The 115,343-nt window shown below is 70.7% G+C and carries 94 protein-coding genes, 1 other RNA gene and 1 pseudogene (1 of these 96 running past the window's edge); 53 read left to right on the top strand and 43 right to left on the bottom strand.

Features of this window, described 5'->3' with window-relative positions; genetic code table 11:
* Positions 1–2,722, top strand: partial view of an NAD-glutamate dehydrogenase gene (locus MYF83_RS27195; protein WP_248963554.1) — the 3' portion only. Its footprint begins 2,147 nt before the window's first position; the window shows 2,722 of its 4,869 coding nt (coding positions 2,148–4,869); its start codon lies off the left edge, out of view; its stop codon occupies positions 2,720–2,722.
* An 81-nt stretch (positions 2,723–2,803) separates the two neighbouring features.
* Here MYF83_RS27195 and MYF83_RS27190 read toward each other — a convergent pair whose 3' ends face one another.
* The gene (locus MYF83_RS27190; protein WP_248963553.1) at positions 2,804–3,865 is read right to left on the bottom strand and encodes a DUF8094 domain-containing protein; all 1,062 of its coding nucleotides are present in this window, start codon (positions 3,863–3,865) and stop codon (positions 2,804–2,806) included.
* An 83-nt stretch (positions 3,866–3,948) separates the two neighbouring features.
* Here MYF83_RS27190 and prfB point away from each other — a divergent pair, with 83 nt between their 5' ends.
* Positions 3,949–5,067 (top strand): peptide chain release factor 2, encoded by a 1,119-nt coding sequence (gene prfB / locus MYF83_RS27185; protein WP_248963552.1) that lies wholly within the window; start codon positions 3,949–3,951, stop codon positions 5,065–5,067.
* 143 nt (positions 5,068–5,210) lie between these two features.
* Here prfB and MYF83_RS27180 read toward each other — a convergent pair whose 3' ends face one another.
* Entirely contained in the window at positions 5,211–5,402 is a 192-nt protein-coding gene (locus MYF83_RS27180; RefSeq protein WP_248963551.1) for a hypothetical protein, read from the bottom strand.
* A gap of 236 nt (positions 5,403–5,638) precedes the next feature.
* On the opposite strand from MYF83_RS27180, the gene ftsE reads away from it, so the two are divergent.
* From ftsE to MYF83_RS27150, 6 genes are all read left to right on the top strand, one after another.
* Positions 5,639–6,328 (top strand): cell division ATP-binding protein FtsE, encoded by a 690-nt coding sequence (ftsE, locus tag MYF83_RS27175; protein WP_114029179.1) that lies wholly within the window; start codon positions 5,639–5,641, stop codon positions 6,326–6,328.
* Positions 6,329–6,364: 36 nt separating this feature from the next.
* Positions 6,365–7,273 (top strand): permease-like cell division protein FtsX, encoded by a 909-nt coding sequence (gene ftsX, locus MYF83_RS27170; RefSeq protein ID WP_248963550.1) that lies wholly within the window; start codon positions 6,365–6,367, stop codon positions 7,271–7,273.
* Between the two features lie 23 nt (positions 7,274–7,296).
* Positions 7,297–7,764, top strand: coding sequence for an SsrA-binding protein SmpB (smpB, locus tag MYF83_RS27165; protein ID WP_248963549.1), 468 nt, complete (start codon positions 7,297–7,299; stop codon positions 7,762–7,764).
* Between the two features lie 31 nt (positions 7,765–7,795).
* A complete protein-coding gene (locus tag MYF83_RS27160; RefSeq protein WP_248963548.1) occupies positions 7,796–9,691 on the top strand; it encodes a penicillin-binding transpeptidase domain-containing protein in 1,896 nt (631 codons plus the stop codon).
* A gap of 401 nt (positions 9,692–10,092) precedes the next feature.
* Positions 10,093–10,470: a transfer-messenger RNA gene (gene ssrA / locus MYF83_RS27155) on the top strand.
* A 191-nt stretch (positions 10,471–10,661) separates the two neighbouring features.
* Entirely contained in the window at positions 10,662–11,207 is a 546-nt protein-coding gene (locus tag MYF83_RS27150) for a DUF1707 SHOCT-like domain-containing protein (protein WP_248963547.1), read from the top strand.
* A 73-nt stretch (positions 11,208–11,280) separates the two neighbouring features.
* Here MYF83_RS27150 and MYF83_RS27145 read toward each other — a convergent pair whose 3' ends face one another.
* Complete coding sequence (locus tag MYF83_RS27145; protein WP_248963546.1) at positions 11,281–11,505, bottom strand: alpha/beta hydrolase; 225 nt, start codon at positions 11,503–11,505, stop codon at positions 11,281–11,283.
* Between the two features lie 65 nt (positions 11,506–11,570).
* On the bottom strand, positions 11,571–12,287 hold the full coding sequence (locus tag MYF83_RS27140; RefSeq protein ID WP_248963545.1) for a hypothetical protein: 717 nt from the start codon (positions 12,285–12,287) through the stop codon (positions 11,571–11,573).
* A 231-nt stretch (positions 12,288–12,518) separates the two neighbouring features.
* Here MYF83_RS27140 and MYF83_RS27135 point away from each other — a divergent pair, with 231 nt between their 5' ends.
* The gene (locus tag MYF83_RS27135; protein WP_248963544.1) at positions 12,519–12,854 is read left to right on the top strand and encodes a hypothetical protein; all 336 of its coding nucleotides are present in this window, start codon (positions 12,519–12,521) and stop codon (positions 12,852–12,854) included.
* A 116-nt stretch (positions 12,855–12,970) separates the two neighbouring features.
* Here the strand turns inward: MYF83_RS27135 and MYF83_RS27130 are convergent, their stop codons facing one another.
* The gene (locus MYF83_RS27130; RefSeq protein WP_248963543.1) at positions 12,971–13,426 is read right to left on the bottom strand and encodes a hypothetical protein; all 456 of its coding nucleotides are present in this window, start codon (positions 13,424–13,426) and stop codon (positions 12,971–12,973) included.
* An 84-nt stretch (positions 13,427–13,510) separates the two neighbouring features.
* The gene (locus tag MYF83_RS27125; RefSeq protein ID WP_248963542.1) at positions 13,511–14,614 is read right to left on the bottom strand and encodes a S1C family serine protease; all 1,104 of its coding nucleotides are present in this window, start codon (positions 14,612–14,614) and stop codon (positions 13,511–13,513) included.
* Positions 14,615–14,917: 303 nt separating this feature from the next.
* Here MYF83_RS27125 and MYF83_RS27120 point away from each other — a divergent pair, with 303 nt between their 5' ends.
* The 3 genes from MYF83_RS27120 (at position 14,918) to MYF83_RS27110 (ending at position 19,325) form a co-directional block, all read left to right on the top strand.
* Entirely contained in the window at positions 14,918–15,994 is a 1,077-nt protein-coding gene (locus MYF83_RS27120; RefSeq protein WP_248963541.1) for a hypothetical protein, read from the top strand.
* Between the two features lie 79 nt (positions 15,995–16,073).
* Positions 16,074–16,910, top strand: coding sequence for a TIGR03619 family F420-dependent LLM class oxidoreductase (locus tag MYF83_RS27115; protein WP_248963540.1), 837 nt, complete (start codon positions 16,074–16,076; stop codon positions 16,908–16,910).
* A gap of 216 nt (positions 16,911–17,126) precedes the next feature.
* Complete coding sequence (locus tag MYF83_RS27110) at positions 17,127–19,325, top strand: acyl-CoA dehydrogenase family protein (protein WP_248963539.1); 2,199 nt, start codon at positions 17,127–17,129, stop codon at positions 19,323–19,325.
* A gap of 91 nt (positions 19,326–19,416) precedes the next feature.
* On the opposite strand, the gene MYF83_RS27105 is transcribed toward MYF83_RS27110, so the two are convergent.
* Positions 19,417–22,035 carry an AAA family ATPase gene (locus MYF83_RS27105; RefSeq protein WP_248963538.1) on the bottom strand — a complete coding sequence of 873 codons (2,619 nt, stop codon included), beginning with the start codon at positions 22,033–22,035 and terminating at the stop codon, positions 19,417–19,419.
* Positions 22,036–22,103: 68 nt separating this feature from the next.
* Between MYF83_RS27105 and MYF83_RS27100 the strand changes: the two genes are divergently transcribed.
* From MYF83_RS27100 to pgfA (MYF83_RS27080), 5 genes are all read left to right on the top strand, one after another.
* The gene (locus MYF83_RS27100) at positions 22,104–23,201 is read left to right on the top strand and encodes an epoxide hydrolase family protein (protein WP_248963537.1); all 1,098 of its coding nucleotides are present in this window, start codon (positions 22,104–22,106) and stop codon (positions 23,199–23,201) included.
* 75 nt (positions 23,202–23,276) lie between these two features.
* Positions 23,277–24,941: an MmpA family trehalose lipid delivery protein gene (locus tag MYF83_RS27095; protein WP_248963536.1), complete on the top strand. Its 1,665-nt coding sequence runs from the start codon at positions 23,277–23,279 to the stop codon at positions 24,939–24,941.
* A gap of 450 nt (positions 24,942–25,391) precedes the next feature.
* The gene (locus MYF83_RS27090; protein WP_248963535.1) at positions 25,392–26,756 is read left to right on the top strand and encodes a glycosyltransferase family 4 protein; all 1,365 of its coding nucleotides are present in this window, start codon (positions 25,392–25,394) and stop codon (positions 26,754–26,756) included.
* Positions 26,757–26,776: 20 nt separating this feature from the next.
* Positions 26,777–30,964, top strand: a complete 4,188-nt coding sequence (locus MYF83_RS27085) for an alpha-(1->3)-arabinofuranosyltransferase domain-containing protein (RefSeq protein ID WP_248963534.1) — start codon at positions 26,777–26,779, stop codon at positions 30,962–30,964.
* 34 nt (positions 30,965–30,998) lie between these two features.
* Positions 30,999–32,003: a cell envelope lipid trafficking protein PgfA gene (gene pgfA, locus MYF83_RS27080; protein ID WP_248963533.1), complete on the top strand. Its 1,005-nt coding sequence runs from the start codon at positions 30,999–31,001 to the stop codon at positions 32,001–32,003.
* Here the strand turns inward: pgfA (MYF83_RS27080) and MYF83_RS27075 are convergent.
* Positions 31,944–32,729 carry a class I SAM-dependent methyltransferase gene (locus MYF83_RS27075; RefSeq protein WP_372500253.1) on the bottom strand — a complete coding sequence of 262 codons (786 nt, stop codon included), beginning with the start codon at positions 32,727–32,729 and terminating at the stop codon, positions 31,944–31,946. The two genes, pgfA (MYF83_RS27080) and MYF83_RS27075, sit on opposite strands and share 60 nt — an antisense overlap.
* An 84-nt stretch (positions 32,730–32,813) precedes the next feature.
* On the opposite strand from MYF83_RS27075, the gene MYF83_RS27070 reads away from it, so the two are divergent.
* On the top strand, positions 32,814–34,922 hold the full coding sequence (locus MYF83_RS27070; protein WP_248963531.1) for a glycosyltransferase family protein: 2,109 nt from the start codon (positions 32,814–32,816) through the stop codon (positions 34,920–34,922).
* On the opposite strand, the gene MYF83_RS27065 is transcribed toward MYF83_RS27070, so the two are convergent.
* Positions 34,919–36,244: an acyltransferase family protein gene (locus MYF83_RS27065; protein WP_248963530.1), complete on the bottom strand. Its 1,326-nt coding sequence runs from the start codon at positions 36,242–36,244 to the stop codon at positions 34,919–34,921. The two genes, MYF83_RS27070 and MYF83_RS27065, sit on opposite strands and share 4 nt — an antisense overlap.
* A 198-nt stretch (positions 36,245–36,442) precedes the next feature.
* On the opposite strand from MYF83_RS27065, the gene MYF83_RS27060 reads away from it, so the two are divergent.
* The 3 genes from MYF83_RS27060 to dprE2 all read left to right on the top strand — a co-directional run bounded on the left by MYF83_RS27060 (position 36,443) and on the right by dprE2 (position 39,642).
* Positions 36,443–37,360, top strand: a complete 918-nt coding sequence (locus MYF83_RS27060; protein WP_372500252.1) for a decaprenyl-phosphate phosphoribosyltransferase — start codon at positions 36,443–36,445, stop codon at positions 37,358–37,360.
* 111 nt (positions 37,361–37,471) lie between these two features.
* A complete protein-coding gene (gene dprE1 / locus MYF83_RS27055) occupies positions 37,472–38,797 on the top strand; it encodes a decaprenylphosphoryl-beta-D-ribose oxidase (protein ID WP_248963529.1) in 1,326 nt (441 codons plus the stop codon).
* Complete coding sequence (dprE2, locus tag MYF83_RS27050) at positions 38,794–39,642, top strand: decaprenylphospho-beta-D-erythro-pentofuranosid-2-ulose 2-reductase (RefSeq protein WP_248963528.1); 849 nt, start codon at positions 38,794–38,796, stop codon at positions 39,640–39,642. Before dprE1 ends, dprE2 begins: the two co-directional genes overlap by 4 nt.
* Before the next feature lie 84 nt (positions 39,643–39,726).
* Here dprE2 and MYF83_RS27045 read toward each other — a convergent pair whose 3' ends face one another.
* The 3 genes from MYF83_RS27045 to MYF83_RS27035 all read right to left on the bottom strand — a co-directional run bounded on the left by MYF83_RS27045 (position 39,727) and on the right by MYF83_RS27035 (position 42,669).
* The gene (locus MYF83_RS27045) at positions 39,727–40,911 is read right to left on the bottom strand and encodes an NAD(P)/FAD-dependent oxidoreductase (RefSeq protein ID WP_248963527.1); all 1,185 of its coding nucleotides are present in this window, start codon (positions 40,909–40,911) and stop codon (positions 39,727–39,729) included.
* Between the two features lie 81 nt (positions 40,912–40,992).
* Positions 40,993–41,934, bottom strand: a complete 942-nt coding sequence (sigJ, locus tag MYF83_RS27040; protein ID WP_248963526.1) for an RNA polymerase sigma factor SigJ — start codon at positions 41,932–41,934, stop codon at positions 40,993–40,995.
* A 54-nt stretch (positions 41,935–41,988) separates the two neighbouring features.
* Complete coding sequence (locus MYF83_RS27035; protein WP_248963525.1) at positions 41,989–42,669, bottom strand: ATP-binding protein; 681 nt, start codon at positions 42,667–42,669, stop codon at positions 41,989–41,991.
* Here MYF83_RS27035 and MYF83_RS27030 point away from each other — a divergent pair.
* The 3 genes from MYF83_RS27030 (at position 42,553) to MYF83_RS27020 (ending at position 45,721) form a co-directional block, all read left to right on the top strand.
* Positions 42,553–43,431: a helix-turn-helix domain-containing protein gene (locus MYF83_RS27030; protein WP_308201508.1), complete on the top strand. Its 879-nt coding sequence runs from the start codon at positions 42,553–42,555 to the stop codon at positions 43,429–43,431. The two genes, MYF83_RS27035 and MYF83_RS27030, sit on opposite strands and share 117 nt — an antisense overlap.
* A gap of 21 nt (positions 43,432–43,452) precedes the next feature.
* Positions 43,453–43,710 carry a DUF397 domain-containing protein gene (locus MYF83_RS27025; protein ID WP_248963523.1) on the top strand — a complete coding sequence of 86 codons (258 nt, stop codon included), beginning with the start codon at positions 43,453–43,455 and terminating at the stop codon, positions 43,708–43,710.
* 214 nt (positions 43,711–43,924) lie between these two features.
* Positions 43,925–45,721 carry an alpha/beta hydrolase gene (locus MYF83_RS27020; protein ID WP_248963522.1) on the top strand — a complete coding sequence of 599 codons (1,797 nt, stop codon included), beginning with the start codon at positions 43,925–43,927 and terminating at the stop codon, positions 45,719–45,721.
* Between the two features lie 166 nt (positions 45,722–45,887).
* On the opposite strand, the gene MYF83_RS27015 is transcribed toward MYF83_RS27020, so the two are convergent.
* Together MYF83_RS27015 and MYF83_RS27010 are read right to left on the bottom strand one after the other, a co-directional pair.
* On the bottom strand, positions 45,888–46,550 hold the full coding sequence (locus MYF83_RS27015) for a response regulator transcription factor (RefSeq protein WP_248963521.1): 663 nt from the start codon (positions 46,548–46,550) through the stop codon (positions 45,888–45,890).
* Positions 46,547–47,725, bottom strand: a complete 1,179-nt coding sequence (locus MYF83_RS27010) for a sensor histidine kinase (RefSeq protein WP_248963520.1) — start codon at positions 47,723–47,725, stop codon at positions 46,547–46,549. Before MYF83_RS27010 ends, MYF83_RS27015 begins: the two co-directional genes overlap by 4 nt.
* Positions 47,726–48,049: 324 nt before the next feature.
* On the opposite strand from MYF83_RS27010, the gene MYF83_RS27005 reads away from it, so the two are divergent.
* On the top strand, positions 48,050–48,664 hold the full coding sequence (locus MYF83_RS27005) for a hypothetical protein (RefSeq protein ID WP_248963519.1): 615 nt from the start codon (positions 48,050–48,052) through the stop codon (positions 48,662–48,664).
* Between the two features lie 152 nt (positions 48,665–48,816).
* Here the strand turns inward: MYF83_RS27005 and MYF83_RS27000 are convergent, their stop codons facing one another.
* From MYF83_RS27000 to MYF83_RS26990, 3 genes are all read right to left on the bottom strand, one after another.
* Complete coding sequence (locus MYF83_RS27000; protein WP_248963518.1) at positions 48,817–49,965, bottom strand: S1 family peptidase; 1,149 nt, start codon at positions 49,963–49,965, stop codon at positions 48,817–48,819.
* A gap of 222 nt (positions 49,966–50,187) precedes the next feature.
* Positions 50,188–51,681: a S1 family peptidase gene (locus MYF83_RS26995; protein WP_248963517.1), complete on the bottom strand. Its 1,494-nt coding sequence runs from the start codon at positions 51,679–51,681 to the stop codon at positions 50,188–50,190.
* Positions 51,682–51,767: 86 nt separating this feature from the next.
* A complete protein-coding gene (locus tag MYF83_RS26990) occupies positions 51,768–52,727 on the bottom strand; it encodes a LysR family transcriptional regulator (protein WP_248963516.1) in 960 nt (319 codons plus the stop codon).
* Between the two features lie 514 nt (positions 52,728–53,241).
* Here MYF83_RS26990 and pgfA (MYF83_RS26985) point away from each other — a divergent pair.
* Both pgfA (MYF83_RS26985) and MYF83_RS26980 read left to right on the top strand, forming a co-directional pair.
* Positions 53,242–54,171, top strand: a complete 930-nt coding sequence (gene pgfA, locus MYF83_RS26985; RefSeq protein ID WP_248963515.1) for a cell envelope lipid trafficking protein PgfA — start codon at positions 53,242–53,244, stop codon at positions 54,169–54,171.
* Between the two features lie 226 nt (positions 54,172–54,397).
* A complete protein-coding gene (locus MYF83_RS26980) occupies positions 54,398–55,513 on the top strand; it encodes an NAD(P)H-dependent flavin oxidoreductase (protein ID WP_248963514.1) in 1,116 nt (371 codons plus the stop codon).
* Between the two features lie 229 nt (positions 55,514–55,742).
* On the opposite strand, the gene MYF83_RS26975 is transcribed toward MYF83_RS26980, so the two are convergent.
* Complete coding sequence (locus MYF83_RS26975) at positions 55,743–56,558, bottom strand: crotonase/enoyl-CoA hydratase family protein (RefSeq protein ID WP_248963513.1); 816 nt, start codon at positions 56,556–56,558, stop codon at positions 55,743–55,745.
* Between the two features lie 188 nt (positions 56,559–56,746).
* Here MYF83_RS26975 and MYF83_RS26970 point away from each other — a divergent pair, with 188 nt between their 5' ends.
* The 5 genes from MYF83_RS26970 (at position 56,747) to MYF83_RS26950 (ending at position 63,135) form a co-directional block, all read left to right on the top strand.
* A complete protein-coding gene (locus MYF83_RS26970) occupies positions 56,747–58,291 on the top strand; it encodes an acyl-CoA synthetase (protein WP_248963512.1) in 1,545 nt (514 codons plus the stop codon).
* The gene (locus MYF83_RS26965) at positions 58,281–59,183 is read left to right on the top strand and encodes a Zn-ribbon domain-containing OB-fold protein (RefSeq protein WP_248963511.1); all 903 of its coding nucleotides are present in this window, start codon (positions 58,281–58,283) and stop codon (positions 59,181–59,183) included. The genes MYF83_RS26970 and MYF83_RS26965 overlap by 11 nt, the downstream gene beginning before the upstream one ends.
* 12 nt (positions 59,184–59,195) lie before the next feature.
* The gene (locus MYF83_RS26960; protein ID WP_248963510.1) at positions 59,196–60,215 is read left to right on the top strand and encodes a thiolase family protein; all 1,020 of its coding nucleotides are present in this window, start codon (positions 59,196–59,198) and stop codon (positions 60,213–60,215) included.
* A 2-nt stretch (positions 60,216–60,217) separates the two neighbouring features.
* Entirely contained in the window at positions 60,218–61,366 is a 1,149-nt protein-coding gene (locus MYF83_RS26955) for a thiolase family protein (protein WP_248963509.1), read from the top strand.
* Between the two features lie 179 nt (positions 61,367–61,545).
* A complete protein-coding gene (locus tag MYF83_RS26950; protein WP_248963508.1) occupies positions 61,546–63,135 on the top strand; it encodes an acyl-CoA synthetase in 1,590 nt (529 codons plus the stop codon).
* Between the two features lie 175 nt (positions 63,136–63,310).
* On the opposite strand, the gene MYF83_RS26945 is transcribed toward MYF83_RS26950, so the two are convergent.
* A complete protein-coding gene (locus tag MYF83_RS26945) occupies positions 63,311–63,940 on the bottom strand; it encodes a LysE family translocator (RefSeq protein ID WP_248963507.1) in 630 nt (209 codons plus the stop codon).
* A gap of 146 nt (positions 63,941–64,086) precedes the next feature.
* Positions 64,087–65,067 (bottom strand): LysR family transcriptional regulator, encoded by a 981-nt coding sequence (locus MYF83_RS26940; protein ID WP_248963506.1) that lies wholly within the window; start codon positions 65,065–65,067, stop codon positions 64,087–64,089.
* Positions 65,068–65,142: 75 nt separating this feature from the next.
* Here MYF83_RS26940 and MYF83_RS26935 point away from each other — a divergent pair, with 75 nt between their 5' ends.
* Positions 65,143–66,099: a threonine ammonia-lyase gene (locus MYF83_RS26935; protein WP_248963505.1), complete on the top strand. Its 957-nt coding sequence runs from the start codon at positions 65,143–65,145 to the stop codon at positions 66,097–66,099.
* Between the two features lie 33 nt (positions 66,100–66,132).
* Here MYF83_RS26935 and MYF83_RS26930 read toward each other — a convergent pair whose 3' ends face one another.
* From MYF83_RS26930 to MYF83_RS26920, 3 genes are read right to left on the bottom strand one after another with little or no spacing between them, the layout of a single operon-like run.
* Complete coding sequence (locus MYF83_RS26930) at positions 66,133–66,642, bottom strand: hypothetical protein (protein ID WP_248963504.1); 510 nt, start codon at positions 66,640–66,642, stop codon at positions 66,133–66,135.
* Between the two features lie 5 nt (positions 66,643–66,647).
* The gene (locus MYF83_RS26925) at positions 66,648–67,529 is read right to left on the bottom strand and encodes a WXG100-like domain-containing protein (RefSeq protein WP_248963503.1); all 882 of its coding nucleotides are present in this window, start codon (positions 67,527–67,529) and stop codon (positions 66,648–66,650) included.
* Entirely contained in the window at positions 67,520–67,837 is a 318-nt protein-coding gene (locus MYF83_RS26920) for a hypothetical protein (RefSeq protein WP_248963502.1), read from the bottom strand. Before MYF83_RS26920 ends, MYF83_RS26925 begins: the two co-directional genes overlap by 10 nt.
* Positions 67,838–68,018: 181 nt before the next feature.
* Between MYF83_RS26920 and MYF83_RS26915 the strand changes: the two genes are divergently transcribed.
* Entirely contained in the window at positions 68,019–68,411 is a 393-nt protein-coding gene (locus MYF83_RS26915) for a YbaB/EbfC family nucleoid-associated protein (protein ID WP_248963501.1), read from the top strand.
* A 7-nt stretch (positions 68,412–68,418) separates the two neighbouring features.
* Complete coding sequence (locus MYF83_RS26910) at positions 68,419–68,829, top strand: YbaB/EbfC family nucleoid-associated protein (protein ID WP_248963500.1); 411 nt, start codon at positions 68,419–68,421, stop codon at positions 68,827–68,829.
* A gap of 60 nt (positions 68,830–68,889) precedes the next feature.
* Here MYF83_RS26910 and MYF83_RS26905 read toward each other — a convergent pair whose 3' ends face one another.
* From MYF83_RS26905 to MYF83_RS26885, 5 genes are all read right to left on the bottom strand, one after another.
* On the bottom strand, positions 68,890–69,753 hold the full coding sequence (locus tag MYF83_RS26905) for an alpha/beta fold hydrolase (protein ID WP_248963499.1): 864 nt from the start codon (positions 69,751–69,753) through the stop codon (positions 68,890–68,892).
* A 201-nt stretch (positions 69,754–69,954) separates the two neighbouring features.
* Positions 69,955–70,602 (bottom strand): PadR family transcriptional regulator, encoded by a 648-nt coding sequence (locus tag MYF83_RS26900; RefSeq protein ID WP_248963498.1) that lies wholly within the window; start codon positions 70,600–70,602, stop codon positions 69,955–69,957.
* An 83-nt stretch (positions 70,603–70,685) separates the two neighbouring features.
* Positions 70,686–71,276 carry a TetR/AcrR family transcriptional regulator gene (locus tag MYF83_RS26895; RefSeq protein ID WP_248963497.1) on the bottom strand — a complete coding sequence of 197 codons (591 nt, stop codon included), beginning with the start codon at positions 71,274–71,276 and terminating at the stop codon, positions 70,686–70,688.
* A 73-nt stretch (positions 71,277–71,349) separates the two neighbouring features.
* The gene (locus MYF83_RS26890; protein WP_248963496.1) at positions 71,350–73,605 is read right to left on the bottom strand and encodes a YhgE/Pip family protein; all 2,256 of its coding nucleotides are present in this window, start codon (positions 73,603–73,605) and stop codon (positions 71,350–71,352) included.
* Positions 73,602–74,411: an ABC transporter ATP-binding protein gene (locus MYF83_RS26885; RefSeq protein ID WP_248963495.1), complete on the bottom strand. Its 810-nt coding sequence runs from the start codon at positions 74,409–74,411 to the stop codon at positions 73,602–73,604. Before MYF83_RS26885 ends, MYF83_RS26890 begins: the two co-directional genes overlap by 4 nt.
* Before the next feature lie 78 nt (positions 74,412–74,489).
* Here MYF83_RS26885 and MYF83_RS26880 point away from each other — a divergent pair, with 78 nt between their 5' ends.
* Complete coding sequence (locus MYF83_RS26880) at positions 74,490–74,873, top strand: RICIN domain-containing protein (RefSeq protein WP_248963494.1); 384 nt, start codon at positions 74,490–74,492, stop codon at positions 74,871–74,873.
* A gap of 243 nt (positions 74,874–75,116) precedes the next feature.
* On the opposite strand, the gene MYF83_RS26875 is transcribed toward MYF83_RS26880, so the two are convergent.
* On the bottom strand, positions 75,117–76,457 hold the full coding sequence (locus tag MYF83_RS26875) for a dipeptidase (RefSeq protein ID WP_248963493.1): 1,341 nt from the start codon (positions 76,455–76,457) through the stop codon (positions 75,117–75,119).
* Positions 76,458–76,762: 305 nt separating this feature from the next.
* On the opposite strand from MYF83_RS26875, the gene MYF83_RS26870 reads away from it, so the two are divergent.
* Together MYF83_RS26870 and ald are read left to right on the top strand one after the other, a co-directional pair.
* Positions 76,763–78,154 carry an aspartate aminotransferase family protein gene (locus MYF83_RS26870; protein WP_248963492.1) on the top strand — a complete coding sequence of 464 codons (1,392 nt, stop codon included), beginning with the start codon at positions 76,763–76,765 and terminating at the stop codon, positions 78,152–78,154.
* 87 nt (positions 78,155–78,241) lie between these two features.
* Entirely contained in the window at positions 78,242–79,354 is a 1,113-nt protein-coding gene (gene ald, locus MYF83_RS26865) for an alanine dehydrogenase (RefSeq protein WP_248963491.1), read from the top strand.
* Between the two features lie 261 nt (positions 79,355–79,615).
* On the opposite strand, the gene MYF83_RS26860 is transcribed toward ald, so the two are convergent.
* The 6 genes from MYF83_RS26860 to MYF83_RS26835 form a co-directional block, all read right to left on the bottom strand.
* Positions 79,616–81,058 (bottom strand): SEL1-like repeat protein, encoded by a 1,443-nt coding sequence (locus MYF83_RS26860; RefSeq protein ID WP_248963490.1) that lies wholly within the window; start codon positions 81,056–81,058, stop codon positions 79,616–79,618.
* 82 nt (positions 81,059–81,140) lie between these two features.
* A complete protein-coding gene (locus MYF83_RS26855) occupies positions 81,141–82,352 on the bottom strand; it encodes a sulfite exporter TauE/SafE family protein (protein WP_248963489.1) in 1,212 nt (403 codons plus the stop codon).
* Positions 82,353–82,556: 204 nt separating this feature from the next.
* Entirely contained in the window at positions 82,557–82,835 is a 279-nt protein-coding gene (locus MYF83_RS26850; RefSeq protein ID WP_248963488.1) for an SHOCT domain-containing protein, read from the bottom strand.
* A 215-nt stretch (positions 82,836–83,050) separates the two neighbouring features.
* Positions 83,051–83,659: an HD domain-containing protein gene (locus MYF83_RS26845; RefSeq protein WP_248963487.1), complete on the bottom strand. Its 609-nt coding sequence runs from the start codon at positions 83,657–83,659 to the stop codon at positions 83,051–83,053.
* 302 nt (positions 83,660–83,961) lie between these two features.
* Entirely contained in the window at positions 83,962–84,609 is a 648-nt protein-coding gene (locus MYF83_RS26840; protein ID WP_248963486.1) for a response regulator, read from the bottom strand.
* On the bottom strand, positions 84,606–85,766 hold the full coding sequence (locus tag MYF83_RS26835) for a sensor histidine kinase (RefSeq protein WP_248963485.1): 1,161 nt from the start codon (positions 85,764–85,766) through the stop codon (positions 84,606–84,608). Before MYF83_RS26835 ends, MYF83_RS26840 begins: the two co-directional genes overlap by 4 nt.
* 242 nt (positions 85,767–86,008) lie before the next feature.
* Here MYF83_RS26835 and MYF83_RS26830 point away from each other — a divergent pair, with 242 nt between their 5' ends.
* Positions 86,009–87,910 (top strand): gamma-glutamyltransferase family protein, encoded by a 1,902-nt coding sequence (locus MYF83_RS26830; protein ID WP_248963484.1) that lies wholly within the window; start codon positions 86,009–86,011, stop codon positions 87,908–87,910.
* A 308-nt stretch (positions 87,911–88,218) separates the two neighbouring features.
* Here MYF83_RS26830 and MYF83_RS26825 read toward each other — a convergent pair whose 3' ends face one another.
* Both MYF83_RS26825 and MYF83_RS26820 read right to left on the bottom strand, forming a co-directional pair.
* Complete coding sequence (locus MYF83_RS26825) at positions 88,219–89,682, bottom strand: flavin-containing monooxygenase (RefSeq protein WP_248963483.1); 1,464 nt, start codon at positions 89,680–89,682, stop codon at positions 88,219–88,221.
* A gap of 137 nt (positions 89,683–89,819) precedes the next feature.
* Positions 89,820–89,990: a hypothetical protein gene (locus MYF83_RS26820; protein ID WP_248963482.1), complete on the bottom strand. Its 171-nt coding sequence runs from the start codon at positions 89,988–89,990 to the stop codon at positions 89,820–89,822.
* Between the two features lie 143 nt (positions 89,991–90,133).
* Here MYF83_RS26820 and MYF83_RS26815 point away from each other — a divergent pair, with 143 nt between their 5' ends.
* The gene (locus MYF83_RS26815; RefSeq protein WP_248963481.1) at positions 90,134–91,075 is read left to right on the top strand and encodes an SURF1 family protein; all 942 of its coding nucleotides are present in this window, start codon (positions 90,134–90,136) and stop codon (positions 91,073–91,075) included.
* A 58-nt stretch (positions 91,076–91,133) separates the two neighbouring features.
* Positions 91,134–91,445 (top strand): DUF3817 domain-containing protein, encoded by a 312-nt coding sequence (locus MYF83_RS26810; RefSeq protein ID WP_248963480.1) that lies wholly within the window; start codon positions 91,134–91,136, stop codon positions 91,443–91,445.
* 140 nt (positions 91,446–91,585) lie between these two features.
* Here the strand turns inward: MYF83_RS26810 and MYF83_RS26805 are convergent, their stop codons facing one another.
* Positions 91,586–91,777: a tail-anchor membrane protein gene (locus MYF83_RS26805; RefSeq protein WP_248963479.1), complete on the bottom strand. Its 192-nt coding sequence runs from the start codon at positions 91,775–91,777 to the stop codon at positions 91,586–91,588.
* A gap of 97 nt (positions 91,778–91,874) precedes the next feature.
* Positions 91,875–92,819: an LLM class F420-dependent oxidoreductase gene (locus MYF83_RS26800; protein ID WP_248963478.1), complete on the bottom strand. Its 945-nt coding sequence runs from the start codon at positions 92,817–92,819 to the stop codon at positions 91,875–91,877.
* Positions 92,820–93,105: 286 nt separating this feature from the next.
* On the opposite strand from MYF83_RS26800, the gene MYF83_RS26795 reads away from it, so the two are divergent.
* From MYF83_RS26795 to MYF83_RS44475, 3 genes are all read left to right on the top strand, one after another.
* Entirely contained in the window at positions 93,106–94,167 is a 1,062-nt protein-coding gene (locus MYF83_RS26795; RefSeq protein WP_248963477.1) for a winged helix-turn-helix transcriptional regulator, read from the top strand.
* Positions 94,168–94,228: 61 nt separating this feature from the next.
* Positions 94,229–94,897 carry a YdcF family protein gene (locus MYF83_RS26790; RefSeq protein WP_248963476.1) on the top strand — a complete coding sequence of 223 codons (669 nt, stop codon included), beginning with the start codon at positions 94,229–94,231 and terminating at the stop codon, positions 94,895–94,897.
* Between the two features lie 21 nt (positions 94,898–94,918).
* A complete protein-coding gene (locus MYF83_RS44475; RefSeq protein WP_372500251.1) occupies positions 94,919–95,251 on the top strand; it encodes a WbqC family protein in 333 nt (110 codons plus the stop codon).
* Here MYF83_RS44475 and MYF83_RS26785 read toward each other — a convergent pair.
* Complete coding sequence (locus tag MYF83_RS26785; RefSeq protein ID WP_248963475.1) at positions 95,133–96,023, bottom strand: arylamine N-acetyltransferase family protein; 891 nt, start codon at positions 96,021–96,023, stop codon at positions 95,133–95,135. The genes MYF83_RS44475 and MYF83_RS26785 overlap by 119 nt on opposite strands.
* A gap of 82 nt (positions 96,024–96,105) precedes the next feature.
* On the opposite strand from MYF83_RS26785, the gene MYF83_RS26780 reads away from it, so the two are divergent.
* The 6 genes from MYF83_RS26780 to MYF83_RS26755 all read left to right on the top strand — a co-directional run bounded on the left by MYF83_RS26780 (position 96,106) and on the right by MYF83_RS26755 (position 106,960).
* Positions 96,106–96,789: a response regulator transcription factor gene (locus MYF83_RS26780; protein WP_248963474.1), complete on the top strand. Its 684-nt coding sequence runs from the start codon at positions 96,106–96,108 to the stop codon at positions 96,787–96,789.
* A 119-nt stretch (positions 96,790–96,908) separates the two neighbouring features.
* Positions 96,909–100,385, top strand: a complete 3,477-nt coding sequence (locus tag MYF83_RS26775; RefSeq protein ID WP_248963473.1) for a DUF4153 domain-containing protein — start codon at positions 96,909–96,911, stop codon at positions 100,383–100,385.
* A gap of 37 nt (positions 100,386–100,422) precedes the next feature.
* On the top strand, positions 100,423–101,640 hold the full coding sequence (locus tag MYF83_RS26770; protein WP_248963472.1) for a glycoside hydrolase family protein: 1,218 nt from the start codon (positions 100,423–100,425) through the stop codon (positions 101,638–101,640).
* 333 nt (positions 101,641–101,973) lie between these two features.
* A complete protein-coding gene (locus tag MYF83_RS43075) occupies positions 101,974–104,793 on the top strand; it encodes a glycosyl hydrolase (RefSeq protein WP_279340091.1) in 2,820 nt (939 codons plus the stop codon).
* A gap of 76 nt (positions 104,794–104,869) precedes the next feature.
* Positions 104,870–106,288 carry a glycoside hydrolase family 16 protein gene (locus MYF83_RS26760; RefSeq protein ID WP_248963471.1) on the top strand — a complete coding sequence of 473 codons (1,419 nt, stop codon included), beginning with the start codon at positions 104,870–104,872 and terminating at the stop codon, positions 106,286–106,288.
* 108 nt (positions 106,289–106,396) lie between these two features.
* The gene (locus tag MYF83_RS26755; RefSeq protein WP_248963563.1) at positions 106,397–106,960 is read left to right on the top strand and encodes a YbhB/YbcL family Raf kinase inhibitor-like protein; all 564 of its coding nucleotides are present in this window, start codon (positions 106,397–106,399) and stop codon (positions 106,958–106,960) included.
* A gap of 9 nt (positions 106,961–106,969) precedes the next feature.
* On the opposite strand, the gene MYF83_RS26750 is transcribed toward MYF83_RS26755, so the two are convergent.
* Complete coding sequence (locus MYF83_RS26750) at positions 106,970–107,563, bottom strand: TetR/AcrR family transcriptional regulator (RefSeq protein WP_248963470.1); 594 nt, start codon at positions 107,561–107,563, stop codon at positions 106,970–106,972.
* A gap of 85 nt (positions 107,564–107,648) precedes the next feature.
* Between MYF83_RS26750 and MYF83_RS26745 the strand changes: the two genes are divergently transcribed.
* Positions 107,649–108,395, top strand: coding sequence for an alpha/beta fold hydrolase (locus MYF83_RS26745; RefSeq protein WP_248963469.1), 747 nt, complete (start codon positions 107,649–107,651; stop codon positions 108,393–108,395).
* On the opposite strand, the gene MYF83_RS26740 is transcribed toward MYF83_RS26745, so the two are convergent.
* The gene (locus MYF83_RS26740) at positions 108,341–108,967 is read right to left on the bottom strand and encodes a LysE family translocator (RefSeq protein WP_248963468.1); all 627 of its coding nucleotides are present in this window, start codon (positions 108,965–108,967) and stop codon (positions 108,341–108,343) included. The genes MYF83_RS26745 and MYF83_RS26740 overlap by 55 nt on opposite strands.
* A gap of 300 nt (positions 108,968–109,267) precedes the next feature.
* Between MYF83_RS26740 and MYF83_RS43070 the strand changes: the two genes are divergently transcribed.
* The gene (locus tag MYF83_RS43070; RefSeq protein WP_279340090.1) at positions 109,268–112,273 is read left to right on the top strand and encodes a helix-turn-helix transcriptional regulator; all 3,006 of its coding nucleotides are present in this window, start codon (positions 109,268–109,270) and stop codon (positions 112,271–112,273) included.
* A gap of 513 nt (positions 112,274–112,786) precedes the next feature.
* Here MYF83_RS43070 and MYF83_RS26725 read toward each other — a convergent pair.
* Positions 112,787–113,140 (bottom strand): annotated as a pseudogene (locus MYF83_RS26725) (response regulator transcription factor); the annotation flags it as partial.
* A 530-nt stretch (positions 113,141–113,670) separates the two neighbouring features.
* Between MYF83_RS26725 and MYF83_RS26720 the strand changes: the two are divergent.
* Positions 113,671–115,020, top strand: a complete 1,350-nt coding sequence (locus MYF83_RS26720) for a C40 family peptidase (protein WP_248963562.1) — start codon at positions 113,671–113,673, stop codon at positions 115,018–115,020.
* Positions 115,021–115,343 lie beyond the last annotated feature (323 nt).

The following is a 115,343-nucleotide window of genomic DNA, read 5'->3' as shown; positions in this document are numbered from 1 at the left end:
GGACGACATGCGCGAGGACCTCGGCGAGGCCCTGCACGAGGAGATCCTCGCGGCCCTGGATGAGGTGGCCTCGCTGGACGAGGACCGCATCCTCCGGGCGTACCTGGAGATGATCCTCGCCACGTTGCGGACCAATGCCTTCCAGCGGGAGGACGGCAGGCGCAAGCCGTACATCTCTCTCAAGTTCGACTCCTCCGCGATCAGCGTGCTGCCGCTGCCCCGGCCCAAGTTCGAGATCTTCGTGTACTCGCCCCGGGTCGAGGGCGTCCACCTGCGGTTCGGCAAGGTCGCGCGAGGCGGCCTGCGCTGGTCGGACCGCATGGAGGACTTCCGCACCGAGGTGCTCGGCCTGGTCAAGGCGCAGATGGTGAAGAACACCGTCATCGTGCCCACCGGCTCCAAGGGCGGCTTCGTCGTGAAGAACCCGCCGGTGGGCGGCGGGCGCGACGAGCTGATGGCCGAGGGCGTGGCCTGCTACCGCCAGTTCATCTCCGGCCTGCTCGACATCACCGACAACCTCGTCGACAACAAGGTCGTCCCCCCGCACGGCGTCGTCCGGCACGACGGCGACGACACCTACCTGGTCGTCGCGGCCGACAAGGGCACCGCGACCTTCTCCGACATCGCCAACAGCGTGGCCAAGGACTACGGCTTCTGGCTCGGCGACGCCTTCGCCTCCGGCGGCTCGATCGGCTACGACCACAAGGCCATGGGCATCACCGCCCGCGGCGCGTGGGAGTCGGTCGCCTACCACTTCCGCTCGATGGGCATCGACGTCCAGAGCACCGACTTCACCGTGGTGGGCGTCGGCGACATGTCCGGCGACGTCTTCGGCAACGGCATGCTGCTGTCCCGGCACATCAAGCTCGTCGCGGCCTTCGACCACCGGCACATCTTCATCGACCCCTCGCCCGACCCCGAGAGCGGCTTCGCCGAGCGGTCGCGGCTGTTCGCGCTGCCGCGCAGCTCGTGGGCGGACTACGACACCGAGCTCATCTCGGCCGGCGGCGGGGTCTGGCCGCGCACGGCGAAGTCGGTGCCGGTGTCCCCGCAGACGCGCGCGGCCCTCGGCATCCCCGAGGGCGTGCCCGCGCTGACGCCCAACGACCTGATCAACGCCATCCTCAAGGCCTCCGTCGACCTGCTGTGGAACGGCGGCATCGGCACCTACGTCAAGGCCTCCAGCGAGAGCCACGCCGACGTCGGCGACAAGGCCAACGACGGGCTGCGGGTCAACGCCTCCGACCTGCGGTGCAAGGTCGTGGGGGAGGGCGGCAACCTCGGCCTCACCCAGCTCGCCCGCATCGAGTTCGCGCTGAACGGCGGCTTCGTCAACACCGACTTCATCGACAACTCCGCCGGGGTGGACACCTCCGACCACGAGGTGAACATCAAGATCCTCCTCGACCGCCTGGTGCGGGACGACGAGCTGAGCGAGCAGGACCGCGACCAGCTCTTCCTCGACATGACCGACGAGGTCGCCGGCCTCGTCCTGCGCGACAACAAGGCGCAGAACATCGTCCTGGCCGCGGCCCGCGCCCAGGCGCCCGAGATGCTGCACATCCACGCCCGCTACCTGCGCAAGCTGGAACGGGACGGGCTGATCAACCGGGAGCTGGAGGCCCTGCCCTCGGACAAGACGCTGGCCGAGCGTCGCCAGTCCGGCCTCGGGCTGACCGCGCCGGAGTTCTCGGTGCTGCTCGCCTACACCAAGCTGGTGGCCGACCACGAGTTGCTCGCCTCCGACCTGCCCGACGACCCCTTCCTGACCTCGTGGCTGGTGTCCTACTTCCCCTCGGCGCTGCGCGAGCGGTTCCGCGAGGCCATGGACACCCACCCGCTGCGGCGCGAGATCATCACCACCGGCGTGGTGAACGACCTGGTCAACGCCAGCGGCACGACGTTCATGTTCCGCTTCGGCGAGGAGACCGGCGCCTCGACCCCCGACATCGCCAGGGCGTACCTGGTGTCCCGGGAGGTCTTCGAGCTGCCGAGCTTCTGGCGGGCGGTGGAGGCGCTGGACAACAAGGTCGACACCGCCGCCCAGCTCGCCATGCTGCTGGAGGGCCGCAAGCTCGCCGAGCGCGGCGCGCGCTGGCTGCTCGGCAACCGCAGGCCGCCGCTCGACCTGGCCGGCGCAGTACGGTTCTTCGTGGAGGGTGCGGACGGCCTGCTGCCCCACCTTCCCAAGCTGCTCACCGGCCCCGACCTCGCGGCGTTCGAGGAGCGCCGTGACGGCTACCTGGCCCGCGGCGTGCCGGCCGACCTGGCCGAGCGGGCGGCGGTGATGGTGCCGGCGTACTCGACGTTCGACCTGGTGGAGATCTCTTCACGCACCGGACGGCCGGTGAACGACGTCGCGGAGGTCTACTTCGACCTGTCCGAGCGGCTCCAGCTGGCCCGGTTGCGCGAGCGGGTCATCGCGCTGCCCCGCGACAACCGGTGGAACTCCATGGCCAGGGCCGCGTTGCGCGACGACCTGTACGCCGCGCACGCGAGGCTGACCGCCGAGGTGCTCACCCACAGCGAGCCGGGGCTGTCCCCCGAGGAGCGCCTGGTCCGCTGGTCGCAGGCGAACTCCGCCGCCGTCGCGCGGGCACGCCAGACGCTGTCGGAGATCTGGGAGAGCGAGCACTTCGACCTGGCCACCCTCTCGGTGGCGCTGCGGGCCGTGCGCACCCTGGTCGCGACGAGCAACCTGCCGCACGCCGAGGGCCGCTGACCGCTCACCCGCCGGCCGGTGACGTGCCGGGCCGCCGGGCACCGGCCGGCGACGTGCCGGCCGGTCAGGCGGCGGCCGGCGTCACCTGTTGGTGATCGCTGTGGGGACGCCGTCGAATCCGATGATCTTCGCGGGTTCGGCGGCGCCCTTGCGGGACACCTGGCTGACGTACTGCTGGGTCTCGACCACGCGCAGCATGTACGGCACCACGGGGCTGCCGACGTCCCAGCGCACGTTCTGCGGGACCGGGACGAGCCCCTCGGCGGCCTTGGTCTTGGCCTGCCGGAGCGTCGTCCGCGTCAGGGAGTACAGGATGAGCGCCCCGCCGTCGGCCGTGCGCAGCGCGTAGATCGGGAAGGCGGTGGCGGCGAACAGCGAGTCGTACAGGAAGCCGCGCCGCTTGAACTCGGGCTGGATCTTCTCGACCTCGGCGAAGTAGCCGGTGGTCTGGGGACCCGCCGCGATCAGGCCGGCGGCGAAGCCCTTCGGCCCCTCCTCGGCGATGGTGGCGTGCAGCGGGGCCATCAGATGGGGGCTGATCGCGATCGTGTCGTCCCGGGTGGCCAGCGGGGTGGCGTACCCCTCCTCGTCCAGGCTGACGGCGGGGGGCTTCGTGCCGGGATACAGCAGAGAGGCGAAGCTCAGCTGCCAGAGGGAGACCTCGTACTGCTTCATGAAGACGAGCACCGCGGTACGGCTCTTGCCGTCCGCGTCCCGCCGCTCGGTCAGCGCGGCGAACCAGTAGGGGTAGCGGTCGAGCCGGGGCACCAGCAGCGTCGGCTCCCCCCAGGTGTACCTGGGCGGCCGGGAGCCGGTCGACTGGAACTCCGCCCTGGTGATGTCCCTCTGCCCGTCGCGCGTCTGGGCGAGGGCATAGGACTGGACGCCCTGGACCCGGGCGGCGTCGTCGGCGCCCAGGATCATGAGCGCCTGCCTGCGCGCCTCGTCGAGCGTCACGACGGGAGCCGCCCGTGAGGGCGAGGGCGAGGAGGATGAGGAGGGCCCGGGGGAGGCGGTGACCGCCGGGACGGGCGCGGTCACCGGGGCCGTCGCGCCCCGGGTCTCGGACGGTCCGGGCGAGCAGGCGAAGGCGCCGCTCGCGAGCAGCGACAACACGAGGGCGACACGCATGGTCCTGGTCACGCTCGCCTCCCGATGAGTCCCCCGCAGAACGCCCATGCTAGCCACGCGCGAGGTGCCTCCGGCTTCGCGTACTCTTGGCAGATGTGGCAGCCATCGATCCCGCAGAAGAGATCAGCGAGCTTACCGGCACACTGAACGGCATTCAGGATGTGCTGGATCTCGACGTCATGCGCAAGCAGATCGCCGAGTTGGAGGAGCAGGCTGCCGCGCCCGACCTGTGGAACGACCCCGAGCAGGCGCAGAAGGTCACCAGCAAGCTCTCCCATATGCAGGGCGAGCTCAACCGCGTCGAGAACCTGATCCGCAAGCTGGAGGACGTCACGGTCCTCTACGAGCTGGCCGAGGCCGAGGACGACGCCGACACCCGCGAGGAGGCCGGCCGCGAGCTCGCCTCCCTGCGCAGCGACGTCAACGCCCTCGAGGTGCGCACCCTGCTCGCGGGGCCCTACGACGCCCGTGAGGCGCTCGTCACGATCAACTCGCAGGCCGGCGGCGTGGACGCCGCCGACTGGGCGCAGATGCTGCTCCGCATGTACCTCCGCTGGGCCGAGCGCAAGGGATACTCCACCGAGGTGTACGACACCTCCTACGCCGAAGAGGCCGGCATCAAGTCGGCGACCTTCGTGGTCAAGGCCCCGTACGCCTACGGCACGCTGAGGGGCGAGCACGGCACCCACCGGCTGGTCCGCATCAGCCCGTTCGACAACCAGGGCCGCCGCCAGACCTCCTTCGCCGGCGTCGACGTGGTGCCGGTCGTCGAGCAGACCGACCATATCGACATCAACGAGGACGATCTGCGCATCGACGTCTACCGCTCGTCGGGTCCCGGCGGCCAGGGAGTCAACACCACCGACTCCGCGGTGCGCATCACCCACCTGCCCACCGGCATCGTGGTCTCCTGCCAGAACGAGCGCTCCCAGCTGCAGAACCGCGCCTCGGCGATGACGGTCCTGCAGGCCAAGCTGCTCGAGCGCAAGCGGCAGGAGGAGGCCGACAAGATGTCGGAGCTGCGCGGGGAGTCCACGACCTCGTGGGGCACGCAGATCCGCAACTACGTCCTGCACCCGTACCAGATCGTCAAGGACCTGCGCACTTCGGTCGAGGCGGGCAACCCCAGCGCGGTGCTCGACGGCGACATCGACGGGTTCATCGAGGGCGAGATCCGCTGGATGCGGCGCCAGGAGTCGGGCGCCGCGCAGTAGCGCCCCTACCGGCCCCCCTGAGTCGCGGGGGCCGCCCCGATCGCCGGGCGTCGCGGAGCTTCGCCCCGGCGCCCGTGGAGGTACCGGCGGCGGACCCGGTGCTCGAGGCCCGCCCTCGATCGCTCAGGCGCCGTGCGGATCGGTCAGGCGCCGTACAGGTGGTTGAGCGCCAGCGTGCAGGCGAGCAGGACAATCAGGACTATCGCGATCAGTGTGGGCGATAGTCCGCCGAACCCATGGTGGTGGACCCTGGCTCTGCTGGCCCGGCACGCGGGGCATCGACCCTCGACCACCGGTCCGGCGCAGTTGGCGCAGATGAGATGTTCGCAGCTCACGGGATATCTCCCTCTCCACGGTGATCGCTATACCACCCTGTTAGCGAGTGTGGAATCGTTTTGTTTCCGTTATGGACGTTCCATGCCAGTGTTACCCCTAGACTGAGCCTCGGCCAACCGGAACGTCGATCGTTGGTAAAGAGCGGCGCCCCCCGGCCGGCGAGCAATGCGATGTGGCTCACGCGGCCACCTCCGCGACCGTCCTAACCCCTAGACTGGCATGCCGTGATGCGCCTGTGATCCATTTCGATAATGTCACCAAGGTCTACGTTAACCAGAACCGCCCCGCCCTCGACCACGTCAGTGTGGACGTGGACAAGGGCGAGTTCGTGTTCCTGGTCGGTCCTTCGGGGTCGGGGAAGTCGACCTTTCTCCGGCTGGTCCTGAAGGAAGAGCGCCCGAACTCGGGCGCCATACATGTCGCCGGTAAGGATCTGGCGCGCCTGTCGAACTTCAAGGTGCCGCACTTGCGCCGCCGCATCGGCTGCGTGTTCCAGGACTTCCGGCTGCTGCCCAACAAGAACGTCTACGAGAATGTGGCGTTCGCGCTGGAGGTCATCGGCAAGCCACGGCGGTTCATCCGCAAGGTGGTGCCCGAGGTGGTCGAGCTGGTCGGCCTGGAAGGCAAGGCCCACCGCATGCCCGACGAGCTGTCCGGAGGTGAGCAGCAGCGGGTGGCCATGGCCCGCGCCTTCGTCAACCGCCCGATGATCCTGCTCGCGGACGAGCCCACCGGCAACATCGACCCCGCCACCAGCATCGGGATCATGAAGGTGCTCGACCGGATCAACCGGACCGGCACCACTGTCGTCATGGCCACCCATGACGCCGCCATCGTCGACTCCATGCGCAAACGCGTGGTCGAGCTGGAGGACGGCAAGATCGTCCGAGATCAGTCGCGCGGCGTCTACGGCCAGGCGTACTGATCACCAAGCGAGAGAGCGACAGGGGACACCCAAAGCATGCGGGCAAACTTCATCTTCTCTGAGGTCTGGATCGGCCTTCGCCGCAACCTCACGATGACCATCGCGGTCGTCGTGACGGTGGCCATTGGCATGGCCCTGCTCGGCATTGGGCTCATGATCAACGCACAGGTCGGCAGCATGAGCAGCTACTGGTCCGACAAGGTCCAGCTGTCGGCGTTCCTGTGCATGAAGAACAGCCCCTTCGAGGCCTGCAAGGGCCGGGGCGCGGTCAGCAGCCAGGAGAAGGTCGCGCTGCAGAAGCAGATCGAGTCGCTGCAGCAGGTCGACCGGGTCAGCTTCGAGGACCAGCAGAAGGCCTACGAGAACTTCAAGGCGGCCTACAGCAGCAACAGCGTCTTCCTGAGCGCCGTCAAGGTCGACGACATGCCGGAGTCGTTCCGGGTCAAGCTGAAGGATCCGAACGACTACAAGGCCGTCTTCGACGCCCTGAGCGGCGCGCCGGGCGTGGCGAACGTGGTGAACGACCAGCAGCTCCTCGACAAGTTCTTCGGGCTGATGAACAAGCTCCGCGGCGCGGCGCTGATCGTGGCGTTGATCCAGGTGTTCGCGGCGATCCTGCTGATCGGCAACACGGTGCGACTATCGGCGTACAACCGGAGGCGGGAGACCGGCATCATGCGCCTGGTCGGTGCCTCCAACCTGTACATCCAGCTGCCGTTCGTCATGGAGGGCACCATCGCCGGCCTGGTGGGCGGCGTGATCTCGGCGGTCCTGCTGATGTTCGCCAAGATCGTGATCTTCGACAGCATGCAGAAGTTCTTCGTGCTGTCGACGCAGCTCAGCTGGAGCGATGTCGCGCAAGTGATCACCCTCACGACGGTGGTCGGCGTGCTGATCTGTATCCTCGCGTCCTTCGTCACCCTCCGGCGATACCTGAGGGTGTGACGCGCCCCGGTAGGCTCGCTGCTATGCCACGTGAGACCGGGCGTAAGCTCATCGCCCAGAACAAGCGTGCCCGGCACGACTACCACATAGAGGACACCTATGAGGCCGGGCTCGTCCTGATGGGCACGGAGGTGAAATCCCTCCGTGCCGGCCGGGCGAGCCTCTCGGACGGGTATGCCCAGGTGAAGGACGACGAGGTGTGGCTGATGAACGTCCACATCCCCGAGTACCACATGGGCACGTGGACCAACCACGCCGCGCGGCGTCCCCGCAAGCTCCTGCTTCACCGCAAGGAGATCGGGAAGATCGTCGCCAAGACCAAGGAGTCGGGCCTGACGCTGGTCCCGCTCTCGCTGTACTTCAAGGACGGCAACGCCAAGGTCGAGATCGGTGTGGCCCGCGGCAAGAAGACCTGGGACAAGCGGCACGACCTCGCGGAGAAGCAGGCGAACCGGGAGATGGCCCGCGCACTTCGTCACCGCAACAAATGAGGGCCGGTCAGTCGTGGCGCTAGCCGTACGTTTGAGAAGAGGGCTCTCCGCGGGGCTGTCGCTGGCCGTGGTCGTGCCGATGCTGGTGGCCTGCTTCGCCGAGCCCTCGCCGCACGACGCCGTCAGCGAGTTCCTGGTCGGCTGGCAGTCGGGCGACTACGCGGCCGCGGCCGACCGCACCGACGGCGACCCCAAGGTCGTGCGCAAGGCCCTGGAGGACGCCGAGCTGCAGCTCGACGCCGCGTCCATCCGCTTCTCGCTCAAGGGCCTGAGCACCAGCGGCGACAACGCCGACGCCCAGTTCCACGTCCAGGTCGACCTCGGGGACAACAGCCCGATCTGGCAGTACGACAACGACCTTCCGCTGCACCTCGTCGACGGCCGGTGGAAGGTGCGCTGGTCGCCGAGCGTCATCCACCCGGAGCTGCACCAGGGGCAGAGGTTCGCGGTCAAGGTGACGCCCGAGGAGCGCCAGCCCATCGAGGACCGCAACGGCGACCCCCTCCAGCGGGAGTCGACGCTCTACCTGGCGGGCGTCTACCCCGCGAGGGTGAAGGACCCCGTGGGCGTCTGCGAGCGGCTGTACCAGCTCACCGGTTTCGCCCAGGACCGGCTGCTCAGCCGCATCCGCTCGGCGCCGCCGCAGGAGTTCGTGCCGCTGGTGACCTTCGGCGCCAAGAAGTACGCCCAGCTGCTCGACCGGCTGGAGGAGATCGGCCCCGACCTGACGATCGAGAAGGCGTCGCAGCCGCTGGGGCCGGCCCAGCCCGTCGACATCGTCGGCAAGGTCGGCGCGATCACCGCCGAGACGATGCAGCAGCTCGGCGGCCCGCAGCGCGCCGGCGACACCGTCGGCCAGGGAGGGCTGCAGAAGGCCTACCAGGACCAGCTCACGGGCTCGACCGGCACCGCGGTCATCACCTACGACCTCAAGACCGGCGAGCAGGTGGCCGAGCTGGCGCAGTGGCCGGGCAGGACCAACACGACATCGGTGCGCACCACCATCGACAAGGGCGTGCAGCAGTCCGCCGACTTCGCCGTCGGTGGCGGCACCCCCGCCGTCCTGGTGGCGATCGACGGGCCAAGTGGCGAGATCCGGGCCGTCGCCTCCCAGAACATGAACCAGGAACGCGACGCGCTCGCCGGCCGCTTCCCGCCGGGCACCGCCTTCTCCATCGTCGCGGCCGACGGCCTGCTCGCCGCCGGGCTGGACCCCAAGCAGAAGCTGCCCTGCCCCGCCGACCGGACGGTCGGCGGTGCCAGGTTCCAGCACGCGCAGGCGCAGACGCAGACGCCTACCGGCCAGGCCCCGACGGTCACCGCCGACTTCGCCCAAGGATGCGCCACCGCGCTCGCGTCCCTGTCCCGCCGCATCGGCGCCGGGGCGCTGGCCCAGGCGGCGAGCCGGTTCGGCATCGGGGGAGACTGGCAGCTGCCGCTGCGGTCGTTCAGCGGCAGCGTGCCCGCGGGCGGCGGCGACGCGGCCAAGGCCAAGATCATCGCCGGCCAGAGTGTCCGGGTCAGCCCGCTGTCGATGGCCCTGGTCGCCGGCGCCCTCAGTTCCGGCACCTGGCGCCCGCCCACGCTCGTCACCTCGCCCGCCTCGCCGGACACCTCCTCCGACGTCACGCCCGCCGAGCCGCCCCGGCCGGTCGCGCTCGACCCGGAGACCCTGCCGAAGCTGCGCGCGCTCATGCGGGCGGGCGTCACATCAGGTACGGCCTCGGCCGCCGCGGCACCGGGCGAGAAGGTCTACGGCATCTCCGCCGCCGTGAGCTACACCGAGAAGAAGCACCAGAGGAACCTCTCCTGGTTCATCGGCTGGCAGGGTGACCTGGCCGTCGCCGTGCTGACCGAGACCCCCAACCCCGCGGCCTCCGCGCAGATCGCCGGCCAGTTCTTCCGCAGCGCCCGCACGGCCGCCTGAACCCGGCAGGGGCCGCCCGGACCTGGTGGGGAAAGGGGAAAAGGCGCGAATGGCCGGCCGGAAAATACTTCTCCGGCCGAGCAACCATCGCGGCCTCATCCTGCGTCTTTCTCGATGACTGGGCACCGCTTGGGGGTTGCGGGCTCAGTCGCCGTGATGAGACCAGGGCTTCATCTCGGGGGAAGCCCTGCCGTCCGGACCGGCTCGACCCTGCCGGTCGGCCCCCGGGGACGTGCGCCTCGTGCCACGTCCCCGGGGGTTTCGGATGTATCACGTCCCCCGGTTCCGGCGCGTACGGACGCCTGGAAGGGCAGCCGGGGGAATCAAGTTGGCACCGTGGGTGTTGTATGAGTATCTTCATGATGCTCGGTCTCTCGCGAGGTCGTGTTGACAACTCCACAGGGGGTGACCGGTTTCGACTTCGACATGTCGTGCCAGGAGAAGCGGGTCGAGGACTGCGGACATAACCTCGTTAATCCTGTGACCGCAAAACAATAAGTGCCAATAACACGCGCACTCAGGGCCACATGGCCCTCGCCGCCTGAGCGAGGACCAAGCCCTTGTCAGCCCGGGACCGCCTCCGGCCCGGATCTGGCATCGCTAGGAGGCTAAACCGATCGACCCGGTCACGGGGCCGATAGGGAAACCAAACAGTGACTGAGCCCGTCGGTGACTCGCCTGCGAGATCACCGGGGCTGAGAAAAACGAAGCAGGCTGCACCCGGAGAAGCCCTGTCGCGGTGGTGACGGACGCGGGTTCGATTCCCGCCCCCTCCACCCCTTGAAGAGGCCCTTGGGCGCGAGCGTCGCTCGCGCCCAAGGGCCTCTTCGGCGTTTCAAGGGAAGGCTCCTCCGAGACCCCGATGCGATAAGGCTTGTTCGCGCCAAATGAGATCATAGGAATGCGAGCCCTTTCGTCTAGAGTTGCGGGCGTGAGCGGAGAGTTGGTACCGCAGTCTCCCGAGAAGCGGATGTCCGATGCTGATCGCGAGCGGGTCGCCCAGAGCCTGCAGTCGGCACTCGGCGAGGGGCGTCTGACGCTGGAGGAGTTCGAGCAGCGGCTGAGCGGAGTGCTCGCCGCGCGTACGTTCGGCGAGGTCGAGGCGTTCGTCGCCGACCTGCCAGGGAGCCTGGTGACGGCGCCCGCGCCCGAGCGCGTCGAGTTGCGCACCACGGCGGCCACCCTGAAGCGAGGTGGCCGATGGGTGGTGGCCCGGCTGCTGGTCGTGGTGGCCAAGGCCGGGTCGGTGAAGCTGGACTTCACCGACGCCCTCATCGCCCATCGGGTCGTGGAGATCGAGCTGGACGTGTACGCGGGCTCCACCACGCTCGTGCTGCCGCGCGGCGCGTCCGTGAACATCGACGATGTAGAGCTGGTCGCGGGCAGCTCCAGCGTGCGAAATGTGCCCACCTCTCCGTTCCCCGAGCAAGGGCTGCATTTCGTGGTCCGCGGCAAGCAGCGAGCCGGCCGGCTCCTCGTCCGGCATCAGCGCCGCTTCGGGCGCTGGCGGTGGTGAGCGGCGTTCCCGCCGACGGCTCTTGATCTTCGTGGCGGCCTGGCCGGTCAGAATCCTGCCGCGGTCAGAGGGGTCAGAACATGGAGCCGGTCCAGCCGGGGATGTTCGGGCGCGGTCCGGGCGGGAGCGGCAGCGGCGTGCGCTGGGCCTTCGCACGTGCCTCGTCGTTCGGCGGCACGGCCGGGCAGCGGGTGCCGCGCGCGGGGAGCGCCTGCGTGAGCAGGTAGCCGCCCATGGCCCCCGTCGTGCAGTCACCACGGCCGTAGATGCCGTGCCCCCAGCCCTCGTAGGTGAGCAACAGGACACGGTCGCCGAGAGAGCCAGAGGGCTGTACCGCATCTTCTCGGCCGCATTCGATGCCGGTCAGAGGTAGAGGCGGAGGGCTCCGGTGAGGGCTTGGCGAGCCACCGTGAAGACCTCGTCGGCTGAGGCCGCCGATGGGGGTGGCGCGACGACCTGCACCATCTGCGTGCTCGGCTCTCCGACGTCGGGGGAAAGCTGCCACTTCCACGCGGGGCTGGTGAGACTGTCGAAGCGTTCGAGGCTCACGACCAGGGGCGCCATGCCGTCCCAGCCCCAGGGCGGCGTCTGCGGAAGCCGGACCAGGTGGATGGAAGCGCGCACCGGTGCTTCGCCTGCGGTGCCGGTCGTCCCATGGCCGCCGGTGTGGAGACCATTCGGGTGGAGGGCTGTGTCCCCGGTCAGGGGAGGGACAGACGCCGCGCTCTCGGCCATGAACTGGAGGGGTGCGTCGTCGCCCGCCCCTGGATCCGCCGTGGCGAGCCCGGCGCGTTCGGCGGCCTCGGCGAGCAGGCCGTGCGGGTCGTCCAGGTCCGCCAGGGAGGCGTGCCGGTACGCGGTCGCCTGGGCGAGCAGAGCGGCCTCCGCGAGACGCTGGTCGGTGCCGTGGGCGCCGGCCCAGTCGGCCGGGGCGATGCCGTGACGCTCCCCGGTCGCATGCAGGTCGGCAAGCATCTGCGCGGCCGCGTCCAGCACCGAGGTGGTGTAGACGGTGCGATAGTGGCCCATCGCCGCCCGCTCGATCATCTGCCGGGCGGAGGCGGTCGTGGTGGTGGTCATCGGCTGCTGTTCCTCATCGTCTCGCCTGTGACCGTAGGACTCTAGCCGTATTGATCGATGTGGTGTCCACGAGGGTTCACCGGGTCGCTCGACGTACGGGGCGCCGGCATCGCCGCACCCATCTGGTGGTGGACCGGTGGGGCGGTTGGTCGCGGTGTGGCGACACGCCGCGTTGCCAGGATCTTCGCCGGGGTCCTAGGGAACCGGACGGAATATCGTCACAATCCGCCCATGGCCCAATCCATCCAGCGGGACGATGTCGCCGCCATGCTCGCGGCCCGGCGGGAACTCGGTACGGAGTACGAGGACGCGCTCGCCGACGCGCTCGTCGACCGCATCGGGAGCTCGATCGACGAGCGGATCGACGCCAAGCTCGCCACGCACAGGCCGGAGCCCACTCGGTTCACGGTCTCGCCCGCCGCGGCGGCGGTGGTGAGCGGCCTCGGCATGGGCGGGCTGTTCGCCCTGATCGGACGGTCCGACCTGGAGTTCGCGGCGGTGCTCTGGCTGGTCCTCGCTGTGGCGGCGGTCGCCTTCCTCGCCGGGAAGTGGCGCTCCAAGTCCTGAGAGATCCGCGTATGCCGGGTTCTCGGGGCCCGGCGTGCCGATGGGTGCGGGTTGTCTCAGCTGCGGGATATCGAGGCCGTGTTCAGGGTTCTCCGGGCCTGGGATGGCGGTGTGGGTCAGGGGCTTCTGCGGGTGAGGTCCATCAGCCAGTTGGTCTCCCACGTTTGCCCGTCGGTGGAGAAGGCCTGTTCCCAGTGGGCGGTGGTGGCGGTGATGCCCGACCACAGGAAGCGCACCCGGACGGGAGTGCCTTCGTGGGTGTCGTCTCCATAGAAGGTCCCGACGCCGTCGTCGAACCGCCCGATCACCGGAGGTTCGATGGCCGAGGAGCGGCTGCTCGACCAGTACAGCGACCACTCCTCGCTCTCAGGGTCGTAGAGCCGCAGGGTCAGCCCGGAGAAGCCCCGGGTGGGGAATTCGATCTCGTCGACGTTGCCGGCGCCGCCGAAGATGCCCCTGATCGCCGCGACGCCGGGGAACTCGTCCCATTCCGTGCAGTCGGCCAGCCGCTTCTTGAGTGCCCGGTTTGCGACGTCCCAGGTGCCGAAGAGGAAGTCGAAGTCGTGGTTCATGCCTGGATGCTAGAGCCTGGTCACTGACACCTCCTGTCAGTGACCGCTCGCTCTTCTCGGGCCGTCTTGGCGTCGTCGCTGCGGTCAGCTGCCCGAGAGGGTTCCGAGGGTGACGGTGACGGTCTCGGTCTTCCCGCTCGGGTGGAGGAGCTCGACCTTGGCCTGCGTGCCCGGCTTGAGGCCGGCGAGTACCTCCGAGAGCACCGCGGCCGTGGGAGTGGGCTTGCCGTTGACACTGATGATGATGTCGCCGGGCTTGATCCCCGACTTCTCGGCACCGCTGCCCGGATCGACCTGGGCGACGCCGACGCCGACCGGCTGGCCGTCCGGCCCGACGACGGTGTTGACGCGGACGCCGAGCGCGGCGCGCCGGGTGTTGGTGACCTTGCCGTGCTTGATGATCTGTTCGGCCACGTCCTTGGCGGTGCTGCTCGGGATGGCGAACCCGATGCCGGGGGCCGCGCCACCGCCGAGCTCGGGATTGATGGCGGCCAGCGTGGGGACGCCGATCACCTCGCCGGCGAGGTTGGTGAGCGCTCCGCCGCTGTTGCCGGGGTTGATCGAGGCGGAGGTCTGGATGGCGTTGGTGATCGTGGCACCGGGGGAGCCCTCGCCTTGCGGTTCGGTGACGGTGCGGCCGAGCGCGGAGATGATGCCGTTCGTCACGCTTCCCGACAGGCCCAGCGGGTTGCCCATGGCCAGGACGATCTGGCCGACCTTGAGCTTGCTGGAGTCGCCGAAGGTCGCGGGGGTGAGGCCGGAATGGTCGGCGACGCGGATGACGGCGAGGTCGCCGAGGGGGTAGGACGAGACGAGGTGGGCCTTGCGCGGCTTGCCGCCGGTGGCGAGTATCACCTGGAAGGTCTTCGCCCTTCCCACCACATGGGCATTTGTCACGATATGGCCGTCGGTGTCGTACACGACGCCCGAGCCCAGGCCGGCCCGCGTATTGATCTGCACGATGGACGGCAGGACCTGGGCGATGACCCGCTCGTACGCCTGCTCCTCCGTGATCACATTGGTGGTCGGCGCGGCGGTGCCGGTCGTCTGCTTGGTGGCCGTGCTCGTGGAGGCGGGCGTGCCGGCGAGGCCGCAGCCACTGAGCACCACCAGGACCCCCGCCACCCCGGCGGTGACGGCATGCCGCCTGGCACGTCCGGCCCGCCGGTCACCTGGTGTCGTCGCCATGGACCAGGTCATTCCCGACCACGCGGAAGATACTCGCCGATACTCCGCACTGACCTGATCTTGGGAATGGTCGGGCCCATGCCGCTGCCTGTGCGGCCCCCGAAATTCTCCGATGATGCCCACACGCCGCCTACCTGCGGAGATATGGTTAGGGCCCGTGGAAGCGGGAGTACCGGCCAGCATGGATCACGATTTGTGACGTAGTCTGCCGACATGGCGGACGGCGCTGGAAACTCCCCCAGCCGCCCTGGATCGGGGCGGCCTCCGACGTACGTTCCCTCGTATGAGGCGCCCACGACGCCGATGCCGCGGGTGAGTCCCGAGCAGGCGCTCGCGATGGCCCAGGCCGCCAAGGCCGCGGCGGAGGCCGCGTCCGACACCGGCACCGCGCAGAGCGTCGATGACGAGGTCACGGCCAACGTGCGCAGGCCCGCTGGACCGTTCCTCCGTCCTGACCGGCCCGTCGCCGGGCCCGCGGCCACGGCCTCGCGTGCCGGAGGCGCCGGAGGTGGCGCGACGCAGTCTCCTCCCGGCGGACGTCCGGGCGCCTTGGGCGCTCCGCCTCCCGTGGGACCCTCCGAGTTCTCCGTCCGTCCGGGGCCCGATGCCTCCCGCAGGGACCGGAAGCCCGGCTGGCTGTCCGCGGCGATCCTTCGCGTCGGTGACATCCCGATAAGAGCCGTCTACGGCATCGGCGCGGCGATCGCCACGATGATCATCGTGGTCCTGATCTTCATACTGTTCTCCGGGGACAAGCCCGGCGACCCGGTGCGCGTGGATCCCGCGCGGGCGGGCGGGGCGGCCCCGCCGGGCGTGCGGCCGAAGCCCACGCCAACCCCGATCGCGGTCCCGCCGGTTCCCTCGGCCAAGGCCATGACCTTGTTCACCGGCACGGGCACCCCGATCGCGTCGTACGTGCTCGACCGGACCGCCGGCATCAGCTACCCCCAGTACGGGACCCCGTGGGCCAAGACGATCAAGGCGCCCTTCTCGGCCGCGCAGAAGGCCGGCTCCGCCAGGCAGTCGCAGGCGCTGATCGCGTCCGGGCCGGTGCCGGTGGCCGTCGCCAAGCAGCCGACGACCTATGACGGCTTCCGGAAGCTGGCCGCCAAGGCGGCGAAGTGGTCGCTGCGCTATCAGCCGGCCGGTTCGAAGTTCACCTGGACGGTCTCGCAGCAGCCCCGCTACAACCTCGGATGGGTGCTCGGCTACAAGGTCACCTACGTGCAGGGCGGCAAGCGGCACTCCTCGCAGGCATACGTCATCGTCGTCTCGACGGCCAAGAAGAAGCCCGCGATGCTGTTCGCGACCGTCCCCGACACCCGTCAGGCGCTCTACCACGATCTGAACATGCTCTTCTGGACGGCACGCGCCATCTAGCGCCGTCTGGTGTCGTCCCTGTTCAGGGCCGTCCGTGTGTCTTCTGAGCCGGGTCGTCGGGCCGGGTTACGTTGATGAGATGGAATCTGGATTCGGCTATTTCGCGACGCACGACGCCGCCGCTCCCGACACCGTGGCCCGCATGATCGAGGAGCGCGGGCACGCGGCCGTGCTCTTCTCCGAGCACACCCATATTCCGGCAGGCCCCCAGCCGCTGGGGCCCGGCGGTGGCACGCTGCCTCGCAAGTACTGGCACACCTACGACACGCTGACGACGTGCATGGTCGCGGGCATGGCCACCACCAAGCTGCGCGTCGGCACGGGCATCTGCCTGGTGGTCCAGCATCATCCGATCACCCTCGCCAAGGTCGTGGCGAGCATCGACCGCCTCACGGGCGGGCGCTTCGAACTGGGGGTGGGCGCGGGCTGGAACGACCCTGAGATCCGCAATCACGGGGTCGACCCGGCCGAGCGGTTCGCCGTGATGGAGGAGTACATCGAGGCGATGCGGCAGATCTGGACCCAGCGCGAGGCCGAGTACCACGGGCGGTTCGTGTCGTTCGATCCGATCTGGTCGTGGCCGAAGCCGGCACAGAGGCCGTACCCGCCGATCCTGGTGGGGGGCACCGGTCCCAAGGTGTTCGACCGGGTCATGTCCTACGGCGACGCCTGGCTGCCGAACTACGGCCCTGGCGTCCTGGGGCGCCTGCCTGAACTGTTCCGCCGGGCCGAGGATGCCGGGAAGCGGGTGCGGGTGGACCTGCTCTCGGTGCCGGCGGACCCGAAGGTGATCGAGGAGTGTGAGAAGGCCGGGGTGTCCCGGGTCATGGCGTGGCTGCCGTCGGCCGGGATCGCGCGGATCGAGCGGGAGATGGACGCCTTCGAGAAGGCGCTTGCCGATATGCGCGGTGAGTGAGGATGACCGCACCCTGCTCGGTCTGAGGTCGCCTTCCCTTGATCTGGGTCCCTGGTTCGTGGTCGCCGGTCGCCCGGTCGGCGACGGCCGGGCTCTTTCCGGGTTCGGGGTCCGGAAGTAGCGTTCGCCGTGGAGCTTCGGCTTCGGGTCGCCTTGGAAGCATCTTCTAGAATATGATTCTGTCACGTCTGGAAGCCGAGCGGCACGGAGGGTGTTATGGCGATCGGGTTGAGCGAGGAGCACGAGGCGCTCCGCGAGTCCGTGAGCGGCTGGGCGGAGCGCAACATTCCCGCCGAAGTCGTACGCGCCGCCGTAGGCGCGCAGGCCGAGGAACGGCCCGCGTTCTGGACCGGCCTCGCCGACCAGGGCCTCCTCGGCCTGCACCTGCCCGAGGAGTACGGGGGGAGCGGCTTCGGGCTGCTGGAGACCGCGGTGGCCGTCGAGGCGCTGGGCGAGCGCGTCGCGCCCGGCCCGTACGTGCCGACCGTGTTCGCCTCGGCGGCCATCCTCGCCTCCGACGGCAAGGCGCGTGCCGAGCTGCTTCCGGGGCTCGCCGACGGCACGCTGACCGGCGCCGTGGCCCTCGGTGGCGCGCTGACCGGCACGCGCGACGACGATGGTGTGCTGACCATCAGCGGCACGGCCGAGCCCGTTCTCGGGGCGGCCCTCGCCGACGTGCTCGTGCTCCCGGTGAGCACCGAGCAGGGCGAGGAGTGGGTCGCCCTGTCCAGGGATGCCGTGACCGTCACCCCCGTCAGGAGCCTTGACCTCACAAGGGCGGTCGCCAAGGTCGAGGTCGACCGGCTCGCGGTGCCGGGCGAGCGGGTCCTCGACGGGCTGAAGGGCGCCCACGTCCGCGACCTGGGCGCGATCCTGCTCGGAGCCGAAGCGGCCGGTGTCGCCGCCTGGTGCGTGCGCGCCGCGTCCGAGTACGCCAAGGTGCGCGTGCAGTTCGGCCGGCCGATCGGCCAGTTCCAGGGCATCAAGCACAAGGCCGCCCGGATGCTGGTCGCGCTGGAGCAGGCCCGCGCCACCGTGTGGGACGCCACCCGCGCCGCCGGCGACGAGCTGCGCTACGCCGCCGCGATCGCCGGGGTCATGGCGCCGGACGCCGCCGTGCAGTGCGCCAAGGACGCCATCCAGACCTTCGGCGGCATCGGCTACACCTTCGAGCACGACGCCCACCTGTACTACCGCCGCGCGCTGACCCTCCGCGCGCTGCTCGGCCCGTCGTCCGAGTGGGCCGAGGCGGTGGCCGGGTACGCCCTGTCCGGCGTCGGCCGCGAGATGGAGATCGACCTTCCCGAGGACGCCGAGGCGCTGCGCTCGTCCATCCGGGAGGAGATCGCCGAGATGGCCGCCCTGGAGGGCAAGGAGCAGAAGCGCGCCCTGGCCGCCAAGGGCTTCGTGATGCCCCACCTGCCCAAGCCGTGGGGGCGTGGCGCCTCGCCGCTGGAGCAGGTGCTCATCTTCCAGGAGCTGAAGGCCGCGAAGGTACGGCTGCCGCAGATGATCATCGGTGCCTGGGTGGTGCCGTCCATCGCGGCGTACGGCACGGCCGAGCAGCAGGAACGGTTCCTGCCGCCCACGCTGTCGGGCGAGATGATCTGGTGTCAGCTCTTCAGCGAGCCCGGTGCGGGTTCGGACCTGGCGTCACTGCAGATGAAGGCCGAGAAGGTCGAGGGCGGCTGGAGGCTCAACGGGCAGAAGATCTGGACCTCCGTCGCGCACGTCGCGGAGTGGGGCATCTGTATCGCCCGTACGGACACCGGGAAGCCCAAGCACGACGGCATCAGCTACTTCCTCGTCGACATGAAGGCCTCCGGGGTGACCGTCAGGCCGCTCACCGAGATGACCGGCGAGAACCTGTTCAACGAGGTGTTCCTGGACGACGTCTTCGTCCCGGACGACCTGGTCGTGGGTGAGATCAACGAGGGCTGGCGGGTCGCGCGCAACACCCTGTCCAACGAGCGCGTGTCCCTGTCGTCGGGTTCCGGTGGTACCGGGTCCTCGGTGGCCGACCTGCTCGGCCTGGTGTCGCGCCTGGGCCGCGAGCTCACCGCCGCCGAGCGGCAGGAGCTGGCGCACGTGGTCTGCGAGGGCCACTCGATCAACGCGCTCAGCCTGCGGGTGACGATGAAGCAGCTCGCCGGGGCCGAGCCGGGCGCCGACGCCTCGGTGCGCAAGCTGCTGTCCACCTCGCACGCCCAGCACGTGTCCGAGTGCGCCGTGAACCTGCTCGGCACGTCCGCCACGGTGGCCGCCGACATGAAGCTCGGCGACGCCGGCTACTGGAACCGCGCCGTGCTCGCCACCCGGGCGATGACGATCTACGGCGGCACGACCGAGGTCCAGCTCAACATCATCGCCGAGCGCATGCTGGGCCTGCCCCGCGATCCCGAACCGGGCAAGTAACCGGGCAGGTAATCGAGCAAGTGACCGCGCTAACGCCCGAGGAACCGCTCATCGGGTTCCTCGGGCGTGTCCGTCAGGCGGCGGGGTCGTGTCACATTGACAGGGCGCTGAGCTCTGTCCGGGATGTGACGCCCAGCTTGGGGAACGCCTTGTACAAGTGCTGGCCGACCGTACGCGGGCTCAGGAACAGCCGGGCTGCGATGTCACGGTTGGACAGCCCTTGGGCCGCGAGCTGGGTGATCTGGCGCTCCTGCGGCGTGAGAACGGCGAGCGGGTCGAACCCCTCGGTCCGTGACGTCGCCCATCCTGCCGCGTCGAGCTCGGCGCGAGCCCGCGCCGACCATGGTGCGGAGCCGAGCCGGTCGAAGATCTCCACGGCCAGCGCGAGGTGCGGCCGCGCGTCTGTTCTCCGTCTGGCCCTGCGCAGCCATTCGCCGTAGAGCAGTTCGGTGCGTGCTCGCTCGAAGGGGCGGTCGTGGCCGTGCAGCTCGATCGCGGCCGTGAAATGCTCCTCGGCCGGCTCCAGCAGGGCCCGGCAGCGGGACACCAAAGCGTGCGCCCATCGCTGGTCGAGCAGGTCCGCCCACTCGGCGAAGCGGGCGAACGGCTCGGTGGCCCGTGGGCGCCTGCCGCAGCGCACCGCCGCCTCGACGAGGTCGGGCACGCTGCGCATGGCGAAGATCTGGTTGCGCGCCCGGCCGTACACGAGGTTCTCCAGCTCCAGCAGCGCCGCCTCCGTACCGCCGAGACCCAGGTTGAGCAGGGCCCGAGCTTCCGGGAAACCCTCGCAGCCGTCGGTGTCGCCCTCGATGGCGGCCAGGTGGGCGAGCAACAGGTTCGCCTGCTTGACCCACTGAGGCTGAGCGGTGTCGGCGGCGATGCGAGCTGCCTCATTCGCGTGCGCCCGCGCGTCGGCGTACCAGCCGACCGCGAGCTGGATCGAGGCGAGGTGGACCAGCGCCTGGGGCAGCAGCCCTACCATGTTCTCCTCGCGGATCCGGGCGAGCACGGCGGTGGCCAGGTCATGCGCGCGTCCGTCGGGCTCGGCCAGGCCGAGCGCGGCCGTCAGCAGCAGGCCACGCCGGTCGATGCCGCCCAGCTCGCGGGCGGCCGGCACCACCTCGGGGAGCGGTGGCAGCCCCTCGACCGGCCTGCGCAGGGCCAGCGAGACGAACCACAGGCTCAGCCGGTACACCGGCAGGACCGGGTCGCCCGGCGGCAGGCGCAGGTCGATGAGCTGCGCGGCGGTGCGCGCCGCCATGTCCCTGTCGCCGTCGAGCCAGATGAGCGAGCAGGCGTCCAGTAGCAGCCAGGCGGCCTCTCGCGGGTCATCCTCGGTGATGTGGGCGGCGCCCAGTGACAGCTGGGCGTGGGCGCTGGGCAGCAACCCCTGCCCGTAGTCGGAGCAGGCCCGTACGCGAATGAGCCTGGAGGTCAGCTCGGGCTCGACGTCCGGTCCGCCGGCCTGCTCGGCGATGGCACGGGCCTGGTCGAAGAGCCCGCCGTACTCCATCGACTCGGCCGCGAGCGTCAGCCGCCGGGTACGCTCCCCCCGGACGGCGCTCAGCTCGGCCGCGCGCCGGTAGGCGGCCGCGGCGGCCGCGTACCCGTTGCGTCCCGCAGCCCGTACGGCGGTGCGCTCCAGTTCCTCCGCCAGTGCCTCGTCCTCACCGGTCGCGGCGGCGGCGAGGTGCCAGGCCCGCCGATCGGCGTCCTTGGGCTCGGAGAACGCCGCGGCCAGCGCGAGATGCGCGGTCAGGCGAGCGCTCGGCGGAGCGCTGTGGTAGGCGGCGGCCCGCATGAGGGGGTGGCGGAAGGCCAGCCGCCCGTCCTTCACCTCGATCAACCCGCAGTCCTCGGCCGGTTCGACGGCTTGGAGGGAGACGCCGAGTTCGCGGGCGGCGGCCAGCAGTGGTGTCAGCTCGCCGGTACCGGCGGCGGCCAGCAGCAGCAGGGTCCGGCTCTGTGGCGGCAGAGGAGCGAGGCGCCGTTCGAACGCGTCCTGCAGCCTCCTGGTCAGAGGCAGCTCCCCAGGCTCGGCCCGGTCCAGGGCCTTGGGCAGTTCGATGAGCGCGAGCGGATTGCCCGCCGCTTCCGCGAGCACACGCCGCGAGAGGCCGAGCGGCACGTCGGCGTCGGCCTCCGCCAGCAGGGAGGCCGACGCCCGCTCATCGAGCGGCTCCAGTTGCAACTGCGGCAGCCCGGGTGCGGGCAGGCCCGGCGTCCTGGCCGCGAGGAGGAGGGCGACCCCTTCGCCGTCCAGCCGCCTGGCCGCGATCATCAGAGCCTCGGCCGAGGCGTGGTCCAACCATTGGGCGTCGTCGATGACGCAGAGCAGGCCGTCCGTGCCCGCGTACTCCGACAACAACGACAGCACGCTCAGCCCGACGAGGAGCCGCTCGCCGTAGGCGAGCCCGAGGCCGAAGGCTCCGCGTAGTGCGGCTTGCTGAGGGCTGGGCAGCCGATCGAGTAGGCCGAGCGCTGGGCGCAGCAGCAGGTGCAATCCGGCGAAGGGGAGCTCGGCCTCGGACTCGATGCCGGTGCCTCGGAGCACCCGCATGCCCTCGGCGGCTCCGATGGCCTGCTCCAGAAGTGCGCTCTTGCCGATGCCGGGCTCGCCTCGCACGACCAGGACGCCGCTGGTGCCCGTTCTCGCTCGGGTGACGAGCCGCTCAACTGCGGCCTGCTCGTCCGCGCGTCCGTAAAGCATGTGGCGCATCGTATTACCTATGCGTTGACTCATTCGTCCCACATGTAGCGACTCGTACTGTCTTCTCCATGACACCTTTCCGGATCGACATTCCCCAGAGCGCTCTCGACGACCTGCGCGACCGGCTGCTCCGCACCCGCTGGACGCCGGAGATCCCGGGCGCCGGCTGGAGCCGCGGCGTGCCCGTCGGCTACCTGCGGAGCCTGGCCGACTACTGGGTCCACGACTTCGACTGGCGCGAGGCCGAGGCCGAACTGAACCAATGGCCGCAGTTCACCGCCGAGATCCAGGGCCAAAGCGTCCACTACAAGCACATCCGTTCCGAGCGCCAGGACGCCAAGGCGCTGCTGCTCCTGCACGACAACCCCGGCGCGACGATGGGCCTGCTCGACGTCATCGGCCCGTTGTCGCGTGACTTCCACCTCGTCGTGCCCGCCATGCCGGGCTTCGGCTTCTCCAGCCCGCTCACCAGCACCGGCTGGACCGTCGAACGGACGGCGGCGGCGTTCGCCGAGCTGATGGAGCGCCTCGGCTACGACCGTTACGGCGCGCACGGCGGCGGTGGCGGTGCGAACCTCTCCCTCGAGCTCGGCCGCCAGGTGCCCGAGCGGCTGATCGGGCTGCACGTCAACGCCTACGTCGCCATCCCGGGCGACGACATGGAGGGGCTGACCGAGACCGAGCAGGCGCGGCTGGCGAGCATCCAGCGGTTCATGCAGGACGGTTTCGGGTTCAACGTCATCATGTCGACCAGGCCTCAGACCATCGCCCACGGTCTGCACGACTCACCCGCCGGCCAGCTCGCCTGGGTGGTGGAGAAGTTCAAAGAGTGGAGCGACCCATCTTCGGACCTGCCCGAGGACGCCTTCTCCCGCGACCGCATCCTGACCGATGTGAGCGTCCAATGGTTCACCGGCACGTCGGGCTCGATCGCGCAGAGCTACTACGACGTGGCCCACGACCCCGAAGGCTGGGGACCGAAGAAGCGAGTGAACGTCCCCACGGCGTTCGTGGTCACACCCGGCGACGTCACGATCCGCCGCTTCGCCGAGCGCGACACGACGGTGGCCCGATGGACGGAGTTCGACAAGGGCGGTGCCTATGTCGCGTTGGAGCAGCCCGACATGCTGATTCAGGACGTGCGGGAGTTCTTCGCCGGCCTCTGAGCCTTATTACTAAGGTCCTGATTCGGGTAGTTTTGCGGGGTCGAGGTGCTTGCGGACCGGGGGTAGTGCGAGGTCATGCGCGGTCGCCGGTTCGTGGGGGCGGTCCCCGTGCTCGCCGGACTGATTCTCGGGCTCGTGGCCCTCGGGCCCGCGCTCAAGCCCGGATTCGTGCTGCGATACGACATGGTGTTCGTGCCGGACCCTCCGGTGATGTGGCAGGTCAGTGGTTTCCCCCGTGCGGTGCCGAGTGATCTCGTGGTCGCGCTGCTCTCGCACATCGCGCCGGCGCAGGTCGTGCAGAAGCTGATCCTGGTCGGGATCTTCGTGCTGGCCGGGAGCGGAGCGGCGGGACTGATACCAGGGGACCGGCCGGCTCCCCGGGTGGCGGCGGCGGTGTTCTACGTGTGGAACGCCTACCTCGCCCAGCGGCTGCTGCTCGGCCAGTGGGCGTTGCTGCTCGGATTCGCGGGGCTGCCGTGGGCGGTCAGGGCGGCGGCCCGCGGCGGCGGTCCCTGGCGGCTCGCCTTGGCGCTCCTGCCCGCGGCCATCGGGGGCTTCCAGGCCATGCTCGTGTCCGCGCTCGCCGTGCTCCCTGTGGCGGCCACCCGGCCGGGCCGGCGGCTCCGGGGCACGCTGGAGGCGGTGGCGGTGATCGCTGTGCTCAGCCTGCCGTGGGCGATCCCGGCGCTGCTGAGCGAGGCCGTGACCGATCCTGCCGGGGTCGAGGCGTTCGCCCCGCGCGCCGACGGGCCATTCGGCACGGTGGGCAGCCTGCTGTCCCTCGGCGGCATCTGGAACGCCGAGGCCGACGTGCCCGGCCAGTCCGCCTGGTGGCTCGCCACAGCCCGCCTGATCATCGCGGTGATCGCCGTAGCCGCCTTCGTCCTGCTTCCCCGCCCCCTCACCGGCGGCCAGACGCCGCCCCAGGCACCCGCCGGCGACGACACGCCACCCCAGGTACCGGTCAGCGGCGAGGCGCCCGCTCAGGTACCGGTCAGCGGTGAGGCGCCGTATCGGGCCGGACTGCTCCTCGCGGCCTGCGCGGGTCTCGTCATCGCGCTGACCGGCGCGTACGCCCCCGGCATGCTGAAGTCCCTGATCGCCTGGTGGCCCGGCTTCGGCCCCCTGCGCGACGGCCAGCTGTACATCGCCCCTCTGGCCCTGGTCCAGGCGATCGGCTTCGGCCTGTTCACGGGCCGCGTCTGCCGGCCGGAAGAGGGCCGTGGCGGTGTGCGGGGCGGGGTGGTGATGACGGCGGTGGTGGCCGCGTTGTTGCCGGTGTTGGTGATGCCCTTGTTCGCGTTCGGGGCGGCGGGGCGCTTGGTGGCGGTGGGGTATCCGGAGGAGTGGCGGCGGGTGCAGGCCATCGTGAACGGGGACCCGCGTCCGGGGGCGTTGCTGTCGCTGCCGTGGGGGGCGCACCGGGCGTTCGCGTGGAACGGCGGCCGGGTGATCCTGGACCCGGCGACCAAGGCGTTCGCGCGGCGGGTGGTCTGGAACGACGCGCTCGCCGTGGGCCTGGGACGCGGGCGGATCCTCCAGGTGGCCGGCGAGGACCGGCTGGGCCGGCGGATCGGGGCGGTGCTGGGTACGCGCACCGGCCCGCTGACGGCGGTGCTGCGGGCGGCGGGCATACGGTACGTGCTCATCGTGAGACAGAACGAGAACACGTTCCGATCCCGGCTACCTGGGGCCGTGCCCGCCTTCGTGGGTCGGGAGATGACCCTGCTGCGCTTGTGACCTAGGCCGGGGCCATCAGGCTGTGCATACTGGACGGTAAGTCCATTTATTACGTTTTGACCAATGTCCTGGCTTGTTACCTGTATCACGTTCTACTCTCGGTGGGTCCCTAGGCGTCCGCATTTTGGAGGGAGAAAGCCCAATGGTGCGAGTACTCGCTGCTCTCGTCGTTGGGGTGGTTCTGGCGATCGGCGCGTCCATCAGCGTCGTCAACGTTGTCGCCCCCAGCCCTCAACCGCCCAACAAGCCGCTGTACAACTACGGCAACCGATGATCTTTCACGGGTGGGGCTCACGCCGCGATCGGTGAGCCCGGCCTGTTGCTCCAGCCGATGAGCACGAGGCGTGGCTTCGCCATGCCTGAAAACCATGCCCATGCTCCGAGACCGCGCACCGGAACGCGGGGGACAGCGCATAGCCAGGGGGGCTCGACACAACAGAAGGAGTGTCCGTGGTCGCACAGCAGGTGGGCCGGGCGCCGCAGGATCCCGACCGCCACCCCCGTAGCGCGGCCGAGCCCGGCGACACCCACGGTCCCACCGCGCAGGTCACCGCAACGGACGGCCCCGTGGCGGCGCCCGGCGTGCCGCGCCTGGCCGCCCAGGGCGCGGACGTTCCCGATCAGCCGCTCAAGGGCGTACGGGTGGCGGTGCTGAACTTCCGGGAGCCCACGCAGTCCGTGGCGGGCGGGGCGGAGGAGTACGCCTGGCAGGTGGGCCGCCATCTGCTCGGCCAGGGCGCCGAGGTGCACTTCCTGACCAGCCGCGAGCGGGGCCAGGCCGCCAGTGAGCGGCGCGAGGACATCCAGCTCCGGCGCATGGGCAACCGCTACCTGGTCTACCTGCTGGTCCCGCTGTGGATGCTGCTGCGCCGGCGCCGGTTCGACGTGGTCATCGACTGCATGAACGGCATCCCGTTCTTCGCGCCCCTGGTGGTGGCCCGGCGTACCACGGTCATCTGCCTGGTCCACCATGTGCACGACCGCCAGTTCTACGCCTTCTTCCCGCGCTGGCTGGCCCGGATCGGCTGCTTCATCGAGGGGCCGGTGGCCCGCAGGCTCTACCGCCGCCGCACGACCGTGACGGTGTCGGAGTCCTCGCGGGCCGAGCTGCGCGAGAGGCTCGGCTGGCATGCGCCCATCGAGGTCATCCCGAACGGCAGCCCGGCCGTGCGTCCCGTCGCGACGCTGGTCGGCGGCGAGCCGGTCGCGGGTGATCCGGTCGTCGCCTACCTCGGCCGGCTGGTCGGCCACAAGCGCGTGGAGCGCGTGATGGAACTGGTGGCCGAGCTGGGGGAGACCTGGCCGGAGCTGCACGTCCATGTGGTGGGGCGCGGCCCGGAGTACGAGCCGCTGGCGCGCAGAGCCCGCGACCTCGGCGTGACGGCCAAGGTGCGACTGCACGGCTTCCTGCCCGAGCCGGAGAAGAACGCCGTGCTCGGCGCCGCCCGGCTGAACGTGACGGCGTCGGAGTTCGAAGGCTGGGGGCTGACGGTGATCGAGGCCGCGGCGCTCGGCGTGCCGACCGTCGCCTATGACGTCGCGGGGCTGCGCGACTCGGTGCGGGACGGCGTCACGGGCTGGCTGGTCCGGGACGGCGAGTCGCTGGCCGACGTGGTGGACCGGGCGCTGAAGGAACTCGCGGACCCGATGCGCCGGGCCGAGGTCCAGCGGGCGTGCCGGGGGTGGGCGGCGGAGTTCTCGTGGGGAAGGACGGGCGCTAGGATGACCGGACTCATCGCGGCCGAACTGGAGCAAAAGGGGCACACTCGTCCACTTGGTCTCCGTCTCGCCGCAGGTGAGAGCCATATCCCCTGACCCCCTTCCAAGGCCGTGTTTTGACCGTTGAAGCCTGGTTCCGCCGCCTGACGGCCGGCCGTGCCGGGTCCGATGCCCCGGGATCCCGGTTACGCCGGTGGCTCCGCCTGCTGGCGGGCTGCCTGCTCCTCGGGGCGATCGCCTTCAACACCTCGCCGGGCGAGGTGATCGCCGAGACCAAGCTCGACATGGCGGTCAACCCCGTCGGGTTCCTGGAGCGGGCCGGCCACCTGTGGGACGACGCGTTCTTCGGCCACCTGCAGAACCAGGCGTACGGCTACCTGTTCCCGATGGGGCCGTTCTACGCCCTGTTCCGGTGGCTCGACATGCCGGCGTGGAACATCCAGCGGCTGTGGATGACCCTGGTGCTGTGCGCCGCGTTCCTCGGCGTCGAGCGGCTCGCGCGCGCCCTGCGCATCGGCTCCCCGGGCACCAGGCTGCTGGCCGGCCTCACGTACGCGCTCGCGCCGCACGCGCTGGCGCTCGTCGGCGTCAACTCCTCGGAGTTCCAGCCCAGCGCGGTCCTGCCGTGGATCCTGCTGCCGCTCGTGCACGGCGCGGAGGGGAGCATCGGCCCCCGCCGCGCCGCCGCCATGTCCGCCGTCGCGTTCCTGTTCGCGGGCGGCATCAACGCCGCGGCCGAACTGGCCGTCCTCGTCGTCCCGCTGCTCTACCTGCTCACCCGGGAGAACGGCCCGCGCAAGCGGCGGCTGCTGCTCTGGTGGCTGACCTGCGTCGTGGCCGTGTCGATGTGGTGGCTGGTGCCGCTGGTCGTACTCGGCCGCTACATCTTCTCCTTCCTGCCCTTCATCGAGACGGCGAGCGCCACCACGGGCGTGACGTCCCTGCTCAACACGCTGCGCGGCACCTCCAGTTGGATCTCCTTCCTGCCCGTGGACGGCAGGCCGTGGCTGCCCGCCGCCTACGACCAGGCCACCCTGCCCTGGCTGATCGTCGTGACCGCCGCCGTCGCCGCACTCGGCCTCGCGGGACTGATCCGCCGCTCCACCCCCGAGCGGACGTTCCTGGCGCTGTCGGTGCTCGCGGGAATCATGATCGTCAGCGCCGGGCACGCCGACGCGCTGGCGTTCCCCTGGTCCGAGCAGGTCAGGAACCTGCTCGACGGCCCGCTCGCGCCGTTCCGCAACCTGCACAAGTTCGACGCGCTGCTGCGGCTGCCGCTGGCCCTGGGCCTGGCGGCCCTGCTCACCTGGCGTCCGCACCCCATCCGGCTCGGCCCGACGCTCTGGCGTCCGCAGGCTTTCCGGCTCGGCCTGGCCGCCGTGACCACCGGGCTGGCCGGGCTCGCCGTACTGCCCGTAGCGACGGCCGGGATCACCCCCGCGGGGGCCTTCACCGACCTGCCCTCTTACTGGAGGGACGCCGCCACCTGGCTCAACGCCAACACCGGCCACGGCATGGTGCTCGCCGTGCCCGGCTCCAAGCGCGGGGAGTACCTGTGGGGCAGGCCGCTCGACGAGCCCATGCAGTCGCTGCTGACCGTGCGCTGGGCCACGCACTCCAACGTCCCGTGGGGCTCGGCCGGGCTGGCACGCCTCCTCCAGGCCGTCGACGAGCGCTTCTCCAACGGCGAAGGCTCGGAGGGCCTCACGACCACCCTGCGCCGCATCGGGGTGAAGTACCTGCTCGTCCGCAACGACCTGGCCCGCGACACCATCGGCTCGGCGTGGCCCGCCCGCGTCCACCAGACCCTCGAGGACTCCACCGGTCTGGTGCGCGTGGCCCAGTTCGGCCCGCTGGTCGGCCAGATCTCCAACACCACGGCCTCCAACTGGTTCGACCAGGCGTATCCGGCCCTCGAGGTGTACGCGGTGCCGGACCCCGCGCCCATCGCCGGGATCGTCCCCACCGGCGCGACGCTGCGGATGGCCGGCGCCCCCGAGGGCGTCCTCGCCATGGCCGAGCAGGGGGTGCTGAAGGACGACGCCCCCGTGCTCGTCGGCGACGAGCCAGGCGCCGCCGCGGTGCCGGCCAGGAAGACCGTGGCCACCGACACCCTGCGCCGGCGCCGCATGGTCTTCGGCGACGTCCGCAGGAGCGCCGGCCCCACCCTCGCAGAGGGGGCCAAGCAGGACGCCACCACCGACCTGCTCGACCCCGCCTGGACCTCCGCCACCTCCTCCGCGCGCTACCTGGGCATCGACGACGTCCGAGCCTCCTCCTCCGACGCCGACATCAACGCCGCCGCCGGCGAGCGCGACCCCGGACGCCTGCCGTACGCGGCGTTCGACGGCGACACGCGCACCGGCTGGCGCTCGGACGGCTGGAACGGCGCGCTCGGCGAGTGGCTGGAGACGCGGTTCGTCGAGCCGGTCCGGATGAAGGACATCACCATCGCCTTCGAGCAGGGACCAATCGGCCCGCCGGTCGCCGAGGTCGAACTGTCGACGGCGACCGGGACGCGGCGCGTCGCCGTCCGCCAGACCCCCGACCCGCAGCTGTTCACCCCGCCCCAGGGGCCGACCACCTGGCTGCGCATCAAGGTCACCAAGCTCGCCTACCAGCCGAAGAACCCGTTCGGCGGCCGGGTGGGCATCACCGAGGTCGCCATCCCGGGCGTGCGGCCCGCGAGGGCCATCGCCGCGCCGGGGCTGCCCGGCGGCGCTGACGCGGGCACCGTGCTGCTCACCGCGCAGGGCAAGGCGCCGGCCTGCATGCGCGGCTCGTCCGCCTGGACCTGCTCGCGCCGGCTGGAGATCCTCGGCGAGGACGGCTACGGCTTCCAGCGGCTGTTCGCGGTGAACAAGGAGCAGACCCGCATCGTCAGCGGCACCGCCGTGCTCACCGACCCCAGGTCCGCCACCCTGCTGACCACGCTGCCGAACGACTACCCGCACGTGTCCGCGTCCTCGACGATCACCGACTACCCCGCCGTGCTCGGCCGGGCCGCCATGGACGGCGACGTGCGGACCCTGTGGTACGCCCAGCCGTTCGACCGGCATCCCACGCTCTCCATCGACCTCGGCAGGGCCAGGCGGTTCTCCGAGATCAAGGTGCTGTTCCCCGACTCCTTCCTCGGCAAGCCACCGGTGAAGGTCACCATCAGGGCGGGGTCGCGGACCGTCCAGGCGTGGGTCGGCGGCGACGGGCGGGTGGCGTTCCCCGCCCTCACGACCCGGCGGCTGGACATCGAGTTCACCGGGCCCGCCTCCCGGTCCATCGAGGTCACCGAGATCACCATCCCCGGCGTGAAGCCGCTCGGCCAGCTCGGCGGGTTCCCGCTCCGGCTGCCGTGCGGCTACGGGCCCACCCTGGAGGTCGACGGCACCACCGTGCCGACCCGCATCGTCGGCGGGACGCTCAACGACGTGCTGAACGGGCGCCCGCTGAACTACGCCGGATGCCAGCCGGTGCGGCTCATCCCCGGGATGACCTACGTCGACGCCTCCTCCACCGACGCCTTCCGCGTCAGGTCGGTCGTCCTGCGGGGGGAGCCGGCCGCCGACGCCGGCACCACGCGGGTCCAGCCGGCCCGCGTCGAGGCCTGGGGCCCCGAGGAGCGGCGGCTGACGGTCACGGCCTCCGAGCGCTCCTACCTGACCGTCAACGAGAACTACAACGCGGGCTGGCACGCCTACCTCAAGGGCGCGCAGCTCACGCCGGTACGCCTGGACGGCTGGCGGCAGGCGTGGATCCTTCCGGCGGGCTCGGGGACCGTGGTGCTGCGCTACGAACCCGACGCGACGTACCGGCTGTCGCTGCTGGTCGGCCTGAGCCTCATCCTGGCCGTTCTCGTCCTCGCGTGGGTGCGCGGCAGGAGGGCGAACCGGCCGCCGCCGGTGGGGCCCGGCAGGGTCACGGCCCGCTGGATCTGGCTCGCCGCGCCGCTGGCCGGCCTGTGGACCGGCGGCCTCGCCGGCGCGGTGCTGGTGCCGGCGCTGACTGTGGTGGGGCTGTGGCTGCCGCGCGTGCTCGCAGCCCGGCACGCCGACGGCGGCCGGCCGCGGCGCGCCGCCCGGGCCGCACTGTCCTCCTGGGTGCCCGCCGCCGCGCTCGTCCTGGCGGGGCTGAGCGCGGCAGTCGGGACCGTGCTCGGGGTGGAGCAGCTGACCGGCCTGGTACCCCAGCTCTGCTGCCTGGTGGTGATCGTCCGCCTGCTGGTCGCCGTGCCGGCACCGGAACGCCTGCGCGGCCCGGCGGCCCTGCCCGACCCTCGCGAGCGGCAGCCGGTGGAGGTGCCCGGATGACCCGCGCCCGGCCGGCCAGAGGGGAGGGGCCCGGATGACCCGCGCCCAGCTCGTCAGGACGGCCTGCTACGTCGCCGTGGCGTTCCTGGTGACCATGGCGGTGCTGTTCCGCTCCTACGTGTACCCCAACGGCCTCCTGCTCCCCCTGGAGCAGCGCAGGGTGTACCACCTGGGCGCCGAGGCCGCCACCTACCTGGACACCGCGACGTTCCGGCTCCGCGCCGGCGTGCCGGTGACCGACACCGTCTCGCTGTACGGCGACCCGACCGCCGGGGACGGGCGCACGGCGGTGTGGGTGGAGTTCTCCTCGCTGGAGACCGCGTACGGCCAGCGCATCGACTACCACGAGCGCAGGACCGCCTTCGACCGGCGCACCGGGCTCGCCGTCAACTGCTGCGGCCAGTACATCGACGACGACACGGCCGTGCGCCAGACCGGGCTGGCCTTCCGGCTGCCCTACGGCGCCGAGCCGCGCGGGTATCCGATGTTCGACCCGGTGCTCAAGCGCGAGGTCACCCTGCGGTACGAGGGCGAGGAGGAGATCGAGGGCCTGCCCGTGCGCCGCTACTCCTACACCGTCGGCCCCGCCAAGGTGGAGGACCTGCCCGACCAGGTGCCGGGCAGGGTGCTCGGGATGCCCGCGTGGCGGCTCGTCAGCGTGGCCAGGTACGTGCGGATCACCAAGACGCTGTGGGTGGAGCCCGAGAGCGGCCTGCCGGTCAAGATCCGCGAGCAGCGGGTCGACACGCTGCGCACGCCCGACCAGGTGGACCGCCTGGTGAGCTTCCAGGCCGACCTGGTGACCGACGCCGGAGACGTCCAGGCCCAGGCCGCCGAGGCGTCCGGGTTCCGCACGTGGGCGATCCTGATCAGGGATGTGATGCCGGTCGCCTTCCTGGTGCTGGTCCTGGTGCCGGTCGCCGTGGCCGTACGCGTGCGGCGCCGCGCGAAGGCGCGGGACTCGGCGGCGCCCGCGGACTCAGCGGCGGCGCAGGACGAGCAGCAGGTTCCAGGTCACGATCTCGCGGACGCCGGGTAGATGGATCACACCGGTGGCCCACTCGGGGTGGTAGCGGGGCCGGGCGGCGATCACCTCGGCGTCCGTGCGGGACCGCGCCCAGCGCAGGGCGCCCGCCACCGAGACGGGGTAGAGGCCCTCCCCGTACACGTTCTTGGGCCGGTGGCCCAGGCGGCGCGTGTAGCGGCGTGCGGCGCGGTGCCCGCCGAGGTAGTGCCAGGGGGAGGTCTCGTGGCCACCCCAGGGGGACAGCCAGTTCGTGAACGACAGGTAGACGACGCCGCCGGGCCGGGTCACCCGCACCATCTCGGCGGCCATGCGCCACGGGTCGGGCACGTGTTCCAGCACGTTGGAGGAGAAGCAGACGTCGACCGAGCCGTCGCGCAGCGGGATGTCCAGAGCGCTGCCGAGGATCGCGCCCTCCGGCACGGCGCCGTCCCTGGCCATCATCTCCCCGGCGTCGCAGTCCACGCAGAGCGTCCGCGCGCCGTGGGCCCGCAGCACCTCGGTGAAGTACCCCGGGCCGCCCCCCACGTCCGCCACGAGCGCGCCGGACAGGTCGGTGTAGGTGGCGAGCTGCGCGGCCGTGTCGCGGGCCAGCATGCCGTAGAAGAAGTCGGGGTCGGTCTGCTCCTTGCGGAAGGCCGACAGCAGCCGGACCGACCGGCCCAGCGTGGCGCGGAAGGGCGCGTTCGGGGTCTCCACGTCTGCTTTCCCCTTACGGAGTGGTCGAGTGTGCGGGAGCATAACACTGCGTTGCGTCTGATTTGCGTGGCTCGTAGGGTGTTCGTTACTCGGGGGTAGCTACCGGGGACATGATCGGAGGGACCGTTGCCGCAGACCATTGCGGTCGAGCAGCCGGAGCAGCCGACCGTGCGCATCGCCTACCCGAGATGGCTGGCCCGGCTGGCCAACCCCGTGCTGCTGATCGGCACGCTGCTCGTCCTGGCGTCGCTGGCGCTGCGCGTGCCCGTCCTGCGCAGCGCCTACTTCATCGAGGACGATCTGCTGTTCGTGGGTGACGCCTACGAGCACGAGTTGACCTTCGACTTCCTGTTCCGCATCCACAAGGGCCACCTGATGCCCGGCGCGCTCGCGCTCACGTGGGTGGAGTCGCGGCTCGCCGCCTACGACTGGCTGCTGGTCGCCTCGGTGACGTTCGTACTTCAGGCGCTCATCTCGGTGCTGCTGTTCCGGCTGCTGTGGCAGCTGTTCGGCCCCCGGGCCGGCATCCTGCTGCCGCTCGCCGTCTACCTGTTCAGCCCGCTCACCATCCCCGCCTTCAGCTGGTGGTCGGCGGCGATCAACGCCGTCCCGCTGCAGCTCGCGATCGTGCTCGCGGTCTCGGCACAGCTCCGCCACGCGCGCGGCGAGGGCACCCGGTACGCCTGGAAGGCGCTCGGCTGGGTGGTCTTCGGCATGGCCTTCAGCACCAAGGGCGTGTTCCTGCCCCTGCTGCTGTTCGCGCTCACCACCGCCTTCCTGCGGCCCCGGCGGCAGAACGAGGGCGAAGTCCCGAGGCAGGGCCAGGGAGAACCCCGCCGGCATGCCGAAGGCGGATGGCTCACCGCCATGGCGCGGGAGCTGCGCGACCACTGGCGGCTGTGGGGGGCGCACCTGCTGCTGATGGGCGGCTACACCGCCCTGTACCTGTCGCGGCAGTACACCGCGCCCGGCGAGGGCGCGGCGCTGCCCAAGGTGGACGTCGCCACCGACCTGGCCGGCACGCTCCTCGGCCGCACCCTGCCCGCCGGCCTGGTCGGCGGCCCGCTCTCCTGGAGCCCCGTGCCCTCGACCGGCGGCATGGCCCACCCCTCGACGCTCCTGGTCGCCGCCGCGTGGGCCGTGCTCGCGGTGGTGGTGGCCGCCACCCTGCTCTACCGGTTTCGCGCGGCACGCGCGTGGGTCATCTTCGTCGTCTACGTGGTGGCCGTCGACGCCATACCCACGGTGATCGCCCGGGGCACCGCGCTCGGGCTGGTCGGCGCGGAGACCCGCTACGTCGCCGACGCCGTCGTGGTGTTCGCCCTGTGCCTCGGCGCCGCCCTGCTGCCGCTGCGCGACGAGCCCGACGCCTACCGCCGGTCCGTCCCGGCCGGGAGCGCCGTCCCGCTCGTCGCCGGGCTGACCGTCGGAGCCTTCCTGGTCATGTCGGTCGTCTCCATCGAGAACTACCGCCAGACGCTGTCCGGGGACCGCGTGCGCGCCTACCTCGACAATGTGCGGGCCTCGCTCGCCAAGGCCCCCGCCGGGACGGTGATCTTCTCGCGGGCCGTGCCGGAGTCCATCGTGCTCTCCTGGAACGGCAACCGCCGCCTCAGCCACCACCTGCTCGCCCCGCTCGCGCCGCCCGCGATCCGCGCCAAGATGCGCGTGCCCGAGCCGTCCGAGCACGCCATGGTGTTCGACGACAGCGGCCGGCTGGTCCCGGTGAGCGTCGCCCCCGCCTTCGCGCAGGTGCCTCCCCCGAAGAAGAAGTGCCTGCCGACCCTCGAAGGCGCCGTCTACTACCCCGAGCCGGTGAGCTGGGGCGGCCCGGACGGGGTGGCCGGCCTGGCCTACTCGGCCAAGCGGCCGACCTCGGTCTCCATCGAGATCAGCGGGCGCAGCCAGCAGCTCAACCTCGCGGCGACCTCGTCGGGGCTGCTGCACTTCCCGATCCTCACGCCGGGCAAGGGCCTGCTGCTGCGCGTCGACGACCCCTCGGCGGGGGTCTGCCTCAGGGGGTTCGCGCTCGGGGCGGCGGTTCCGGTGAACGCGCCGCCACCGCCCGCCGCGCCGGCTCCGCAGGGGGCCGTGACTCCGCCTCCACCCACCGCCACGCCGGTTCAGCCTGCCGCGACCCCGGCCTCGCGGCCCGCCGCGACTCCGGCGGGGAAGACCGGCGCGACGCCGGCCGCGCGGCAGACCCGCAAGCCCGCCGTGACGCCGACCCCCTAGACCGGCTCGGACACCGGCTCGGACACCGGCCGGGACGCCTTCGCCGGGCGCAGGAACCGGATGAGGCCGCGCGCCGGCTCCTCGACGTACCGGTAGGTGAGGGTGGCGAGCCCGATCGTCAGCGCCCCCACCACGATCAGGTTGACCAGGAAGTTCCCCGAGAACGGCCGCTGCTCGGTGAGGTCGTACCACAGGTAGAGCGCGACGAACTGCCACAGGAACACCCCGTAGGAGATCCGCCCGAAGAAGCGCATGACCGGGTTGCCGAGCAGCCGGCTGATCGGGGCGTCCGCGCTCGCCAGCAGGGCGCACGGCGCGACCAGGCACGCGGCGACCACGCTGTACAGGGCCAGCTCGAACATGCCGCTCCAGACCCCGTCGATCCCCGAGAACCTCGGGCCGGTCACCGGGGACGCCGCGACCGCGTAGGCGAGGGCCGCCACCAGCCACAGGGTGCCGGGCGAGGCGTTCACCGCGCGGACGAAACGGGCGGCGGGGCCGTCCTGCTCGCGCCGCGCCCACACCGACACCACGGCCAGGGCCATGCCGGGCGCGAAGAACGTCCAGGCGCGGGGGAGCCAGGTGTTCATGTAGGGCCGGTATTCGGGGTAGTAGCTCGCCACCGTCCACAGGTAGGAGATCGCCGAGAGCACCGCGAGGCCGATCAGCAGCCGCCGCGCCCGCTGGCCGATGCTCGTACCGCCCCGGCGCGCGAACATCGCGAGCAGCGCCGCCACCAGCGGAAGCACTAGGTAGAAGGCCATCTCGACGCACAGGCTCCACATCTGTGCCAGCCCCTTCGGGCCGAGGCCGAACCACCATGGGTGGAGCTCGTAGTTCTGGGCCAGGAACACCATCTGCAGCCACGTCTTGAGGTCGCCGAGGTGGTCGCGCGACCACAGCAGCATCGCGGCCGCCACGACCAGCCAGTACGCGGGCAGGATGCGCAGCGCCCGCTTGACCAGGTAGGTGCCGGTGGCCGGCGGTCTCGTCCCCTCCAGCACGGCCCGCGCGTACGGCCGGTACAGCAGCAGCCCGGACAGCGTGAAGAAGATCGGCACGGCCACGTCGCCCCGTGCCAGCAGGGCGGCGAAGAAGTTGTTCTGCAGGGCGGTGGCCGACTCGATGGCCACGTGGAAGGTCAGCACCGCGAACGCGGCGACGGCCCGCATCCCGTCCAGCGCGTCGAGGTGACCGGTGGCCGACGGCGGCCCTCCACCGTCCTTCGCAGCCTTGCCGAGGGTGCCGGCCTTGCCGAGGGCGCCTGCCTCGCCAGAAGCGCCTGCCTCGCCGGGGGCGGCGGTCTGCTCTGGGGCGCGCAATCTAGAACCTGTTTCTGTCACCTTTTGGCATCCCTCGTGACGTGGGGTCACTCGCCGAACTAACATATCCCGAATTAGAACTTTGTTTCAGGACGTATCATCGCGAAGCCCCTGCACTGCCAGGCGCGTCGTCGTGAGCGAGCACACCACCCCCGCCGGGCCCTGGCCGTCCAGCGGCTTCCCAGGAGGAGCAATGGCGTGACCACCGGACACGCCGGCGTGCGCTCGTCGGACACCGCCACCGAGACCCTGGGCGCGGGAGCGCGCATCCGCGGGTTCGTCCGCGCGTGCCGTCCCCGGCAGTGGCTGAAGAACGTCCTCGTCTTCGCCGCCCCGGCCGCGGCGGGAGTGCTCACCACCCCGGCCGGCCTGCGCGACACCCTCGTGGCGTTCGCGGCCTTCTGTCTCGCCGCCAGCGGCACCTACCTGCTCAACGACGCCGCCGACGCCGAGGCCGACCGGCGCCACCCGCGCAAGCGGCTGCGCCCGATCGCGGCCGGCATCGTGCCGGTGGGCCTGGCCCGGGTCGCCGGAGTCCTGTTCATCGCCGCGGCCCCCGCCTTCGCCGCGCTCGCCGGAGGCTGGCGGCTCCCGGCCGTCGTGGCCGGCTACGTCGTGCTCACCCTCTCCTACACCTACTGGCTGAAGCACGAGGCGGTCCTCGACCTCGTCGCCGTCGCGGGATGCCACCTGATCCGGGCCTTCGCCGGCGCCGTCGCGGTGGACGTGCCCGTGACCAGCTGGTTCCTGGTGGTCATCTCGCTCGGCTCGCTCCAGGTCGTGGTCGGCAAGCGGGAGGCCGAGATGCGCAACCAGGGGACCAACGGCACCCGCGCGACCCTGGTCACCTACACGCCGAGCTACCTCGCCCACGTCCGGTCGATGGCCTCCGGCGCGATGATCGTCACGTACTGCCTGTGGGCGCTGCAGATCCACGCCGACACCCTCTACGGTGCGAGCATCGTCCCGTTCGTCCTGATCGTGCTGCGGCACAACCTGCTCGTCGACCGGGGGATAGGAGAGGAGCCGGAGGAACTGGCCCTCCATGACCGCCCCCTCCAGCTTTACACCGCCCTGCTCATCGTCCTGCTCGTCGTCGGGATCTACGTACGATGACGGACCTGATGGGATGTGGGTGTGATGACCGTTGTGATGGGGCTGTGCGGGCGATGGCCGCTCTGATCGAGACCCACGCGAGATGACCTTCCTGACCGGGATCTATCTGCGATGACCTTCCTGACCGGCTGGGGGCGCACCGCTCCCACGCCCGCCAAGCTCGTCCCGGCGCGCACGCCCGAGGAACTGGCCGCCCTGGTGGCCAAGGCGCCTCCGCGCGGGCTGATCGCGCGCGGCCTCGGCCGGTCCTACGGCGACGCCGCCCAGAACGCCGGGGGCATGGTCGTGGACGTCACGGCGATGCGGGACCGCTGGTCGCTCGACCCCGCCACGGGCGTGGTCACCGCCTCCGCCGGCATGAGCCTGCACGACCTGATGCGCGCCCTCGTCCCCCGAGGCTGGTTCGTCCCCGTCACCCCGGGCACCCGCCACATCACCGTGGGCGGCGCCATCGCGGCCGACGTGCACGGCAAGAACCACCACATCGACTCCTCCTTCGGCGCCCACCTCCGGTCGCTGACGCTGGTCACCGCCGGGGGGAACGTCCACGTGCTGACCCCCGAGGACGAGCTGTTCTGGGCCACCGTGGGAGGGATGGGCCTGACCGGTCTCATCGCCGAGGCGAGCTTCGCCTGCGTGCCCATCGAGACCTCGCGTATGCGCGTCGACGTCGAGCGCACCCGCGACCTGGACCACACGCTGGAGGTCATGACGGCCACCGACGACCGGTACCGGTACACGGTCGCCTGGATCGACCTGCTCGCGCGCGGCCCGCGGATGGGCCGCAGCGTGCTGACCCGTGGCGACCACGCGCGCCGGGACGAGCTCCCCGCCGGGACAGACCCGCTGGCCTTCGCCCCCGCCGCACGGCTGGCCGCCCCGCCCTGGGCGCCGAACGGCCTGCTCAACCGGCTCTCCGTGCGGGCCTTCAACGAGGCCTGGTACGCCAAGTCACGCGAGCGGCGCGTCGTCCAGGACCTCGCCCCCTTCTTCCACCCTCTGGACTTCGTCGACGGATGGAACCGCGTCTACGGGTCGCGGGGGTTCGTCCAGTACCAGTTCGTCGTGCCGTTCGGCGAGGAGCCGGCGCTGCGGCGCATCGTCTCGCGGCTGTCGGCCGAGGGAGTCGTGTCGTTCCTCACCGTGCTCAAGCGGTTCGGCCCCGGCACGCCGGGAATGCTCTCCTTCCCGCTGCCCGGCTGGACCCTGGCCCTGGACATCCCGTCAGGCCAGGCGGGCCTCGCCGGGCTGCTACGGGAGTTCGACGAGTGGGTGGCGGAGGCCGGCGGGCGCGTCTACCTGGCCAAAGACTCCCGGATGCGGGCCGAGCTGCTGCCCGCCATGTACCCGCGCCTGGCCGAATGGCGCAAGATCCGCGACAGCGCCGACCCCGCCGGGGTATTCCGTTCAGACCTGGCAAGGAGACTCTCGCTGTGAAGAACGCTCTCGGCTCGGTGGACTCGGTGCTGCTGCTCGGCGGGCGCAGCGAGATCGGCCTGGCCATCGTCGAGCGCCTGGTCCGCGACGGCGCCCGCCACATCGTCCTCGCCGCCCGCGGCGGCACCACGGCCGACGCGGGGGATGAACCGCAAGTCGCCGGCAGCGCCCGCCCAGCGGAGGCGGCCGATGGACCGCAGGTGGCCGAGAGCGCGCACGCGATGGACGCGGCCGTCGTACGGCTGAAGAAGCTCGGCGCGGAGGTATTCGTGATCGGCTTCGACGCGACGCGGCCGGAGACGCACGGTCAGGTGATCGACTCCGCCGTGGACCTGGTCGGGGACCTCGACGTCGTGATCCCGGCCTTCGGCGTGCTCGGCGACCAGGCCACCTACGACGCCGATCCGGTCTCCGCCGCCGAGTCCATCACGGTCAACTTCGGCGGCCACGTCTCCGCCGGCCTGTTCGCCGCCCGGCGGCTGCGCGAGCAGGGCCACGGCACGCTGGTCGTGCTCTCCTCGGTGGCCGGGGTGCGGGTACGGCGGGCCAACTTCGTCTACGGCGCGGCCAAGGCGGGCCTCGACGGCTTCGCCCAAGGCCTCGGCGACGCCCTGCACGGCTCCGGCGTCCGCGTTATGGTGGTGCGCCCCGGCTTCGTGATCGGCCGCATGACCAAGGGCATGACCCCGGCCCCGATGTCCACCACCCCGGCCGCGGTGGCCGACGCCGTCGTCCAGGGCCTGCGCGACGGCACAGAAACCCTCTGGGTCCCCGGCAAACTCCGCCTGCTCTTCACTGTGATGCGCGCCCTGCCACGTCCACTCTGGCGCCGCCTCCCCCGCTGAAACAGGCGGCCCACGTACCGCGCTGATCTCTCGTTTCCATGAACTCGGCGATCTGCGGGCCGGAAAGGTCGTCCACAACGATGTTCATACAGTCTCCTGCTTTAGCGTCTGCTCACGCGTAACGCGGTGGTGCCGGGTCGGCATCCCAAGTGTCGGGTTGGCGACGCTCCATGCGGCGCTCTTGCAGATCAGTTCCTTGTAGGCGGCGGCCAGCCGGCCGCGCAGGGCCACCTGCTTGGCGCGGTCGTCGGCTGTGACGTACTGGATCAGGCCCTCCTTGCGGCCCAGTGAGATGCACTGGTTGAGGTAGCCGATCGTCTTGTTCGGGACCTTCCGGCCGGTCAGGCGCGCCGCGATGACGTCGGCGGCCAGCCAAGCGGTTGGGATTCCCGAGGCGCACGACATCCGTAGCGGCTTGTCTCCGGCGCCCATTGCCATGGCCGCGTCGCCGACGGCGTACACATCGGGGTGTGAAACCGAGCGCATGGTCCGGTCGACCACGATCTGGCCGGTGCCGGAAACCTCCAGGAAGGTCGCCTTCGCGATCGGGTGGACCGCGAAACCGGCGGTCCATACGGTGACCGCGGCCGGGATGACCCTGCCGTCGGCGGTGGTGACGTGGTCGGCTTCGACCCCGGTGATGGCGGTGTGCTCGTAGGCGGTGATGCCGAGCTTGCCGAAGACCTTCCGTACATGCTCGCGGCCCTTGGGTGAGAGCCAGTCGCCGAGGCTGCCGCTGGCGGCGAGGGCGACGTCGAGGTCCGGGCGGGCCTCGGCGATCTCGGTTGAGGCCTCCACGCCGGTGAGCCCGCCGCCAACCACCACCACGGTCTGCCCGGCATCGAGGCTCGCCAGGCGCTCGCGTAGCCGGAGTGCTCCGGTACGGCCGGCGATCTGGTAGGCGTGCTCGGCGGTCCCGGGGACGGCTTGGCTGTTCCAGCCGCTGCCGAGGGCGTACACGAGGGTGTCGTACTCCAGCTCTTCCGCACCGTTCGCGCCGGTGATGGCGACGGTCTTGCGGTCGACGTCGACGCCGGTGACCTTCGCGAGCCTCAGTTCGACGCCGGTGCCGGCGTAGATCTCGCTGAGTGGCCGGGGCCTGAGGTCCTGGCCGGTCGCCAGCTGGTGGTTGCGGACGCGTTCGACGAAGTCAGGCTCGGCGTTGACGAGGGTGATGGCGACGTCCTCGCGGCGCAGCCGCTTGGCGAGGCGGCCGGCGGCGCTGGCTCCGGTGTATCCGGCTCCGAGAACAATGATGCGGTGCTGCATTTCGGGCTCCTGTCCGGTTCGGATTTGTCACTTGAACCGGATGGCCCGCCGTTTCCTGACAGGAGCGCGATGTGAGACACGTCACATTACGAGCAGGGGCTCCCCATGGCTTACCGCCGCCCATTGCTCGGTCGCGCGTTCGAGCTTGTCGGGGTTTGCCTGGGTACGGCAGGCGGTGATGCCCTCGGCGGTGACCTCCAGGCACATGATGGCGACGACCCGGCCCTCCACGACGGCCACAACGGCGGGTTCGCCATTGGCGGTCCAGGCGTACACCTCGGGCGAGCCGCCGACGATGGCGCGCTTGGCCTCGGCGGGCTTGAACAGGCCCCACACGAACTTCGCGACCGCGACGGCTCCCTCGAACGCCTTGGTGCGTGCCGGAACCTTCCCTCCGCCGTCGCCGATGGAGACGGCGTCCTTGGTGAGCAGGCGTACGAGCTCATCGGTCTGGCCACTGGTGGCGGCAGCGAGGAACTCCTCGACGATCCGCCGGGCGGCGGCATCGTCGATCTCGGCGCGGGCTTTGCCGTCCGCGACATGCTTCTTGGCGCGGTGAAAGATCTGCTGGCTGGCTACCTCGGTGATGGCGAGGGTCTCGGCGATCTCCCGGTGCGGGTAGTCGAACGCCTCCCGCAGCACGTACACGGCCCGTTCGTTGGGGGACAGGCGCTCCATGAGGGTGAGGACCGCGTACGAGACCGATTCGCGCTGCTCGGCGGTGTCGGCCGGGCCGAGCATCGGGTCCCCGGCGAGCAGCGGCTCGGGAAGCCATTGGCCCACGTAGGTCTCGCGGCGCGCCCGCGCGGAGGTGAGCTGGTTGAGGCACAGGTTGGTGAGTACCTTCGTCAGCCAAGCCTCGGGGACCTCGACGCGGTCGACGTCGGCGGCCTGCCAGCGCAGGAACGTCTCCTGCACGACGTCCTCTGCCTCGTCCGCGGAGCCGAGGAGACGGTAGGCGATGGCCTCCAGACGGGGCCTCGATAGCTCGAACCGGTCGACGTCGTCCACCGTTAAAGGCATGACCCGATCCTAACGGCGTGTCAGCGCACGCTGTGTGCCTCTAGCCTCAAGTAATCACGGCAGCTTGATCACCCGTGGGTACTGTGCGCACGAGACGGGGACATCGCACCAGGTGGTGACGGTTGTGCCTCGGTGGGTGACACCCCACTCCTTGGACAGCATGCTGACGATCCGTAGGCCCCGCCCGCTCTCGGCGCCGGGTTCGTCTCGGATGTAGGGCGCGCTGGCCGGGGAACCCTCGTCGGTGACCTCCACACGGATCGCGCCGTCCGCGTTGCTGATGGTCAGCGTGACGGTGCCCTGGCGGCTTGAGCAGGAATGCACGACCGAATTGGTGACCAACTCGCTGACGACGAGCACCACATCGTCCACCGCCGGGTGATCTCGCCCCAGCAGGTCCTGGGTGAACTGCCGCGCTCGCCGCACCGATGTTCTCGCACCGATCAGGTTGACCGTAGCCGAGAGACCGCCTGCCACCATGCCGCTCCATTCATCGTTCGTGACGACATGATTACTGTCCGGAGTTGGCGGCGCAAGCCGTTCTGCACGATTGCAGGCATCGTTTCGTTCGCGGAGACCTGCTGCGAAGTCGGCCGTGGATGCGTAACACTGAGCCGCGTGTTCACAGGAGGTGGTTGTCCGGTGACTGACGGGCATGGACCGACGGTTCGACGTCGCAGGCTCGCCGCCGAGTTGCGCAAGCTCCGGGAACGTGCCGGGCTCAGCGGAGATCAAGCGGCGGAAGCTCTTGGGTGGTCGCCGTCCAAAGTGAGCCGCATCGAGACCTGCCGGGTCGGCGTGACCGCGAAGGACCTCGGCAGGGCGTTGGATCTGTACCAGGTGACCGGCGCAAAGCGGGATGCTTTGCTGACGCTCGCTCGTACGGCGAAACAGCGAGGCTGGTGGGACACCTATGACTCGCTTCCGACCGACTACGCCAACTACATCGAGTTGGAGGCTGAGGCGAGCTACCTGAAGCGCTATGACCTGCTGCTCGTGCACGGCCTTCTGCAGACGGAGAAGTACGCCCGTGCCGTTATCCGATCTACCTTGATGTCCCTTGTTTCCGCGCAAGAGATCGATCGGAGGGTGGATGTCCGTCTCACTCGGCAGGGGCTTCTACATAGGCCCGAGCTGCTGCAACTCTGGGTCGTGATGGACGAGGCCGCGTTGCGGCGCGTGGTCGGTGGACCGAAGGTCATGCGTGAGCAGTGCGAACACTTGCTTGCGCGGGCGGAAATGCCCAACGTCACGATCCAAGTGCTCCCGAACAGTCTCGGTGCTCATCCCGGTGCTGTGGCGGCGTTCACGGTACTGGGATTTCCGGGCACCTATGACTCCGATGTCGTATATGTCGAGACAATGACAAGTAGCCTCTACGTAGAGGGTGACGCCGATGTGCATCGCTATAGCCTGGCTTTCGACCGGTTGCGCGCCATGGCGCTCGGTCCGGACGAGTCGCTGTCGATGATCGCTGAAGTTGCCGAAAGTCTCTAGACGCCAAGAAGGGGCTACAGCATGAACGAACCCCCGGCCGGCCTGCGTGAGCTCGCATGGCGGAAGAGCAAGCGTAGCGAAGGAGGCAACGGTTGCGTGGAGCTCGCGGTCACAGACGTTACCCTGGCTGCGCCGTCCCACAAGACGAACGCTGACCAGCGCTACCTCGTACGCGATTCCAAGAACCCCGACGGTCCGGTGCTGGCGTTCACTCCAGGCGAGTGGGAAGCATTCATCGCGGGCGTCAAGGATGGCCGGTTCGAGCCTGAGAACCGTTAGTTCCAGCTCAGCCGGCCAGTCGCACCCTGAGCGCCGGCTATCTCGACGGTTCCTGGGCCGCGTCGGCCGCCCATTTGCGGCGGATACTACGGCGACCTCTTAATCGCTCTGGGACCAGGCTCCTGGAGCGAGGGAGCCTTAGGACCGTCCTCCCAGGCGCGAGATGGTCTCAGATGAGGATGAGATCGGATGTGTCGGGGGCGACGCTGAAGACATGCAGATCAGGAATCTGGTGATCGCCACAGTCATGGCATCAGCCGTCTCACCCGGTGTGCCCGCAACCGCCGCCGAGCAGCTCCATGAGTGCGCCAAGGCGACAACTCGCTGTGACGGCGAAATCTCGGTGCCCCTCGACTGGAGCGACCCGTCATCGGAACGGATCACTGTAGCGTTCGCCTGGTCACCCCGGAAGGACGCGATCGGCACCATCCTCGCCAACCCCGGTGGGCCCGCTCCCGCACTCCCCGTTATCCCGATCATCGAGGAGGCACTCGGCCCCGTGCTCGATCGGCAGAACCTGCTGGTGGTCGAGCCTCGCGGCCTGGGTGAGTCCACCCCGCTGCTCTGTCCCGGCCTCGACCTCAACGTTCCGAAGACCATCGGCGAGTGCGCCGCGCATCTGGGTCCCCGCGTGCAGTATTTCACCACCGACCAGGCGGTGGCCGACATGAACGCGGTCCGCCAGGCGCTGGGCGTCTCCAAGGTGACGTTCTATGGCAATTCCTACGGCACGCTGCTCGCCCAGGCGTACGCGACCCGCCATGCCGAAAGCACCGCCGCGGTGTTTCTCGACAGCACGATGGTCACGACCCGAGAGGGTTACGCGACCTGGCCGGTCCGCACCCGGCTCGATCTTCTCGACCTCGTCTGCGAATCCTCTCGCGCCTGCCGGGCACTGCCCGGCACCCCTGGCGGCACCTGGACACGGCTTGTGGCACGCCTGCGCGCTCACCCCGACGGGAAGGTGCCGTTCACCGCGCTCGCGGCCGTCGGGGCCAGCCTCTTCCAGCCGGTGTTCGGCCGTGAGGCCAATGCCGCGGCCTCGGCCTACCTGCAAGGTGATCGGGCTCCGTTGCACCGGCTCGCCCAGGCCGTGGGCACGAGCCCGACCCCGCCGCTGGAAGGAGCACAGTGGGCGGGATACCTGGCCTACCTGTGTGGCGATGGCGCGTTCCCCTTCGACAGGGACGCATCACCGGCCGAACGCAGCCGTCAGCTCAACCGCTATTACCTCGAAGAACGTCCTCTCAAGCCGTTCACCGTCACCGAGCTGGGCGGAAAGACGCGCCTGGAGTTCTGCGTGAACTGGCCGACGCCGCGCCACAGCCCACCGGTGCCGTTGAACGCCGAACATCCTCCGGTGCCGGTCCTGGCGGTGGGCGGGGACTTCGACACCAACAGCCCGGCGGAGGTCGCGGAAGAAGTTCGGCGTTTCCCGAACAGCACGTTCATCCGGGTTCGCTTCGGCAGCCACAGCCTTGCCTGGGGAGATCAGCCGGTCGACCAGTGCGTTCGCTCGGTCATGCGGTCCTTCCTGGCCGCCCCGTCCCGTCCAGTCCCTCCCGGGCCGTGCAGCGCTGAGAACTATCGTGCGGCCGGAGCGTTCCCGCAGTCGGCCAAAGAGGTGATGCCGATACGCGCCTCGGTCCTCACCCGAGAGGAGCGGCGACTTGTCGGAGCGACCTTCGCCACCGTCGAAGACGCATGCACCCGTCGTAACCCCTACTCGTTGGTTCACTCGCTGCTGAAGACGGAGCCCGGCCTGCGCGGGGGCCGGCTCGACTTCGACGACAAGGCGGGCACGATCGCTCTCGAGAAGGTCCGCTTCGTCGGCGACCTCACGGTCAGCGGCCACATCCATCTCGAAGGAAGCGGAAAGGCTGACGCGCAACTGCTCATCACCGGAGCCGACGGCAGGCCGCACGAGGTTCGCCTTTCGTGGTCGGCGTTCCTGGCACAGGAGCATCCTCCTGTCTCCGGCACCTTCGACGGGCGTGTGTTCTCTTCCTGAGCGGCGGCCACACCGTGCACCGCGAGCGGAGCACACCCGGTGGACCGCTGCTGCCGCGAACGGGAACCCCGGGCGCCGAAATCATCAGAGGTGGCCCCGGCCCCTCGCTGCAGATTTTCTCTGATCAGCACCGGGCGCCGGAGGGATCGCCCTCCAGTGCCTGACGTCAGGAGTCCCCGGGGGTGATGAGCCCCGCCTCGTAGGCGGCGATGACGGCCTGGGCTCGGTCGCGGACGCCGATCTTGGCGAACAGGCTGGTTACGTGGTTCTTCACGGTGGAGGCGGCCAGGTGCAAGGTGGCGGAGATCTCGGCGTTGGACCGGCCGCGGGCGATGAGCGTCAGCACCTCTTGCTCGCGGTCGGTCAGCCCGGCCAGGGCGTCGGGCGTGGCCGTATGGCGTGGCCGGGCGGCCTGGACGAACGTGCCGATCAGGCGGGTCAGCAGCCGGGGCGCGACCGCTGCCTCCCCACGATGCACCACTCGGACCCCCTCCACCAGCTCCTCGGGGGAGATGTCCTTGGGCAGGAAGCCCGACGCGCCGGCCCGCAGCGCGTCGACGACGTGGTCGTCCAAGTCGAAGGTGCTCAGCGCGAGCACCCGTACCCCGGGCGACTCGGCGATGATCGCGCTGGTGGCGGTGATGCCGTCGGCGCCCGGCATGTGCAGATCCATGAGCACCACATCCGGCAGCAGCTCCCGGGTACGGCGCAGTGCCTCCTTGCCGTCCTCCGCCTCGCCCATCACGGTCATGTCGTCCTGAGCATCCAGGATCATGCGGAATCCCGCGCGAACCAGCGCATGGTCGTCCACGATCAGGATCTTGATCATGTCTTCTCCTCCGGTACGGCGGCCAGGGGGATGCGGGCGCGGACCTCGAAGCCTCCTCCGGGGCGCGGCCCGGCCCGCAGTCGCCCGCCGCAGGTCGCCACCCGCTCGGCCATGCCGCCCAGGCCGAAACCGCTCTCGCCGAAACCGCTCTCCATTCCCCCTGGGCCGAGGCCGTCGTCGAGCACTTCGACCTCCACCGCCGCGGGCTCGTAGGCGATCCGGACGCTCGCCCTCGCACCGCCGGCGTGCTTGCGGGTGTTGGTCAGTGCCTCCTGGACGATCCGGTAGAGCGTGTGATCCACCGCGGGGCTCAGCTCGATGGGATCACCGGTCACCTCCAGCTCTACCGGTAGGCCGACCGCTCTGGTCCTGGCGGCCAGCGTGGGCAGCGCGGCCACGCCGTAGCCGGCGAATCCGGTGTCGGGGGCGTCATCCGCGCGCAGCACGTGCAGCAGCTGCCGCATCTCCGCCATCGCCTCGCGTCCGGTCCGCTCCGCGGTGAGCAGCGTGGTCTGAGCCTGTCCCGGATGGCTGATCATGGTCGTGCGGGCTGCGCCGACCAGCACGTTCATCGTGGTGATGTGGTGGGCTACCACATCATGCAACTCCCGCGCGATCCGGCGGCGCTCGGCCCGCACCGCCGCCTCGGCCAGTTCGGTCCTCGCCCGGTCGGCCAGCTCCCGGCGAAACCGCAGCAACTGGCCGAGCCCGACCACGACCAGCGCCCCGAGCGCCCCCGTCACCGACGGCCTCTCGCCTCGGACGAGGTAGAGGAGTTGGGCGTCGACGGCGATGGTGACGTCCACCGCTATCGCCGCGATCCAGGCGCGACGCGGCGCGCCGTACCGGCCGGCAGAATACAGTGCGCACGTCGCCGCCCCGCCGACCCAGGTCACCTGGCCGGTCATGACGGTCACCAGATGGCAGGCCACGGTGAGCGCCAGGACGGTGAACGGCCGGTCACGACGCCAGAGCAGCGTCGTCGAAGCGGCGGTGTCGAGCACCATCACCAGGAGTGGCGGCACTCGCACACCGATGGCGAAGGCGAACACCGCCTGAAACACCCAGATGAACAGCGCCAGCAGGAAGTCGGTGACGCGCGGTCGATGGAGTGCCCGCCACGCCGCCCGCAGACCCTTCACGATCAGAGAATATGGGACGCCGACGAAGAGCAAGCAGTCTCCGGTGGTCGTACTGCCGCAGTTGCGTAGGCGCTGGCTGCGGCCCCCGCGCCAGCCCGCCGCAGAGGGATCATCCTAATTATGGTGATATAAAGCGCCTCGTCGGAGATTCCGCTTAAGGCGGCTTGTCGAACTCACATCCCATTTGCCGTATAAATCAGCACTCGGCGTTCTTAGTCTGAATAATCATTTGTGTTGTCATCGCAATCCGGGGTAGTTCACCTCTGTGCCGCCATTATGGTGATACAAGGCTCGATTCACTGCCTTTACTAATTGGGGGGTAGTTAGGTGATTCATCCACCTAGAAGCAGGCGGTCTTTGCTGCGAAAGATCAGCGATCGATCCCTGTTCGCGTATATCGGCGCGGCGATGACGGCCGGGGCGCTCATGGCGCTGCCGCTTCCCGCGCTCGCCGACTCTCACGCCGGCGCGGCGGAGAACGGCGCCGACGCCCGCCTCACGCTCACGTCGACACCCGACGGCGGTGGCGGAGGCGGCGGAGGCGGAGGCGAGGTTCCCTCCGCGAAGAAGCCCAGAAAGGAAGTCCGGAAACACCGCCGGATACGCTACGTCGCCCAACGCCCGCGAAAGCACGGACACCACGAACGCTTCGTCCACCAACCGCACCTCAAAGTCTCGGTCCACGACGTGTACGGCGACGGCGGTCACGGCGGACGCGGCGGCCACCATCGACACCACGGATGGCATCACGGGCACCACAACAACCATTTCACCGAAGACCTGTTCCGGGACCGAAGGCTGCGCACGGCGCACAGCGAACGCGCGCTCCACGAGGCGCTCGAAAAGGAGGCCCATCGCTGGCTTTCCGTCCGCACGCCGAAGACCATCCACAAGCACGGCGTCAAGGACCGGGAGACCACCCACAAGCACGGCAAGAGCGGTCACTCGGTGCCCGAGGCCAAGCACCCATAAGGATCCGGTCCGGTAGGGTCCGCCCGGGCCGCCGGGTCCGCAAGGGAAGCCTGGACTGGAAGCGGCGCCATCATCGGTGAGCGTGGTGGACAAGGTGAAGCGCCGCCCTCGGGGGAGGGCGGCGCTTCGGATGGCCGGGTGGTGGGGGGTTGCTACCCGGTCACGAGGGTGAGGCCGTAGACGGACAGGATCTCGTTGACGGGCTGGAAGAAGGTGGTGCCGCCGGAGCTGCAGTTGCCCGAGCCGCCGGAGGTGACGCCCTGGGCCTGGCTGCCGGAGATGTAGCTGCCGCCGGAGTCACCGGGCTCGGCGCAGACGTTGGTGCGGGTCACTTCGTACACCGTGCCCTGCGAGTACGTCACGCTGGTGTTGCGCTGCAGGACGGTGCCGCAGTGCCAGCCGGTGGTGGAGCCGGACCGGCAGATGGACGAGCCGACGCCGGCGACGGTCGAGCCGCTGACGGTCACGTTGCCGCTGCTGCCCTTGACCCAGCCCCTGGGCGTCCAGCTGCTGTTCACCGCGATCCAGGAGTAGTCGCTGCCGGGGAAGACCGAACCCTGGAAGGTGCCCTGCGACACGCTGTTGTAGCCGGTCGTGGTGCTGCCGGCCCGGCCGCAGTGGCCGGCGCTGACGAACCCGGGCGTGCTGCCCCTCCGCACGGAGAAGCCGATGGAGCAGCGGGCCGAGTTGTTGATGTAGTAGGCGTCGCCGCCGCGCACGTCGTAGTAGGTCTGGGGCTGCTCGCTGGACTGCTCGACGCGGACCATGGACCTGTCGGCGCCGCTGGCGGCGATGAAGGCTTCGGCCTCGGCCGGCTGGGAGGACTGGACGACGACGCTGTTGGTGCGTACGTCGACGTACCACACCGGCGTCGACGTGGGCGCCTGCGCCTTGTCGAGAGCGGCCTTGGCGGCGTCGAGCGACGCGAGGCTGTGGCCGACGACCTGCGCCTGCACGCCCGTGCCGGTGATGGAGGAGGCGGCCGCGGCGTCGGTGGTCGCGACGGTGAGCGTCGCGGAGGTCGGGCCGCTGAGCCACGAGCCGGCGTAGCTGTCGCCGAGCTTCTGGGTGACCGAGGCTTCGACGCCCGTGAAGCGGGCCTCGTTGAGCAGGCGAGACTCGGCCTGCTCCTTGCTGATGCCGAGGTCACGGCTCATCGCGTCGATCATGGCGGGGGCGGGCTTCGGAGCGGAGGCGGTCGCGTCGGCTGGTGCGCGGTCTGCGACAGCCGGGGCGGCCATGAGGGTGAGGACGCTGATTGCCAGAGCGCATCCGGCGGTAACCGTGCGTCTGCGGAGCATGGGCTCTCCTCGTTGTCGGGGGGTGCCGTTACCGTAACTGGGCCCACGGCAGACGCGGAGCTATCGTTTTGTCCCTATCGCCGGGTTATGGACCCATGCGCCGCGTTACGGAGACGGTGTCTGGCAGCGGCCGTATGACACCACGCGGCGCCGTCGTCCTGAGACGGACGGGGCGGCGCCGCGTGGTGTGCTGTATGGGCGGTGTTGCCCGGCTGGGGGGCCTTACGGCTTGCTGAAGCCCAGGGTGTAGGAGCCGCTGCCGCTGTAGGCCTCGACGCGGTAGCGGTAGTAGCCGGACGTACCGGAGTAGGTGATCGTCTCATCGGGGGCGGAGGTGATGCCGCTCGCCACGTTCACCCAGGTCGAGCCGTTCCACTTCTGCAGGTAGAGGTCGAAGTCCGTGCCGTTGGGGCCGTCGAGGCAGGCGCTGTGGGTCCCGGAGACGGTGGACTGGTAGTAGGAGTTGTTCGGCTGGTAGGCGCTCGCGCCGCTGGTCAGGCTACCGCTGACGGTCTGCTGGTAGCCGCTGCAGCCGGTGGGCGGCGGCGGGGTGCCGCCGCTGGTCTTCAGCGTCAAGCCGTAGACCGAGAGGATCTCGTTGACCGGCTGGAAGTACGTCGTGCCGCCGGAGGTGCAGTCGCCCGAGCCACCGGAGGTGACGCCCTGGGCCTGGCTGCCGGAGATGAAGGAGCCGCCGGAGTCGCCCGGCTCGGCGCAGACGTTGGTGCGGGTCACCTCGTACACCGTGCCCTGCGAGTAGGTGACGCTGGTGTTGAGCTGCTGGACGGTGCCGCAGTGCCAGCCGGTGGTCGAGCCGGACCGGCAGATCGACGCGCCGACGACCGCGACGGTCGAGCCGCTGACGGTCACGTTGCCGCCGCTGCCGTTGTTGACCCATGGCTGCGGCGTCCAGTTGCTGTTCACCGCCACCCACGAGTAGTCGTTCGTCGGGAACGAAGACCCCTGGAAGGTGCCCTGCGCGACCTGGTTGTAGCCGGTCGTCGAGTTGCCGGCGTTGCCGCAGTGGCCGGCGCTGACGAAGCCGGGCGTGCTGCCCTTGGTCACGGGGAAGCCGATGGAGCAGCGGGCCGAGTTGTTGATGTAGTAGGCGTCGCCGCCGCGCACGTCGTAGTAGGTCTGGGGCTGCTCGCTGGACTGCTCGACGCGGACCGCGGCCTTGTCGACGCCGCTGGCGGCGATGAAGGCCTCGGCCTCGGCGGGCTGGGACGACAGGACGACGACGCTGTTGGTGCGCACGTCGACGTACCACACCGGGGTCGACTTGGGCGCCTGGGCGCTCGCCTTGTCCAGGGTGTCCTTGGCGGCGGCGAGCGAGGCAATGGAGTGGCTGACGACCTTGGCCTGGGCGCCCGAGCCGGTGATGGAGGAGATGGCGGAGGGGTCGGTGGTGGCGACGGTGAGCGTTCCGGAGGTCGATCCGGTGAGCCACGAACCGGCGAAGGTGTCGGTGAGCTGCTTGCGGACCTTCGTCTCGACGCCGCTGAGGCGTGACTCGTTGAGCAGGCGCGACTCGGCCTGCTCCGCGGTGATGCCGAGGTCCCGCTGCATGGCCTGCACCATGCCGGGCGGGGGCTTCAGAGCGGAACTGCCGGTCGCGCCTGCCGGCTCGCGTTCTGCGACGGCGGGGGCTGCCATGAGGGTGAGGACGCTGATTGCCAGAGCGCATCCGGCGGTGACCGTGCGTCTGCGGAGCATGGGGGGTCTCCTCGGTGTGGGGGTGCCGTCACCGTAGATGCGTCAACGCCGGGTCGCGTACATATCGGTTCGTCCCTACCGTCGCACTATGGAACCGTCCCGAACTGTGGATTGGCCACCAGCCAGTCGGCGTAGCGGGAACTGCGCCGTACGGCGTCCGCGTAGGCATCCCGCGCGTGGTCGGCGACCGCGGGCGCGGCGCAGGCGGTGAGAGAGTCGGAATGCCAGCCCAGCAGATGCCTCCAGCGCAGTGGCGCCCCGGCGATGGGCATCATCACCAGTCCGGCGGCGAGGTCGAACGTCGCCTGGCACAGCGCCACGGCCTTGCCGGCCTTGACCAGATGCAGGCAGGTCGCCACGTCCGTCTCGTACACGGTCTTCGGGACGAAACCCGCACGCGCGCACGCTCCGGCGAAGCAGTCCGCGAAACAGCCGTCCCCCGGAACGACCGCCCATCCCTCGTCGGCGAGGCTGGACAGCTCCACCTCCTTCTCCCCGGCCAGGGGATGATCCTCCCCGAGCAGGGCGAAGACCGGGTCGGTGCCCACGACGCTCCAGGCCATGGCCTCGGCGGCGGGGGGTGGGGTGTCCCCGCAGGTGCCGATGAGGGCGAAGTCCAGTCGTCCGGCGCCGACCAGGGTGGTGAGCTCGCGTGCCGACCAGGACGTGCGGGTGCTGATGGGTGTGGACGGATGGGCTCCGGTGAGACGCTCGACGAGGCCGCCGAGGATCGGCCCGTGCGTGGCGCCGATGCGGAAACCCGAGATGCCGGCGTAGGTGTTGGCGAAGCGCACCGCCTCTTCCTGGAGTTCCCGTACGGCGGGCAGCAGGACGCGTGCACGGGTGAGGACGAGTTCGCCGAGGGGAGTGGGGCGGGCGCCGTTGCGGTCGCGTTCGAAGAGGGTGCCTCCGAGCGTGCGCTCGATGCGTTTGAGCTGCGCGGTCAGTGACGGCTGGGCCAGTCCTAACTGGGTGGCCGCCTTGGTGACGCTCCCTGCCTCGGCGACCGCGCGCACGATCTTGAGGTGACGGAGCTCCAGATCCATACCGGGAACGTACGACCGCCGTGTTATGCCCGCAATGCCGATATGTCACCAAATTTGACAGTAATTTGTTGGATCATGCCGAATAACGGGTTGACCTGCGTGGATGGAGCGGTGATCGACAGAGATGGCGCACCGAACTCGGTACGGTCCTGTCAAGAAGCGGGTGGAAACGCGTGTCGGCACGGCCGGAGGTGGCCGGACGGCGGGCTCGCGCCGTGGTGCCAGAAGCCGGCCTGTCCGGATCCCTGCCGGTACGCGCGGCGTTCTGGCGCCGAGGAAGAGGTCGCGTTCTGAGCGGATGGTCCCACCGCGGTTGGAGGCGGCCGACCGGCGTATGGCACCATCGGGATGCCCCGCGGCCGGGCGGCGGCCGCTCAGGTAGAACACGTTTCTATCAATTTGGCGGCAGGTGAGTGACGGAAGCCACACTCGGCACTACGATCGCGGACAACATAGGCGCTATTGGACAAAGGGTCCGAGTACCCCGCGTTGTCGGTTACCCCGGAGGATTTGGATGCGGCGCATCACTGGAGTCGTTCTCATCGCGATCGGGGCGTTTCTCATCACGCTGGCACCGCTCATCCGCTTCTACGCGGCGGGCAAGCTGATCGCGGCGCCGGCGGACTACTACGGTGTGACGGAACTGCGCGCCGACAACGCGCAGTACTTCAGTGCAGCCAAGGTGAAGGTGCTGAACGCCAGCCTTGACATCACGGTGACCACGCGTGGCGACGTGGCCGAGGCCAAGGACGACCACGTCGTCTGGGACGAGTTCAGTGTCGTCAACGACGTCACCAACTCGCTGCCGAACATCGCCCTGGACCAGCGCCGCAGCGCCTTCAACAAGTACACGGGGGAGGCCGTCAACTGCTGTGGCGCCAACGTGGACAAGGAGCCGGTGCAGATGACCGGCCAGATCTACACGTTCCCGTTCAGCACCGAGAAGAAGACCTACAAGGTCTTCAACTCCTCCACCAGGCAGTCGTACGACACCAAGTTCGTCAGCGAGGACACGGTCAACGGGCTGCCGGTCTACAAGTTCGAGCAGACGATCCCGCCCACCAAGATCGCCACGATCACGGCGCCCGCGTCCGTGCTCGGCATGAGCCAGCCCGGTGACGTGCAGGCCGACCGCTTCTACGACGGCGTCGTCACCTTCTGGGTCGAGCCGACGAGCGGGGCGCCGGTGAAGCAGGAGCAGCACCGGCACGAGGTGCTGAAGACCCAGGACGGCGTCGAGCGCACGGTCGCCTTCGTCGCCACCGTCAAGATGACGCCCGCGACCATCGACAGGCTGGTCAAGAACGCCATCGACGGCAAGAGCCAGATCACGTTGCTCAAGACCACTGTTCCCCTGGTGCTGCTGGTCGTGGGCCTGCTGCTCGCGGTCGGCGGTGCCGTCCTCCTGCTGTCGGGCCGCACCCGGCGGGCCTCCGAGGTCTGACCCGTCCACGGCCCTCATGGCCGCGCAGAAAGGCCGCCGGCGCTCTCGCCGGCGGCCTTTCCGTATTTCCACGCGCCGGCGGCCTGTCGGGAGACCGTCGGTGAAACCTGTTCTCGGTCTTGGTTTCCCGCTAAAACGGCCGCCAGGTTACCGGCTGGTAGGACCGAGCGAATGTTCTAGATAGAACACGTTGCAGTTTGCGCCGTGCCGGTCGTACATTCGTCCCATGCGGACACGTGTCACCGACATGTTCGGGATAGAGCTGCCGATCTTCGCCTTCAGCCACTGCCGAGATGTCGTCGCCGCGGTCAGCCGCGCCGGCGGCATGGGTGTGCTCGGGGCCCTCTACTTCACCCCGGAAGAGCTCGAGATGGAGCTCAAGTGGATCGACGACCACGTCGACGGCAAGCCGTACGGCGTCGACGTGGTCATGCCCGCGTCGTACGCCGGGGCCGACCTCGGCGTCGACTCGCCGGAGGAGCTGGTGGCCAGGCTCCAGGGAATGATCCCCGAGGGCCACCGGCAGTTCGTCGAGAACCTGCTCGCCGAGCACGGCGTACCCCAGCTGTCCGCCGAGGCCGACGCCGGCAAGGTGCTGCTCGGCTGGACCGACGCCACCGCGCGCCCCCAGGTCGAGACGGCGCTGAAACATCCGATCGCGCTGCTCGCCAACGCCCTCGGGCCGCCGCCCAAGGACGTCGTGGACCTCGCCCATGCCAAGGGCGTCAAGGTCGCCGCCCTCGCCTCCACGCCCCGGCACGCGATCAAGCAGGTCGAGGTCGGCGTGGACGTGGTCGTCGCCCAGGGCACCGAGGCGGGCGGGCACACCGGCGAGATCTCCACGATGGTGCTGATCCCGCAGGTCGTGGACGCCGTCGACGTCCCCGTCCTTGCCGCGGGCGGCATCGGGTCGGGCCGCCAGATGGCCGCGGGAATGGCGCTCGGCGCCGAGGGCGTCTGGACGGGCTCGCTCTGGCTGACGGTCGAGGAGGCCGACACCCCCGAGCTGGCCCGGCAGCGGATCCTCCAGGCCACCTCGCGCGACACCGTGCGGTCGCGCTCCTGGACGGGCAAGCCGGCGCGCCTGCTCAAGAACGAGTGGACCGACGCCTGGGAGTCCGCGGAGTCGCCGGGCACGCTGCCGATGCCGCTGCAGTTCATGCTGATCTCCGGGGCGCTGCGCAGGATCGGCAGCTCCGACGCCGCTGAGCTGGCGACGTTCCCCGCGGGCCAGATCATCGGTGCGATGAACCAGGTCAAGTCGGTCAAGGACGTCGTCTTCGACCTGGTCCAGGAATACCTCGAAGCCGTCGAACGCCTGGAGCGCCTGACGGGAGCCTGACGGTCCCACCGCGCCGGGCAAGGCCTCCACCCGCCGTGCCCGACGTCCCGGGCCCACCGCCTGCCAGGGCCGTTCTGAGCCCGCCTGCCAGAGATACGACAGAGGAACGGCGGTCAAGCTTGACCGCACGCACGAGCGCGTCGCCGCCCAGCTGGGCAATTCTGTCATGAAGATCTTGGACAGTTTGCAGACTTCGGGCAGTGTCGGTCGCTCGGTTCCGTTGGGTCGGCTATTCGCCCCGGTAGACCGCCGGGCGCTTCTCGCGGAAGGCGCGGGAGCCCTCCTTGGCGTCCTCGGAGCCGATGACCGGCCAGCCGATGGCGTCGGAGACCTTCAGGGCCTCGGGCTCGGGCATGCCGAGCGTCTCGCGGTAGGTTCGCAGGATCGCGCGCACGGCGAGCGGGCCGCACTCGGCGATCTGGCCGGCGATCTCGCGGGCGGTCGCCAGCGCCTCGCCGTCCGGGACGACCCGGTTGACCAGGCCCATCGCCAGCGCCTCCTGGGCGGTGACGGCCCGGCCGGTCAGCAGGATGTCCATGGCGAACGCGTAGGGGATCTGCCGCGGCAGCCGTATGGCGCTGCCGCCCATGGGGAACAGTGCGCGCCTGGCCTCGAACAGGCCGAGCGTGGCCGACTCGGCGACGACGCGCAGGTCGGTGCCGACGAGCAGTTCGGTGCCGCCCGCGACGGCGTACCCCTCGATCGCGCAGACGATCGGCTTGGCGGGCAGGGCGTCGCTGTCGCGCAGCAGGCCCTTCCAGTGGTAGTCGGGGATCTCCTTGGCGCGCTGGAGCACGCGGGGGTCGGTGGACGGCGTGCCCATGGCCTTGAGGTCGGCGCCGGCGCAGAAGGTGCCGCCGGCCCCGGTCAGGATGCCCACCCGCACCTCGGGCTCGTCGGAGATGTAAGCCCAGGCTTCGGCGAGCCCTACCAGCATGTCGGAGGAGAGCGCGTTCCTGGCCTCCGGCCGGTCCATCGTGACGATGACGACATGGCCGTCCCGCTCGATGCGGCAGTGCTTCGTGCTGATGGGCAGGAGCTCCATGGACACCCTCCAATAGTTAGAACAAACGCTTGTTAGGGAAGCGTCGGGCGGGTTAGTCTGCGGCTACGAACTAGAACAGATTCTTGTTCGTAACCCTCCTGTAGCGCCAGGGGTTGTCGGGAAACCGAGAACATGCTTCACTTCGGCGCATTCGGGAACGAAGGCGGAACCGGACAAGGGAGTTCCGAATGGGCTCGCTCGGCTTCTGGAGGCTCGCGCAGGCCGATCCCGGTTGGATCGCCGCGGTGGATCCCGATGGCACCGAACACACGGCGGGCGATCTGCTCGCCCGAGCGAATAGTCTCGTCCACGGCTTACGCGCCCTCGGCCTGAAGGCCGGGGACGGCTTCTGCGGCCTGGTGCCGAACGGCGTCGAGGGCCTCGCGCTCTACCTCGCCGCGCTGCAGGCCGGCTGGTACTACACACCGGTCAATTGGCACCTCACCGGTCCAGAGATCGCCTATATCGTGTCCGACAGCGAGGCCAAGGCGTTCTTCGTCCACGAGCGGTACGCCGCCGAGGGCGCGCGGGGCGCCGAGGTCATCGAGCCGGAGCGACGCTTCTCGTTCGGGTCGATCGAGGGGTTCCGGCCGGTCGCCGAGCTCATCGACGGCCACCCGAGCACGCCGCCGCCGGAGCGTACGGCCGGGGCGACCATGCACTACACCTCGGGCACGACCGGCAGGCCCAAGGGGGTGCGGAGGCAGCTGACCGGGCTCGACCCCGACGACTCGGCCGAGCTGATGACGTTCCTGCACGGGCTCTTCGGGATCACGCCGGGCAAGCCCAACGCCCATCTGGTCACCTCGCCGAACTACCACACCGCGGTCACGCAGTTCGGCGGCACGGCCCTGCACATGGGCCACACGCTGGTCTACATGGACCGGTGGGACGCCGAGGAGATGCTGCGGCTCTGCGAGAAGCACCGGGTGACCAACTCGCACATGGTCCCCACGCACTTCAAGCGGCTGCTCGCCCTGTCCGACGAGGTCAAGCGCAAGTACGACCTGTCATCGCTGAAGTGGATGATCCACGCCGCCGCGCCCTGCCCGGTGCCGGTCAAGTGGGCGATGCTCGAGTGGTGGGGCGACTGCGTCTACGAGTACTACGCGGCCACCGAGGGCGGCGGCACCATCGCCACGCCCGACGGCTGGAAGAAGCATCCGGGCACCGTCGGCTCGGCCTGGCCGATCAGCGAGCTGCTCATCGTGGACGACGATCACGAGCCCGTGCCGACCGGCACCCCCGGCACCATCTACATGAAGATGGCCGGCCTCGCCTTCGAGTACAAGGGCGACCGCGAGAAGACCGAGGCCAACCGGCTGAAGGACCACTTCACGGTCGGTGACATCGGCTACCTCGACGAGGACGGCTTCCTGTACCTCTGCGACCGCAAGTCCGACATGATCATCTCCGGGGGCACGAACATCTATCCCGCCGAGATCGAGAACGAGCTGATGGTGCATCCCAAGATCGCCGACGTCGCCGTCTTCGGCATCCCGGACGAGGAGTGGGGCGAGCAGATCAAGGCCATCGTCGAGCCCGCCGACGGCGTCACGCCGGGGCCTGAGCTGGCCGAGGAGCTCCTGCGGTCGCTGGAGGGCCGGCTGGCCAGGATGAAGTGGCCGCGCTCCATCGACTTCATCGCCGAGATGCCCCGCGAGCCGAACGGCAAGCTGCTCAAACGAAAGCTCCGCGATCCGTACTGGGAGGGCCGCGACCGTGCCATCTGACCCGCTGGTCGCCGAGCATGTGCTGGAGTTCCCCGGCGGGTACACCCGCACGACGGGACCGGTGATCGGACGCTTCCTCACCGAGTTGCGCGACGGGCGCATCGTCGGCGTGCGCACCGCCGACGGGCTCGTGCTGGTGCCGCCCCTGGAGTACGACCCGGCGACCGGCGAGTCGGTCACCGAGGAGTACGTCCAGGTCGGCCCGGCGGGCACCGTGCTGAGCTGGGCCTGGGTGGGGACGCCGCGCAAGGGCCACCCGCTGGACCGGCCGTTCGCATGGGCGCTGATCAAGCTGGACGGCGCGGACACCTCGCTCGTCCACGCCGTCGACGCCGGCACGGTCAAAGGGATACGGCCGGGCCTGCGGGTGCGGCCCCGCTTCAAGCCGGAGAGCGATCGGATCGGCCACATAACCGATATTTCGTGCTTCGTGCCCGAGGTCACGACGATGATCGCGCCGGTCCGGATCGAGTACCGCATCCAGCCCGGCCGCTCCCTCGCCCGCTTCCTCGAAGGCGTCCGTGACGGGATCTTCCTCGCCGGGCGCTGCACGCGGTGCGACAAGGTCTACGTGCCCTACCGCACCACCTGCCCCGAATGCGGCTCCACCATCGGCGAGGAGCTCGAGCTGCCCGACACGGGCACCGTCACCACCTTCGCCATCAACAACCTGCCCGACCCCCGCGCCCCCGAGGTGCCGTTCGTCTCCGCCTACATCCTGCTCGACGGCGCGGACGTCCCCATGATCGCGCTGATGGGCGACATTCCCGCCCACGAGGTGCGGCAGGGCATGCGGGTGAAGGCCGTCTGGCTGCCTCCCGAGGAGCGCACCCTGTCCATGACCAACATCAAGTGGTTCGCCCCCACGGGCGAGCCGGACGTCCGGCTGTGAGGGGAGGGTCGCGTGCGTGAGGTAGCGGTCATCGCGTTCGCCCAGACGAAGCACACCGGCCACGACGAAGGTCTGACCGAACCCGAGCTGATCTCGCCGATCATCCAGGAGGTCAAGGAGCGGTCCGGCCTTACGCGGTTCGGCTTCACCTGCTCGGGAAGCTGCGACTACCTGGCCGGGGCGCCGTTCTCCTTCGTCTCCGCGCTGGACGCCATCGGCGCCTGGCCGCCCATCTCCGAGAGCCACGTCGAGATGGACGCCGCCTGGGCGCTGTACGAGGCGTGGGTGCGCCTGCAGCACGGCGACGTCGACTCGGCGCTGGTCTACGGCTACGGCAAGACGTCGCAGGGCGATCTGCACGAGATCATGACGCTCCAGCTCGACCCGTACTACCTGGTGCCGCTCGGGCTCGACCAGGTGTCCTTCGCCGCCCTGCAGGCGAACGCGGTCGGCGCCGAGCCCGGCGAGCTGCGCGAGATCGTCCGCCGCAGCCGCGCCGACGGCAGGGCCAACCCGTACGCGCTGGACCTGCCCGACCCCGGCGAGGAGGAGTACGACGTCCACCCGCTGCGTCCCATGGACATCGCGCCCATGACCGACGGCGCGGCGGCGGTCGTGCTCGCCGCCGGCGACCTCGCCAGGGAGCTGGTGGAACGCCCCGCGTGGATCACCGGGATCGCCCACCGCACCGAGCCGCACTATCTGGGCGTGCGCGACCTCGCCCGGTCCGCCTCCGCCGCCGACGCCGCGCGCGCCGCGGGAGTCGGCAAGGGCCCGGTCGAGGTGGCCGAGCTGCACGCCCAGTTCAGCCACGAGGAGCTGATCCTGCGAGAGGCGCTCGGGCTGCCGCCCGGCACGGCCGTCAACCCCTCCGGCGGCCCGCTCGCCGCCAATCCCGTCATGGCCACCGGGCTCATCCGCATCGGCGAGGCCGCCCGGCGGATCATCGACGGGAGCGCGAGCCGCACCGTCGGCCACGCCTCGTCCGGGCCGTGCCTGCAGCAGAACCTCGTCACCGTCATGGAGGCCTGACCATGGGGAACCGCTGCGCCGTCATCGGGGTGGGGCAGACCAAGTACCAGACCAAGCGCCGCGACGTCTCGATCGCCGGCCTGGTGCGCGAGGCCGCCCTGCGCGCCCTGGAGGACGCCGGGCTGACGTTCAAGGACATCGACGCGGTCGTCATCGGCAAGGCCCCCGACCTGTTCGAGGGCGTGATGATGCCGGAGGCCTACCTCGCCGACGCGCTCGGCGCCGCGGGTAAGCCCATGATGCGCGTCCACACCGCCGGCAGCGTGGGCGGCTCGACCGCGCTGGTCGGCGCCTCGCTCATCCAGGGCGGCGTGCACGAGCGCGTGCTGGTGGTCGCCTTCGAGAAGCAGTCGGAGTCCAACGCGACCTGGGCGCTGTCCACGCACCTGCCGTTCAACGCCTCCCTGGTGGTCGGCGCCGGCGGCTACTTCGCGCCGCACATCCGCGAGTACATGCGCCGCTCCGGCGCGCCCGACCACATCGGCACGCTCGTCGCCGTCAAGGACCGGCTGAACGCGCTGAAGAACCCCTACGCGCACCTGAAGATCCCCGGCATCAACCGCGAGATGGTCGAGTCCACGCCCATGCTCTGGGAGCCGATCCGCTACCTGGAGACCTGCCCGTCCTCCGACGGCGCCTGCGCCATGGTGCTCGCCGCCGAGAACAAGGTGACCGGCACCCCCGCGTGGGTCCACGGCACCGCCATGCGCTCCGAACCGATCTTCCGCGCGGAGCGCGACACGGTGAGCCCGCAGGGCGGCAAGGACTGCGCCGCCGACGTCTACCGCCAGGCCGGCATCACCGACCCGCGGCGCGAGATCGACGTCGCCGAGGTGTACGTGCCGTTCTCCTGGTACGAGCCGATGTGGCTGGAGAACCTCGGCTTCGCCGGGGAGGGCCAGGGCTGGAAGCTGACCGAGTCCGGGGCCACGGCCCTCTCCGGGGACATCCCCTGGAACGCCTCCGGCGGCGTCCTCAGCTCCAACCCCATCGGCGCCTCGGGGCTGATCCGGTTCGCCGAGGCCGCCCTGCAGGTCCGAGGACGCGCCGGAGAGCACCAGGTCGAGGGGGCGCGGCGCGCGCTCGGCCACGCCTACGGGGGCGGCGCCCAGTTCTTCGCCATGTGGATCGTCGGGAGCGAGAAGCCGTGAGTGCCGCGTTCCCCGGGACGCGAGAAGCCGTGAGTGCCGCGTTCCCCGGGACGCGAAAAGCCGTGCGAACCGCGTTCCCCGGGACGTGGAACGCCGTGAGAGCCGCGTTCGCCGGGACGCGGCACACCGGGAGTGACATGCCGTGAGGGCCGCCAGCGACCAGTTGTGAGGAGTCCCCGATGGAGTTCAACCATGCCGACTTGTTCGAGGGATTGGCCGACGCGATCGGGGACCGCGTCGCCGTCGTCTGCGGGGACACCCGCCTGACCTACGCCGAGCTGGAGGCGCACGCCAACCGCCTGGCCCATTTCCTGCTTGAACGCGGGGTGCGCCCCGGCGAGCACGTCGGCATCCAGCTCTACAACGGCATCGAGTACATCGCCGGGCTGCTCGCCACGTTGAAGATCAGAGCGGTGCCGATCAACGTCAACTATCGCTACGTCGAGGCCGAGCTGCGCTACCTGTACACCGACTCGGACATCGTCGCCCTGCTGTACGACACCGAGTTCGACGCCCGGGTGGCCGCGACCGCGCCGGAGGCGCCGAAGCTGCGGACGCTGGTCGCGGTCGGCGGTCCCTCGAAGGTGCAGGACGCCGTGCCGTACGACCAGGCGATCGCCGGGCGGCCGGACGGGCGCGAGGGGTTCCAGAAACGGTCGGGCGACGATGTGTACATCATCTACACCGGCGGCACGACCGGCATGCCCAAAGGCGTCATGTGGCACAACAGGGACCTGTTCATGGCGTTCGGCGGCGGCAACCCCTACGGCGAGCCGCACACCGAGCCGCGCCAGGTCATCGAGCAGGCGGTGAACTCCGGGCCGATCATCATGATGCCCGCCGCGCCGCTGATGCACGGAGCAGCCCAGATGGGCACCTTCATCGCCTGGTGGATGGGCGCCACCGCCGTCTACACGCGCAAGTTCGACGCCGTGGAGGTGCTGCGCGTCGTCGAGCGTGAGAAGGTGCTCACGATCAACATCACCGGTGACGCCATGGCGCGGCCCCTCGCCGAGGAGATCGCCACCGGCGCCTACGACCTGTCGTCCCTGCTGGTGCTCAGCTCGACCGGGGCCATCCTGACCGGCACCGTCCGCGACCGGTTACAGGAACTGCTGCCCAATGTGATGATCGTCGACAGCTTCGGTTCGACCGAGTCCGGCTTCACCGCCTCCGCCGTGGCCGGCTCGTCCCCGGAGTCGGGCCTGAAGTACCGGCCCATCGCCACCGCCACGCTGGCCGTGCTCAACGAGGTCCTCGAACCGGTGAAACCGGGGTCGGGCGAGATGGGCACGGTGGCCAAGACCGGCGACATCGCGTTCGGGTACTACAACGACCCCGCCAAGACCGCCGCGACGTTCGTCACCGACACCGCCGGGACGCGCTGGCTGCTCACCGGCGACCTCGCCAGGATCGAGGACGACGGGACGATCCTGGTCTTCGGGCGTGGCTCGCAGTGCATCAACAGCGGAGGGGAGAAGGTGTTCCCCGAGGAGGTCGAGGCGGTGCTCAAGGGGCACCCGTCGGTGTTCGACGCCGTCGTCACCGGGATCCCCGACGAGCGGTGGGGGAGCCGGGTCGCCGCCGTCGTCGAACCCCGCGACGGCGCGAACCTCACCGCCGAGGAACTGGACGCCCACTGCCGCGAGCGGATCTCCGGGTACAAGGTGCCGCGTACGTACGCCTTCGTCGACCACATGGTCCGCTCCCCGTCCGGCAAGGCCGACTACCGCTGGGCCAAGGAGACCGCCCAATCCGCCGCCCCCTGACCACCCGTCCGGGCGCTGCCCGGGCGCTGTTCCGAACGCCGCTGACGCGCGCAAGGCCGGCGCGTCAGCGGCCGCCTGCACCGGAACCCGGACGATCTCCGATGACCACCTCAGGCGGGGAAGCCGGCCTCGCGGGCATGGCTGCTTTCGCGGTCGATTCCCGGGGAGGATCTGCCTAGGCCTTGCGGGCGCTGTCGCCGGCGAGGGCGGCCACGGCGCCGAGGCCGATGTAGACCAGGCCGCTGGCCACGTCCAGCCGTCGTGCGGCCAGGGGGGAGCGGCGCAGGCGGCCCGCCAGGGCGGCCGACAGGAGCGCGTAGCTGCCGTCGCTCGCCATGCCCAGGGCGATCCAGATGAGCCCGAGCACCACGATCTGCGCCGCGACCGGGCCGTACTTGGGATCGACGAACTGTGGCAGGAACGCCAGGAAGAAGATGGCCGTCTTGGGGTTGAGCACGTTCACCACGAAGCCCTCCCCGAACAGGCGCGACCGGGAGACCGGCTCGACCTCCTTGGTCAGGGCGTCCGCCCGGGCGAAAAGCTTGCGCAGGCCGAGGTAGACCAGGTAGGCCGCCCCGAGGTATTTCACCAGGGTGAACGCCGTGGCGGAGGCGGCCAGCAGCGCGCTGACGCCGAGGGCGGCGGCGACCACGTGGACGACCGAGCCCGCGTGGATGCCCGCCACCGAGACCATCCCGGCGGCCCTGCCCTGGGCCACGCTGCGCGTGACGATGTAGACGACGGCGGGTCCTGGCACGAGCAGCAGGGCGAGCGTCGCCCCGGCGAAGATCGCGAGCGTGGTCATAGGTGGCATGTCGCCGATAGTAGGAATGCCCCGGCGCCGGGGTCCATCGATTTCTCACGGGCTCGAGGGCCTGGGTACGGGGTTCGCGCAGGTCGCGCCGGTAGCGAGCGATCTCCCGCACGCCGGAGGTAGTACACGAGCTGAGGTCACGCGGGCCGGGAGACCGCCTCGACGAGGGCGGACAGCAGGGCGGCGGTCGCCGGCGGGTCGGGGGGCTCGCCGTAGGTGGCGGCGAAGACGTGCCTGGTCGAGCCCGGAATCTCGCGGGTCCCCACGCCGGGGTGGCGATGGGCCGAGAGCGCGAGCGCCGGCAGCACGGTCACCCCGAGGCCCGCGGCCACCATCGCCTGTACGGCCACGTAGTCGTCGGTCGTGAAGGCGATCGCGGGCTCGAAGCCGGCCGCGGCGCACAGGTCGAGCAGGTGCCTGCGGCACCGGTCGCACCCCGCGATCCACTTGCCCCCGGCGTGCGAGGCGAGCGTGCTGGTCGCGGTGACGGCCGGCGGAGGAGTCGCGGGCATGGCGGCGACGAGCGGGGCGTCCCTTGGTACGGCGGGCGGGGCGGCAGTGGGCTCGGTGGTGGCGGGGAGGACCAGATGGCTGGGGTCGTCGAACAAGGCGGTGAGACGGACGCCCTCCTCCTCCGGCACCGTGGCGGGCGGCTCCGCCGTCTTTCCGTAGTGGAAGGCGACGGCGACGTCGACGTGGCCCGCGCGGAGCATGGCGAGCGCCTCGGGCGGCTCGGCCTCGCTGAGGCGCAGGTCCAGCCCCGGGTGCTCACGCGAGAGCCGTACGGCCGCCGCCGGCACGAACGTGCCGAGCGCGGAGGGGAACGCGGCCAGGCGCACCCGGCCGGCGCGCAGGCCGACATGCGCCGCGAGCTCGGCCGAGGCGGAGTCGAGGCGCCCGATGATCTCGGCGGCCCGGTCGGCGAGGAGGCGGCCCGCCTCGGTCAGCCGGATGCCACGGCCCGCCCTCTGGACGAGCTTGGCCCCCGTCTCGGCCTCCAGCCGGGCCAGGTGGTGGCTGACGGAGGGCTGGGAGTAGTGCAGCTCCCGCGCGGCCGCCGTCACCGATCCGTGCCTGGCGACGGCGTCCAGCACGCGAAGACGCAGGACATCGAGCACCCATCAACTTTATCTATGGGAAGCCCCGCTGATTGGCATTGGACCTATGGATGGCGATGCGCCAGCGTGGGCTCCATGCCCACCACATCGCCGTCCTTCACCGACGTCCTGCACGCCGCGCGCCTCATCGCCCCGCACCTCCCGGAGACCCCGATGTGGTCCTACCCGGTACTCAGCGGGCGGGTGGGCGCCGAGACCTTCGTCAAGCACGAGAACACCCAGCCGACCGGCGCGTTCAAGGTGCGCGGGGGCATCAACCTGATCTCCCGCCTGCCCGCCGACCACGGGAAGGCCGGGGTGCTCACCTACTCCACCGGCAACCACGCCCAGTCGATCGCGTACGCCGCGCGGCTCTTCGGCATCCCCTGCACGGTCGTCATGCCGGAGAACCCGAACCCGGCCAAGGTCGCGGCGGTCGAAGCCCTCGGGGCCACCGTCGAGATCAAGGGGGCGACGATGGTCGAGACGGCGGAGTACGTCACCGCGCTCACCGAGGAGCGGGGGGACCGCCTGATCAGCCCGGCCGACGAGCCGGATCTGATCGCCGGCGTCGCCACGCTCTACCTGGAGATGTTCACCCGCCGGCCCGACCTCGACGCCGTCTTCGTGCCGGTCGGGTCGGGGACCGGGGCGGCGGCCGCGTGCCTGGTCGCCAGGGCCGTCGCCCCGCGATGCCGGGTGATCGGCGTGCAATCCTCGCTCGCTCCGGCCGCCCACGACTCCTGGCGTTCAGGCGAGCCGGTCAGGCGTCCCATCGAGACGGTCGCGGACGGCCTCGCCACCGGCTCCGCCTTCGCCCTGCCGCAGAGCCTCATGCGCGATCTCGACGACTTCGTGCTCGTGCACGACGACGACATCCGCGCCGCCCAGCGCGTCCTGCTCACCGAGGCCCACACGCTGAGCGAACTCGCCGGCGCGGCCCCGCTGGCCGCGCTCCTCGCCAGGAAGGAGGAGTTCACCGGGCAGAAGGTCGCCCTGGTCTGCAGCGGCGCCAACGCGAGCCCCGCCGAACTCCAGCGGCTCCTCACGTAGTGCGGTGTCCGCGAACGCTCCGATCGCCGTCCCCTATGAGGAGAGGTCGGGGCCGCACGACCAAGATTGGTCCAGCACCTCCAGGACGTCGCCGTACCGGGATGGGTCCCAGCCGTCTCTCATGAAGAGCTGGGACACCACGTCGGACGGGGCTCCCAGCAGATCTTCGGATTCCGGATCGCCCGCCAGGCGGGCGGCGGCCTCCATGTCCGTCACGCGGATCCGGTAGTGGGCCTCCAGGTGCACCACCGGGGCCTCCTCGCTCGCGGCACCGGCGGATTCCTCCGTGGTCTCCTCCTCCGACTCCAGATCGCTCTCCAGGTCGCTGAACGGGTTGCCCCACCCCGCCTGATCGGCGCACAGGGTGGCGTACGCGAGCGCGGAGGCGCGGAGGCGGTTCACCGCCTGCACCACCCGCTTGTAGTCGCCGGGGGATTCGGCGAGGACTCGGGCGTGCTGCTCGATGGCCGAGCCCAGATCCTTGGCGCCGGCCGGCAGATCGCCCTGCCCGGTCGCATGGTCGTCTTTCTGGGACTCATTCACGATCGTTACTCCTGGAACGGGAAGTGCCTGGTGTGCATGATCTCACCCTTGTTGTTCAGGTAGTCCACATGGAAGTGGTCACCTGACGAGCACGGACCACGGAACACCGCTCTGCTGCCTCCGTCGCCGGCCGCTCTCCTGGCCTGCGCCTCCGCGTCCGCTTTCGTCCCGGCCCTGCGGGTACCGGAGTTCGTCTTGTTCCTTGAGTTCTTCCTCCTGGCCATCTGGGCGATGGTGGGTTTGTTGGGTCCGTCCACCCTAGAGGGCCGGAAACGGGGGAGACCGGAGGGGATATGACTCGGGCCGCCGGCCATGGCGAGCGGAGGGCCGCCGCCAGGGCCGCGGGCGTTGCGGAGGATGCGCTCCAAGGGTTCGGTGACCCGGCGGGCGATCCCCGGCGCCAGCACGCGGGCGCCTCCCTCACCGGCCTCACGGAGGATCTTGCCCATCGCGTATCGGGTGGCGAGGACAGTGGCCGTGGCGCTGCCGAGGGCCAGCGGGCCGCCGGCGAGCATGCTCGTCGCGAGCTTCACCGCGGCCACCGACGCCTGCGAGATCACCGCGATCTTGGTGCCGGTCACGACGGTGGCCGCGCCGTCCAGCAGCACCGGCGCGTAGTGCGCCGCACGCGTGGCCTGGCTCAGGTGCCCGTCGGCGCCGCCGTTCTTCTCCCAGAAGTTCGCCAGGGCGGTCGCCGACGCTCCCTTGTAGGTGCCCGACGACTGCCGGACCGTCCTGTCGGCGCCCTCGGACGCCGGGGCGGCGTGAGCCGTGAGGTCCCGCCAGGCCTGCGCCTCGTCGCGGATCCGGCTCTCCCTGACGTTGGGCCAGGGGACACCGGCCAGGTTCAGGATGCCGCTGGCCCAGGAGGGCAGCATCACGTCCATGATGTGTCCGGCTCGCCTCCCAGCCGGTCGATCTCGCCCGCCATGTCGCCCTCGAGGTACGACACCCGGCCGGTCGAGATCGACACCGCGTCCCCCGTGCCGCCGATGACGGTGCCCATGTGGGTGAACGTGTCGAGCGCGGTGTTCTTGCACTGGGTGTAGGCGGAGACGACCGGGCTCAGCAGGCCCGTGTCACCCCAGGACTCCGCGCCGTCGCCCGGCTCCCGCAGACGCCGCACCGCGCTGGCGTACTCTTCCCCGTGGATCCGGAGGTGCGAGCCGGTCACCTCAAGAATCCCATGGGTCATCTCGAATCCCCGTTCCATGACCCGCAGATTAGCCATGATCGTCAGGGATTGCGCATATTTTGCGTCTCGTGCGGAATTCTTGTCATCTGCGGCACCGCACGCCGGTCGTGGCGGCAGGCCGGTAACATCTCGGCAAGGTGTCGCCGTCCGGCGTCCCGGTGCCTGGTATGAGGAGCATGCGTTGTCGTCACCGACTCCGTGGGCGGACGACCTGGAGCACCTGGAGCGGATACTCCGCCAGACCGAGGAAGTGATGCGCGACCTCGGGCAGGCCCAGGCCATGATCGAGCAGGTCGCCGGTGAGGGAGAGGGCGCCGACGGCCTGATCCAGGTGGTGGCCGACGGCCGAGGACGGCTCAAGACGATCGGGTTCGACCCCCGCGTCATGCGGCTCGACCCCGACGCCCTGAGCCGGGAGGCGCTCCGGGCCATCCAGGCGGCGCAGGAGTCCGCAGGGCAGAGCACCCAGGAGATCATCGAGCGCGCGCAGGCCGACGCCGCGCGGCTGGCCGAGCCGCTCGACGAGCAGTTCGTGCGGCGCCGCGTCGAGCAGGTCGCTCGCGAGATCGAATGACGGAGGGATGATCGTGCACAGCTACGACGCGAATCCCGCCAACTGGCGAGACGGCGATCTCGAGCGGGATGCCGAGCATGCCGGCAGGATCCTGGAATGGGTGGAGGAGGCCGGACAGCGCGCGCTGGATGGCGTCGTCGGTGAGGGCGAGGCCGGCGACGGCCAGATCAAGGTCACCACGACGGTGGACGGCCGGGTCCGGGATGTCGCCATCACTCGGCGCGCCATGCGCCTGGACAGCCGGTCGCTGGCCGAGGAGCTGCTGCTGGCCGTCCACCGGGCGCAGGACGACGCCGAGCGCAAGAGCCGCGAGCTGGTCGACGAGGCGCTGGGCGAGGTGCTCCCGGACGGCGCGTTCGAGCCCGGCGCCCTCGAGGAGCAGTACAGCCGCCTGCTCCAGCTGTTCGAACGCCCCTGAGGGTCGCAGCGAGGAAGGGGCGGTGACCCGGTGACGGCCGGGACCACCACCCCGGGGCTGCTACGGACGGGTGAAGAACCGGCGCAGTTCGCGCGCGACCCGGTCCGGCGCGCCGCGCTGGGCGGCGTTGCCGGAGGCGCTGTGGCCGAGGCCGGCGAGCTCGACGCGCTCGGCGTCCGGCAGGATCTTCTCCAGCGCGTCGAGGGCGACCCGCATGTAGGCCGGGCTCCTGGCGCCGCCGAGGAGGAGCACCTCGGCGCGCATGCCCTTGAGGCTCGCAAGGTCGCCGCTCATCTCGACGGCCAGCCGTACGTCGCGGCCGAGCGTCGACGCGAGTGCCCTGAAAGTCACGTCGTCGCCCTTGGCGTTACGGTCCTCGCGGGCCATGGCCATGGTCGTGAGCAGCTCGAGCAGCCGGCGCGGAACGTAGTCGAACACCTTCGGCCCCATCTGAGCGCCTTTCATGCCGGTGACCAGCGCCGCCGCCACCTTGCCCTCGGCCGTCTCCCTGTCCAGGCGTTCCAGCCAGGTGGTGGACAGCGAGCCGTCGACGGGCAGCGGCGGGTCGAACACGACGGCCCTGCGGACGGTGGGGCAGGCGAGCGCCGCCCGGAGCGTGATGGCGGCGCCCGCGCTGACGCCGAAGAGAAGGTGCGCGCCCGACTCGGCGAGCAGGGCGGCGACGTCCTCGACCTCCGCGCGCAGGCCGTGGTCCTTCCTCTGCGGGCCGCTCAGGCCGCGGCCGCGCCGGTCGGGCAGGTAGCAGGTGAAGTCGGCGGACAGCGCCTCGGCCAGCTCGATGTGGCTGTGGGACGACTCCATGGCGCCGTGGAGCAACACCACACCCGGGCCGCGGCCGAGCCGCCGGTAGCCGATGGTGGTGCCGTCCGCGGAGGTCACGGAGCCGATCGTCACTTCAGTCATGGTCTCTCCCATGGATCGGTGCCGGGACCGGTCGGCCCGGTCTCCGGCGCGATGGTTCGGCGTGCATCGCGAACCGGCCATGAAAGGGAGCCCAGCTATCCTTGCGGTTGCCACCTTGTGGCCGGGTTCCCACTCCATGGGTCTCGGTTCGAGGTCGAGGCCCGGCGGGGTGTTCCCGCACCCCGCCGGGCCGACATCGGGTCAGTCGGTCGTGCTGCCCCTTTCGGCGATGTCGGTGAACTCGGGCGGTAAGCGGCCCGTCTCGTGAAAGGCGCGCCACTGCGCCAGACCGGGAAACGAACCGGTCGTGAGCTCGTCGAGCAGCGATCGCACCCAGGCCGCCTCCGCCTCGCGGATGGCGAGGTCGTACTCCGCCTCGATGAGGAACAGCCGGGGGATCTCCCGGCGCTCGCTCTCCAGGGATTCCCGCCGGCGGGCGGTCTCCTTCTCCAGCCGGGCCAGCCGCCGCCGGAGCAGGTCGGTGACCTCCTCCGGCGGGAGGCCGCCCATGACCGAGAGCCCCGCCTCGAAGCTCGAGGGTTCCGGGTCGGGAGTGGAGACCAGCTCGCGCGTCCAGTCGCGCAACTCCTCGCGGCCGGTGTCGGTGATGCGGTAGACGGTCCGTTCGGGGCGGCCGCCCTGCCGGGTGCTCTCGGCCGCCTCGATGAAGCCGTGTTTCTCCAGGTTTCCCACCACGGTGTAGAGCGACCCCCACTTGATCTTCATGTCCTGGTCCTTGCTCCGCGCACGGAGGACCGAGGCCATCTCGTATGGGTGCATCGGCCGCTGGACGACCACCGTCAGGACGGCAAGGGCCAGCAGGTTACCGACCTTGCGCCGCTTCGCCACCACATCACCTCGTCAACGATTACTCGTCTACGAGCATACGGTCGCGAGTATGAAGTGCCAAGAGGAGAAATCGCGGGAAACCGTCAAGCGGTGGCGGTGCCGCCCGAGATGCGGCCGTGGATCAGGTCGGCCAAGGTGGCGTGGACCTCGGCCAGGGGACGGTCGGGACGCAGCGCCCGTCGCTCGATCGAGACGGTGAGGACCATCCCGAACAGCGCCGTCGCGGCCGTCTCCACGTCGAGGTCCGCGCGGAGCAGACCGGCGTCGACGGCCTGCCGCAGCACCTCGGTGTACACCCCGAGCGCCTGGCGGCGGAGCCGCGCGACGGCCTCCTGCCAGGTGGTGCGCCACATCTCGGCCAGCAGGACCCTCGCGAAGGCGCCGTACTCCTCGAAGAAGCGCAGCTGCGCCATCACCACGGCGTCCAGCCGCCGCAGCGGCTCGTCCGGCTCGCCGCGGCGGGCGTCGTCGAGCATGTCGGTGAGGAGCTGGATGCCGTGCTCCAGGAGCGCCGCGAACAGCGCGTCCTTGCTGCCGAAGTTGTAGAAGACGGTGCCCTTGGCGACGCCGGCGCGCTCGGCGATGGCGTCCACCGTGGTGGCGGTGTACCCCTGCTCGGCGATGAGCTCCACTGCCGCCATGTACAGCTTGAGCCGTGTCTCGATCTTGCTCATGCGGGACAGCCCGCATCGGTCCGGAACGCCGGCTCCGGCGCGGAATGGCTCCGGGCCGGGCCGCCCGCCCGGGTCACAGTGACAGCTCCGGGTGCAGGCGGCGCGGGGACCAGGTCCTGCCGCGCTGCACGGCGAGGACGGTCAGCGCGAGGCCCAGGACGGTGAAAGCGGTGAGCACGCCGCAAGCCTGCCACACGACCGCCGCGTCACCGCCACTGATCACCCGTCGCAGGGCCCGGACCACCCAGCTCATCGGCAGCCAGGGTGAGATGGCCTGGAAGAAGCCGGGGGAGGTCTCGATCGGGTAGGTGCCGGCCGCGGAGGTGAGCTGCAGCATGAGCAAGGCCAGCACCACCACCCGGCCGGGCGGCCCCACCAAGGCGTTCACCGCCTGGACGATCGCGAGGAACGCGGTGACGGTGAGCGCGAGCAGCCCGGCCATGCCCGCCCAGTCGGCCGCGTCGAGCCCGAGCCCGAAGCGGATGACGCCCAGCAGCACGACCACCTGCAGGACCCCCATCGTGACGCCGGGGAGCCAGCCGGCCACCGCGATGCGCCATGCGGGAGCCGATCCGGCGAGCAGGCGGGGGTTCAGCGGGCGCAGCACCATGTACGTCACCATGGCCCCGACCCACAGCGCCAGCGGCACGAAGAAGGGCGCGAAGCCGGTGCCGTAGTTCGGCACGCGGTTGTCCACCTCGCTGTCCAGCCGTACGGGCTCGCTCATCATGCCGGTGCGGCCGTCGCGCTGGGAGGCCGTGTAGTCGGGGATCCGGCCCGCCCCGTCCCTGAGCCCGCTCGCCAGGTCGTGGGAGCCGTCGGCCAGCTTGACCAGGCCCCGGTCGAGCTCGCCCGCTCCCGCGTGCAGCTTGCCGATGCCGGCGTCGAGCCTGCCCGCGCCCTTGCCCAGAGCGGTCAGGCCCGCGCTGAGCCGGTCGGCGCCGTCGCTGAGCGCGGTGAGCCCCGAACCGAGCTTGCCGGCAGCCCGGACGGCGCTGCCGGTGCCCTGGCTCAGCTTCGCCGAGCCCTCGGCGAGCTGCTTGAGGCCGCTGTCGAGCTCGTTGAACTTGTCGCGCGCCGCGTCGAGCTTCGCACCGAGCGTGGGAGCGGCCGCGGCGAGGTCACGGGCGGCGTCCGCGACCGCGCGCGCTCCCCGCCGCACGTCCTCGATGGCGGCGCTCCGCGCCTGGACGCGGTCCTGGAGGCGGCCGGTCGCGTCGAGGAGGTCCTGAGCGGAGTCGGCCGCCCTGCCGAGCAGGGAGCGCAGCTCAGGATCGGCGTCGGGGTGGTCATCGAGCCAGCCCTGGACGGCGAGCAGATCGCGCCGGGCACGGGCGGCGTCGCCCTCGATCTCGGCGGGAAGGCCGCCGAGGCCGTCGGCGACGAGATCGGCCCCTTCGGCAACGGCCAGCGCGGCCTGCCGGATCTTGTCGCCGTTCTCGTCGAGGATCGGGACGTACTTGTCGGCCATCCCGTTGACCGTGCCCGAGAGGCCGTGGACCTGCTTGTACACCTGGGCGTTCCCGTCGGCGACCTTCGCGGCTCCCCGGTCGAGCTCGGTGAGCCCGCGGCGCAGGGCCCGCGCGCCCTGCTGCGCCGTCGCCAGGCCGCCGGCGAGCCGCGCCGCGCCGTCCTGGGCCGTCGCGGCGCCGGTGGCCAGGCCGCGGGTGCCCTTCCGTGCGTCGCCGAGCCCCTGGTCGAGCGCGGCGGCGCCCTCCCCGGCGGCGGCGGTGCCGTCGCTCAGCTCGCCGGCGCCCTTGGCGGCCTTGGCGGTGGCGTCGTGGATGTCGCCGAACGACAGGAAGATCGTGTCGAGGTAGTCGCGTATCGCGGTCCGGCCGGCCGCCTCCTTCACCTCTGAGAAGACGGCGTCGGAGATCGTGCGCATGATGTAGCTGCGGCCGGTGTCCACCCGCACGCCGAGCCGGGCGGGGGTGGGCGTGCCGTCGCCGCTCGGGGATGCCAGGTCGGCGCTGAAGTCGGCCGGGATGGTCAGGGAGAGATAGTAGGTGCCGTCATTGACGCCCTGGTCGGCCCGGCGGGCGTCGACCTGGTGCCAGGCGAAGACCCGGCGATCCCGCAGTTCCGTCGCCAGGTCGCGTCCGGCGTCGAGGGTCTTGCCGTCGACGGTGACGGGCCGGTCGGCCACGACCAGGGCCACGGGGATCCTGTCGAGGTTGCTCTGCGGGTCCCAGAACGACCACAGGTAGAGCCCGGCGTACAGCAGCGGCAGCAGTACGACGGCGGCCAGCGCGGCCCGGGTCAGCCGTGACCGGGTGAAGCGGCGCAGCTCGAGACGCCCGAGCTGGAGCGGATGCGGCTTCGTCATGACTTGTCCTCTTCCGCGTCGTCCGGGATGCCTCCTGTGGTGCCGTCCACGGCGTCCTCGACGGTGCCGTCCGGGGTGTCTTGCGAGGTGTCTCCGACGGTGCCGTCCGGGAGGCCGTCCGCGGTGTGGGGGAGGGACAGCACGGGGGCCGCCCTCTCGAGTGGCTCGGTGTCGACGGCCACGACGGTGAGGCCCTGGCCGGACAGGGCGCGCAGCGTCGAGACGAGGCCGGCCCGCCGGTCCTCGCGCAGGCCGCCGCCGAGGTCGTCGACCAGCAGGACCTCGGGCTCGTCCAGAAGGGCCAGCGCGATGCCGAGGCGCACCCGCTGGTCACGGGCGAGATGGCGCGCCAGGGTGCGGTCGGCCTCGGGAAGGGCGGCCAGGTCGAGCCCGGCACGGGCGAGCGCGGTCTCCGCGATCAGCCGGGGGTCGTGGCGAGGCCGGGAGCGGAGGAGGGCGGGTCGCCACTCCGGGCCGCGCAGCCGGAGCCGTTCGTGGAGATGCTCGCGGACCGAGAGCGCGTCGTCGAGTTCGTTGACCCCCTGGACCAGCCCGAGGGCCGCGACCCGCCGGACCCGGCGGCGGGCGGTGTGGCCGAGGACGGACAGCGTGCCCTCCGTGGGGCGCATGCGGCCGCCGAGCGTCAGCAGCAGGCTCGTGCGCCCGCTGCCGGCCTCGCCGACGATCGCGGCGAGCCCGCCCACGGGCACGTCGAGGGTGGCGTCGCGGTAGACCCAGCCGTGCCCGCCCTTGAGTGACAGGCCGGTCGCGCGGATGGCAACCCCGTCAATGCCGTCGCCTGACAACGATGCGCCCTTCTTTGAACTGACCGGTCAGTACAAAGCTACCACCGATGGAAAGGCTCCTGGACGGCCGTGCGATGAATGTTTCAGGCGGTTCATGTACATGAAACGTGTCCGCTCATCGGAAAACGCTGCTGCCTGGACGTCCCGGGCGGCAGCAACTCCGACGGCACCCAGCTCGTGCAGTCCGGCTGCAACGGGAGCGCGAACCAGACCTGGACGCTCACCTCGGTGAGCGGCGGCGTCACGCTCAAGGCCGGCGGCAGCGGCAAGTGCGCGGGCGTGAAGGACGCGAGCACCTCCGCGGGCAAGGCCGTACAGCTGGAGACCTGTTCAGGAGCCTCCTCGCAGAGCTGGCAGCTGACCGTGTCGGGTTCCTACTACCGGGTGGTCAACGCCAACGGCGGCAAGTGCCTGAACGTCAAGGGCAGCTCGACGAGCTCAACTCCAGCAAGAAGATCGTGATCTGCGAGAAGTACAAGGGCGTGCCGAAGGGCAGCGAGCCCACGAAGATCGGCAGCGGGGCCGGCGGCACCAACTGCCTCTACTCCGACTCCGACATCACCTACAGGTAGCCGGGAACCGAGCGGCCCGGTCCGTAACCCCCTATGCGGACCGGGTCCCTCCCGCCGGAGCCCCTCCAGGGGGAAGCCCCCGTGCCACATCGGCACGGGGGCTTCGTCCTGTCCCGGCGACCCGGGGTACGGGCTAGAGCGTGCCGTAGTCCGCGAGGAACAGGGCCTCGGCGGTGGCGGCGCGGCGCAGCTCCTCAAGGACGAGCCGCTCGTTCGGCGCGTGGATCGAGGCGCCGTCGTCCTCGGCGCCGAACAGCAGGATCTCGGCCGCGGGGAACTGCTTGATCAGGGTGGCGACCAGCGGGATGGAGCCGCCGGCGCCGATGTCGCGCGGAGCCCGGCCGAAGGCGCGCTCCATAGCGCGGTTCAGCGCGGCCCGCGCCCGGCCGCCCGTGTCGGCGAGGTAGCCCGAGCCGAGCACGAGGTCGGTCATGCCGACCTGCACCCCCCACGGCGTGTGCCGGCGCAGGTGCTCCACCACGTCGTCGGCGGCCGTCTTCGGGTCTCCCGCCGGGGGGACGCGGACGGTCACGCGGGCCCGTGCCACCGACTGGACGGCGTTGATCGCGCCCTGGACGGTCGGCACGTCCAGGCCGGTGACCGTGATCGCGTACGAGGCCCACAGGCGGTCGGCCAGCGAACCGGAGCCCACCAGGGAGACCCCGTCGAGCACTCCGGCGGTGGCGCGGAACTCCTCCTCGGTGGGCCCGTCGCCGAGGAACACCCCGCGCGGCAGGCCGGGCACCCGGATGTCGCCGTTCTCGTCGTGCAGCGAGGCGAGCATGCGGATCAGCGCCGCGAGCGCGTCGGGGGCGGCGCCGCCGAAGGAGCCGCTGTGCACCGAGTCGCGCAGGGTGCGCACCTCGACGGTGAACGCGGCCAGACCGCGCAGGGACGTCGTCACGGAGGCGTCGCCCACGCTCGGGTTGCCGGTGTCGGCCACGACGATGGCGTCCGCGCGGAGCAGTTCGGGGTTCCGCTCCACGAACTCCTCAAGGCGCTCGCCGGCGTACTCCTCCTGGCCCTCGATGATGACCTTGATGCCCACGGGGAACCGGCCCTGGAAGGACCGCAGCGCCAGGACGTGCGCGATGACGCCGGACTTGTCGTCCGCCGCTCCCCGGCCGTAGAGCTGCCCATCGATGAGGGTCGGCTCGAACGCGGGCGTGCGCCACAGGGCGGGGTCTCCGGCGGGCTGCACGTCGTAGTGCGCGTACAGCAGCACGGTGGGGGCTCCGGGAGGTGCGGGCGCCTCGCCGTACACGGCGGGGAAGCTGCCCTCGACCGGGATCTGGCGGACGTGGGGGAGCCCGGTGCTGCGCAGCAGTTCCTCGGTCATCGTGGCCGCCGCGCGCACCGGCTCCTCGGGGTGACCGGGGAAGGCGACCGACGGGATGGCGACGAGCCGCGTCAGCTCGTCCACCGCCCTCGGCATCTCTGCTGCGACGGCGTTCTCGATCTGATCAGGAGTCACGACTATCTGTTCCCCGCGTCGGCTGTGTTCGGATTGGACACATCTCATCACAGACGAGGCGCCCGATGCGCGTCCGATCACCGTCCGTCTCCGGCTCGCCGGCGGTGCGGGGGGGCGTGGCGCTCCCGCGGTTTCCCCGGCGGTACCGGGCTGCGACACTCGACACACCCACACGGATTTCGTCGTTGTTACACAGCGATATAACGGATTCCGAAGTTCTTGCATAGTGTCGCTACGCAACCAGTTGTAATCAGCGGTGTGGAACATGCACACTGAGGGCAGTCGAGATCACGAGGAAGATAGCCATGACGCGACCTGAGACCGACACGGCCGCCGTCCTGAAGGCAGCGCAGGACAACCTGTGGATGCACTTCACCCGGCACGGCTCCTACGACGCCGGCGAAGTGCCGACGATCGTGCGGGGCGACGGTGCCTACATCTACGACATCAACGGCAAGCGCTACCTGGACGGCCTGTCCGGCCTGTTCGTCGTGCAGATGGGGCACGGGCGCGCCGAGCTCGCCGAGGCCGCGGCCAAGCAGGCACAGGAGCTCGCCTTCTTCCCCTTGTGGTCCTTCGCCCACCCCAAGGCCGCCGAGCTGGCCCAGCGGCTCGCCGAACTCGCCCCCGGCGACCTCAACCGGGTGTTCTTCACCACCGGTGGCGGTGAGGCGGTCGAGACGGCCTGGAAGCTCGCCAAGCAGTACTTCAAGGTCACCGGCAAGCCGTCCAAGCACAAGGTCATCAGCCGCGCCATCGCCTACCACGGCACCCCGCAGGGCGCCCTGTCGATCACCGGCATCCCGGCGTTCAAGGCGCCCTTCGAGCCGCTCGTGCCGGGCTCGGTCCGCGTGCCGAACACCAATTACTACCGCGCGGACGAGATCACCGGCTTCCCCGGTCTTACGCCTGAGCAGTTCGGCCGCTGGGCCGCGGACCAGGTCGGCAAGGCCATCGAGATGGAAGGCCCCGACACCGTCGCCGCCGTCTTCGTCGAGCCGGTGCAGAACGCCGGCGGCTGCTTCCCGCCGCCCCCCGGATACTTCCAGCGCCTGCGCGAGATCTGCGACCAGCACGACGTGCTCCTGGTCTCCGACGAGGTGATCTGCGCCTTCGGCCGGCTCGGCACGATGTTCGGCGGGCAGAAGTTCGACTACGTGCCCGACATGATCACGTGTGCCAAGGGTCTGACCAGCGGCTACTCGCCGATCGGCGCGATGATCGCCTCCGAGCGCCTGTTCGAGCCGTTCAAGTCCGGCACCAGCATGTTCGCCCACGGCTACACCTTCGGCGGGCACCCGGTCTCCGCGGCCGTCGCGCTCGCCAACCTCGACCTGTTCGAGCGGGAGGACATCCTCGGCCACGTCCAGCGGAACGAGCCCGTCTTCCGCGCCACGCTGGAGAAGCTCCGCGACCTGCCGATCGTCGGCGACGTCCGCGGCGCCGGCTACTTCTACGGCATCGAACTCGTTAAGGACAAGGACACCAAGCAGACCTTCAACGACGACGAGTCCGAGAGGTTGCTGCGCGGCTTCCTGTCCAACGCCCTGTACGACTCCGGTCTCTACTGCCGTGCCGACGACCGAGGTGACCCGGTCGTGCAGCTCGCGCCGCCGCTCATCTGCGGCCCGAAGGAGTTCGACGAGATCGAGTCGATCCTGCGAACCGTCCTGACCGAAGCCTGGAACCGTCTGTAGCAGCCGGTTCCGGCGTCCTGCCCGTGCCGGTACGCGAAGACCCGTGCCCGCACACCGTCAGCCGCGCCATCCTGAAAGGATTTCGTGATGAAGATCGGCGTGCCCGCCGAGGTCAAGAACCACGAGTACCGTGTCGCCGCCACCCCGGCGGGCGTGCACGAGCTCGTCCGCCACGGCAATGACGTCTATGTCCAGCGCGACGCGGGCCTCGGCTCGCACATCCCCGACGAGGACTACCTCTTCGCCGGGGCGAAGATCCTCGACACCGCGGACGAGGTGTGGGGCGAGGCCGACCTGATCATGAAGGTCAAGGAGCCCATCGCCGAGGAGTACCACCGGATGCGCGAGGGGCAGGTCCTGTTCACCTACCTGCACCTCGCCGCGTCCCGGGCGTGCACCGACGCGCTCCTCGAGCGCAAGGTCACCGCCATCGCGTACGAGACCGTGCAGGTGGGCTCCTCCCTGCCCCTGCTCGCCCCCATGTCGGAGGTGGCCGGACGGCTCGCGCCGCAGGTGGGCGCGTACAACCTGATGCGCTTCAACGGCGGGCGCGGCGTCCTGCCCGGAGGAGTTCCCGGAGTCGCCCCCGCCAAGATCGTCGTCATCGGCGGCGGGGTGTCCGGCCTGAACGCCGCGCAGATCGCGGTCGGCATGGGCGCCGACGTCACGATCCTCGACGTCAACATCGACCGGCTCCGCCAGATCGACGCCATCTACCAGGGCCGCCTCAAGACCATCGTCTCCACCCGCTACGCCATCGAGCAGGCCGTCGTGGAGGCCGACCTCGTCATCGGCGCCGTCCTGATCCCGGGCGCGAAGGCTCCCACCCTGGTCTCCAACGAGCTCGTCTCGCGCATGAAGCCCGGGTCGGTGCTCGTGGACATCGCCATCGACCAGGGCGGCTGCTTCGAGGACTCCCACCCGACGACGCACGCCGACCCGACGTACAAGGTGCACAACTCGGTGTTCTACTGCGTGGCCAACATGCCGGGGTCGGTGGCCAACACCTCGACCTACGCGCTGACCAACGCGACCCTCCCGTACGCCGTGAAGCTGGCCGACCTCGGCTGGCAGGAGGCGCTGCGCGGCGACGCCGCACTCGCCCTCGGCCTCAACACCCACGCCGGCCGCCTCACCTACGAACACGTCGCCGAAGCCCACAACCTCCCCTTCGACCACGTGACCACCCTCCTCGCCTAGCGAGCCCCGCCCGCTAACCAGGCGCGCCGCCGTACGACGGCGCCGGCACCGCCGCACCGCTTCTCGCCGACCCGGCGCCGCATGACGAGCCCCACGGTCGGGTGGAACCGTGAAGGTGGCCTGGGGAGGTGCGTGGGTGCCGTAGAGGCAGGTGACGTCCGTTGTCTCTACCGGCTGTCAGGTTGTCCCATCCCGGCGCCGCGTCGGTGGGATGAGGCGCGGTGAAGCCGGCGCCGCTGTACGGCGGGTGCCGGTGACGGCTCAGGTGAGGCCGAGGCGTTTGCGGAGTTGGCGGGAGGTCGCGAGGACGTGCTCGACCTCGGCCGGGGTCGGCCAGGGGGCGGTGCCGGGGCGGAGCAACGTCGTCCGCACCGAGCCGAGGTGCTCCACCGCGCCGGCGTGCAGGCCGCTCTGGTCGGTCAGCCAGGTCACCACGTCGACGGGTTCGCGCAGCCGGCGGGTGAGCAGGTCCCAGGTGCCGAGGATCTCGGTGAGGTCGGCCAGGCGCAGCACGGTGCCGCCGCGTCTGCCCGCCGCCGCGACGGCGAGCTCGGCACGGGCCAGCAGCTCCGGCTCGACGGGGCGGTCCCACAGCGGGGCCGCCTGGTCGGCCGGCCATTGCGCCGACTCCGCGCTCTGGCCGCTCTGGCCCCCGATGACCGACCGCAGCGTGCCGAGCTCCGCCGCCGCGCCGTGGTGCCCGTGCATGGCGGCCTGGCGGAGCCAGTGCTGCCCGCCTCGCAGGTCGTTGTGCTCGGCGATGAGAAGCAACCCGAAGTTGTAGGCGGCCTCGGGATCGCCGCTGGCGGCCGCCCGTCCGAACCAGTGGCTCGCCGCACGCGGGTCCTCCAGCTCGACGCAGACGAACCCGGCCATGCGCTGGTCCTCGACCCTGCCGAGATGCGCGGCCCGCTCGAACCACGCGCGCGCGGTGCGCAGGTCGCGGCGTGCCAGGGCCAGCCTGCCGAGCTGGGAGGCCGCTCCCGGATGGTCGACCTTGGCGGCCAGGCGGTACAGCGCCTCCGCGCCCTCCGGGTCACGGTCGGCGTGCAGCAGCCTCCCCAGGTAGTACGCGGCGTCGGCATGCCCGCCGCGGGCCGCGTACTCCCACCATCCGCGTGCCTGCGCCTCGTCGCCGGAGGCGTAGTTCATGAAGGCGAGGTCGTGCGCGGAGGCGAGGTCTCCGGCCGAGGCCGCGCGATGATGCCAGTCGCGGGCCGCCACGATGTCGCCGACGTCCTCGCAGAGCAGGGCCAGGCGTCGGGCAGCCGGCCGCGAACCGGCGCCGGCGGCGGTCTCGAACCACTGGCGCGCGCCGCCGACGTCTCCGCGCTGCTCCAGCAGCAGGGTGGCCAGGTTGACGGCGGCCTCGGCGTCTCCCGCTCCGGCCGCCAGCTCGTACCAGGTGATCGCCTCGTCGAGGCTGCCGTGTTTCTCGTGCCAGATGCCGAGGTTGTAGGCGCTGTCGATGTTCCCGGCTCCGGCGGCCCGCTCCCACCAGTGGCGTGCCGCCGACCGGTCGCCGCGCTGGGCGTACAGGCGGCCGAGCCGGTGGGCCGCCCCGGCGTCACCGGCCTGCGCGGCGCCCAGCAGTTCGGCCTCGCTGGGCTCGCCCGGCTCGTGAAGCGGGGGCTGGGACGCGCGGGGCATCGGCACGACGGGGCCCGCGACGGCCGCCTCCGGTTCACCATGCCACCACGTCATGGGGGAAAGAGTCGCACGTGATCCAAAGACATGGAACATAATCGACAGCTTCTTGCCGTCCGGCGGAACGCGTTTGACCCGCCTAACCTCCCTGATGCATGTCTGTTGACACGGCCTGGACGCCGGAAGATAGTGGTTTGTTTATGTCGATAAATCCGACATACATCCCCATTCCGCAGACGTAACGGAGCCTCCCCGAGGGTTGCGGCGCGAGCCGTACGGTCTGCTGCCCGGTCACCGGAAGCGTGATGTCCTGTCCCTGAATGGTCAGCGCCCGCGTGCATCCATGGTTCTCGCTGGTGCGAAAGACGATCTCCGTGGGCCGTCCCGCCTCGATGGCGGCGACGCCTGGACGGTAGCCGCGGTCCGTCGACCAGATGGTGAGGACCTGCGTGCCGTCCGGGCGGATCACCAGAGCCGAGGCCGCGGCTCCGGAGACGGCGGCCGCCGCCTGGTCGCCCGCACCTTTGGACCCGCCCACATCCGGTGCCCAGCCGCCGAGGCGCAGCCCGGCGACGACGGTCACCGCACCGGCCAGCAATGCTCCCGCCGCGGCGAGGGTCGCGAGCCTCCTGGTGGCGACCCGGCGGACCAGCAGGCCGAGCAGTGCGAACCCCGGAGCGGTGCCGGTGACGAAGCCGGCCATGACGGCCGCGCCCCCGAGCCAGGACCCGGTCGAGACGGCCACGGCCTCGGTGCTCAGCGTCACCCCGCAGGGGATCAGGACCGTCACCGCTCCCAGCACACTCGGCCGCGCCACTCCCCACACCCACGACCGCGCCGCTCTTCGGCCCTCCGGTCGCGGCATCCCCCATAGCCTCACCATCACTCCGGGCCTTGTCGGCGCGTCTTCCTCCATCGCCGTGCCCCGAGGTTCTGGGGTTCGCCCCGCGTCCGTACCCGGCGGTGCGCCGGCTGAGGCCGTGCAGTCGTGGCCCGGGGAGCACGCGGGCCGGGCGCCGGCGTTCCTGGCGACCCGTACCGCGAAGACGATCACGGCGGTGCCGGCCCCCATGAGCAGCACCGCCCGCGCGGGCGGCGGAAGCCGCACGGCGTCGCCGAGCAGGCCGAGCAGCGCGCCCGCCAGCGTGTGCGACGCCAGGCGCCCTCCGATGAACGCCGCCACCACAGCCGCGGACCCCGGCGAACCGCTTGTGCGGGCCTCCGCCGGGTCCGAGCGGGCAGGGCGGCGGGCGAGGTCGATCAGCAGGCCGCCCTGCACCGCCGTGCAGGACGCGGTACCCGCGACGAGACCCGCCAGGAGGCCTGCGGCGAAGAGGGCGGCCGGGGTCACGCTCGGCAGGCCGATGGGACTCCGGCAGGCTCCGCGGCCCCTGCGACCATCGCCGACGATGCTCTGGCTCTCTCCCGTGAGGTTCCGGGCGGTCGTGACCGTGGATCCACGCGATCCTCCTCCGTAAGAGGTCCCTTGCGGAAGGTAACCGACGGTTTCGGTGACGGCCAGTGACAGTTCGCTAACCCTCGTACGACGGTGTCTCTACGCCGAGCCTCCCTTGAGCACCGAGATGCGCTCGAAGTACTCCTCGTCGCTCAGTTCTCCCTTGGCGTACCGCTCGGCCAGGATCTTCTCGGCCGACGCGGTGGGGGAGGCGGTGGCACGGCCCGCCCACGGAGGGCCGGCGCTCGCGCCGGCGAACGGCCCCCAGCCGCGGCCGCGGGCCCGGAAGACCATCACCACCAGGGTCACCCAGAACAGCGCCCAGAAGAGCGGGATGATCGGCCACCACGGCCCGGGAGCCCAATGTGCGTAAGGCATCTGCTTCTCCTCACTCGTTCGGATGCCTTCAACACTGCTCCGCCCGCGCCCGCCTGCCATCGCCCCAGAGGCGCGTCCCGCGGTACCGCGCCCGAGGGCCCTCGCCCGGCCGGCCCTACGTCCGCCGTCGTACGTCCGCTCGTGCTCGGCCCGCTCCCAGGGGTGTACCTCACTCAGCTCGCGGCTCCCTTCCACGGAGGTGCGCACGCTCGCGGTCAGGCCTGTTCGGCGGCCTCCAGGGGGTTGGCGGCGATGCGGCCGGCGATCCCGCTGCCGACCGCCTGGCCCGCGGTGCTGCCGGGCTTGCGCTCGGCCTGGTCCTGGAAGCACGCGGTGAACTCCTTGCCCAGGTCCAGACGCGGCAGCCGTCCGAGCACCTCGGCGCGCAGCGCGGCGGGCCAGGCTTCGGGCCGCCGTCCGGAGATGTCCAGGCCGGTCGCCAGCTCTAGCAGGTGCCCTTCGGGGTCCTCGGTGACGTCCACGCGGTCCCACATGTGGCGCACGATCACCTCGGAAGCGCGGGTGCGCCGTTCGGCCGGCCAGCCGGCCGCCGCGCCGAACACCCAGGCGACGTGGCCGCCGGCCTCCTCGAACGGCACCGTGTGGCTGTCGAACTCCTTGACCAGGCCGATGTCGTGCAGCAGCGCCGAGACGTAGAGCAGCTCCGCGTCGAAGCCGATGCCGTTCGGCTCGGCGTAGGAGGCGGCCCAGAGGTAGGAGCGCACGGAGTGGTTCAGGAGGGCGGGGGAGCAGTAGGCCGTGGCCACTTCGAGCGCCGCGCGGGCGGCCGGGCTGTCGGGGATCACGATGTCGTCGAGTCTCATGCCCCAAGCCTGCCCGTGTCGGTCGAACCAGGACGAGGCGGGCTCAGTTCGGACGGGTTTCCGCCGAGCTTCACCGCTCACCCGCCGTACGGCGGCGCCGTCTTCGCCGTTTCTCGACCCGCCGTACCGGCGCCGAGATGAGGGCCCGTGGGGGCGGGAGGTAGGGGGCGTCCCGGCAGAGGTATGTGATCGCTCGGTCCGGGGCGGGGTCAGGGGGTGAGTGTGCTGGCTGGGTTCGGGGGCGGGGCCGGGGGGTGAGTGTGCTGGCTGGGTTCGGGGGCGGGGTGAGGGTGGTGGTTGGGTTAGATCCAGCCGGGTTTGACCAGGCCGGACTCGTAGGCGATGACGACGAGCTGGGCGCGGTCGCGGGCGTGGAGCTTCATCATGGCTCGGCTCACGTGGGTCTTGGCCGTGGCGGGGGCCATGAACAGCTTGGCGGCGATCTCGTCGTTGGTCATCCCGGTGCCGACCAGCGTCAGAACCTCGCGTTCGCGCTCGGTGAGCTGGTCCAGGCCGGCCGTCGGCCGGGGTTCCTTGGCCCGGGAGGCGTATTCGGCGATCAGCCGCCGGGTCACGCTGGGCGACAGCAGCGCCTCGCCCGCGGCGACGACGCGGACCGCCTGGATCAGCTCGGCGGGTTCGGTGTCCTTGACCAGGAAGCCGCTGGCCCCGCCTCGCAGCGCCTCGAAGACGTACTCGTCCAGCTCGAAGGTCGTCAGGATGATGACCTTCACAGTGGTGGGCATCCGCCGGGTGGCGGTGAGGCCGTCCATGCCGGGCATGCGGATGTCCATCAGGACCAGGTCGGGCGCGTGCCGCTCGGCGAGCTGGACGGCCTCGGCCCCGTTCCCGGCTTCGGCCACCACGGTCATGCCGTCCTGGGCGTCGAGCAGAGCGCGGAAGCCCGCCCGTACGAGGGCCTGGTCGTCGGCCAGCAGTATCTTGATCAATCGGTGTCCTCGGGGAGTTCGGTGCCCGCCATCGGCGGGATGGGGAGCCGGGCCTCGACCCGGAAGCCCGACCGGTGGGGACCGGCGGTCAGTGATCCGCCCAGCGCGGTGGCGCGCTCGCGCATGCCGGGGATGCCGTTGCCGCCGCCTTCGCCGGTCAGCGCGCTCGGCACGGTGGCGCCGCTGTCGTCGACGCGGATGGAGAGCTGCTCTGGGCCGTAGGTGAGCGTCACCGTGGCCCGTGCGCCCGGCGCGTGCTTGGTGATGTTGGTGAGCGACTCCTGGACGATGCGGTAGGCGGCGCGCTCGACCCCTGGCGGCAGCGGACGGGGCGTACCGACGATCTCCATGCCGACGGCGGGGCCACTGCGCTCGATGAGCTCGTCGAGCTGGCCCAGATCCGCGGTGGGGGAGCGCGGAGCGCCGTCGCGGAGCACGCCGAGCAGCGACCGCATCTCGGTCAGCACGTCCTTGCTGGCCTGCTTGATGGTCGTCAGGGCCGTGCGCGCCTGCTCGGGATGCTCGTCCATGAGGTGCAGCGCCGTGGACGCCTGGACGTGGATGAGGGAGATGCTGTGCCCGAGGACGTCGTGCAGTTCCTGCGCCATGGACAGGCGCTCCTCGCTGGCCTGCCGCCTGGCCTCCTCCTGCTCCACCCGGTCGCGCTCCCTGCGCTGGTCGCGGCGGGCGCGGACGACTTCGGAGACGGTCAGCACGACCAGGATGATCGCGCCGATGCTCGCGTGGTGGAACCACCCCTGCGGGTTCGGGAGTAGCCAGATGGCGTAGCCGACGAAGAACAGCCACAGGGCGCCCGCCGCGAGGTAGGCGGCCCGGCGGTGCCCGGTCAGCACGGCGTTGAAGATCGCGATGATCGGGCTGAGGAAGACCGGGCCGTAGGCGTAGCCCTTGTAGACGTAGAAAGTGGTGGCGGCGGTGACCGACCACAGCGTCGCCACCGGGTGGGCCCGCCGCATGACGAGCGCCAGCGGCGCCGCCGTCAGCAGCGCGAAGCCCAACGGGTCGAGGACGACGCGGGTGTGGGGGTCCGCCGGGTCGACCTGGCCCCTCTGCGCGCTCACCGAACCCCAGACCTGGATCATGGCGACCATGAGCGGCAGCATGGGGCCGAACCAATGGGGACGTTTCGTGCGCACCCGAGAACGTTACGTCAGCGCGTTGACCAGTGCATCGTCCCAGCGTGGCAGTGCCGCCTACGGTGCCGGTCGTACGGGCCGAGGCGGGCGCGGAGCCGTTGTGCCGTACTTTGCGCTACGCTCCGTGCACTCCAGTCAACGCGCGTGTGACGGTACGGCCCGCCTCGTACGTTTTGATCATTATTGACCGCGGTTGTGAGGCTGTGAGTCAATGCTGGTGCGATCTAGGAATGAGGTCCGCCATGAGCTTTCGCCGTCTGACCGTTCCCCTCGTCGGGGTCGCCGCCTCTTTAGCACTCATCGCGCCACCCGGAAACGCCCAGGCCACCCCGCCTGCCGAAGGTCTCTCGCCTGGACAGCCCGCCACCAAGGCGCCCGTCGCCACGGGGTACGGCGGGGCCGTCGCGACCGTCGACCTGGACGCCAGCAAGGCCGCCTTGGGCGTGCTGAAACGCGGGGGCAACGCCATGGACGCGGCGGTCGCCGGAGCCGCCACGCTCGGCGTCACCGAGCCCTACTCCGCCGGGCTCGCCGGCGGCGGGTTCATCGTGTACTACGACGCCCGGCGCGGCAAGGTCTTCACGATCGACGGGCGCGAGAAGGCCCCGAAGGCCATGACCGAGACCTCCTTCCAGGAGAACGGCGCCGCGATCCCGTTCAACGACGCGGTGACCAGCGGACTGTCGGCCGGCGTGCCCGGCAGCGTGGCCCAGTGGGAGCTGGCGCTCCAGCGCTTCGGCACCATCTCGCTCAAGCAGGCGCTCCAGCCGGCCATCGACGTCGCCACCAACGGCTTCACGGTCGACCAGACCTTCTACGACCAGACCGCGCAGAACGCCGCCCGCTTCGCGGACTTCACCTCCACCGCGTCCCTGTACCTGCCGAACGGCGCTCCGCCGCCCGTCGGCTCGGTCTTCCGTAACCCCGACCTGGCGGCCACGTACCGCGAGCTGGGCCGCAGGGGCGGCGAGTGGCTGTACGGCGGCAAGCTCGGCGAGGAGGTCGTGGCCACGGTCAAGGCGCCGCCGGTCAGGCCGGGCGCCACCCGGGTCGTCCGACCGGGCCTGATGGAGCTGTCCGATCTTCGCGCCTACCGCGCGCTGGAGCGCCCGCCGACCAAGGTGAACTACGGCGGGATGGAGGTGTACGGCATGGCGCCGCCGTCCTCCGGCGGCTCGACGGTCGGCGAGGCGCTGAACATCCTGCAGGCGCTGCCCAAGGTCGGCCTCCACGAGTACCTGGAGGCGTCCCGGCTGGCCTTCGCCGACCGCAACAAATACGTGGGCGATTCCGACTACGTGGACGTGCCGCTCAAGGGGCTGCTGTCGGAGGGCTATGCCAAGGAACGCGCCTGCCTGATCGGCGACATCGCGATGCCGCACCCGGCCCTTCCCGGCTCGCCCGACGACTCCTATGGCGGCTGCCAGTTCGAGGGGCAGTCCCTGGAGACCGGCAAGCCCAGCCCGGCAGGCGGCGCCACCGGCGAGGCCGTCCCGGCGGACAAGGCCGGCCAGATCGACCAGACGGCCGGCGCCGACAAGGCGGAGAAGCCGGAGGGGCCGGAGACCACCCACCTGGTGGTGACCGACCGCTGGGGCGACGTCGCGGCGTACAACATCACGATCGAGTCGACCGGCGGCAACGGCATCGTCGTCCCCGGCCGCGGGTTCCTGCTGAACAACGAGCTGACCGACTTCACCTTCGGCCCCGCTCCCGGTGACCCCAACCTCCCGGCTCCCGGCAAGCGGCCCCGCTCGTCGATGGCTCCGACGATCGTGCTGAAGAGCGGCAAGCCCGTCCTCGCGGTCGGCTCGCCGGGCGGCGCGACGATCATCACGACGGTGCTGCAGATCCTCGTCAACCGCTACGAGTTCGGCATGTCGCTGCCCGACGCGGTGGCGGCGCCGAGGGCGAGCCAGCGGAACGCCGCCGCGACCCAGGCGGAGCAGGCGTTCATCGACCGCTACGGCGCCGAGCTGACCGCCCTGGGCCACACGCTGACCACCGTCCCCGGCCCGCCGGCCGGCGAGCTCGGCGCGGCCACCGGCCTCGAGTTCCTCGGCAAGGGCAAGATCCAGGCCGTCGCCGAGCCGTCAAGGAGAGGCGGAGGCAGCGCCTTGGTCGTAACCCCCGCCAAGCCCTGAACAACCACCCACCGGGCCACACATCGGTGCCGGCGTCCCCCTGACGGACGCCGGCCCGGTTGCCCGCCGTACGGCGGCGCCGGCATCGCCGTACCCCTCCCCGCCGTCACGGCGCCGAATGCACAAGCACGGTGTCCGGCGGTGGGGTGGGGTGTTCCAGGGAGGCGGGTCAGTGGCGTGGTTGCGCCGGCGGGTGTCCGGCGGTGGGGTGGGTGTTTCGGGGAGGCGGGTGTCCGGCGGTGGGGTGGGGTGTTTCGGGGAGGCGGGTCAGTGGGGTGGTTGCGCCGGCGGGTGTCCGGTGGTGGGGGTCAGGGGATGAGTTCGTAGGCGGTGGGTTTGGCGGTCCGGGTGCGGGCCCAGAATTCGAAGGTGAAGCCGGGCCAGAGGGTCCGGTTCCTGCCCTGGTCGTCGAGGTACCAGCTGACGCAGCCGCCTTCGGACCAGACGAGGCGCGACAGCCGCCGCTGGAGCCTGTCGTTGTACGCCCGCTCGGCCGAGGGCAGGACGTCGAGGGCCCGCGCCCGGGTCGTCGAGAGCAGGCGCAGGCAGGACATGATGTACCTCACCTGGGCCTCGATCATGAAGACGACCGAGTTGTGCCCGAGCCCGGTGTTCGGGCCGAGCAGGAAGAACAGGTTGGGGAACCCCGCGGTGACGGTGCCGAGGTAGGCCTGGATGCCGTCCCGCCAGGCCTCCTGGAGCTTCATCCCGTTCCTGCCGACGATCCGCTGTTCGGCCAGCGCCTCGGTGACCTTGAAGCCCGTCCCGTAGATGATGACGTCCACGGGGTGCTCGCGGCCGGTGGCGTCGACGATCGAGTGCGGGCGGATCTCGGTGATGTGGTCGGTGACCAGTTCGACGTTGTCGCGGCAGAGGGTCGGGTAGTAGTCGTCGGAGAGCAGGATGCGCTTGCAGCCGATCGTGTAGTCGGGCGTCAGCCTGGCGCGTAGCGCCGGGTCGGGCACCTGGGCGGCGAGGTGCCGCTCGGCGACGATCTGGTGCGCCTTCATCAGGCGAGGGTCGACCGTGAACCCCAGGGCGCGGGTCTCGAGCAGCCAGTAGACCGCGTCGCGCAGCGCGCGGCGGGCCAGGGGAAGTGCCCGGAGCGTCCGCCTCGTCCGCGCCGATAGGGAGATGTCGGGCTTGGGCTGGATCCACGGGGCCGTCCGCTGGAAGACGTGCAGCCGCTCCACCTTGGGGGCGATCTTCGGTATGAACTGGATCGCGGAGGCGCCGGTGCCGATGACCGCGACGCGCTTGCCGGTCAGGTCATAGGAGTGGTCCCAGCCGGCGGAGTGGAAGGACCGTCCGGCGAAGGCCTCGCGCCCGGGGATCTCGGGCAGGGAGGGGATGTGCAGGCCGCCGATGCCGGCGACGACCGCGTTCGTCGTGAACGTCTCGCCGTCCTCGGTGTTCACCCGCCAGCGGTGCTCGCCGTCCTGGTACTCCAGCCCGCAGACCTCCTTGCCGAAGCGGAGGTGCGGCGTGAGCCCGTACTTGGCGGCGCAGGCGCGCATGTACTCCCAGATCTCCTCGCGGGGGGCGAAGAGGTGCGACCAGTCGGGGTTGAGGTCGAAGGAGAAGGAGTACATGGGGGAGGGGACGTCACAGGCGCATCCGGGGTAGGTGTTCTCCCGCCAGGTGCCGCCGAGATCTGCGGCCTTCTCGAGGATGACGAAGTCGTGGTACCCGGCCTCCTTGAGCTTGATCGCCATGCAGAGACCGGCGAAGCCGGAGCCGATGATCGTGATACCGGGACCTGCGGCCGCCATTCCATCTCCTCCACCCATATTGGATTGTCAATCCAATTGAAGCGTGGGGAGGCCTCCGTGGTCCAGCCCCGATTCCGGGCACGGTGAAAGCGCCGACGGCGGACGGCCGACGGCGCGGGGCACCTACGCGCGGGGTCTTACCGGACGAGCAGGAAGACCACCACGGCGACCACGATGACCGCGGCCACCACGGCGATGATGGGGATCAGCCGCGACCGCTGCGGCGCGGCGGCCTCCGGCTCCTGGCGCTGGGCGAAGGCCTTGAACTGCTGGGTGTTGCCCGCAGGATCAATTTGAGGTTCCGACATGGGAGGAACTTTAGCCACCTCAAAGGTGCCTTGACGTCGTTTATGCCAGTTCGGCCTTACGCGCTCGGCCCCGGGCGTGATCCCGGCGAGGGGAGACAGGACCGGAGGGCGGGACCACCGGCCCGGGCGGATAGCGTGGTCACATGCTGCGGACGCTGTTGTCGCCCCGTCTCGTGGGCCTTCACCTGGTCACGATCGCGGTGCTGATCTCGTTCGCCTTTCTCGGCCGCTGGCAGCTCGGGGTGTTCGAGGACTCCGCGAAGCCGCACGCCATTCTCGACCCCGCCCCCGTCGCGCTGACCAGCCTGGTCCGGGCCGGCGAGCGCGTGCCGGTCGAGGCCATCAGCCGCCGCGTCACCGCGCGGGGCATCTTCGACGCGTCCCGGCAGCTCCTGGTGGCCGAACGGACGCCGACCGTGGAGTCGGGCGGCGGCGCGGTCAAGGACGGCGGCTACTGGCTGCTCACCCCGCTCCTGCTCGCCGACGGGACGCGGATGCCGGTGGTCCGCGGCTGGGTTCCCTCCGCCACCGACCCCGCGACGGCCGTCCCCGCAGGAACGGTGACCGTGGCCGGACGGGTCCAGCCCTCCGAGCCCACCGACTTCGCCAAGCGGCGCACCTCGCCGCTCCCGGCGGGCCAGGTGGCCACCGTCTCGACCGCCGAGCTGGTCAACGTCTGGCGTGACGTCCGGCTGCGGGACGGCTTCGTCGTCGCCACCGGGCCGGTGGCGGCGGAGCGGCCCGCCTCGGCGACGCCGGACGCGCGCCCGGTGGACGTTCCCCCGCCCAGCGAGGGCGGCGGCTTCAGCTGGCGCAACCTCGCCTATGCGGCCCAGTGGTGGATCTTCGCGGGGTTCGCGGTGTTCATGTGGTTCCACTTCGTCCGGGACGCGCTGCGCACCGCCCGCGCCGGGGAGACCCCGCAGGACGATTCGGATGGCTTTACCGGGAAGGACCCGCGGGAGGGTCCGGATGGCGGTGCCACCGGCGAGGCTCCGGACGAAGCCCCAGGGGAGGCCGCAGAGGTCTCCGCGAACGCCCTGGGTGGCGGTCCCCGGCCGGGCGGCGCGTCCCCGCAGGAGTGACCACCCTCCTACCGGGATATCGTGTGGTGACCGCTCTGCAAGCGAGGTAATGATCGTCGTGGAATCCGCGCTCAAGCCCTTCCGGGTGATGGCTTACGTCGTCGGCTGCATGCTGCTCGCCCTCGTGGCCGCCATGGTCGTGAAATACGGCTTCGACAACGCCACACCCGTCGCCATCGTCGGCCCCGTGCACGGCTTCATCTATGCCGTGTACCTTCTGACCGCGCTCAACCTCGGGCTCAAGGCGCGCTGGTCCTGGCCGTACACCCTTGGTGTGCTGCTCGCCGGCACCATCCCGTTCCTGTCGTTCGTGATCGAGCGCAAGGTGACCCAGCGGGTCCAGGAGCAGATCGCCGTCGCCACCGCCTGACCAGCGGCATCGGCCCGGCGAAACCGGGCCTTCCCCCGGCGGCCGTCGAGAGGCCGGGTGTTGACCGCGACGGCCGGGAACGGCGTGATCGCGTGACAGGACGGTCGGCCCGTCCGGTCACGCGGTCGCCACCGGGGTGGTCAGCGGCCGATCTGGCGGCGGCGGATCCGGCGCAGCCGGGTGCGCTGCGACTCGTCCAGCATGAAGTAGACCGCCACCGGGCCGGCCAGCACGGCGATCACCAGGATCCAGGCCACCAGCGACGGCAGCAGGAGTAGGGCGAGGATCGAGGCGATTGCCGCGCCCACGTAGTACTTAGACAGTGGCGACATTGCCGGGCCTTTCTGTTCGCCGGGCGGGGGGATCCCCACCGCCCATTCTGCGTCGTCCCCTCAACGTGTGGCCGTGCGGGTGGAGTTCCGCAGACGGTCAGTCGGCGAGGGCCTTGAGTGTGGCCTCGCCGCAGGGGTCGGCGTCGGTGCTGGCGGGCACCAGCGCGACCTCGTCCACGCCCGCCTCCGCGTAGGCGTCGAGGCGGTCCATGATCTCCACCGAGTCGCCGATCAGGGCGACCGACTCCAGCAGGTCGTCGGGGATGGCGGCGAGCAGTTCGCGGGGGTGCGGCCCGGTGCGGGCGTAGGCCACCACGTCCCCGAAGCCGGCCTCGGCGAACATCTCGCCGTACCCTGGCGCGCCGACGTAGGGCACCACGGCCCCGCGGATCTGCTCGATCGCCGCCGGATCGGGGTCGACGGCGGCCGCGACCCACGCGGCCACCCGGGTCGTGGGGGTGAGCAGCCGCAGGTCGGTGATCAGCCGGGCGGCGGAGGCGGGGGTGAGCAGGTTGAGCACCATGCGGTCCGCCAGCGCGGCGGTCTGGACCGCCGCCGGGCCGAAGGCGGCGACCGTGAGCTCGGACCGGGGAGCGGGCAGCCGCAGCCGGTACCCCTTGCTGGCGACGTGCTCGCCGGTGAACTCCGACCGCTCGCCGTCGAGCAGGGGCCGCAGCGCCTGGACGGCCTCGCGCAGCGCCGCGCCGGCCCCGGCCCTGGACCGGCCGTGCCAGTCCTGGACGATCCGGGGGGTGGACGTGCCGAGCGCGACGCCGACCTGCCTGCCGGTGAGGTCCGCGACGGAGGCGGCTCCCCTCGCGATCGTCATGGGATCGCGCACACTCACCGCCAGCGGCCCGACGGTGAGCGCGACGTGGCGAGTCCGCGCGCCGATCGCCGTGGCCAGCGCGAAGGCGTCGTAGGTCGCCGTCTCGCCCACCCACACCTCGGGATAGCCGTGCTCGTCCGCGATCTGAGCGGTCCGCACCGCCTCGCCGGCCGGGCGGTCCTGCCACAGCCCGACGGAGACGCTGAGCCTCATGTGTAACGCTCCTGCCATTACCCGGGGAGCCCATGGTGCCTCGCGTGGCACGCCCCCGACACCGTCTTTGCGAGACGCTTAGTCAACCCCATGAGAAGTGTTCTCCACCACTGTCCAGCGAGAGGTTCATCAGCCGGTTGCGACGCTCGTACGCCGAGCCCGGCCCGTCTGACCTTCTCGGCCGCGACCGGGTTCTCGATCATCCCTGGAAGCTACGGTGAAAAAAGCCAGCTAGCAATGCGCCGGGCTGTCCTCAAGGCCGGAGGCGCTGTTTAGAGTTGGCGCGGTGGACACCAAGGAGTTATCGGCCAAGGTCGGCGCGTGCCCGGCCGAGGCTGGGCAAGATGTCAGTAAATATGGCATTTCTGCGAGGAATATCACCGAAAAGGGTTATTGCCGGGAAAATCTGGTACCCCGGCACGCACCCCAGGATGGCCCGGCGGGCGAGGCGGACGCCTGCGAACGCAGCGCCATCGGCCGCGCCCTAGGCATCCTCGGGGACCGCTGGGTCCTGCTGATCCTCGAGTGCGCCTTCCTCCTGCGCATCCGCACCTTCGCCGGGTGGCGCGACGAGCTCGGCATCTCCGAGTCCGTGCTCGCGGCCCGGTTGAAGGAGCTCGTCCGGCACGGCATCTTCACCCCGGCGGCCTACCGCGACGGCCGCACGCGCTACGAGTACCGCCTGACCGGCGCCGGCCTGCGGTTGTGGTCCTTCCTCGTCGCCATCCACGGCTGGGAGCGCGACTGGGCCGACCGGCCCGGCCTGCTCACGCTGATCCACGACACCTGTGGTCACGAAGCCCGTCCCTACCTGGTCTGCGGAGCCTGCCGGGAGCCGATGAGCGCCAGGGACACCTCCACCGAGCGTGGCCCGCAGGTGTCGATCGCGCGCATCGGCCTGCCGCGCCACCATCGCCGCACCCTGCGCGGCGACGACAGGACCGACTACCTCGGCTACTGCCCCCACTCGATGGAGATCCTCGGTGACCGCTGGAGCACGGCGGTCCTGGCCGCGGCGCTCCTCGGCGTCAAGCGGTTCGTCGACTTCCAGCACGAGCTGGGCATCGCGCCTTCCGTCCTGGCCACCCGGCTGAAGCTGTTCGTCGACCTCGGGGTGCTCGCGGCGGACTCCTGCCGCCTCTACCGGCTCACCGACAAGGGACTGGCCTTCTTCGAGGTCTTCGCCTTCCTCGCCGACTGGGCCCAGCGGGAGCTGCCCGCCCCCGAGCACACCGGCCTGATCATCACGCACGGGCCCTGCGGCGCACGCCTGCACCCGGTGCTGCTCTGCCGGGCGTGCGACGGCGAGCTGGGGCGCGACGAGATCCACTTCGAGGTGTCCAGGTAGTTTCCGGCTAGCGAGAGGGGGGCATCCGCCCCTCGGCGACGGTGATCAGGGAGACATGCGCGTGACGGACAACCAGCAGGCCATCACCGGAGACCAGCGGGAGCAGGCCAAGCTGATCTGGGACTACCACCAGATGCGCCACGATATGCGGCCGGTCGACGCCGCGATCGGACTCGGTAGCCACGACCTCGGGGTCGCGGCCTTTGCCGCCGAGTTGTATGTCGCCGGGCTTTTTCCCGTCCTGGTGTTCACCGGTGGCAACAGCCCCACCACCGCCGCCCGCTTCCCGCGCGGCGAAGCCGTGCACTTTCGCGAGCACGCCCTCGAACTCGGTGTCCCGGACTCGGCGATCCTGCTGGAGCCCAACGCGGGCAACACCGGCCAGAACATCACCTTCTCCCGCGAGGTCCTGGCCTCGGCCGGGGTCACACCCACCACGGTGCTGCTGATCTCCAAGCCGTATATGCAGCGCCGCTCCTTCGCCACCGCCCGCAAACTGTGGCCCGAGGTCGAGGCGATCTGCGCGTCAGAACCGCTGGAGTTCGACGACTACCTCAAGAGCATCGGCGACGACAGGCTCGTCATCGACATGCTCGTCGGCGACCTGCAGCGGGTGATCGAGTATTCCAAGCTCGGGTTCGCGATCGCCCAGGACGTCCCAGAGGAGGTGCATGCCGCTTATGGATCTCTCCTTGCCGCTGGATTCACCAGCCGTCTCCTCAAGCCCTGATCTGCCCCCGCCCGGCGGGCTGTGCGCGATCCACCAGCCAACCTCTTCCCGCGGCTGACCACGCTGGCCAAGGTGTTCGCGGCGGACTGCTGGATCGTCCTGGACGACGTCCAGTTCACCCGCCGCGACTACCGGCACCGCGCCCGCCTGGCGCCCCTGAACGACCCGCAGCGGCGCCAGGGGCTCACCGTCCCGGGCTCATGCGCGCCATCAGGTGCTCCAAGCTCTTCCGCGGTCAGCCGCCCGTGCCTGCCGGGTCCTTGGCCGCCGAGGTCGCGAGCCACTTCTCGTGCGCCTCGCTCAGCCGCCTCCACAGGCCGGCCTTCAGCTCCGGGGGGACCTCGTCCAGGGTGAGCCCGAAAATGTCGGCCAGTGCCTCGAAGTAGTCACGACGGGTCGAAAGGACCGACGTCCCCTCCTCCGAGCCGAGCCGGATCAGGTTCAGGCCGCGCAGGTTGTCGACCCCGGCGGCGTCGCGTCGCTGCACGCACAGCACCTGCCGGAAACTCGACTCCGGCGAGGTCGACAACTCCTGATGCTTGGCCGTGAAAGCCGACATCCGCGCCGGCTCAGGACGGAAATCCATCCCGAGGAAGGCGCCACGCGGATCGTGGTCGAACCGCCAGCCGCCCGGCTCTGCCTCCGAGGGCCGCAGGCGGTACTCGAACGGTCCCTGCCGGTAGGTGCCCTCGACCAGCGGGAGCGGCTCGTGGAGGGCGTCCCCCAGGCCGAGGTCGACGAACCACACCCCGGCCGGGCATCGAGCCGAGGGCAGCCCCGACACGGTGAGCGCCAGATGGTTGCCCGTGGCTCCGGCGGGCCCGCTCGCCGAACCCTGCACCCCGCCCACGTGCCGGGTCACCTGGTATCCGAGGTTCGCCAGCAGGAGCGAGAAGGCGCCGTTCAGATGAAAGCAGTAGCCGCCTCTCCTTCGCAGGATGCGACCGGCCGACTCCAGCGGTTCCACCGAGGTGGGCTGGTCCAGCCAGATGTGGAAGTACTCGTACGGCACCCGCTCGACGTGGGCCGCGTGCAACCGCGCCAGCGACTCCACGCTCGGCGGCCCGGCGAGCCCGTCCAGCCCGAGGCGGCGAAGATAGGCGGAGACATCCAGAGATCTCGTCACGCGCCAAGCTAACCAAGGACTGCATGAGATCTACACATATGTGGCCGGATCCTCTGCACGAGTCGGTTCTAGGCTTCCGTTCGTGACAGACCAGCGGCGCATCCTCGTGGTCGAAGACGACAGCACCATCGCCCTCGCCGTACGGAGCCGGCTCCTGGCCGAGGGCTTCGACGTGCGGATCGCCGAGGACGGTGAGGAGGCCCTCGCGGCGTACGCGCGGGCCGAACCCGATCTGGTGGTGCTCGACAGGCTGCTGCCGCGCCTGGACGGCGTCGAGGTGTGCCGGCGCATGCAGGCCGCGCGCCCGGTCCCGGTGCTGATGCTGACCGCCCTCGGCGAGGAGACCGACCTGCTCGTCGGGCTCGGCGTCGGCGCCGATGACTACCTCACCAAGCCGTTCAGCATGCGCGAGCTGGTGGCCAGGATCCACGCCCTGCTGCGCAGGGTCGAGCGGGCGGCCCAGCTCGCCCACGAGGACACGGTCATCCGCGCCGGCGACGTGGAGATCAACACCGCCGAGCGCCGGGTCTTCGTCCGCGGGGTGGAGGCCCAGCTGACCCGCACGGAGTTCGACCTGCTCCGGCGGCTCGCGGAACGTCCCGGACACGTCTTCGAGCGGGAACGGCTGCTCTCCGACATCTGGGGCTTCTCCGAGGCCGCGGCCACCCGCACAGTCGACAGTCATGTACGCGCGCTGCGCCGCAAGCTCGGCGCCGGGATCGTCCGTACCGTCCACGGCGTCGGATACGCGCTGGTCAAACCGTGAGACCACCAGCCCCCCACGTCCGTACGGAGATCACGTCGTGAGATCGTCCGCCGCCCACGTTGGTAGGGAGGCCACGCTATGAGGCACCCCGCCCCCCGCGTCCGCACGGAGGCCACGCTGTGAGGCCGCTCGACTTTCTCGGACGGATCAAGGTCAAGCTCGGCCTGGTCATCCTGCTCGCGGTCGCCACGGCGTTCGCCCTCAACGAGTTCGGCCGCTCGCTCGGCGTCGTCCCGTGGGTCCGCATGGGGCTCGCCGCCGTCCTGAGCCTCGGCATGGTCCAGCTGATCGGGCGCGGGATGACCGGGCCGCTGCGGGAGATGGCCGCCGCCGCCCAGACGATCGCCAAGGGCCGGTACGGCATGCGGGTCACGGCCACCTCCCGCGACGAGGTGGGCGAGCTGGCGCGGGCCTTCAACGCGATGGCGGCCGATCTGGCCGAGGTGGACCGGCAGCGCCGCGAGCTCGTCGCCAACGTCAGCCACGAGTTGCGCACACCCATCGCGGGCCTGCAGGCCGTGCTGGAGAACCTCGTCGACGGCGTGTCCTCGCCCGACCTGGCCACGTTGAGCACCGCGCTGGCCCGCACCGAGCGTCTCGGCCGACTGGTGGCGCAGCTGCTGGACCTGTCGCGGCTGGACTCCGGAGCCCGGCCCATCGAGCCGGAACCGATCGAGCTCGGACCGCTCTGCGCCCAGGCCGTACGCGAGGCCGGCCTCGCCCGCGAGGAGGTGTCCCTGTCCAGCGCGGTGCCTCCAGGGCTCGGCGTCCACGCGGATCCGGCGCTGCTCGGCCAGGTGCTGGCCAACCTGCTCGACAACGGCGTCCGGCACAGCCCGGTCGGGGGCTCGGTCCGGCTGGAGGCCAGGCCGGAGGGCGCGGGGGTACGGCTCAGCGTCACCGACCAGGGGCCGGGAATCCCCGGGCCGGAACGCCCCCGGGTGTTCGAGCGGTTCTCACGCCTGGACATCGCACGCGCGGCCGACGCGGGCGGCGCGGGCCTGGGCCTGGCCATCGTCAAGGAGATCGTCGAACTGCACGGAGGCTCGATACGGGTCGCCGACACTCCGGCCGGCTGCCGCATGGTGGTCGACCTGCCAGGAAGGATCACCATCATGAGCGACGCGCCCGACGAGCCGTTACCGGCTCTGGAGCCGCTACCGGCCCTGGAGAGGGCTGGCGCCGAGACCGATCCGGTGCCCGCCGGAAGCGCCGCCGTTCTTGCCGAGAGCGCGTCCGGCGTGGAGGCGTCGACCCCCCCGGTGGGAGCGAGCGGTTCCGGGACATCCGACCCGTCGGACATCTCGGACGTACGGGAGGGCCGGCGGAAACCGGAGGGCCTGGACGCACCTGGGCATTCGGACACACTTGAGCGCTCGGATGCACTTGAGCGTTCGGACGCGCTTGAGCGGCTGGACAGGGGCATCCCCCAGGCGGCGAGTGCGCTGCCGGGCCCTGGTGGCGTCCCCCAAGTGGCGAGTGCGCCGCAGGGCACCGGCATCCCTCAGGCCGGCGGGTCACAGGGCCCCGGCATCACCCAGCCGGCGAGCGCGCCGCAGGATCTGGGCGGCCTAGCGGTCCCGCGAACGACGGAAGGGACGAATTTGCCGCAGGCGTCCCAGGAGCGACAGGCGCCGCGCGCACCTGCGGCCATGGTCCCGGACGGCCGCCTCGTCGCGGGCCACCCGGGAGCGTCGCAGGCATCGCCGAAGGCCCTGATCGGTGCCGGGCTTGGGCTGCTGTGCGGGCTGGCCATGGGGCTGTTCGCGGCCGTGTTCGTGGGCTTGTTCTTCAACGGCACGTTCGCGCTGGCGGCGCTCCTGCTGTTCATCGCCGTCGGCGCCGTGCTGGGCGGCGCTCTCGCATCAAGCGGCGCGCGTTCCGGGACAGGGCCGGCGTACGCGCCCGTGCCCGCCTCGGCGCCCGTCCATGCCTCGGCGCCCGTGCCCGCCTCGGCGCCGGTGGCCCGGCAGCCGCAGATGGGCGCCGCTCCCAGCATGGCCACGTCGGCGATGGACGCCCCTTCAGGTATGGCCTCGTCACCGGGTATGGGCGTCCCTCCTGGGATGGCCACGACACCTGGGATGGCCGCGTCTGGGATGGGACAGGCGCCGTCCGACTACGTGGCGCCGCCGCTGTTCCCGCGGCCTGAGCTTCCCGAGACGCCGCCGCGGCTGCTGCTGCTCGCCGCCGCGGTGGGGTTGCTGGCGGCGATCGCGCTGCCGTACGCCCGAGCAGGGCTGGGCATCGTGCTCGTGGCCGTCGCCGCCGGGGCCGCCGTGCTTCCTTGGGCGCGTCACCGCCTCACCCCGTGGACGGTCGCGTTCGGCCTGCTGGCGTACGCGCTGGTGGCGGTCGCCCTGTTCAGGGACGCGGAATGGCTGGTCGCCCCCATGCTGCTCGCCGGTTTCGGGTTCGCGGCGCTCGCGGTGTCCGGCGGCGGCCGGGGCTGGCTGGGTGTGATCAGGGGAGGGCTCTCGGTGGTCCTGGCCGTCTTCCCCCTGCCGTGGTTCCTCCTCGCGCCGCTCAAGGGCGTGAACCGGCGGCGATCCCTGGCGCCCGTGCTGGCCGGCCTGAGCCTGGCCGTCGTGCTCGTCCTCCTCTTCGGGGTGCTGTTCGCCTCGGCCGACGCCGTCTTCGCCTCGTTCGTCGAGCACCTGTTCACCGCCCCCGCCTGGGCCGGGTCGGTGCCGTTCCGCCTGTTCCTGTTCGTGGTGTTCGCCGCGCTGGTCGGGGCGGCGACGCTCGTCGCCCTGCGTCCGGTGGTCGAGCCGGCGGCCCGCCGGATGCGCGGGCAGGTGAGCCGTACCCTGTGGATCATTCCGCTGGCGGCCCTGGACCTGCTGTTCGCGGCGTTCGTCGTCGTGCAGATCACCACTCTGTTCGGTGGCAACCGCAAAGTGGTCGAGACGGCCGGGTTGACCTACGCCGAGTACGCCCGGTCGGGGTTCTTCGAGCTGGTCACGGTGAGCCTGTTCGTGCTGGGCCTCGTCGCCGTGGCGACCGCGGTGCTGGCCCCGGCCGGCCGGGAGCGCGTGGCGCTGGCCGGGCTGCTCGGCATGCTGTGCGCGCTGACCCTGGTGATCCTGGCCTCGGCGCTGCACCGCCTCGGGCTGTACATCGACGCCTACGGCCTGTCCCGGCTGCGGGCCTCGGTGGGCGCGAGCATCTGGTGGCTGGCGGCGGTGTTCGCGCTGGTGCTGGTCGCGGGAGGCATGCGGCTGGCCGGGCGCGGCGCGGGCTGGCTGCCGCGTACGGCGGTGCTGGTCACGGGGCTGTCGCTGGTGGCGTTCTCCGTCTGGAACCCCGACCTGCGGGTCGCCGAGTCGCAGCTGGCCATGCGCGTCTCCCGCCCGCTGGACGTGGGGTACCTCAGCGATCTCGGGGCCGAGGCGGTGCCCGCGGTGGAACGGCTGCCCGAGCCCGCGCGCAGCTGCCTGCTGGCCCAGATGTCGGCCGTAGCGCGGCTGGACGTGCCCGAGCCCTGGAACGGGTGGAACCTTCCCCGGCAGCGGGCGCGTGATCTGCTCGATGCCCGGCCTCCGCTGCTGCCGTCCCAGCCGAGGTGTGAGGATATAGGGTCGCCTGGGACATAGGTCATTCACAGCGGGCACCTCGAAAGGCACGGCTGCGTTGCACGGTTCGGTATACGTCTTTGTGGAGGACGTGCGCGACGAGGGCATGGGCCGGGTCCTCGACCGGATCGCCGGGTACGGCCTGCGCGAGGTGACGGTCGCCGCCGCCTGCCAGGGCGCCCGTGATGTCACCCCGCACGGCGCCTCGCGGGTGACCATCCGTTCCGACGGGGTCCACTTCCCGCCGCCCGCCGACCTGTTCACCGGCCTGCGGCTGACCCCGCCCGTGCAGCCGGGGGCCGAGGAGGAGCCGATCGCGGCGCTGCGCGCGGCCACGGCCGAGCGCGGCATGGCTCTGCACGGCTGGACGGTGTTCCTGCACGACCTCACCCTCGGGCTGGCCAACCCCGACGTGACCGTGAACGACTGCTTCGGCGGGCGCGGCTTCCCCGCGGCGCTGTGCCCGGCCCATCCCGACGTCCGCCTGTACGCGGTCGCGCTGGCCAGGTCGGTCGCCCGGCAGGGCGTGGACAGCGTGGTCGCCGAGTCCCTGCACTTCGGGGCGTTCGCGCAGGGCTACCAGCAGGAGAGGTGCTTCGTCCCGCTCGGCCCGATGGACGAGTACCTCTTCTCGCTGTGCTTCTGCTCGTGGTGCATGCGCCGTGCGGCCGACCTCGGGGTCAAGGCCGAGGTGGCGCGCGAGGAGTGCGCCCGCATCGTCGGCGGGGTGCTCGACGGCGACCCGCCGGCGCAGGGCGAGGTGACGCGGGCCGCGCTCACCGCCTATGCCGGCCCGGAGGTGGTGGCGTACGCGCGCGCCCGCTCCGAGACGGTGACCTCGCTGGTCAGCGAGGTGTCCTCGGCGGTGGCCGCCGAGGGTTCCAAGCTGACCTTCCTGGACGGCACCGGGCACCACAAGGGCTACGCCGATGGGCTGCCCCCGGCCGGGCTCGCGGCGCACGACGCCTGGCAGCTCGGCGTCGACCTGGTCGCGCTCGGCGACCTCGTGCCGTCCTTCGGCGTGCTCGCCTATGCCCGGGACGCCGCGCGGGTGGCCGACGACGTGGGCGCCTACCGTCGCTCGGTCGGCAACGACCGGGAGTTGCGGGTGGTGCTGCGGCCCGGCCGGCCTGACACCGACTCCGAGGACCGGCTCGCCGCGAAGGTCCGCGCGGTGCGGGCCGCCGGCGGTGACGCGGTCGACTTCTCCGCCTATGGCCTGTTTCCGTACAGCGTGCTGGACCGGATCCCCGGGGCTCTCGGCCGCGACGGCTGAGGCACGACCGGCACCCCGTACAAGATCGGCGCGGCGTTCGCCGTGGCCCGGGACACCCCTTCGCGCGGCGTCGCACAAGGTCTTCCCAGCTGTACGCGGGAGAGCGCTCTCAGGATCTTGAAGAAACATTTTCTTGCTGTTGACACGGGTTGTCGACCCATCTAGCGTCAGCGGCGCTGAGAGCGTTACAAGCACGTTACGTCGACGCGAACATCAGGTTCCCAGCGTTGTGCGGGCCTCGAACGGCCATCGAGCCCGCGGTACGGAGCTGTCGCCGGTCACTGCCTCAACACGAGCAAGCCGGTTCACCCCCCACGACGAAAGCCTCTCCGCATGACCTTCGATCTGCCCTGGAACCCCCCATCGAGGCGACGGTCCGCCGCACTGGCCGTCACCACTCTGCTCGCCGGCCTCCTCGTCACCGTGCCCGCCACCCCGGCCGGCGCCGCCACCGTCACCGTGGGCGCTGGCGGCTACACGACCGACCTGCCCACCGGCGCCTCGGGCCCGGCCAACAGCGACGGCGCGCCCGTGACGCCGAAGACCACCTCCGCCGTCACCGCCAAGGTCCCGACCAACGACTGGTGGTCCTCGCTGGCCTTCCAGCGCTACGCGGGCAACCCCTACTCCGAGAACATGTACGCCCACCCGCTGACGTTCCACGCCGTGGCGGGCGGCCTGGAGGTCGGCTACCCGGCCACGCCCACCATGTCCGCGACGCAGTACGACTACAACCACGCCCGCGACCTGACCCTCGGCGTGACCGGCCTCAACGCGCCGAAGACCCAGGTCGACGGCTGGTCCGACTGGACGGTCACCCCCTACTGGTCCGACGGAGCCCGCACGCTGCGCGCCACCATCGGCCACGGGCTGCCCTTCGTCTACGCCACCCCCAGCGGGGGAGACGCGCGCGTCGACTTCGTCGCCACCCCCACCATCTGGGCCGACCGGGGCAACGTGCTGGGCGCCACGGTCAACGGGCACGACTACGCCCTCTTCGCGCCCACCGGAACCGACTGGAGCCTCACCGGCACGGCCGCCACCGTCGCCCTCGGCGGCAAGAACTACCTCAGCGTCGCCGCCCTGCCCGCGCGCGGAGCCCTCGACCTGTTCGCCAAGTACGCTTACTCCTTCGTCACCGGCACCACGGTGAGCTGGTCCTACGACGAGGCCGCCGCCCGGCTCACGACCAGCTACACCGCGACGACCAGCGCGAAGGAAGGCACGCAGACCGGCACGCTCATGGCGCTCTACCGGCACCAGTGGCAGGCCACCTCCGACCCGCTCACCGCCTACACCTACGCCTCGCCCCGCGGCACGATGAAGCTGCGTGAGGGCGCCTCGTTCACCACCCGGCAGACCTTCCACGGCGTCCTGCCGTCCCTGCCCGACCTCGGAGCCTACGACCGTGCCCGCCTCGGCGCGCTGGTCAAGCAGGAGGCCGACGCGGCCGACCCGTGGAAGTCCGCCGCCGACACCTACTGGACCGGCAAGGCCCTCGGGCGGCTCGCGCAACTGGTGCCCATCGCCGAGCAACTCGGCGACACCGCCTCGCGCGACAAGCTCCTCGCCCTGCTCAAGGCCGAACTGCAGAGCTGGTTCACCGTGGGCGGCGAACAGTTCCGCTACGACGGCGCATGGGGCATCCTCACCGGCTACCCCGCCTCGTACGGCAGCGACACCGAGGTCAACGACCACCACTTCCACTACGGCTACTACCTGATGGCGGCCGCCACCGTGGCGCGGTACGACCGGGCATGGGCCGCCGACGGCCAGTGGGGCGGCATGGCCAAGCTGCTGGCCAAGGACGCGAACAACTGGGACCGCGCCGACACGCGCTTCCCCTTCCTGCGCAACTTCGACCCCTACGCGGGCAACGGCTGGGCCTCCGGTCACCAGGGCTTCGCCGCCGGCAACAACGAGGAATCCTCCTCCGAGGCGATGAACTTCGCCGCCGGAGCCCTGCTGCTGGGCGCGGCCACCGGCGACCCCGCCCTGCGCGACCTGGGCATCTACCTCTACACCACCCAGGCGGCCACCATCGGGCAGTACTGGTTCGACGTGGACGACGCGGTGTTCCCACCCGGCTTCGGCCCCGGCACGGCCGGAATGGTCTGGGGCGACGGCGCCGCCCACGCCACCTGGTGGACCGGCAACCCCGAGGAGATCCACGGGATCAACTACCTGCCCATCACCGGCGGCTCGCTGTACCAGGGCCTCTACCAGAGCAAGGTCAGGACAGGGCTGGCGGAGATGGAGGCCGAGAACGGCGGGCCGGCCGTCGAATGGCGCGACATCATCTGGCAGTACCGCGCGCTCGGCGACCCCGCAGCCGCCAAGGCCGACTGGGACGCGGGCGGCAACTCCTACGACCCGGAGTCCGGCGACTCCAAGGCGCACGCCTATCACTGGATCTACAACCTGGCCAAGCTCGGAACGGTCGACGCCGCGGTCACCGCCGACACCCCGACGGCCGCCGTCTTCAGCCTGAACGGCACGCGCACCTACGTCGCGCACAACTTCGGAACGTCCGGGCGGACCGTCGCCTTCTCGGACGGCAAGCGGCTGGACGTCCCGGCCGGGTCCACCTCCACCAGCGCCGGGGGCCCGACCCCCACCCCCACGCCGACGCCCACCCCCACGCCGACGCCCACCCCCACGCCGACCCCGACCCCGACGCCGGGTTCTCCGACTCTGTACCTGCTGACCGGAGGCGGCCTGTCAGCGGCCGCCGGCACGGCCGGATCCGACACCGTCTCCTCGGCCGGCGGCACCAACCACGACGGCACGCCGTACAACCCGCTCGTCTACACCGCGACCGGCCTCACCATGTCCTACACCGGCGCCGGGACCTCCTTCGACCTGCTCCTGGACGCGGGAACCGCGGTGGCCAACGGCGTGCAGGCCCGCGTGTCGTACGACCTGACGGGGGACGGCACCTACGACCGGGTGGAGACCTACCGGTACTTCGCCACCGATCCGGTCCCCGGCTGGGAGCACTACACCCAGGCGTCGGGCCTGGCCTCCTCGACTGGCACGCTCGGCAACCTCGCCGGCGGCCGGGTGAAGGTCGAGGTCTGGAGCGCCATCGGCGCCAACCCCAGCTCGCTGGGGGTCGGCAACCGTTCCGTGCTGACCCTCCCGTTCCGCTGACCACCTGCCTTCCTTCCCCCCGCCCCTCGAACACGCACGTGTGATCTGTCCCCGAGAGATGAGGATCATCATGGGCATGTCCACCGATCCACCGGCGAGAGGCCGCTCACGGCTCCGCGCGCTGCTGGCCGCCGCGGGCGCGGCGGTCCTCCCGCTGATCGCCATGACCGTCACCGGCGGGCCGGCCGGCGCCTCCGTGCCGGCCACGCCGAGCGGCTGGAGCCTGGTGTGGAGCGACGACTTCAACGGCTCCGCCGGCTCGCCGCCCTCGTCGTCCAACTGGATCATCGACACCGGACACAGCTACCCGGGCGGCCCGGGCAACTGGGGCACCGGAGAGATCCAGAACTACACCGCCAACCCCGCCAACGTCAGCCTCGACGGTGGGGGCAACCTGCGCATCACGCCTATCAAGAGCGGGTCGGAGTGGACCTCCGCCCGCATCGAGACGCGGCGCACCGACTTCAAGCCGGCGGCCGGAACCGTCCTGCGGATTGAGGGCCGGATCCAGATGCCCAACGTCACCGGTGACGCGGCGCTCGGCTACTGGCCCGCGTTCTGGGCGCTGGGCGCGCCCTACCGGGGCAACTACCAGAACTGGCCCAGCATCGGCGAGTTCGACATCATGGAGAACGTCAACGGGCTCAACTCCGTGTGGGGCGTGCTCCACTGCGGGGTGAACCCCGGCGGCCCGTGCAACGAGACCACCGGCATCGCCAACAACCGCGCCTGCCCGGGGTCGAGCTGCCAGTCGGCCATGCACACCTACCGGTTCGAGTGGGACAGATCGGTCACCCCCAACCAACTGCGCTGGTACGTCGACGGGCAGCAGTTCCACAGCGTCAGCCAGAGCCAGCTGGACGCGGGCACCTGGAACAACATGACGGGCCACGCGGGCTACTTCCTGCTGCTCAACGTGGCCATGGGCGGCGCCTTCCCCAACGCGCTCGGCGGGTCCACCCCGACGGCGGCCACCGTGTCCGGACGTCCCATGGTGGTCGACTACGTGGCGGTCTGGCAGAGCGGCGGAGGATCGACACCGCCGCCGACCTCGCCTCCGCCGACCTCACCGCCCCCCGGCGGCGTCGACGCCCGCTCGACGATCCAGGCGGAGAACTACCAGGCGCAGTCCGGCACCCAGCTGGAGACCACCACCGACAGCGGCGCCGGCCAGAACGTGTCGCACATCGCCAACGGCGACTGGCTCCGCTATGACGGGGTGAACTTCGGCTCCTCGGCCGCCACGCAGTTCAGGGCGCGTGTCGCCTCCGGCGCCGCGGGAGGGGTCAGCGGCCTGGTCCAGGTGCGCCTGGACAGCCTCACCGCCGCGCCCATCGGTGACTTCGCCCTCGGGAACACCGGTGGCTGGCAGAGCTGGCGCACCGTGCCGGCCAACATCAGCGGCGTCACCGGCACCCACACCGTTTACATCACCTTCTCCAGCGGCCAGCCGGCCGACTACGTCAACCTCAACTGGTTCACCTTCGGCAACTGACTCCCGCCGGTACGGCTCGCGCCCCGCCTGGGCGCGAGCCGTACCGATTTCCCGGGTTCAGGCGGGTGGCCTGGCTATCCTGGACCGATGAAGATCGGCAAGGTGGGTATGGTCTGCTTCGGCCTGCTCCTCGCGGCCGCGACGGCCCTGACGGCCGGATGCTCCGCCGAGGGCGAGTCGGCCGGAGGCAATCCGGCAGCAGGGGCGTCGGCCGGGAGCGAGTCGCCCGCGTCGGGCCTCTCTGTCAGCAGCCCGGCGTTCGGCCACGGGGCCGCCATCCCCAAGAAGCACGCCTGCGCGGCGCAGGGAGGCGAGGACGTCTCGCCCCCGCTGGCCTGGAGCGGCGTTCCGTCCAAGGCCCGCGAGCTGGCCATCGTCGTGGACGATCCCGACGCGCCGGGCGGCTCGTACATCCACTGGATCGTGACCGGCATCCCCGCCTCGAAGACCGGCCTGAGCGAGGGCGCGACGGAGGGCAAGGTGCTGCCCGGCAGCGGCGGCAAGGCCGCGTACGCCGGTCCGTGCCCGCCGAGCGGCGTGCACCACTACCACTTCATCGTGTACGCGCTGGGCGAGCCGATCCAGGTGAGCGGCGACCCGCAGGAGGCGCACGTGAAGATCAAGGACGCCGCGATCGCCACCGGCGAGACGGTCGGCACCTGGGCGAGGTGATCTCCGGCTTCAGGGTTCCACTCCGGCCGGCGGCGGGCCGGGCGCGGCCGATCCGTCGAGGAGCAGGTCGACGACCCGATCGGTGAAGTCGTCGTCGATCGGAAGGCGCCGGAAGACGGCGCGCAGCCACACGGCCCCGGCGAGCATGTCCACGATCATCATGGGCTCCGCTCCGGCGCGGAGCTCACCTCTGTGCGCCGCCCGTTCGAAGATCGGAGACTCGCGGGCGAACCGGTCGGAGAAGAAGCGCTCGGCCTGCGCCGCCAGCTCGGGATTATGCGCCGCGGCGCCGAGCGCGGCCACCGCGACGTCCGAGGCCGGAGGCGTCGCCAGTAGGGCCGCAGTGCCTCTGAGCAGGGCTTTCAGGTCACCTCGCAGGCTTCCGGTGTCGGGGACTGTGAAGTCGAGGAGCCGTGCTTCGACCAGCGCGTCCCCCAGGAGCGCAGCCTTGGAGGGCCACCAGCGGTAGATCGTCGTCTTGTTGACCCCCGACCGCTCGGCCACGCCCTCGATCGTGAGGCCTTCGTACCCCTTCTCCGCCAGCGACTCCAGTGTCGCCTGGAAGATCTCCTGTTTCCTGCGAGGGCCGCCGTCCGATGCCATGCGCCGAGCATATTGCAACGCACCGTTGCGTGGGGTTCAATGAGAGCACAACGCAACGTTGCGTTGTGTTCGAAGGGAGGCGATCATGAGTTCACCGGTCGTGTTCATCCACGGCATCCGGGTCGGCGGCACCATGTGGGGACCGGTCAGGTCCCACCTGGACCGGCCGTCCGAAGCCCCTGACCTGCCCGGACACGGCACCCGGCGCGGCGAACCCTTCACCCTGGAGTCCGCCGCCGACACCGTCGCCGCCGCCGTCGACAGGCTGGGCGGCCGGGCGCTGCTCGTCGGCCTGTCACTCGGCGGATACGTCGGCATCGCCACCGCCGCCCGCTTCCCCGAACGCGTCGCCGGCCTCGTCGCCATGGGGTGCACGACCAAGCCCGACGGGGTCAACGCCGGCCTCTACCGCTTCGCCGCCTCGCTCGCAGCACGTCACCCCGACCTCGCCGGCCGGCTGAGCGCCTACGCCTTCCACCGCGCCCTCCCCGGGCCACCCGGAGACGCCGTCATCGCGGGCGGATTCACCTGCGAGGTCATGCCCTCGGTGGTGGAGGCCGTCACCGCCCGCGACCCACTGTCCGACCTGGCCGCGTATCCGGGACGGGTCTGGCTCGTCAACGGATCCCGCGACCCGTTCCGCCGCCACGAGCGCGCGTTCCTCCGCGCCTGCCGTGACGGGCGGCTGCTCCTGATGCCCGGCCGCAACCACCTGACCGTGCTCGCCCACCCCGCCCGGATGGCACGCCTCGTCGAGGACCTCGCCTGCCTCGCCGATCAGCGGGACCGGCCGCTCCCCGCCAGGGCGGTGGCGACGCCGAGCCCGAGATAGACGCATCCGCTGATGTACCTGAGCGGCCGCTGCCTCCCGCGCAGCCGGCGGCCCAGCGTGCCGGCGCCCACCGCGTAGACCATGTCGCCGACCAGGCCGAGCAGCAGCAGGGTCACGCCGAGCACCACGATCTGCAGCGCGGGCGACCCGGCCTCCGGCCTCACGAACTGGGGGAGGAACGCGAGGAAGAAGAGGATCACCTTGGGGTTCAGCACGTTGACGACCACGCCCTCGAGGAACACCCTGCGGAGCGGCTGGCCGACCGCCTCCCGCGTCGACGCCTCCTGCTTGCCGATCAGCGTACGGACGCCGAGGTAGACGAGATACGCGGCGCCCGCCCACTTGACGGCGGTGAACGCCGCCGCCGACCTCGCGATCAGGTACGAGAGCCCGGCGGCCGCCGCCGCGATGTGCACCAGCGTCCCCGTCTCCACCCCGACGGCCGACGCCACCGCGGCCGCCCGTCCCTGGGCGATGCCCCGCGCGGTGATGTAGAGGTGGTTCGGACCCGGGACGATCACCAGCACCATCGCGGCGAGCGAGAAGACAAGAAGCGTAGAGGGGGAGACCATACCGCCGACCCTAGCCCTCATCGGACCAGACAAAGAGGGCCATAATCACCCCGACCTCATAGTCCAAACCCCCTGCCCCGCCCTCCACCCACCTTCACCACGTCCACCCACCTTCACCATGTCCACCCACCTTCACCATGTCCGCTCACCTTCACCACATCCACCCACCTTCACCACGTCCCCTTCCTCCACCCGCAGTAGCGCTCACCTCCCCGTCCGCCGCAGCGCTCCCTTCCCTCGTCCGCCGTGGCGCTCGTCCAGGGCGGGGCGGCATGGGCTGGGCACGTCGCTCTGTCGGCCATGCGTGGCATACTCCCGAACGTGGTGTGGCGGGAGGCGTCCAGCGCTCTTGTGGGGCGATCGAGTGAGCTCGACCGCCTGGTCGGCGTTCTCAGCGCCGCCGCGGTGGGGCAGGCCGGGGTGGGCATCATCGGTGGTGACGCCGGCATCGGCAAGACCCGCCTGGTGGCCGAGCTCGTCGACCTGGCGCGTGCGCAGGGCTTCGCCGTGCTGAGCGGGCAGTGCGCCGAGCTGGGTGACGCGCTGCCCTACCTTCCCCTCACCGACGCCCTCCGCGGGGCCGCCGACGACCCCGACCTCCTCCAGGCGATCGAAGCCCGGCCCATGCTGCGCCGGCTGGTGCCCGGGTCGTCGTTCGACTCCCGCCCGGAGTCCGGTTCAGGTCTCGCCCAGCAGCAGCTGTTCGGCTCGACACTCGACCTCCTGGCCGAGCTGGCGACGGCGAGACCGGTCATCTTCGTGCTCGAGGACCTCCACTGGGCCGACAGATCCACCCGTGACCTGCTGGTCTTCCTCAGCCGCATGCTCCAGCGCGAGCGGGTCTGCCTCGTCGGCACCTACCGCACCGACGACCTGCACCGGCGTCACCCTCTCCGGCCCCTCCTCGCCGAGCTTCAGCGGCTCCCCTCGGTGACCGCCCTGCGGCTCGGCCCGCTCGGCACCGGTGAGATGTCCGACCATCTCGTGGCGCTCGGCGGTGCCGACGCGAAGGTGATCGGCGACATCATCGAACGCGCCGAGGGCAACCCGTTCTACGCTGAGGAGCTCCTGGCGGCCGAGGGCCTGCCGTACAACGTGGCCAACCTGCTTCTGGCTCGGGTCGAACGGCTCTCCGAGCCCGCCCAGCGGGTGCTCCGCGCGGCGGCGGTCGCCGGCCGGCGCGTCGACCACGATCTGCTCCAGAAGGTCGCAGACCTCGACGACGCCGAGCTGGAGGAGGCCATGCGCGAGATCGTCTCGCGCGGGCTGCTGCTCCCCGACGGAGACTACGGCTACGCGTTCCGGCACGCCCTCCTCCAGGAAGCCGTCTACACCGACCTGCTCCCCGGTGAGCGCACCCGGCTGCACAGCCGGTTCACCCGCCTGCTCGAGTCTCCCGCCGAGCTCGCCTATCACTACCTCGCCAGTCATGACCTGCCCGGTGCCCTGGCCACGTCCGTGGAGGCCGGCCGGCGGGCCGACCGCCTGGGCGCACCCGTCGAGGCCCACAGCCACTACGACCAGGCCCTGGCGCTGTGGCACAGGGTTCCGGACGCTGAGCGGGTGGCCGGCATCCAGCAGGTCAGGCTGGCGTTGCTGTCCGCCGCAGCGGCCGAAGAGAGCGGCGACACCCACCGCGCCATCGTGCAGATGCGCGAGCTCCTGGCCACGGAGGACCAGGCGGCGGAGCTGTGGGAACGGCTCGCGTACTACCTCATCGACGCGGGCGACGAAGCCGGAGCCATCGAGGCGGCCAAGACAGCGGTGCATCTCGCCACCGAGGCGACCGGCGGTCCGGGCGCTGACGCGGGCGATCCCGCCCTTTGCGTCCTCGCGAGGGCGCTCGCGACGTATGCGCGGGCCCTGCTCTGGACCTCCCGGCACGACGAGGTCGAGGATCTGGCCCGCCAGGCGCTGGAGAGCGCCCGCGCGGCGGGTGTGCACGACGCCGAGTCCAGCGCGTTGATCACTCTGGCCTCCGTCGCGGACATCGGCGGCCACGCCGAGAGGGCGGAGGAGCTTCTTGCCGTCGCCGCCGCCATCCGTTCCGGAGACCTCTCCATCGACCTCAGAGCGATCTACAACCACGCCCGGGTGCAGTACGAGCGCGGCCGGCTGGCCGACGCCGCCGTCACCGCCGACCGGGGGGTGGGGCTGGCGCGCGACACCGGCCTCTCGTGGAGCCTGTTCGGCACCGATCTGCGCTTCCTGCGGCTGCTCATCCACTACGTGGCCGGAGAGTGGGAGCAGGCGAGCGAGCTCGCGGCCGGGTTCGCGGTGCGGGTGGGCAGGCTCGCCGAGGCGCGGCTGTCGGGCTACGCGCTGTTCGTCGAGGTGGCTCGTGGCGATCCGATCGTGGAAGAACGACTGGCCTGGCTGAAGCCCTTCTGGAGCGACCAGCTGGTGACCTACATCGTGCGCGGGCTCGCCGCCGAGCACGACCTGTGGAACGGCGACCCGCGGTCCGCGATGGAGCACATCGACGCGGTCGTCGAGGCCATGGAGCTCTTCGACCCGGGCCTGATCCGCATCTGCGCCACCGGGCTATGGGCGCTCGCGGAGCTCGGGCAGGGCGGTCCCCGCTCCGGTGACCTGCAGAAAGCGGACGACCTGCTGCGCCGGGCGCGCGGCGCGGCGACCGTCGGGCCGGGCTCCGGTACCCGGGGTGAGCTGGGCGTCGAGGGGCGGGCCTGGCTGGCCAGAGCGGAAGCCGAATGGCACCGCGTCCATGGAAGGCCCGACCCTGCGGTGTGGAGGGTCGTGGTCGACGCGTTCGACTTCGGTTCCGTCTACGAGGTGGCGCGGTCGCGCCGGCGTCTCGCCGAGGCGCTGCTGGCGACCGGTGACCGCGAGGAGGCTCTCAAGGAGTGGCGGCAGGCCGTGGCGACGGCCAAGGCCCTGAATGCCGCGCCTCTCCTCCGCGCCCTCACCGAGCTCGGCCGCAGAGCCCGCTTCCCCACCCCGCCGAACCACCCTTCGTCGTCGGGTCCCCCTGCTTCCTCGGGTCACCCCGCTTCCTCGGGCGCTTCCGACTTTCCGCCCACGTCCGGATCGTCCTCACCGCTCTCCCTCTCCTCCCCGCTCTCGCCACCGAACGCCGACGGCCCCGCCATCACGCTGACCGGCCGGGAGCAGGAGGTGCTCGCCCTGGTCGCTGTCGGCCTCTCCAACCGCGAGATCGCGGAACGGCTCTTCATCTCCAACAAGACCGTGAGCGTGCACGTCTCGAACATCCTCGCCAAGCTCGGCGTCTCATCCCGCACCCAAGCCGCCGCATACGCCCACCAAGAAGGCCTCCTGCCCTAACCCCTCATTCCCGGAAGACATCCTGCGTTGACCACACACCTAGGCCGGGTGGCTTTGGTCTCGTCGCGCATGCCTTGGCCGCAGTCGCAGCTGGTGAAGCCGTTGCCGCGCAGCTCGGCGTAGGCAGACGGGGGTCCTCTGCGGGCCGTACCTGTGGATCTCGCGCAGCACCGGCGCCCGCGGCGTGGCTTCGGTCTGGTCCGTGTATGCCTGGCCCGGTGGCTCCGCTCTCCTCACCCTGGTATGGCGTTTGAGCGTTCGGCGGCCGCGGCGGCGAGAAGGTGTACGGAGTTGTCGGCGCCGCCGTATGTGGGGCGACCCGGGGCACGTTCGTGGACGCCGTACCAGTGGGAGTCGGGCGGACGGATGGTCGCCGACGGATGCCGGGGTGGTCCTAGGACCGACCCTACGGGCGCATGCGGATCAAGCTTCCCCGGTGCTGGTGTGCGCATCCGCCCCAGTGCCTGTGCCGGCGCCGATGTCGGATCCTTCGGCGCTGCTGGTGCTGTCAGCGGCCGGCGCGAGGTCGCGCACCATCTGGATCAGCTCGGCCGGATCGAACGGCTTGGTGAGATAGGCGTCGACGCCGATGCCGAGGCCTCGCTTCTTGTCGTCTTCCTGAGCCCTGGCCGTGATCATCATGATCTTGATGTGGTTCATGCTCTCGTCGGCGCGAAGCCTCGTCGCCGTCATCCAGCCGTCCAGACGCGGCATCATCACATCCAGCGTGATCACATCCGGTTGGACGGATGCCACCCGATCGAGGCAGTCCTGACCGTCGGTCGCCGTCTCCACCTGGAAACCCTCCAGGCTGAGATTCACGGCGATGAGCTGCCGGATAACCTCGTCGTCGTCCACAACCAGCACGCGTCCCAGAACCTCGTCCACGGCCGCGAGGCTAACTCTTGAGGACAGCTCCCGCGAGGTTTTCCCGTAAGTTCGCCGAGCTGTCGCCAATATGGTCCCCCTCAGGCCCCGGAACCTGCGGGCCCGATTGGGCGCGCCTAGCCAGACCCAACGCGCCACCGCTGTCCATATGATCCTCGCTGCCGCTGTACGGACGAGCCCCTTCACGGCTGTTCCGTCGACCCCTGAGGCGGAGACCGCCTCCTGATCACAGCGGCGAGTGTGGTGGCGACTCACCTGTACCGGGCCGCCTACCGCCTTTCCGTCCTCTGCGGCGGCTTTCCATGGCTCGCCTTATCCACAGCCGGAAGCCGCACGTCGAGAATCTCCTTCCTTTCCGCAGGTCAAGCCCCTTCCGTGCCGCCCCGCTCGCTCATCCACAGTTCAGACTTGTCCACAGAATCCCGTTCGGCGCAAAGGCCCCCCTCCTGCCCGAATGATTCTGGGGCCTCGATTCTTCATCGAGCCCAAGGAGGGCATCCGTGATCACGATGCTCGTCACCACCGTCCTTGTAACCGGGGCGGCCCTTTCCGGAGGTGCCGGCGAGGGCGTTCCAGGCCCGCACCTCAGCCGATGCGCGCAGGTTCGCCGGCTCCCAGGTGCTGAAGTTGAGAGAGGGGTGCCTCGCTGGTCCGACACGGCACTTCGCAGGTGGCTCGGCACCGTCCCCGCGAAGCTGCCCGAGGAACTCATCCGGCGATGGTCGAGCGCCATATCGGCCCCTGACAGCCCCATCAAGGCGTTGCTCGAACTCGCCCCCGTCGTCGCCGTATGCGAAGACACGGGCAGAGCCGGCCCCCGCCGCCCTTCCAGCCACGACCTTTCCCCGACCTCCTCGCAACCGATCTCTCCGCACCCCTCCTCTGAGGACCGATGGTCGCCCCACCATCAGGTCGACCCGTACGGCACGCCCGGCGCCCGCGTGTGGACATGGCCGGCGCACGACTTCGAGACCGGCCAGGGCCCCCGGCGGGAGGACGACGAGGCCCCTGTCCGAATCCATCAGCCGGCGACCGTGACCGGGCCTGAGCGGCGCCCGGAGACCTCTTCCGAGGTCCGGCATCACGCCGACGACCACGCGTCCCAGACCGATCACCAAGAACCTGTAGGGCAGGTTCCAGAGGAGCGAAGAGCCCAGCCTCACCGGCGAGGTGCTACCGGCTCTGCTCCCCAGGCCCGCTCAGGAGCCCCATCGACTGGAACAGGCTCCGAGGCGAACGGCGGAAGGAAGCGCTCCAGAACCGGCGCGGGCCGGCCGGCCTCCGGGCGGAACAGAGGGCAGGAGGCATCGGACCAGTCGGCTTCCGGGGCGAATGACCGGCAGGGGCGGTCCGGCCAGGCGGTCTCTGGGACGAGCGACGGGAAGGCGCGTTCGGGAACTCATTCGGGCCAGGCGGTCTCTGGGACGGCCGGCAGGAAGGCCCGTTCGGGAACTCAATCGGGGCAGGCGGGCTCTGGGGCGATCGCCGCGAGCGCGGCACTTCGTCAGCTTGGGACGCCGTACGTCTGGGGCGGAGGGTCTCAGGCGGGGGCCACAGGCGGCGGGTTCGACTGCTCTGGGCTGGCCCTCTATGCCTGGGGCCGGGCAGGAGTCTCCCTTCCGCACTACACCGGCAGCCAGTTCGCCAAGGGAACCAAGATCCCCTTCTCGCAGCTCCAGGCAGGCGATCTCGTCTTCTTCGGCGGCGGCAACGGGGACCCGACTCACGTGGGCGTCTACCTGAAGGACGGCGTGATGGTCCACGCCCCCAAGACCGGCGATGTCGTACGCAAGGTCGACTTCGCCCACTCCACCTACTACCGAGCGCGCTACCGAGGAGCGATCCGACCAGGCAAGTGAGCTCTTCACGGCGATCATGAGCGCATAGCCCCGGCCGAGCAGTGCCCGGCATCGCACGGCAAGCCGAACTCGCCCTGCAGGGTGGGCCGTCACACCAGCCGTAGAGCCGGCCGCCCACCATCCTCGCGGCCGGCTCTACCTCCGGCACCCAACCGGACCCGCCGACCGGCATCGACGGCCAGGGCGGGGGCGGTGGGCCGACCGGCGGCGGATACGGGTTCGACTGATGGTGGGCAGCGCTGGCGGATCTGTCCGGTGGCGAGTTGGCGGGGTGGGGGTGGATCTGTCCGGTGGCGAGTTGGCGGGGTGGGGTTGGCTGGGCG

This window comes from Sphaerisporangium perillae, from assembly GCF_023276435.1.
GTDB lineage: Bacteria > Actinomycetota > Actinomycetes > Streptosporangiales > Streptosporangiaceae > Sphaerisporangium > Sphaerisporangium perillae.
The sequence above is the reverse complement of the archived record's forward strand: the minus strand, read 5'-3'. Positions and strand labels throughout refer to the sequence as shown.

Coding starts and splice junctions, on each gene's coding strand:
- sigJ (WP_248963526.1), bottom strand. CDS start 41,934: ATGCCTTTAACGGTGGACGACGTCGACCGGTTCGAGCTATCGAGGCCC.
- MYF83_RS26750 (WP_248963470.1), bottom strand. CDS start 107,563: ATGGCATCGGACGGCGGCCCTCGCAGGAAACAGGAGATCTTCCAGGCG.
- MYF83_RS27110 (WP_248963539.1), top strand. CDS start 17,127: ATGGCGATCGGGTTGAGCGAGGAGCACGAGGCGCTCCGCGAGTCCGTG.
- MYF83_RS26895 (WP_248963497.1), bottom strand. CDS start 71,276: ATGAGCAAGATCGAGACACGGCTCAAGCTGTACATGGCGGCAGTGGAG.
- MYF83_RS26740 (WP_248963468.1), bottom strand. CDS start 108,967: ATGGTCTCCCCCTCTACGCTTCTTGTCTTCTCGCTCGCCGCGATGGTG.
- MYF83_RS26950 (WP_248963508.1), top strand. CDS start 61,546: ATGGAGTTCAACCATGCCGACTTGTTCGAGGGATTGGCCGACGCGATC.
- dprE1 (WP_248963529.1), top strand. CDS start 37,472: ATGACCTTCCTGACCGGCTGGGGGCGCACCGCTCCCACGCCCGCCAAG.
- MYF83_RS26760 (WP_248963471.1), top strand. CDS start 104,870: ATGTCCACCGATCCACCGGCGAGAGGCCGCTCACGGCTCCGCGCGCTG.
- MYF83_RS26820 (WP_248963482.1), bottom strand. CDS start 89,990: ATGTCGGAACCTCAAATTGATCCTGCGGGCAACACCCAGCAGTTCAAG.
- MYF83_RS26980 (WP_248963514.1), top strand. CDS start 54,398: ATGCGGACACGTGTCACCGACATGTTCGGGATAGAGCTGCCGATCTTC.
- MYF83_RS27100 (WP_248963537.1), top strand. CDS start 22,104: ATGACACCTTTCCGGATCGACATTCCCCAGAGCGCTCTCGACGACCTG.
- MYF83_RS26975 (WP_248963513.1), bottom strand. CDS start 56,558: ATGGAGCTCCTGCCCATCAGCACGAAGCACTGCCGCATCGAGCGGGAC.
- MYF83_RS27130 (WP_248963543.1), bottom strand. CDS start 13,426: ATGAACCACGACTTCGACTTCCTCTTCGGCACCTGGGACGTCGCAAAC.
- MYF83_RS26815 (WP_248963481.1), top strand. CDS start 90,134: ATGCTGCGGACGCTGTTGTCGCCCCGTCTCGTGGGCCTTCACCTGGTC.
- MYF83_RS26935 (WP_248963505.1), top strand. CDS start 65,143: ATGCCCACCACATCGCCGTCCTTCACCGACGTCCTGCACGCCGCGCGC.
- MYF83_RS26745 (WP_248963469.1), top strand. CDS start 107,649: ATGAGTTCACCGGTCGTGTTCATCCACGGCATCCGGGTCGGCGGCACC.
- MYF83_RS27115 (WP_248963540.1), top strand. CDS start 16,074: ATGGAATCTGGATTCGGCTATTTCGCGACGCACGACGCCGCCGCTCCC.
- MYF83_RS26945 (WP_248963507.1), bottom strand. CDS start 63,940: ATGACCACGCTCGCGATCTTCGCCGGGGCGACGCTCGCCCTGCTGCTC.
- pgfA (WP_248963515.1), top strand. CDS start 53,242: ATGCGGCGCATCACTGGAGTCGTTCTCATCGCGATCGGGGCGTTTCTC.
- MYF83_RS27015 (WP_248963521.1), bottom strand. CDS start 46,550: ATGATCAAGATCCTGATCGTGGACGACCATGCGCTGGTTCGCGCGGGA.
- MYF83_RS27045 (WP_248963527.1), bottom strand. CDS start 40,911: ATGCAGCACCGCATCATTGTTCTCGGAGCCGGATACACCGGAGCCAGC.
- MYF83_RS26805 (WP_248963479.1), bottom strand. CDS start 91,777: ATGTCGCCACTGTCTAAGTACTACGTGGGCGCGGCAATCGCCTCGATC.
- ald (WP_248963491.1), top strand. CDS start 78,242: ATGAAGATCGGCGTGCCCGCCGAGGTCAAGAACCACGAGTACCGTGTC.
- MYF83_RS27020 (WP_248963522.1), top strand. CDS start 43,925: ATGCAGATCAGGAATCTGGTGATCGCCACAGTCATGGCATCAGCCGTC.
- MYF83_RS26905 (WP_248963499.1), bottom strand. CDS start 69,753: ATGACTGAAGTGACGATCGGCTCCGTGACCTCCGCGGACGGCACCACC.
- ftsX (WP_248963550.1), top strand. CDS start 6,365: ATGCGGGCAAACTTCATCTTCTCTGAGGTCTGGATCGGCCTTCGCCGC.
- MYF83_RS27095 (WP_248963536.1), top strand. CDS start 23,277: ATGCGCGGTCGCCGGTTCGTGGGGGCGGTCCCCGTGCTCGCCGGACTG.
- smpB (WP_248963549.1), top strand. CDS start 7,297: ATGCCACGTGAGACCGGGCGTAAGCTCATCGCCCAGAACAAGCGTGCC.
- MYF83_RS26925 (WP_248963503.1), bottom strand. CDS start 67,529: ATGGACGTGATGCTGCCCTCCTGGGCCAGCGGCATCCTGAACCTGGCC.
- MYF83_RS26955 (WP_248963509.1), top strand. CDS start 60,218: ATGGGGAACCGCTGCGCCGTCATCGGGGTGGGGCAGACCAAGTACCAG.
- MYF83_RS27140 (WP_248963545.1), bottom strand. CDS start 12,287: ATGACCACCACCACGACCGCCTCCGCCCGGCAGATGATCGAGCGGGCG.
- MYF83_RS26845 (WP_248963487.1), bottom strand. CDS start 83,659: ATGAGACTCGACGACATCGTGATCCCCGACAGCCCGGCCGCCCGCGCG.
- MYF83_RS26995 (WP_248963517.1), bottom strand. CDS start 51,681: ATGCTCCGCAGACGCACGGTCACCGCCGGATGCGCTCTGGCAATCAGC.
- MYF83_RS26830 (WP_248963484.1), top strand. CDS start 86,009: ATGAGCTTTCGCCGTCTGACCGTTCCCCTCGTCGGGGTCGCCGCCTCT.
- MYF83_RS26870 (WP_248963492.1), top strand. CDS start 76,763: ATGACGCGACCTGAGACCGACACGGCCGCCGTCCTGAAGGCAGCGCAG.
- MYF83_RS26755 (WP_248963563.1), top strand. CDS start 106,397: ATGGTCTGCTTCGGCCTGCTCCTCGCGGCCGCGACGGCCCTGACGGCC.
- MYF83_RS27075 (WP_372500253.1), bottom strand. CDS start 32,729: ATGCTCCCGCACACTCGACCACTCCGTAAGGGGAAAGCAGACGTGGAG.
- MYF83_RS27120 (WP_248963541.1), top strand. CDS start 14,918: ATGCCGCGGGTGAGTCCCGAGCAGGCGCTCGCGATGGCCCAGGCCGCC.
- MYF83_RS26910 (WP_248963500.1), top strand. CDS start 68,419: ATGATCGTGCACAGCTACGACGCGAATCCCGCCAACTGGCGAGACGGC.
- MYF83_RS26860 (WP_248963490.1), bottom strand. CDS start 81,058: ATGACGTGGTGGCATGGTGAACCGGAGGCGGCCGTCGCGGGCCCCGTC.
- MYF83_RS27000 (WP_248963518.1), bottom strand. CDS start 49,965: ATGCTCCGCAGACGCACGGTTACCGCCGGATGCGCTCTGGCAATCAGC.
- MYF83_RS27025 (WP_248963523.1), top strand. CDS start 43,453: ATGAACGAACCCCCGGCCGGCCTGCGTGAGCTCGCATGGCGGAAGAGC.
- MYF83_RS27125 (WP_248963542.1), bottom strand. CDS start 14,614: ATGGCGACGACACCAGGTGACCGGCGGGCCGGACGTGCCAGGCGGCAT.
- MYF83_RS26825 (WP_248963483.1), bottom strand. CDS start 89,682: ATGGCGGCCGCAGGTCCCGGTATCACGATCATCGGCTCCGGCTTCGCC.
- MYF83_RS26920 (WP_248963502.1), bottom strand. CDS start 67,837: ATGACCCATGGGATTCTTGAGGTGACCGGCTCGCACCTCCGGATCCAC.
- MYF83_RS26970 (WP_248963512.1), top strand. CDS start 56,747: ATGGGCTCGCTCGGCTTCTGGAGGCTCGCGCAGGCCGATCCCGGTTGG.
- MYF83_RS27105 (WP_248963538.1), bottom strand. CDS start 22,035: ATGCTTTACGGACGCGCGGACGAGCAGGCCGCAGTTGAGCGGCTCGTC.
- pgfA (WP_248963533.1), top strand. CDS start 30,999: ATGACCCGCGCCCAGCTCGTCAGGACGGCCTGCTACGTCGCCGTGGCG.
- MYF83_RS26720 (WP_248963562.1), top strand. CDS start 113,671: ATGCTCGTCACCACCGTCCTTGTAACCGGGGCGGCCCTTTCCGGAGGT.
- MYF83_RS27150 (WP_248963547.1), top strand. CDS start 10,662: ATGTCCGATGCTGATCGCGAGCGGGTCGCCCAGAGCCTGCAGTCGGCA.
- MYF83_RS26880 (WP_248963494.1), top strand. CDS start 74,490: ATGTTTCAGGCGGTTCATGTACATGAAACGTGTCCGCTCATCGGAAAA.
- MYF83_RS27135 (WP_248963544.1), top strand. CDS start 12,519: ATGGCCCAATCCATCCAGCGGGACGATGTCGCCGCCATGCTCGCGGCC.
- MYF83_RS43070 (WP_279340090.1), top strand. CDS start 109,268: ATGCGTGGCATACTCCCGAACGTGGTGTGGCGGGAGGCGTCCAGCGCT.
- MYF83_RS26990 (WP_248963516.1), bottom strand. CDS start 52,727: ATGGATCTGGAGCTCCGTCACCTCAAGATCGTGCGCGCGGTCGCCGAG.
- MYF83_RS26850 (WP_248963488.1), bottom strand. CDS start 82,835: ATGCCTTACGCACATTGGGCTCCCGGGCCGTGGTGGCCGATCATCCCG.
- MYF83_RS26890 (WP_248963496.1), bottom strand. CDS start 73,605: ATGACGAAGCCGCATCCGCTCCAGCTCGGGCGTCTCGAGCTGCGCCGC.
- MYF83_RS43075 (WP_279340091.1), top strand. CDS start 101,974: ATGACCTTCGATCTGCCCTGGAACCCCCCATCGAGGCGACGGTCCGCC.
- MYF83_RS26800 (WP_248963478.1), bottom strand. CDS start 92,819: ATGAGGCTCAGCGTCTCCGTCGGGCTGTGGCAGGACCGCCCGGCCGGC.